This is a genomic window from Bacillus sp. SIMBA_074 (assembly GCF_046534555.1).
GTDB classification, from domain to species: Bacteria; Bacillota; Bacilli; order Bacillales; family Bacillaceae_G; genus Bacillus_A; species Bacillus_A mycoides.
Genome location: NZ_JAWRYM010000019.1, coordinates 1 through 102,554 on the forward strand (window position 1 = coordinate 1; position 102,554 = coordinate 102,554).

99 protein-coding genes, 6 pseudogenes and 1 riboswitch are annotated in these 102,554 nt (G+C 33.5%); of the genes and pseudogenes, 20 read left to right on the forward strand and 85 right to left on the reverse strand.

From position 1 onward, the window contains the following. Positions 1-172: 172 nt before the first annotated feature. From SB773_RS19155 to SB773_RS19200, 10 genes are all read right to left on the reverse strand, one after another. On the reverse strand, positions 173-493 hold the full coding sequence (locus SB773_RS19155) for a PTS sugar transporter subunit IIA (protein WP_060750403.1): 321 nt from the start codon (positions 491-493) through the stop codon (positions 173-175). 113 nt (positions 494-606) lie between these two features. Then, positions 607-1,869: a PTS sugar transporter subunit IIC gene (locus SB773_RS19160; protein WP_410591572.1), complete on the reverse strand. Its 1,263-nt coding sequence runs from the start codon at positions 1,867-1,869 to the stop codon at positions 607-609. A 72-nt stretch (positions 1,870-1,941) separates the two neighbouring features. Then, positions 1,942-2,724 carry a histidine phosphatase family protein gene (locus tag SB773_RS19165; RefSeq protein ID WP_410591451.1) on the reverse strand — a complete coding sequence of 261 codons (783 nt, stop codon included), beginning with the start codon at positions 2,722-2,724 and terminating at the stop codon, positions 1,942-1,944. Between the two features lie 83 nt (positions 2,725-2,807). Beyond that, positions 2,808-4,100 carry a prolyl oligopeptidase family serine peptidase gene (locus SB773_RS19170; RefSeq protein ID WP_410591453.1) on the reverse strand — a complete coding sequence of 431 codons (1,293 nt, stop codon included), beginning with the start codon at positions 4,098-4,100 and terminating at the stop codon, positions 2,808-2,810. Between the two features lie 39 nt (positions 4,101-4,139). Then, positions 4,140-4,442, reverse strand: coding sequence for a PTS sugar transporter subunit IIB (locus SB773_RS19175; RefSeq protein WP_215576423.1), 303 nt, complete (start codon positions 4,440-4,442; stop codon positions 4,140-4,142). A gap of 422 nt (positions 4,443-4,864) precedes the next feature. Then, the gene (locus SB773_RS19180; RefSeq protein WP_131245612.1) at positions 4,865-5,686 is read right to left on the reverse strand and encodes a MerR family transcriptional regulator; all 822 of its coding nucleotides are present in this window, start codon (positions 5,684-5,686) and stop codon (positions 4,865-4,867) included. Between the two features lie 174 nt (positions 5,687-5,860). After that, positions 5,861-8,065 (reverse strand): helix-turn-helix domain-containing protein, encoded by a 2,205-nt coding sequence (locus tag SB773_RS19185; protein ID WP_410591456.1) that lies wholly within the window; start codon positions 8,063-8,065, stop codon positions 5,861-5,863. Between the two features lie 129 nt (positions 8,066-8,194). Continuing rightward, positions 8,195-9,553, reverse strand: coding sequence for an MFS transporter (locus tag SB773_RS19190; RefSeq protein WP_044438168.1), 1,359 nt, complete (start codon positions 9,551-9,553; stop codon positions 8,195-8,197). Between the two features lie 279 nt (positions 9,554-9,832). Then, complete coding sequence (locus tag SB773_RS19195) at positions 9,833-10,483, reverse strand: alpha/beta hydrolase (RefSeq protein ID WP_410591458.1); 651 nt, start codon at positions 10,481-10,483, stop codon at positions 9,833-9,835. 21 nt (positions 10,484-10,504) lie between these two features. Further along, positions 10,505-10,972, reverse strand: a complete 468-nt coding sequence (locus SB773_RS19200; RefSeq protein ID WP_060750394.1) for an NUDIX hydrolase — start codon at positions 10,970-10,972, stop codon at positions 10,505-10,507. Positions 10,973-11,173: 201 nt separating this feature from the next. Between SB773_RS19200 and SB773_RS19205 the strand changes: the two genes are divergently transcribed. Next, positions 11,174-11,965 carry a DUF4240 domain-containing protein gene (locus SB773_RS19205; RefSeq protein WP_410591461.1) on the forward strand — a complete coding sequence of 264 codons (792 nt, stop codon included), beginning with the start codon at positions 11,174-11,176 and terminating at the stop codon, positions 11,963-11,965. 59 nt (positions 11,966-12,024) lie between these two features. Here SB773_RS19205 and SB773_RS19210 read toward each other — a convergent pair whose 3' ends face one another. Both SB773_RS19210 and SB773_RS19215 read right to left on the reverse strand, forming a co-directional pair. Beyond that, the gene (locus SB773_RS19210) at positions 12,025-13,062 is read right to left on the reverse strand and encodes an SDR family oxidoreductase (RefSeq protein WP_410591463.1); all 1,038 of its coding nucleotides are present in this window, start codon (positions 13,060-13,062) and stop codon (positions 12,025-12,027) included. 337 nt (positions 13,063-13,399) lie between these two features. Further along, on the reverse strand, positions 13,400-14,158 hold the full coding sequence (locus SB773_RS19215) for an SDR family oxidoreductase (protein ID WP_410591465.1): 759 nt from the start codon (positions 14,156-14,158) through the stop codon (positions 13,400-13,402). Between the two features lie 149 nt (positions 14,159-14,307). Between SB773_RS19215 and SB773_RS19220 the strand changes: the two genes are divergently transcribed. Then, on the forward strand, positions 14,308-14,871 hold the full coding sequence (locus tag SB773_RS19220; RefSeq protein ID WP_407707437.1) for a TetR/AcrR family transcriptional regulator: 564 nt from the start codon (positions 14,308-14,310) through the stop codon (positions 14,869-14,871). Positions 14,872-15,182: 311 nt separating this feature from the next. On the opposite strand, the pseudogene SB773_RS19225 reads toward SB773_RS19220, so the two are convergent. Then, positions 15,183-15,434 (reverse strand): annotated as a pseudogene (locus SB773_RS19225) (ABC transporter permease); the annotation flags it as partial. Positions 15,435-15,786: 352 nt separating this feature from the next. On the opposite strand from SB773_RS19225, the gene SB773_RS19230 reads away from it, so the two are divergent. Then, the gene (locus SB773_RS19230; RefSeq protein WP_131245605.1) at positions 15,787-16,020 is read left to right on the forward strand and encodes a hypothetical protein; all 234 of its coding nucleotides are present in this window, start codon (positions 15,787-15,789) and stop codon (positions 16,018-16,020) included. Positions 16,021-16,250: 230 nt separating this feature from the next. Here SB773_RS19230 and SB773_RS19235 read toward each other — a convergent pair whose 3' ends face one another. Beyond that, positions 16,251-16,550 carry a hypothetical protein gene (locus SB773_RS19235; RefSeq protein ID WP_000361375.1) on the reverse strand — a complete coding sequence of 100 codons (300 nt, stop codon included), beginning with the start codon at positions 16,548-16,550 and terminating at the stop codon, positions 16,251-16,253. Between the two features lie 173 nt (positions 16,551-16,723). On the opposite strand from SB773_RS19235, the gene SB773_RS19240 reads away from it, so the two are divergent. Then, on the forward strand, positions 16,724-17,479 hold the full coding sequence (locus SB773_RS19240) for a CPBP family intramembrane glutamic endopeptidase (protein WP_131245603.1): 756 nt from the start codon (positions 16,724-16,726) through the stop codon (positions 17,477-17,479). A 180-nt stretch (positions 17,480-17,659) separates the two neighbouring features. Here SB773_RS19240 and SB773_RS19245 read toward each other — a convergent pair whose 3' ends face one another. Genes SB773_RS19245 through SB773_RS19260 form a run of 4 tightly spaced genes read right to left on the reverse strand, consistent with a single transcriptional unit; the run spans position 17,660 to position 20,467 of the window. Further along, on the reverse strand, positions 17,660-18,616 hold the full coding sequence (locus tag SB773_RS19245; RefSeq protein WP_131245602.1) for a serine hydrolase domain-containing protein: 957 nt from the start codon (positions 18,614-18,616) through the stop codon (positions 17,660-17,662). A 23-nt stretch (positions 18,617-18,639) separates the two neighbouring features. Then, positions 18,640-19,530 carry an AraC family transcriptional regulator gene (locus SB773_RS19250; protein WP_215576432.1) on the reverse strand — a complete coding sequence of 297 codons (891 nt, stop codon included), beginning with the start codon at positions 19,528-19,530 and terminating at the stop codon, positions 18,640-18,642. Between the two features lie 47 nt (positions 19,531-19,577). After that, positions 19,578-20,048 (reverse strand): GNAT family N-acetyltransferase, encoded by a 471-nt coding sequence (locus SB773_RS19255; protein WP_131245600.1) that lies wholly within the window; start codon positions 20,046-20,048, stop codon positions 19,578-19,580. A 17-nt stretch (positions 20,049-20,065) separates the two neighbouring features. Further along, positions 20,066-20,467, reverse strand: coding sequence for a DUF3980 domain-containing protein (locus tag SB773_RS19260; RefSeq protein WP_131245599.1), 402 nt, complete (start codon positions 20,465-20,467; stop codon positions 20,066-20,068). Between the two features lie 96 nt (positions 20,468-20,563). Between SB773_RS19260 and SB773_RS19265 the strand changes: the two genes are divergently transcribed. Next, positions 20,564-21,016, forward strand: coding sequence for an NUDIX hydrolase (locus tag SB773_RS19265; protein WP_410591471.1), 453 nt, complete (start codon positions 20,564-20,566; stop codon positions 21,014-21,016). Between the two features lie 33 nt (positions 21,017-21,049). Here SB773_RS19265 and SB773_RS19270 read toward each other — a convergent pair whose 3' ends face one another. Beyond that, entirely contained in the window at positions 21,050-21,961 is a 912-nt protein-coding gene (locus SB773_RS19270; RefSeq protein WP_410591473.1) for a DMT family transporter, read from the reverse strand. Positions 21,962-22,085: 124 nt separating this feature from the next. On the opposite strand from SB773_RS19270, the gene pdxR reads away from it, so the two are divergent. Together pdxR and SB773_RS19280 are read left to right on the forward strand one after the other, a co-directional pair. Then, complete coding sequence (pdxR, locus tag SB773_RS19275; protein ID WP_410591475.1) at positions 22,086-23,528, forward strand: MocR-like pyridoxine biosynthesis transcription factor PdxR; 1,443 nt, start codon at positions 22,086-22,088, stop codon at positions 23,526-23,528. Between the two features lie 233 nt (positions 23,529-23,761). Next, positions 23,762-24,202, forward strand: a complete 441-nt coding sequence (locus tag SB773_RS19280; protein WP_410591477.1) for a YaiI/YqxD family protein — start codon at positions 23,762-23,764, stop codon at positions 24,200-24,202. A gap of 86 nt (positions 24,203-24,288) precedes the next feature. On the opposite strand, the gene SB773_RS19285 is transcribed toward SB773_RS19280, so the two are convergent. The 7 genes from SB773_RS19285 to SB773_RS19315 all read right to left on the reverse strand — a co-directional run bounded on the left by SB773_RS19285 (position 24,289) and on the right by SB773_RS19315 (position 29,739). Then, positions 24,289-24,603 (reverse strand): DUF3892 domain-containing protein, encoded by a 315-nt coding sequence (locus SB773_RS19285; RefSeq protein ID WP_410591479.1) that lies wholly within the window; start codon positions 24,601-24,603, stop codon positions 24,289-24,291. 129 nt (positions 24,604-24,732) lie between these two features. Next, positions 24,733-25,557, reverse strand: coding sequence for a DUF2785 domain-containing protein (locus SB773_RS19290; RefSeq protein ID WP_131245592.1), 825 nt, complete (start codon positions 25,555-25,557; stop codon positions 24,733-24,735). A gap of 275 nt (positions 25,558-25,832) precedes the next feature. Next, positions 25,833-26,375: a GrpB family protein gene (locus SB773_RS19295; RefSeq protein ID WP_410591482.1), complete on the reverse strand. Its 543-nt coding sequence runs from the start codon at positions 26,373-26,375 to the stop codon at positions 25,833-25,835. A 43-nt stretch (positions 26,376-26,418) separates the two neighbouring features. Then, the gene (locus SB773_RS19300; RefSeq protein WP_410591484.1) at positions 26,419-27,087 is read right to left on the reverse strand and encodes an AAA family ATPase; all 669 of its coding nucleotides are present in this window, start codon (positions 27,085-27,087) and stop codon (positions 26,419-26,421) included. Between the two features lie 144 nt (positions 27,088-27,231). Then, positions 27,232-27,975, reverse strand: a complete 744-nt coding sequence (locus tag SB773_RS19305) for a metallophosphoesterase family protein (RefSeq protein WP_410591486.1) — start codon at positions 27,973-27,975, stop codon at positions 27,232-27,234. 13 nt (positions 27,976-27,988) lie between these two features. After that, positions 27,989-28,927 carry an aminoglycoside phosphotransferase family protein gene (locus SB773_RS19310; RefSeq protein WP_410591488.1) on the reverse strand — a complete coding sequence of 313 codons (939 nt, stop codon included), beginning with the start codon at positions 28,925-28,927 and terminating at the stop codon, positions 27,989-27,991. Positions 28,928-28,938: 11 nt separating this feature from the next. Continuing rightward, positions 28,939-29,739, reverse strand: coding sequence for a VOC family protein (locus SB773_RS19315; protein ID WP_410591490.1), 801 nt, complete (start codon positions 29,737-29,739; stop codon positions 28,939-28,941). Positions 29,740-29,946: 207 nt separating this feature from the next. Here SB773_RS19315 and SB773_RS19320 point away from each other — a divergent pair, with 207 nt between their 5' ends. Further along, positions 29,947-30,849 (forward strand): sulfite exporter TauE/SafE family protein, encoded by a 903-nt coding sequence (locus SB773_RS19320; protein WP_410591492.1) that lies wholly within the window; start codon positions 29,947-29,949, stop codon positions 30,847-30,849. 40 nt (positions 30,850-30,889) lie between these two features. On the opposite strand, the gene SB773_RS19325 is transcribed toward SB773_RS19320, so the two are convergent. Further along, entirely contained in the window at positions 30,890-31,339 is a 450-nt protein-coding gene (locus SB773_RS19325; protein WP_410591494.1) for a GNAT family N-acetyltransferase, read from the reverse strand. Positions 31,340-31,726: 387 nt separating this feature from the next. Further along, a riboswitch (Lysine riboswitch) is annotated at positions 31,727-31,919 on the forward strand. A gap of 112 nt (positions 31,920-32,031) precedes the next feature. Between SB773_RS19325 and SB773_RS19330 the strand changes: the two genes are divergently transcribed. The 3 genes from SB773_RS19330 to SB773_RS19340 all read left to right on the forward strand — a co-directional run bounded on the left by SB773_RS19330 (position 32,032) and on the right by SB773_RS19340 (position 34,732). Next, the gene (locus SB773_RS19330) at positions 32,032-33,498 is read left to right on the forward strand and encodes an amino acid permease (RefSeq protein WP_016091686.1); all 1,467 of its coding nucleotides are present in this window, start codon (positions 32,032-32,034) and stop codon (positions 33,496-33,498) included. Between the two features lie 124 nt (positions 33,499-33,622). Beyond that, positions 33,623-33,928 carry an iron-sulfur cluster biosynthesis family protein gene (locus SB773_RS19335; RefSeq protein WP_131245586.1) on the forward strand — a complete coding sequence of 102 codons (306 nt, stop codon included), beginning with the start codon at positions 33,623-33,625 and terminating at the stop codon, positions 33,926-33,928. Positions 33,929-33,961: 33 nt separating this feature from the next. Next, positions 33,962-34,732 carry a DNA alkylation repair protein gene (locus SB773_RS19340; protein ID WP_410591497.1) on the forward strand — a complete coding sequence of 257 codons (771 nt, stop codon included), beginning with the start codon at positions 33,962-33,964 and terminating at the stop codon, positions 34,730-34,732. 110 nt (positions 34,733-34,842) lie between these two features. On the opposite strand, the gene SB773_RS19345 is transcribed toward SB773_RS19340, so the two are convergent. Beyond that, positions 34,843-35,826 (reverse strand): hypothetical protein, encoded by a 984-nt coding sequence (locus tag SB773_RS19345; protein WP_410591499.1) that lies wholly within the window; start codon positions 35,824-35,826, stop codon positions 34,843-34,845. A gap of 371 nt (positions 35,827-36,197) precedes the next feature. Between SB773_RS19345 and SB773_RS19350 the strand changes: the two genes are divergently transcribed. Further along, entirely contained in the window at positions 36,198-36,962 is a 765-nt protein-coding gene (locus tag SB773_RS19350) for a class I SAM-dependent methyltransferase (protein ID WP_410591501.1), read from the forward strand. Between the two features lie 81 nt (positions 36,963-37,043). Here SB773_RS19350 and SB773_RS19355 read toward each other — a convergent pair whose 3' ends face one another. Beyond that, on the reverse strand, positions 37,044-37,568 hold the full coding sequence (locus SB773_RS19355) for an NUDIX hydrolase (protein ID WP_131245583.1): 525 nt from the start codon (positions 37,566-37,568) through the stop codon (positions 37,044-37,046). Positions 37,569-37,750: 182 nt separating this feature from the next. On the opposite strand from SB773_RS19355, the gene SB773_RS19360 reads away from it, so the two are divergent. Next, positions 37,751-38,374 carry a cephalosporin hydroxylase family protein gene (locus tag SB773_RS19360; RefSeq protein WP_078178857.1) on the forward strand — a complete coding sequence of 208 codons (624 nt, stop codon included), beginning with the start codon at positions 37,751-37,753 and terminating at the stop codon, positions 38,372-38,374. 187 nt (positions 38,375-38,561) lie between these two features. Here SB773_RS19360 and lepB (SB773_RS19365) read toward each other — a convergent pair whose 3' ends face one another. The 10 genes from lepB (SB773_RS19365) to SB773_RS19410 all read right to left on the reverse strand — a co-directional run bounded on the left by lepB (SB773_RS19365) (position 38,562) and on the right by SB773_RS19410 (position 47,987). Beyond that, entirely contained in the window at positions 38,562-39,083 is a 522-nt protein-coding gene (lepB, locus tag SB773_RS19365) for a signal peptidase I (protein WP_002142345.1), read from the reverse strand. Positions 39,084-39,193: 110 nt separating this feature from the next. Then, positions 39,194-41,350, reverse strand: a complete 2,157-nt coding sequence (locus SB773_RS19370) for a peptidoglycan D,D-transpeptidase FtsI family protein (protein WP_410591575.1) — start codon at positions 41,348-41,350, stop codon at positions 39,194-39,196. 225 nt (positions 41,351-41,575) lie between these two features. Beyond that, positions 41,576-42,301 (reverse strand): NAD-dependent protein deacylase, encoded by a 726-nt coding sequence (locus SB773_RS19375; RefSeq protein ID WP_044443117.1) that lies wholly within the window; start codon positions 42,299-42,301, stop codon positions 41,576-41,578. Positions 42,302-42,376: 75 nt separating this feature from the next. Further along, positions 42,377-43,024 carry a pyroglutamyl-peptidase I gene (gene pcp / locus SB773_RS19380; protein WP_410591504.1) on the reverse strand — a complete coding sequence of 216 codons (648 nt, stop codon included), beginning with the start codon at positions 43,022-43,024 and terminating at the stop codon, positions 42,377-42,379. 16 nt (positions 43,025-43,040) lie between these two features. After that, positions 43,041-44,003, reverse strand: coding sequence for a DUF979 domain-containing protein (locus SB773_RS19385; RefSeq protein WP_060750364.1), 963 nt, complete (start codon positions 44,001-44,003; stop codon positions 43,041-43,043). 1 nt (position 44,004) lies between these two features. Continuing rightward, entirely contained in the window at positions 44,005-44,700 is a 696-nt protein-coding gene (locus SB773_RS19390) for a DUF969 domain-containing protein (protein ID WP_002127994.1), read from the reverse strand. A 34-nt stretch (positions 44,701-44,734) separates the two neighbouring features. Then, positions 44,735-45,508, reverse strand: a complete 774-nt coding sequence (gene pxpA / locus SB773_RS19395; RefSeq protein WP_044443112.1) for a 5-oxoprolinase subunit PxpA — start codon at positions 45,506-45,508, stop codon at positions 44,735-44,737. An 18-nt stretch (positions 45,509-45,526) separates the two neighbouring features. Then, positions 45,527-46,516, reverse strand: coding sequence for a 5-oxoprolinase subunit C family protein (locus SB773_RS19400; RefSeq protein WP_410591507.1), 990 nt, complete (start codon positions 46,514-46,516; stop codon positions 45,527-45,529). Then, on the reverse strand, positions 46,507-47,220 hold the full coding sequence (gene pxpB / locus SB773_RS19405) for a 5-oxoprolinase subunit PxpB (RefSeq protein WP_060750361.1): 714 nt from the start codon (positions 47,218-47,220) through the stop codon (positions 46,507-46,509). The genes SB773_RS19400 and pxpB overlap by 10 nt, the downstream gene beginning before the upstream one ends. Before the next feature lie 14 nt (positions 47,221-47,234). Then, positions 47,235-47,987: an IclR family transcriptional regulator gene (locus SB773_RS19410; protein ID WP_060750360.1), complete on the reverse strand. Its 753-nt coding sequence runs from the start codon at positions 47,985-47,987 to the stop codon at positions 47,235-47,237. 252 nt (positions 47,988-48,239) lie between these two features. Between SB773_RS19410 and SB773_RS19415 the strand changes: the two genes are divergently transcribed. After that, positions 48,240-48,653, forward strand: a complete 414-nt coding sequence (locus SB773_RS19415; protein ID WP_410591510.1) for a hypothetical protein — start codon at positions 48,240-48,242, stop codon at positions 48,651-48,653. Positions 48,654-48,744: 91 nt separating this feature from the next. On the opposite strand, the gene lepB (SB773_RS19420) is transcribed toward SB773_RS19415, so the two are convergent. Both lepB (SB773_RS19420) and SB773_RS19425 read right to left on the reverse strand, forming a co-directional pair. Next, entirely contained in the window at positions 48,745-49,296 is a 552-nt protein-coding gene (lepB, locus tag SB773_RS19420) for a signal peptidase I (RefSeq protein ID WP_060750358.1), read from the reverse strand. Positions 49,297-49,319: 23 nt separating this feature from the next. Then, positions 49,320-49,997: a copper homeostasis protein CutC gene (locus tag SB773_RS19425; RefSeq protein ID WP_410591513.1), complete on the reverse strand. Its 678-nt coding sequence runs from the start codon at positions 49,995-49,997 to the stop codon at positions 49,320-49,322. A 187-nt stretch (positions 49,998-50,184) separates the two neighbouring features. Between SB773_RS19425 and SB773_RS19430 the strand changes: the two genes are divergently transcribed. Beyond that, entirely contained in the window at positions 50,185-50,655 is a 471-nt protein-coding gene (locus SB773_RS19430) for a hypothetical protein (protein ID WP_410591515.1), read from the forward strand. A 182-nt stretch (positions 50,656-50,837) separates the two neighbouring features. Here the strand turns inward: SB773_RS19430 and SB773_RS19435 are convergent, their stop codons facing one another. The 12 genes from SB773_RS19435 to SB773_RS19490 form a co-directional block, all read right to left on the reverse strand. Continuing rightward, a complete protein-coding gene (locus tag SB773_RS19435; protein ID WP_328057379.1) occupies positions 50,838-51,986 on the reverse strand; it encodes an acyl-CoA dehydrogenase family protein in 1,149 nt (382 codons plus the stop codon). 304 nt (positions 51,987-52,290) lie between these two features. Then, a complete protein-coding gene (locus SB773_RS19440) occupies positions 52,291-52,923 on the reverse strand; it encodes a YdcF family protein (RefSeq protein WP_002033016.1) in 633 nt (210 codons plus the stop codon). Positions 52,924-53,245: 322 nt separating this feature from the next. Beyond that, a complete protein-coding gene (locus SB773_RS19445) occupies positions 53,246-53,833 on the reverse strand; it encodes a GNAT family N-acetyltransferase (RefSeq protein WP_131245573.1) in 588 nt (195 codons plus the stop codon). A gap of 159 nt (positions 53,834-53,992) precedes the next feature. Further along, positions 53,993-54,373: a VOC family protein gene (locus tag SB773_RS19450; RefSeq protein ID WP_000609551.1), complete on the reverse strand. Its 381-nt coding sequence runs from the start codon at positions 54,371-54,373 to the stop codon at positions 53,993-53,995. A 90-nt stretch (positions 54,374-54,463) separates the two neighbouring features. Beyond that, entirely contained in the window at positions 54,464-54,979 is a 516-nt protein-coding gene (locus tag SB773_RS19455) for an SRPBCC family protein (protein ID WP_328057378.1), read from the reverse strand. A gap of 29 nt (positions 54,980-55,008) precedes the next feature. After that, entirely contained in the window at positions 55,009-55,353 is a 345-nt protein-coding gene (locus tag SB773_RS19460) for an ArsR/SmtB family transcription factor (protein WP_131245571.1), read from the reverse strand. A 338-nt stretch (positions 55,354-55,691) separates the two neighbouring features. Further along, the gene (locus SB773_RS19465) at positions 55,692-57,020 is read right to left on the reverse strand and encodes a YjiH family protein (protein ID WP_410591520.1); all 1,329 of its coding nucleotides are present in this window, start codon (positions 57,018-57,020) and stop codon (positions 55,692-55,694) included. 125 nt (positions 57,021-57,145) lie between these two features. After that, entirely contained in the window at positions 57,146-58,024 is an 879-nt protein-coding gene (locus tag SB773_RS19470) for an aminoglycoside phosphotransferase family protein (RefSeq protein WP_410591522.1), read from the reverse strand. Beyond that, on the reverse strand, positions 58,025-58,540 hold the full coding sequence (locus SB773_RS19475) for a GNAT family N-acetyltransferase (protein ID WP_002084694.1): 516 nt from the start codon (positions 58,538-58,540) through the stop codon (positions 58,025-58,027). Positions 58,541-58,563: 23 nt separating this feature from the next. Further along, positions 58,564-59,031 carry a DUF2691 family protein gene (locus tag SB773_RS19480; RefSeq protein WP_002084693.1) on the reverse strand — a complete coding sequence of 156 codons (468 nt, stop codon included), beginning with the start codon at positions 59,029-59,031 and terminating at the stop codon, positions 58,564-58,566. A gap of 215 nt (positions 59,032-59,246) precedes the next feature. Further along, a complete protein-coding gene (locus SB773_RS19485; RefSeq protein ID WP_410591525.1) occupies positions 59,247-59,681 on the reverse strand; it encodes a ferritin-like domain-containing protein in 435 nt (144 codons plus the stop codon). A 195-nt stretch (positions 59,682-59,876) separates the two neighbouring features. After that, the gene (locus SB773_RS19490) at positions 59,877-61,058 is read right to left on the reverse strand and encodes a YhgE/Pip domain-containing protein (protein ID WP_410591527.1); all 1,182 of its coding nucleotides are present in this window, start codon (positions 61,056-61,058) and stop codon (positions 59,877-59,879) included. Positions 61,059-61,228: 170 nt separating this feature from the next. On the opposite strand from SB773_RS19490, the gene SB773_RS19495 reads away from it, so the two are divergent. Then, positions 61,229-61,846: a TetR/AcrR family transcriptional regulator gene (locus SB773_RS19495; RefSeq protein ID WP_060750343.1), complete on the forward strand. Its 618-nt coding sequence runs from the start codon at positions 61,229-61,231 to the stop codon at positions 61,844-61,846. A 55-nt stretch (positions 61,847-61,901) separates the two neighbouring features. Here the strand turns inward: SB773_RS19495 and ppsA are convergent, their stop codons facing one another. From ppsA to SB773_RS19535, 8 genes and pseudogenes are all read right to left on the reverse strand, one after another. After that, entirely contained in the window at positions 61,902-64,508 is a 2,607-nt protein-coding gene (ppsA, locus tag SB773_RS19500) for a phosphoenolpyruvate synthase (protein WP_410591529.1), read from the reverse strand. 121 nt (positions 64,509-64,629) lie between these two features. Beyond that, the gene (locus tag SB773_RS19505; protein WP_060750341.1) at positions 64,630-64,971 is read right to left on the reverse strand and encodes a YolD-like family protein; all 342 of its coding nucleotides are present in this window, start codon (positions 64,969-64,971) and stop codon (positions 64,630-64,632) included. After that, positions 64,968-65,897, reverse strand: a pseudogene (locus tag SB773_RS19510) (DinB/UmuC family translesion DNA polymerase); the annotation flags it as partial. The gene SB773_RS19505 and the pseudogene SB773_RS19510, both read right to left, overlap by 4 nt. Positions 65,898-66,280: 383 nt before the next feature. Next, positions 66,281-67,630, reverse strand: a complete 1,350-nt coding sequence (locus SB773_RS19515) for a PDDEXK family nuclease (protein WP_410591532.1) — start codon at positions 67,628-67,630, stop codon at positions 66,281-66,283. A gap of 204 nt (positions 67,631-67,834) precedes the next feature. After that, positions 67,835-69,166: a type 1 periplasmic-binding domain-containing protein gene (locus SB773_RS19520; RefSeq protein ID WP_410591534.1), complete on the reverse strand. Its 1,332-nt coding sequence runs from the start codon at positions 69,164-69,166 to the stop codon at positions 67,835-67,837. A 792-nt stretch (positions 69,167-69,958) separates the two neighbouring features. Further along, positions 69,959-70,660 carry a hypothetical protein gene (locus tag SB773_RS19525; protein WP_410591536.1) on the reverse strand — a complete coding sequence of 234 codons (702 nt, stop codon included), beginning with the start codon at positions 70,658-70,660 and terminating at the stop codon, positions 69,959-69,961. Positions 70,661-70,872: 212 nt separating this feature from the next. Then, a complete protein-coding gene (locus SB773_RS19530) occupies positions 70,873-72,321 on the reverse strand; it encodes a serine hydrolase domain-containing protein (protein ID WP_410591538.1) in 1,449 nt (482 codons plus the stop codon). 490 nt (positions 72,322-72,811) lie between these two features. After that, complete coding sequence (locus SB773_RS19535; RefSeq protein ID WP_410591540.1) at positions 72,812-77,428, reverse strand: P-loop domain-containing protein; 4,617 nt, start codon at positions 77,426-77,428, stop codon at positions 72,812-72,814. Positions 77,429-77,967: 539 nt separating this feature from the next. Here SB773_RS19535 and SB773_RS19540 point away from each other — a divergent pair. Next, complete coding sequence (locus tag SB773_RS19540; RefSeq protein WP_097960011.1) at positions 77,968-78,834, forward strand: hypothetical protein; 867 nt, start codon at positions 77,968-77,970, stop codon at positions 78,832-78,834. Between the two features lie 892 nt (positions 78,835-79,726). On the opposite strand, the gene SB773_RS19545 is transcribed toward SB773_RS19540, so the two are convergent. The 3 genes and pseudogenes from SB773_RS19545 to SB773_RS19555 form a co-directional block, all read right to left on the reverse strand. Next, positions 79,727-80,407 (reverse strand): DUF6710 family protein, encoded by a 681-nt coding sequence (locus SB773_RS19545; RefSeq protein ID WP_097960010.1) that lies wholly within the window; start codon positions 80,405-80,407, stop codon positions 79,727-79,729. A gap of 254 nt (positions 80,408-80,661) precedes the next feature. Beyond that, the gene (locus SB773_RS19550; RefSeq protein WP_410591543.1) at positions 80,662-81,612 is read right to left on the reverse strand and encodes a hypothetical protein; all 951 of its coding nucleotides are present in this window, start codon (positions 81,610-81,612) and stop codon (positions 80,662-80,664) included. Between the two features lie 140 nt (positions 81,613-81,752). Then, positions 81,753-82,093 (reverse strand): annotated as a pseudogene (locus SB773_RS19555) (Y-family DNA polymerase); the annotation flags it as partial. A gap of 200 nt (positions 82,094-82,293) precedes the next feature. On the opposite strand from SB773_RS19555, the gene SB773_RS19560 reads away from it, so the two are divergent. Further along, the gene (locus SB773_RS19560) at positions 82,294-82,644 is read left to right on the forward strand and encodes a YxeA family protein (protein WP_215576442.1); all 351 of its coding nucleotides are present in this window, start codon (positions 82,294-82,296) and stop codon (positions 82,642-82,644) included. A 122-nt stretch (positions 82,645-82,766) separates the two neighbouring features. Here SB773_RS19560 and SB773_RS19565 read toward each other — a convergent pair whose 3' ends face one another. The 12 genes from SB773_RS19565 to menA all read right to left on the reverse strand — a co-directional run bounded on the left by SB773_RS19565 (position 82,767) and on the right by menA (position 95,199). Next, the gene (locus tag SB773_RS19565) at positions 82,767-83,477 is read right to left on the reverse strand and encodes an alpha/beta hydrolase (RefSeq protein ID WP_410591545.1); all 711 of its coding nucleotides are present in this window, start codon (positions 83,475-83,477) and stop codon (positions 82,767-82,769) included. A gap of 297 nt (positions 83,478-83,774) precedes the next feature. Next, entirely contained in the window at positions 83,775-84,269 is a 495-nt protein-coding gene (locus SB773_RS19570; protein ID WP_215577150.1) for a DUF4358 domain-containing protein, read from the reverse strand. Positions 84,270-84,418: 149 nt separating this feature from the next. Beyond that, the gene (locus SB773_RS19575; RefSeq protein WP_410591547.1) at positions 84,419-85,558 is read right to left on the reverse strand and encodes a DHHW family protein; all 1,140 of its coding nucleotides are present in this window, start codon (positions 85,556-85,558) and stop codon (positions 84,419-84,421) included. Positions 85,559-85,591: 33 nt separating this feature from the next. Further along, a complete protein-coding gene (locus tag SB773_RS19580) occupies positions 85,592-86,998 on the reverse strand; it encodes an MBOAT family O-acyltransferase (protein ID WP_410591549.1) in 1,407 nt (468 codons plus the stop codon). An 80-nt stretch (positions 86,999-87,078) separates the two neighbouring features. Continuing rightward, positions 87,079-87,768: a GDSL-type esterase/lipase family protein gene (locus SB773_RS19585; protein WP_410591551.1), complete on the reverse strand. Its 690-nt coding sequence runs from the start codon at positions 87,766-87,768 to the stop codon at positions 87,079-87,081. 428 nt (positions 87,769-88,196) lie between these two features. Further along, positions 88,197-88,877, reverse strand: coding sequence for a GDSL-type esterase/lipase family protein (locus SB773_RS19590; protein ID WP_410591553.1), 681 nt, complete (start codon positions 88,875-88,877; stop codon positions 88,197-88,199). Positions 88,878-88,969: 92 nt separating this feature from the next. Beyond that, positions 88,970-89,812, reverse strand: a complete 843-nt coding sequence (locus tag SB773_RS19595; protein ID WP_131245549.1) for a polysaccharide deacetylase family protein — start codon at positions 89,810-89,812, stop codon at positions 88,970-88,972. A 271-nt stretch (positions 89,813-90,083) separates the two neighbouring features. Beyond that, a complete protein-coding gene (locus SB773_RS19600) occupies positions 90,084-90,767 on the reverse strand; it encodes an N-acetylmuramoyl-L-alanine amidase family protein (RefSeq protein WP_410591555.1) in 684 nt (227 codons plus the stop codon). A gap of 126 nt (positions 90,768-90,893) precedes the next feature. After that, positions 90,894-92,678 (reverse strand): sensor histidine kinase, encoded by a 1,785-nt coding sequence (locus tag SB773_RS19605; RefSeq protein ID WP_044441748.1) that lies wholly within the window; start codon positions 92,676-92,678, stop codon positions 90,894-90,896. Next, positions 92,675-93,361 carry a response regulator transcription factor gene (locus tag SB773_RS19610; RefSeq protein WP_088031549.1) on the reverse strand — a complete coding sequence of 229 codons (687 nt, stop codon included), beginning with the start codon at positions 93,359-93,361 and terminating at the stop codon, positions 92,675-92,677. Before SB773_RS19610 ends, SB773_RS19605 begins: the two co-directional genes overlap by 4 nt. A 312-nt stretch (positions 93,362-93,673) precedes the next feature. Then, positions 93,674-94,000: a hypothetical protein gene (locus tag SB773_RS19615; RefSeq protein ID WP_002013624.1), complete on the reverse strand. Its 327-nt coding sequence runs from the start codon at positions 93,998-94,000 to the stop codon at positions 93,674-93,676. Between the two features lie 287 nt (positions 94,001-94,287). Continuing rightward, a complete protein-coding gene (menA, locus tag SB773_RS19620; protein ID WP_044438462.1) occupies positions 94,288-95,199 on the reverse strand; it encodes a 1,4-dihydroxy-2-naphthoate polyprenyltransferase in 912 nt (303 codons plus the stop codon). A 520-nt stretch (positions 95,200-95,719) separates the two neighbouring features. Here menA and SB773_RS19625 point away from each other — a divergent pair. Further along, positions 95,720-96,304: a hypothetical protein gene (locus SB773_RS19625; RefSeq protein ID WP_131245547.1), complete on the forward strand. Its 585-nt coding sequence runs from the start codon at positions 95,720-95,722 to the stop codon at positions 96,302-96,304. Between the two features lie 98 nt (positions 96,305-96,402). Here the strand turns inward: SB773_RS19625 and SB773_RS19635 are convergent. The 8 genes and pseudogenes from SB773_RS19635 to SB773_RS19670 all read right to left on the reverse strand — a co-directional run. Continuing rightward, positions 96,403-96,549 (reverse strand): annotated as a pseudogene (locus SB773_RS19635) (IS3-like element ISBt2 family transposase); the annotation flags it as partial. A gap of 17 nt (positions 96,550-96,566) precedes the next feature. Next, positions 96,567-97,166: pseudogene (locus SB773_RS19640) on the reverse strand (DJ-1/PfpI family protein). Between the two features lie 52 nt (positions 97,167-97,218). Then, the gene (locus SB773_RS19645) at positions 97,219-98,202 is read right to left on the reverse strand and encodes a phosphotransferase (RefSeq protein WP_410591559.1); all 984 of its coding nucleotides are present in this window, start codon (positions 98,200-98,202) and stop codon (positions 97,219-97,221) included. 276 nt (positions 98,203-98,478) lie between these two features. Next, positions 98,479-98,883: an arsenate reductase (thioredoxin) gene (gene arsC / locus SB773_RS19650; RefSeq protein WP_410591561.1), complete on the reverse strand. Its 405-nt coding sequence runs from the start codon at positions 98,881-98,883 to the stop codon at positions 98,479-98,481. A gap of 25 nt (positions 98,884-98,908) precedes the next feature. Then, positions 98,909-99,949: an ACR3 family arsenite efflux transporter gene (arsB, locus tag SB773_RS19655; RefSeq protein WP_410591563.1), complete on the reverse strand. Its 1,041-nt coding sequence runs from the start codon at positions 99,947-99,949 to the stop codon at positions 98,909-98,911. An 18-nt stretch (positions 99,950-99,967) separates the two neighbouring features. Continuing rightward, positions 99,968-100,405, reverse strand: coding sequence for an ArsI/CadI family heavy metal resistance metalloenzyme (locus SB773_RS19660; RefSeq protein ID WP_410591565.1), 438 nt, complete (start codon positions 100,403-100,405; stop codon positions 99,968-99,970). 60 nt (positions 100,406-100,465) lie between these two features. Next, on the reverse strand, positions 100,466-100,771 hold the full coding sequence (gene arsR / locus SB773_RS19665; protein ID WP_002190095.1) for an arsenical resistance operon transcriptional regulator ArsR: 306 nt from the start codon (positions 100,769-100,771) through the stop codon (positions 100,466-100,468). A 177-nt stretch (positions 100,772-100,948) separates the two neighbouring features. Then, a pseudogene (locus SB773_RS19670) lies at positions 100,949-101,164 on the reverse strand (GNAT family N-acetyltransferase); the annotation flags it as partial. 353 nt (positions 101,165-101,517) lie between these two features. Between SB773_RS19670 and SB773_RS19675 the strand changes: the two are divergent. Beyond that, positions 101,518-101,793 (forward strand): hypothetical protein, encoded by a 276-nt coding sequence (locus SB773_RS19675; RefSeq protein WP_410591568.1) that lies wholly within the window; start codon positions 101,518-101,520, stop codon positions 101,791-101,793. Positions 101,794-102,136: 343 nt separating this feature from the next. On the opposite strand, the gene SB773_RS19680 is transcribed toward SB773_RS19675, so the two are convergent. Beyond that, a complete protein-coding gene (locus SB773_RS19680; protein WP_410591570.1) occupies positions 102,137-102,283 on the reverse strand; it encodes a BC1881 family protein in 147 nt (48 codons plus the stop codon). Positions 102,284-102,554: the final 271 nt, after the last annotated feature.

Here is a 102,554-nt window from a genome sequence, read left to right on the forward strand (position 1 = left end):
CATCTATACAAGATAATAAAAAACTACGTGGAAAGACCGCATTTTGTATAAAAATATACGTTAAGTTGATGGATGTGTGGAAGCTCCCCATAAAAAGTCTTTTTTAAATGAACTATTGAGCATAATTTTTACCTTTCCTTTTCAAAAATAGTATTGTTATAGTTTGTTTATATTAAGCTTGTTTCACTAAAAATGTTTCATAAACACTTATAAGCTCTTCCGCTATTATTTTAAATCCTTCTGCACTCATTAATTGATCTTCTGCATGTGCTAACAATAAGCTTACTTCTACTTTTTCACCAGCTGCTTCTTTACTAATTAATCCAGCATGCGCTCTATGCCCTTCAATGAAAGTTTCACTACCTTCATTCATTAATTCTCTTGCTTTTTCAAAGTTACCCGTTTTTGCTTCTTGAATTGCTTCAATATATGAAGATCGTGCGCTACCTACCGCTGATATAATTTGAAATACTACTAATTCATTTTGTTCCATAACTATTCTCCTAACATTTTTTTATTTTTATTATTTAAAAAGCAATCAGTGAGGTTTAGCTCATCCCCACTGATTACTAGCCCACAATAATCGGGTTTTTGAGAAATAGATTATTATTGTTGTTGTGCTGCTTGTTGTTCTGCCTCATAAGCTTTCTTATCTCCCATTTTAAAGAACGGATAATATAGTAGAATTTGAGAGATAATAATTAATATCGTCATGATTAATAGTAACCAACCACCAGAAATATAACCTGCAAATGGTGCTGGTGTTACCCATGGCAATTCAATGAGCGGGTTAAATTTAGATAATATCCCTGTAATGCCAAGGAATACGATACAGATTAACCCACCGACGATTGAAGATGCTACTAATGGAATAAAATATATTGGATTCAGAACAAGCGGTAATCCAAATACAATCGGCTCATTAATATTAAAGATATTTGGGACGATACCGATTTTTCCAAGTGATTTATATTGCTCCGATTTCGCAAATAACAGATTTATTGCTAAACCTAACGTATTTCCTGTTCCACCAATGGCAACTGCAAAATGCATTAAACTAAATGCTAAGTAAGGAATTTCCGAAAATGGTGTTCCTGAAGCAAAAGCTGTAATTGCAGCTGTAAATAACGGAGCCGTCGCACTATACCATACATTTATAATTGGTGCTGGATGTAAACCGAAGAACCAACATATATTCATAAAAGTAAAGATAGCAATAACTGACCATACAGACGATCCAATTACTTTTACAGGTAACGCTATAACTTGACTCACAAAGTTGAAAATATTTTCATATGGAGTATAGCCAAATATTACTCTAATAAAGAAGATAAGCGTGAAAATGATGATTGAAATAAACACAGGATTAATCGCCTCAGCTACCATAGGAGGTACTGATTCTGGCAATTTTACTCCAATATTTTTTCTTTTTAATGCACAGTACAACTTAGCGGTGAAAACGCCGACAAACATGGCAACAAATATTCCATCACTACCTAAATACTGATTTAAAATAGCTGGAATTTGTTCTTCTCCAACCTTAATTGACATTGGCATTAAGCATAAGAAACTACCTAGCGCTATAACAGCAGCTGTCATTCCATTCATGCCTTCCTCTTTCGCATAGGAATAAGCGATAATGACAACCATATACACTGCTAACAAGCTTAATGTCGCACTAATCATGTCTTGCATATGCGTATATACACCAATTTGAATTAAAAATTCTTTCCACCCTTCAAATGGTAGATTACCTAAAATAGCAAATAATGTAACACCGATCGTAACAGGAATTGTCATCATCATCCCTGATGTAATAGCATTTACTACTTTACTATTTCCGAGATAATTTGTTAGTGGTGTGATGATTCGTTCTAGTCCGTTTTATGTCCCTTCTAACAGGTTCATAATTACCTCCAACATTTACATATTTTATTAAGTCTATTTTTTACCTTTTTCTACATAGCTCATATCATTTACAGATTGAACTTTATATTTCCCGTCTTTATACACAACTTTTGAAACACTTGCATTTCCTAACCCTTCTTCAACCTCATTTAAAGATTCAGGAGATATTGAATATAATAGATCCATTAAAGATATACCATGTGATACAACAAGAACTTTACCGCCGCCATCTTCTGCTACTTCTTCTGCAATTTGATCAACTTCTTTTTTCATTCTCTTTGTGACTGTTTCAGTATCTTCAGCCTGTTTACTGTTATCAATCTTCGCTGCAGTTTTTTGCATAATATCGATGTCGAAATTGTTCATAAATTCTTCATATGTCATATTATTATCTTGGGCAAGTTTTTCCCGAAAAGTATGATTTAACTCCCCTTCAAACTCACCGAAACATGCTTCCCGCAAATTTTTACTTTGATTGATATTCATATCTTTATTTCCACTTTGATCTAGCACAATTTTCGCTGTTTCTATTGCACGTCCACTATCGCTACTATATGCCTTTTCAAACTTAACTTCTTTCAACCCTTTCCCAAGGTACTCTGCTACTGCAACACCATCTTTTGTGAGTGGTGCATCTGCCCATCCTTGTACTCTATCAGTCGTATTTAGCATCGTTTTTCCATGTCTTACTAAATAAAACTCAACCGGCTTTTCTTCTTTTTTCTCCTTAACTTGTTCTGTTTTATTAGGTGAACACCCAAATAGAGAAACGGTCAAAGAAGCTATTAGGCAGAACGATAACATTTTTTTATTCATTATGAACTCTCCTTATGGGCTTATAAAAATATGCATGCACCACAAGAGTAGAATGATATTTTTATAATAAAGATATTTAAAAATTATTTTGACTGATTAAACAACCAATTTATCATCTCTTTATCCTGCAAAGCTGGTACCCAAGAAAAGTGCCCCATTGGTTTAACGATTCCAGTTGGATATTCTGTATATTTGACCAAAGAACCACCTAGTTCTTTAATAGCTTGTAAAGCATCTCTGCTATATCTCACATCAACTAGCGGATCATCTTCTGCATGAAAGACCCAAATTGGCATATCTTTAATATCCTTGAATACTGAAGTATCTTTCATCGGTTCATATTCACTAACAAGCTTATTTCCCGGCAAATCTCCTATTCCACAAATCGGAACAGCAGCTGCGAAAAGATCTGGGTTCTTCTTAATAACATTCCAAGTCCCAATTCCACCATTGGACATACCAACAACATATATGCGATTTTTATCAATATCATATTTATCGATGGTTTCTTTTAGCAAATTAAACATAGTAGTATAGTTAGGTTCCTCGGTCCAATATGCTGTAAGGGTTTCAGCCGCTTCAACCTGAGGAGCTAACACATATGCAGGGTTTTTCTTTTGCTGTTCTGGATTAGCCCATGCTACAGCGCCCTCATTTCCTACGACTTGCATATAGTTGTCATTTCCTCGTTCACCTGATCCATGTAAAAATAAGACTAGTGGATATTTTTTGTTAGGCTCTTTTTTAGGCTCAAAAAGTCTATATTGCATTTTGCTTCCAGAAGCATCTTGATATATCCCTTTTTTGAAATCATCTACAACAGGAGTAACTACATTTGAAATTTTATTTTTCTGTTCGGATGCTTTAAAAGTTGCACCTTCTTTTGTTTTAATTTCTTTCGTAAGAGTTAACTTATAATCTAAATTATCTCTTGTACTTAAAAATTTTTCTTCATCAAATGTTGAGGTAGATGCATGTTTATCGTTTTCATCTAATTCGATTACAACGTATTGTCCGTCTTTTGAAGCTTCTGATACCTCAGCTTTATTATTTGTATAAACTTTAGTTATGTTTCTATTTTGAGGTTTCCCATTCACTTCCACCTCAACTTTGAAACTATCTTTTGTTAATTTTGAGCTATCTATTGTATCTCCAAAGTCACAAACGATGGTAGCTCCTACTTCCCCATACGGCAGAACATTCGTTATAAGTGTTATATCTGAATCTTTTAAAGCCTTACCTTTGCTTTCTGATGAACATCCTGAAAGTACCAAACCACCTGCTAGACTCCCTATTACCATACATAAAATTGGAAATTTCCTTATCTTTTTCAGACGATGACCTCCCTCAAAATATGTACTTTTCATAACTGACATAACTCATAAGCTCGTTAATCGTTCCCTATGCAGAAACTTTTAATCACCTAAAATGGTTTTCACTCGTTCAATTACTTTTTTTCCATCTAACATGCCGTAAGCTGCCATATCAATTACTTCAATATGCTTTTCTGGCAATTGTTTTTTCACATTATTTAATGCATATCGAACTTGTGGTCCTAATAAAATCACATCAGCTGCTGGGCCAACATTTTGTGCTTCCGTTAATGCATAAGCATTAATTTCACAGTTATAACCTGCCGTTTCTGCAAACCCTCTCATTTTATTCATTAACATACTTGTAGACATACCTGCATTACATAAAAGTACGATGTTTCTCATATTAAAAACCTCCAATATTTGTTTTAAGTGCTTTGCATACTCTTCATTTCTGCAAGCGCTTTCTTTATAGGTTCAATATAAACTATGGTCTAAGACTAGGGTCAATAGCTTAATTTAATTAATTCATTTATTTTGTATAATTTATATAAAGTGAAGCTTTAATCAACCGGATTTTGTTCATTCCCCACTGATTATTAGCCCATACTAATTGGGCGTTTACCGACAGCCCGACTCCCACCTAACTTCTTTGCTCCACCTGAATTTTGAGGTGGGAGTTTTACTGCCCACAAATAGCGGGATAAACTTAACTGGACACCCCATGAAAATTCTTTTGTTCCAAAAAAAAGGTGCATGTAATTGTAGACTGCGTCTAACAATTACATGCACTTTTTCATTTCATTCTCTACTTCACATTTACGAGGTCACCTTGCATTATTTGATTTCATAATAGGAATCATAATAATATAATGTTCAACTGTTTTATCTTGACTCTTTGTTTCACAAACGTATCGACATAAAATATCTCCGTTAAGAGAGTATCCCTGTTCCTGCATAATATGGAGTGGTTCATCTAATATCAACGATGATAACGGTTCATTTACGTCTTTTTCATATAAATAATTCAAGCACTGTCCCATAGGTATTTGAATAACCGAATCATCCATAGGTAATTGACATTCTTTCATCTTTGATTCAGAGATAGCCATTACCCAGTAACTATTATCTATATTTTTCATTTTATATTCTTCAAGTGGAATACATAATGCTGTAGAAACTGTTGGCAAGAAATTCAACCATTTTTTTAATAGAGGATTTACACATAACGTTCCTTCATTTAAATGAACATGTTTGAGAAAATAATAAGTCTCTGCTTGTTTTATAACCCATCGCTTATCTTCTTGTTTATATTCTTGTAATAAGTTCATAAATTCATTTATTTGCTTTGTTTCTAACTCTAACTGTTTTATCGCTTCATTTTTTTCAGCTATTTTATCATTACATTTTTTCATTATGTCATCATATTCTAAACCGTTAAAAACCGATCCAATTTCCTTGACATGAAATCCCATTTGTCTAAAGCTTCTAATTGCTAAAAATACTCCGAAATCCTCATATGTATAAAATCTAAAACCATTATCTTTGTCTTTTTGTGGTTTTAGGAACCCTTTCTTTTCATAAAACCTTAAAGCATCTATTGAAACTCCAAATTCCTTTCCTACTTCTCCTATTTTATATTTCTTCATGTATATCACCTTCAACTCTATAATTCCTTTAAATACCTATATAGTGTAACAAGTTTTGAAAAACAATTATATAAAAATAAAGTGAAACTTTAATCAGTGGGATAAAAGAGATTTCGGATAAAGGTGAAACCTCCTTTTATCAAAATAGAACATCACTGGAAATATAAACTTCTATTATCCTACTACTTCCCCATGCATATCATAAAGCTTTAATGCCATCATTAAATTAAATCTCACTTCCGCATGATTTAAATCAACTGAAATGAGTGATTCAATTTTTTCTAACCTGTACAAGAGAGAACTTCTATGAATAAAAAGTTCTTCTGCCGCACTTTTTACATTTCCATTGTTTTGTAAGAACACATGTAATGTATTATATAAATCAATATTCTTCCCTTCTGAATATTCAATCAGTGGACCAATTTGTTTCTTTACAAAAAGATCTACAGCGGTTGGATGGTTTAAATGATGTAAAATGGCATACGATCCTAGATCTTCAAATAGCGCAAACCCCTGTTTGCGAAAGCGACTATCTAAAATATTTAAAGTCTGTATAGCTTGCTGATAACTAATATAATAGTCTTCCAATTGTTTTGTAACACCGCCAATCCCTAATAAAACACGACAGCCTATAGGTGATGAGCCAATCCATTTTTTTATGCTATAAAACATCGATTCCCAAAATGTATCAGCGATTTTTTTCTGATTTTCAATAGGAACAATTAAAAGTTGTTCATCATTATGGGATACTGCTAAAATACCTGTCCCGATTTCTGGAAGACGCGTCTTAATCAAGTCCCATATAAGTGACTTTTTCGCTTGTTGTTCGAGTAGGTTTCCTTTCTTTAATTCTTTCTCATCGAGTGAAATTGATAATACCGCTACTCGATGTTTTTTGAAAAGATTCCATTGATATAAATTAGCATATTGCAAAATATTATCTCGATCCTCAATTTTTTCAGTTAATAATTTACTAATAAAACTGTCTTTCATCTGTTCTTTCGTATCTAGAACTAGCTTTTGTTTAATAAACTGGATGGAGCATATATTTCGGGCTAAATCAACCGTTAATTGATCAAATTCATCCATCCCTCCACTAGATCTTCGTACTGCTAAATAACCTAAAAAATTACCGCCCCCATTAATAATCCAAAACGAAAAACAATAATCACTATTATTCGGATCATTAATTTGGAAAGTATCAGTAAATCTTTGCTTTTTACGTTCTTCTCTCGTTAGTTCAGCTAAATGTTCTGCTAAGCGACTATCCTTTTCATCATTAAATGCTATTGGTTGCATAAATCTATCAAAAATAAATACTGTATCCTGAAACAGACTACCAAGCATTGTTGTAATACCTTCAAAATTATTATCATCGACCGTTTCTTTTAATAAAGCTTGCTGATAATCTAATAGAAAATGAAGACGTTGCTTATGTTCTTTCTCGCCATTATATAATCTTGCATTATCTAGTATAGTGGCCAAATGATTTGCAATCATTTCAAGTGATTTTGAATCTGCCTCCGTAAAAACCCCTTCACATTTCTTTTCAACGTGTAATACTCCAATCGGTTTCATATCAATAATGATTGGAGCAGTAAACTGTTCACCACCAATCGTTTCAAAAAATGGAAAGTGTTCTTTTAATACATATTTATCCTCAACCATAATTTTGTATGGCCTTCTCATTTCTCCATATGATGGTGGTTGTAGGACAAAACAATTTTCCGTCTCGTTATACAAGTAAACACATGCAAAATGCGAATTTGTTTCCATTCCCGCTTTAGAAGTTACTTCATATACATGCTTTTCTAACGGCACATCTAGTGACAGATTTTTGCTAATCCATCCAAAGCCTTCAATCTTTTTCAACTGCGACTCTTTTTGCCTTGCGACAGCTATTGCCACTGCTATATCTTTTCCGAACTCTTCAAATGATATTTCCATATCTAAAAGCGGGACATGATTTAAAAAGGCGACAATACAAAACCCAAAATGCTGAATATCATCTTTTAACGGGACGGTAAACCAAGTCTCCGCACCAGCACTTTTCAATGTTTCAGATAGAAGACACACTTCTGGTTCATCTGCCGTTTGATCCGTTATGCTTTGATATTGTAGTTTAGAAGAACATTCATCAGCATGAAGAGGAAACGCTGAAGCTAAAGAAGTTAAATTTCCACTCCACGCTTTTGGCAAAAACTGTCCTCCTTCATTAATAATTACAGCAACGAAATCACAATGTAATTCTGCGCAAAAAGAATGAGTTAAATACTGAAGCGCCTCTTCTTCCGTATCGATTTTAATAAGCTGCCTTGATGTATTTCGTAAATGATATTCTATTCTTTTCATTAATCTCTCTCTTTTATTACTAGACACGCCCCATCCCCCATTTCACCTTTTTATCTATTGTATAAGAAACGTCACATAAAACAAAAGTAAATATTCTAATTATTCACTAAACATTTTTAAATCCCGAAGAAATGTGTCCCCGGGATTGATCATTCACTATTTTGCTGTAGTTACATTATTATTTCCACTAGCAATCTCTTTTTTCTCTTTATAATAAATCCCATGTTCTTCCTTAACAAATAACAATGCTATACCACCGATTACAGCAGCAGTCGCAATTGCCGCAAAATTATATTGAGGCAATAAATGCATGGAAAGAAGAATACCTACCAACGTCGGAGCTACCACACCTCCAAGACGCCCAAAGGCCATTGTACTTCCTACTGCTGTTGAGCGCATATTACTAGGATAATATTGAGAAACGAATGCATTTGACATATTTTGAAGTCCGACAGAAGAAGCCCCAATCACTGAAATTAACAAAAACCCCAAAAACATATTATTTACAAATCCGATGAGTGATAACGCAATTGCTCCACAGAAAAATAATGGGACAAGTACCTTTTTAAATCCGATTTTATCTACTATTGGACCGAATATAAGTGTTCCAACAATAGCTCCAATTTGCATGACAGCCGTAAATGTGAGACTTGATTTAAGATCGTACCCTGACTGCATCATAAGCCTTGGTAACCATGTACTCATAGAGTAAATGAGTACGAAAGCACTGAAACATGAAATCCAAAACATAATTGTACTTACGGCGCGCTTTTCCTCAAATAACTTAACAACCGGAGAACCAGCTTCTTTAGTTGATGGTTTTGTAAATTCAATTGCCACATCTTTACTTAATTGTGGATTTACCTTAGCTATTACTTTTTTAGCTTCTTCTATTTTCCCTTTCATTAAAAGAAAACCAACAGACTCAGGAATACTTTTCATTAAAAACGGGATAAACAATAACGGAATTCCTGCTAACCAAAAAACAGGCTCCCATCCTGCTGTCGTAAGAAGGGAACGACTTGTAAGTGCTGCTGCCATTGCTCCAACTGAATATCCGCAAAAAATAAAAGATACGATAGCAGTTCGAACTCGTTTCGGCGAGAATTCTGTTGCTATAGCAATTACATTCGGCATAACTCCGCCAAGCCCTATACCTGCGATAATACGGAAAACCGCAAACATTACAGGACCGTTCGCAAAACCAGCTAGACATGTAAATAGACTAAATAAGATTGTAGTTACTAGTATGATATTTTTACGACCTATTTTATCAGCTAATAAACCAAAGAAAGCAGCACCAATTGCCGTTCCTATAGCTGTATAACTACCAATTGCCCCTGCTGTAACATCCGATATTCCCCACTCTTTAATGAGCGAAGGTACTGTTGCTCCATAAATAACAGCATCATATCCATCAAATGCAATTACGATAAACAACCAAAATATTAACCAAATATGCATGGAATGAATACGACTCTCGTCTATCACATTCATCGGGTTAATCGATTTCATCTTAATAGCCTCCTTATATGGGAATTTTCCCTTTCTTGTATTTCAATATCAGTAAACGCTTTCAATTACCTCCTCCTTAGTTTCTGGTATTTTTTCTGAATTTTCCGTATTTAAATTGTAATAACTACTATTAAAAATTGTTATCCGCTTTTTATAGGAAATAGAAATGTAATATTCCTATTTAATGCGGGCTTCGCTTCATAGCCATTAAAATTTGAACATAAAAAAAGAGGTGTAATAAGCACCTCTTTTGCATGTATTTTGATAATTATTATTCATTCAAACTTTAATTGTTTCTATTGTTTCTTCAAGTTTTTCTATTATTTTTGCTATAGCTGTCATTGAATTCTCTGTTTCAAATTCCCCAACATTTAAAGAATGGTTTGCGTTTTTGACAATCTTAATCTTTAGATTCGATTGATCTAATTGCTCCATTTGACTTGCATTGTATTGATGATCTTTGTCTCCAATTACTAAAAGCCCGTCGTGATGACTGTGTAAGATAGAATCAAAAATCGAATCAAACGTCAGTAAAGGTGTAAGTAATATCATTTTTGACTGTAAGTATTCTTCTCTCTTCATTAAATCATTCGCAATCGGGATTGTTCCGAGTGATTTTCCTAAAAACATCGAATCGTTGTATTGTCCATTTCTTAGCACTTCATTAATAATAGGATTAATATCATCCATCATTACTTTCGTTACTTCTTCCATTGGTTTTTCCATTAACTGTCCATCATAGGAATAATGAATATGAACTACATCTATTTTATTTTCAAGCATAAGCATCGTTGCATAATAAAATAACGGCTTGTCATAATTGTAGCCTGAACCTGAAAACATAAAACAAACCGCACTGGAACCCTTTTCGATATGTGTGTAACGAATGACTTTGTCGTCTATATGTATTTCCTTTTTAGTCCCCTTCACCGTTTTCCCCTCCGGACATGTTTACTTTTGTAAAACGATATGTTCTGTATGAACTGATATATCCATTACCTTTTCTTTTATAAATGCTGGTTGTAAGTTATATGTATCTAATTTTTCTATCGGCACCCACTTAAATATATACCTTCTACCTTCTTCTTCCAAAATATATTGATCCGCTCCATTCGCAGGTAATTCATGTAGCTCTACTTCATAATAAAAACTAATTTCATGAAACTTTCGTTCAGAAAGTGTAAAGAAATTTTCAACTGACCATATTAATCTATTCACTTCAATAGGAACAGCTAGTTCTTCTGCAAGCTCTCGTTTTAATGCATCTTCACTATTTTCTAGCATTTTCACGCGCCCGCCTGGTACGTACCAATAATCTTCGCCTTCATTTTGAAGAATGAGAATCTTATTACCCTGTTTACAAATTGCTCCGACTCGGTAATTAAAACATGTTTCCTCTACTTTAAATGTAAGATCCATCCCAATGCCCCCTATATATTAAATATCGAATTATTACTAAACTATTATGTATATACTGTACAAATAAGATTACTAAATTTTTCTATTTCGTTCAATGATTTTCGAACTTTCCAAAAATTAAATTCAACTTTCTGTCATTATAAATATATATACATATGTTACAATCACAATGCACACTAGAAAAGCAATATGGGGGTACGAATGGAAACGTTATTAATCCAGCAAAATGAGAAATCAAATAAGTTTTGGAAAATCATTGTGAAAGATAGAGACTACGTTGTGTTTTACGGAAAAATTGGCACAGCTGGTAGTGTAAAAGCGAAAGAGTTTGAAACAGAAGAAGAATGTATAAAAGAAGCTAACAAACTAATCGCTTCTAAACGAAAAAAAGGATATACAGACCCGTGCCTTGGGGAAGATTACATAAAGGAAAAAACGATAACGGAAGAAGAATTTTGGGAGTTACTCGCTCGTGCAAAAACGAAAGGTGAAGATCAAGAAGAACAACTAGAATGGCTTACTTCTCACCTTGCTAAACGTACAGTACATGAAATTGTAGCTTTTGATACACATATGCACCGTATTTTGAAAGATTCCTATACGTCTCGTTTATGGGCAGCTGCTTATATTATTATGGGTGGTTGTTCGGATGATAGCTTTGATTATTTCCGTGGATGGTTATTATATCAAGGAAAAGAGACTTACGAAGCATGTATTGAAGATCCAGAACGGTTAATTCCTGTATTAGAAAATTTGAGTGAGTATGATGTTCCAGAAATAGAAGAACTTACGCTATATTTCGGACAAGAAGTATACGTGGAGAAGACTGGGGATGAAGATGATACATACTTTATACTATACCATGTCTTATCAAATGCAGAATTTGAGGAAGTTGATATCGAGTTAGACTGGGATGAAGATGACGAAGAAGGTTTGAAAAATATGTTTCCTAAGTTATGGGAAGTGTATGGAGAAGATCCGATTGAGTGGTAGATGAATATTAGGACTCTGTTTAACCAATAGACAGAGTCCTTTTTTCATAGAATTCTTATTTAAACTCTCTTTATTTCATACCACTTATCTAACAGCACCTTTTCTCTTTCAATTGAAATACCTGCTTTTAATTCCCTATCTTTCGTTTCTCTCATCCACTCATAAACGTCTGTAACAGTATCTTCTAAACTTCTAAAAGCGAGCCCCTCTTTAACCGCGCTCTCTATATTAATAGAGAATCCACCTTTCCATGGATCTTTTTCACCTTCTAATGAAAAAGTTTCTGGAAGCCATAATGGCATCTCTGTCCATGGCTGCACTTTATTCTCATTCATAAATGATTCATCGACCCAAACGAATTCAGCATCGCTATTCGTAACTTCCTTGCACGTATTTAATAGTTCTTCCATCGTCAATTCATAATTTGGACCTGTTACATTGAACTTGCCTGTTTTATTATTTTCTGTCATGTTCAATCCCCAGTGCGCGACATCTTTTATATCAGCTAACTGTACTGGACGGTCTTTTCTTCCTGGCACTAACACATTCCCGCCCTTTGCTACGCGCTGAATCCAGTATGGAAGTCTATCTGTATAATCAAAAACTCCCGAAAGAAGTCCTGCTCTTACGTGTAAAACACGCCCTGGCCAATACCTCTCTGCTTCTTTTTCACATAATACTTTAAGTGCACCGTAATTTTCATAAGGAGATACCTCCCCACTCTCCACAGCCTTTACCTTATCACTCGGTGGTTCAGGTTGTAATATATAGTCTTCTTTTATATGATGCGGAATCCAATCTTTATATACAGAAACACTTGATATAAATGTATAGTGTTCAATATTATTTTTTAGCACTTCTCCTATTTTCTTTATGTGATGTGGAGCAAATCCACACGTATCAACTACAACATCCCATTTTCGGTTTTCTAAACTTGATACATCATCATTTCTATCACCGATTAACTGCTCTATTTCAGGAAAAATTTCTTTATTCGTTCCCCGATTAAATAATGTAACTTCATGCCCTCTTTTCAACGCCTCTTTTACGAAAGCTCTTCCTAAAAAGCGTGTACCACCTAGTATTAGAATCTTCATGTTTCTCCTCCATTCGTGATAAAAAATTCCTTCTATATATTTAACGATTTTTTGTTATGAAAAGTTACGGGGGATTTGTTGTTTTACTTCAATTTTAATTCTATAGGCAAAAAAGAAACCATTTTGAAAAATTAATCAAGATGGTTTCTAAATTAAAAAGTAATTATATTTTATATGTATCTTAACTAAATTGCTAACTCTCATTCTGTTCATTAATTCTTTAACTCCGCACAACTTCCCCATCAACAAATCAATCTCAACAACGAAAGAATAAGCCCGATGCAAAGGCATCGAACTTATTTTTTTAAGCTTGATAGCTAATAGGTGTGAATTAAAATTAATATGAAGTCCAGCCGCCGTCTACAGAAATCACTTGTCCGTTTACAAGACTAGCTTCGTCTGAGCCTAAGAAGATAGCCAGTTGTGCAACTTCTTCTGGTTGTCCAGCACGTGGATTAATTGCCATACCTAATGCTTGGCGGCTCGCACCAAGTTCGCTCATATTTGTCATTGTAGAAGCAATGTTTGTTATGACTGCTCCAGGAGCGATACCGTTACAACGGATGTTGTTGTTCGCATACATAAAGGCAGTGTTTTTTGTTAGGCCAACGACTGCATGTTTAGATGCTGTGTAAGCAGCACCAGCACGTGCACCGTATAATCCACCTGCAGAAATATTATTGACGATCGTACCGCGTCCTTGTTCCAAGAATAGATTCACTGCAATACGCATTGTTTTCATTACAGATACTGTATTCACAGAGAAAACCTTCTCCCAGCGTTCGTCTGAAACTTCACCAACAGGCTCCATTCCATCCATAATACCTGCATTATTAACAAGAATATCTAATTTCCCGTAAGCTTGTTTTGTTTCATCGAAAAGACGTTGAACATCTTCATCAGAGGTAACGTTTGTTTGAACAGCTATGGCCTCTGCACCTATAGCTTTAATTCCTTGTGCTACATGTTGAGCCCCTTCTAAGTTTAAGTCTGATACAACGACTTTTGCTCCTTCTTTTGCATAACCTTCTGCAATTGCTTTCCCCATGCCTGACGCAGCACCAGTGACAATTGCTACTTTACCTTTTAATCTCATCTGAAACGGCCCCCTTTGTCTTTTATTGTACAGTTGTTCAATAAAAATTATAATAATATAAAAGAACGCTTACAATGAGCAAAAAAGCGATAAATGTTCAATAATTAACACATCGTAAGAAATGTGTTCAATAAGAGGTGAAAAAAATAATGCGTACAGATATACGTATTGTGAAAACAAAAGAGGCGTTACATAACGCATTGTTAGAATTATTAAATGAAAAAACTTTAGAAGTCATCTCCATCTCGGAAATTTGCAGAAAGGCAAAAATAAATCGTGGTACATTTTACTTGCATTATAAACAAGTAGAAGATTTATTTGAGGAGTATTTTAAAGAAATTACAGCAGATTTGACACGTTCTTATCAAGAACCTTATCGCTATGTATCAGTATTGAAAACTAGTAAATTAGATCCTTCTACAATTCGGATTTTTCATCATATCGAAAAATATAAATCATTCTACAGAATTGTTTTTTCCAAAAAGGTTCCTTTAATGTACTATTATTTATTTTTTGAGGAAATAAAGCATTTGTTACTTCAAGATAAAGAGGCTTTGCTTAATGAAGGAGTGAACCATTCACTTTATTGTTCCTACCAAGCGAATGCGATTATTGGCATCATTATTGAGTGGTATCAACATGATTTTTCTTATAGTACAAGTTATTTAAATGATCAACTTGTTCAATTTTTAAATATGGGAGTAGACGGTTAATTTAAAACAAAGTTGTATTGTTTATTAAAAAGATGTACCGAAACTAACTACACTCTGTTACGGCACTAACTGGGCAGGATAGCTCAATAAGAAAACTATCTCCATATGAAATAAAGTAACTCCAAAATATACAATAAAAGTTGATTTTGGAGTTATTTTTTGTTTAATTCACTTTACTTCGGCACTCTGCATCTAGACGGTAAATCTGTTGACCACGGCAAGACTTTATCAATTTTTTCTTCATTGTTTAAATCGATATTGGAGAACATCTAATTCTTTCTTCCGTAATCTTAATTTAACGACTTCTTTCTCACAACACTTACTTCTATCATAGAGAACAAAACAAGTATAACTAAATCTTTAAAACTTAATTCCCCTATACTCGTAAGCTGTATAGAATAATAATGATTAAAATAACCATTTTTACGCTCATAAAATTTCTCATCATAATAATCTCGAATTGATATAGCTATAAGTATCGGCAATATCGTTAATATAAATCCAATAAATAACATAATGAATATTTTTCTATTCACTGCTACTTCTTTTAATATTAACTTCATATATCCTCCGCATTTTATTACCTTTTTAATAGCTTTGATTAAACATAAATCTTTACTATAAAACTACTGAATTTACCTAATTTATTGAGGAAAGTGAAATTGAAGAGATTAAACAGATGATGTTCTTATTAGTGCTTTATATGGGCACAATGATTTAGTATTTTTATTATACATAGAAAACATGGGGCAAAATCAGGTTACGGAAAAATTTTACATTAGTAACATATAATTTACATTTAATTAATATTGGCTGTTTTCGTAAACACTGTTGTTTTTTATAAAATGAAATTTCCATGTGATTTGCTTTATAATATATATAGAATTATTTTACAGATTAATCGGAGGTGATTATATGAATTTGCTTAATATCTCTTTTGTGATATTGATGATGGCAGGATTATTATTGATTGTTTATGGATTACAGAAAAAATCCCAATTAACAATGCTCTTTGGTGGGATGGCTTTCTTAGCACCAATATTTTATTTCATTGGTTGGACTCCTCTTTTACCTTTTGTTGCTCCGATTGCATTGGTAATTTCATATCTTGGGAAGAAAAAGGTAAAACCGCTTAAACATACTCTTTAAGGGGTCTGTTTTTTTGCACACCTTAACATTTCAACTGTTCTATAATTTGACTTCTGACACGCTGAAATAAGCATTTTCTCTACTCGTTTATCAAAGGCTAAGTCTTTGCCTATTTCGAGCCAACGGAACCAAAAAAGTTAAGTATCCGAATATTAGAGTTAATATATAAAAATCTTATTTATTAAAACAATGCTCCTATCAAATTGACAGGAGCATTGTTTTTTCAACCTCTATTTACTTTTATATACTTGAATTGAAATGATCGAAATTAAACTGAGCAACCCCATAAATAAACAAGTCGCGCCTAGAATTGTATAAGAATTTCCGTATCCTTGTAATAAAGCTAAATACGTACTTGTATCCATATGACCGCCCTGCTCTGCAACAGATTCACTTGTTGCCTTACTCCCCATTTCTGGTGCATTTATTAGTACATACACACCGATAATAGCTACTAAAGCTGAAATGATTTCTACAACATTAGACTTTGTCATCATACCCTCACCTTTCAAACAACGTCTTTTATCCATCTAGTGAAGTCTCTTTCTATCTCTTACTATACTAGCAAAAAAAAGAGATATAATTTAATCCCCTTCTCTATTACTAGAATCAATAATATGAAAATATTCATTCTGTCTATTTCCATTTCATATATAATTAAAATATCCAATATTTGATTAACAAATTATATGTACTTAGGTAGGTGATAAATATTAATAAAAACATAGTTTATCATTCAACATTTTACATTTATTCTCTCACATCGTTCTTTTATATCTTTTTGCTAAACATAGAAAATGGTCGTAGTTATTTGGGTTTCACGATGGTTGTTCCGTTGTTAGCCGTTATTTTATATCAAAAAGCATATAAGAAACAAGAAATTTTTCATACATTTGGCATTTCACGTCCAACATTAAAATCACTAATTTTCTCCATTTTATTCCCACTACTTCTAGGTCTATGTCTCCATTTCTATTTTTATATTTATAATATAAAGTTCTTATTTAATCACTGCAATGAATTGGGATTTCTCCTACTCATTGGTCTTACAATTGCAGCTTTGTCTGCATTTTTAGAGGAAATCATTTGGCGCGGGAATCTTCATTACTATTTACGAAAAAAATATTCATTAATACAAACCGCAATAATTACAGCTTCACTTTGGTCTTTATGGCATTTACCAGTAGCACTCTTTTATAAGAACTATGAGCTATGGTTTGTAGGAATATTAAGTTATCTATCATTATTATTTATATTATCTATAATTTTGACGTACACGAGAGAGTACGGTCGTTCTGTACTACCACCCGCAATTTTACATGGTATGTTTAATGTATTTTTTTTAATAGATGGATTGCAAAACAAGTGGGATGCCAGCCTAATGGAGTTAATTAAATTTATCTTTTTAGCAATTGCGCTCTGCATTATGTATCTTATACATCGAAAAGTTAAAAAATAGTTAACAATTTAAAAAATTGTTTCAGTTTAATGTACCTTAATTAGCTCATTAAGTACTTCAACACCTTTCAATTATTCAATAATCGTATAGGTGTTGAAGTTTTCTAATTTTAATTGAACGACTCCGTTCTCACAGCACTTATTTCAATTATGTAGAACATAGCAAGTATAACTATTTCTCCTATTGTAACTTTTGTAAAACTTTTAAATAAGGAAATATACACTCTTTGATTAATCTCCATCTATCCTGCGCTTCCGGTATAATCTCTGAAGCAATCACCACCACCAATTCCTTCTCCGGAATACAGCAAATCACATTCCCACCATCGCCCATTGCACAGTATGAAAAGATTCCATCTTCTTCTCGTAACCACCATAAGTATCCATATCGATTTGGATTCATTGCTATTGATTCTTGTACCCATGACTTTGAAAGGATTTGCTTTCCACCATAAATACCTTCATTCAAATACAAATGTCCAAACTGAGCCATATCTCTAGCTGTTAACGTAAGTCCCCAGCCGCCCGTTGAAATACCGTTTGGATCGTGAACCCATCCTTTTACATCCTTTCCGAATAAATCATCGAATCCAAATGCTTTCATATTGTAGTTTGGAATTTCTCTCATACCGATAGGCTGAAATAAGTATTCATTCGCAAATTCACGGGCACTTTTTCCTGTTACACTCGTAATGATTGCTGATAATACATGTGCACCTGCGGATGAATATTTAAAAGATCCAATTTCTCCGCCTTTTCCTGCCCTATTTAACGTATACTTCACCCAGTCCATTTGTGTACATAGTTCTTCTAACGGTTCCTGCCAGTCCGCATAAGGATATGAAGCTGTCATTGTAAGAAAATGCCGTACTGTTATTTCAGATGAATTAGAATTATATTCTGGGAAAAACTCTATTACGTTTTGATCAACGCTTTTTATATAGCCTTTATCTACACATATACCAATTAGCGCAGAGATAATCGTTTTTGTGACAGACGCTATATGAAATGCATCATCTAAACCGTAACCATTATAATATTTTTCAAAAATAACATTATCTTTCTGCATTACTAACATACCATTAATATTTTTGTATTCTTCTTTTATAATGCAATCTAACTTTTCAGCAGTTTTCATTGTTCTTCCCCCTTAATCAATGATTAAAAAGGTTCGATTGGTACATATATATCAACTATATGTTTCTGTTCTTGGTGCTGCCTTGGATCATTTTTATACACTTCAAAAGGATACGAATCTCTCGGTTTATACCCGCTATTTGGTAGCCATTCACAGTATAAAAAATCCCATGCACCCTTGTATTCATCTTGGAATATTTCAAAATGACCTACCGCATACTTGCCTGAAGGTATTACCATTATTCCAATGTCGCTCGTTTCTACTGCGGACTCATTCGGAATTGTTATACATAGACTTGTTCTTAACTGATAGTCTTCTGTAAACTCATGATGATCGTGGTAAATTGTTAATACTTTCGTATCCTCGAATACATGGTAGTTCTGCTCCGATGCGTAATGAAATAATTTTTCTATCATTTTTGGAAAATCTATAGCTAACTCTTTATATGTACCTACATGTCTTATGTATACGACGTTTACGGTCTCCGCTGTTACAATCTCAACATTTCCTCGAACCTTCTTACATTCATTGTATTGAGAAGGTTCACTTACGTCTTTGCAATTCTTGCTATTGTGGCTTCGATATTGAGATGGACTTACTCCGTAATAACTTTTAAATGTTCGGGAGAAAACTGCTGAATCTGTGAACCCGAAGTGATACGAAATGTCTGTAATCGTCATATCTGGCCGGTATGTAAGTAAATGTGTTGCCCTTTCTAGTTTCAAGCGATTTACATACCGAGATAACGGCTCATCTACTATTCCTTTAAAAATTCTATGAAAATGATACTTCGAAAATCCTGCTACATCCGCTAATTCTTCAATTGAAAGTGAATCATTTATATGTGATTCTATATAATCTTGCACTTTATAAATACGTCGTAAATATTCATTTCTACTTTGAGAACTCTCCATATTTATCACTCCTCACAACAAATAGGCTAACTTTACGTCAGCCTACTTTACATATTTTTTAAAAATAAAACTCTACTCCCACCGTTCCCGTCATAATTTGTATGTACGGATACACCTTCCATTTCATCATCCCCAGCCTCAATTCGAAAACCAATTTCTTGATGAAATAGTATCGAGTTTTTATTCACCGGTGACGTGATTGCTTTTACAACTTTACGGTTGTTTGCACGAGCGACATCAAAGAAATAAGAATACAGTGTCGATGCGATTCCGCTTCTTCTATATTTCGGATTTACACCAATAAAATGAACGTACGCTTCATCTTTATGTGTTTGTGAAAAAAATCCGCATAAGAAACCTAACGTTTCTCCCTCTTCTTCAATGATAAAACTCGTTTCTTGAAAGTGGACGAAGAACAACTTTGGCAACATATGAGCCATATCTCTCCCGCCCCACCAATCATTTAATACGGAATGAATCTTTACATAATCTTCCCCTTGAATGTTTCTTACTCGCATGTATTTCTCCCTTTCACTCACTTCATTTTTTCATATATTTTAATAACTGTTTCGACTAAAAGAATGAATACCCAAATACCTGAAAATACAAGAACAGACTGGAATATCGATCCAATTACCATAACACCAACTGCACCTGTTATTGAAAATGATATTCCACCAAGCCCTGGATCCTGTATAAGTGCTCCAGCAGAAAAAGCAGTTATAATAGATACGATTAAATAAATAACACTCATTATTTTTAATATTTTTATAGAAAGATACGATGTTTCTTCTTTCTCCACTTGTGATAATTCGATTTCCCCACTTGCAATTCCTTTTTGCAAGCAGTCTTCGCATAAAAATTCTTCCTTAATTTTTTTACCACCATGCAATGTACCTGTTATTTCTTTACATCGCGAACACTTCCGATTTATCATGTTTTTATCACTCCAATCTAATAAGACTATACTTATATAATTCTACATTTACCTTAATATCCCTTTTATGTATTTTATAGAGAAAGGTCGTGTTTTATGATTTCGAAACTCACATTTGGCTCTAAAAAACCTACTGTTCATTATGTATTAAGGCCTAGTTGCTATGCGGTTATTTTTAATTCATCTGCTTCAAACATAGCCATTATCCAAAAAGGAGAACGCTTCTTTTTACCTGGTGGCGGTATGGAAAGTAAAGAAACAAAAGAAGAATGTTTACATCGTGAATTACTAGAGGAGTTAGATTGGGCAATTGAAATTGATCAATATATCGGTAATGCAGCACGATATTTTTATGCGGAAAAAGAAGATACACATTATTTAAATGATGGGTTCTTTTACATTACGAGCATGGTAAACAAGCAAACTGAAACATCTGAAGAAGATCATGTTTTACAGTGGATGCCTCCATTACTTGCTATAGAGCTTCTAATTCATGATCATCAAAAATGGGCCGTTGAACAAGCGCTTTTATTACGAAACAAAAAATGATCTCCTTCTATATGAAAGAGATCATTTTTACTGTTAGCTTACTTTTTTCAAATTGAGAGCTGGCTTTTTGATTCCGCCTTTTTTTACAACATATAAACCGATGAAGATTATAAACCCGCCAACTAGCTGCATCATATTGATTTGCTCTCCAATTGTTACAGCTGCAAAGATAACTGCGAACAATGGTACTAGATACATATAAACCATTACTTTCGTTGAGCCAATTTTACTAATACCGACATACCACATTGCAAGTCCGAAGATTGTCGCAAAGACGATTGAATATGCTAGTGATCCCCAGCTTGGCGTATCTACTGGCCACGTTAATGTATTTACGTTGAATAAACAGTATGTAACGAGAGGTACAATTCCAATTAAAGTAGACCATGATGTGACTCTCATTGCGGAATATTTTGTGATAAGTGGTTGCGCTAAAATGGGATACCATCCCCACGCAATTGCTGCGACTAATCCAATTACATTTCCGAGCCACGCATACTCGTATGTAGCTCCTCCCGTATGCCCTGTTAATAAAACGAATGCTGCACCAATAAACGCTATTATTGAACCAATTTGTACTTTCATCGAAAAACGTTCTTGTTTGTGCAATACTGCTAATATCCCTGTAAAAATAGGTGACATCGCAATTAATAATGAGGCGTTCGTTGCGGAAGTATATTTTACAGATAGCATAAACATCGTTTGATACATTGTCGTTCCAACGATACCGACTGCTAGTAATCGTAACCAATCTTTTCTTTCAATGCGAAGTGAGCGTTCCATTAAAAATGTAATAAGTAATAATACCGGAGATGCTACTAAAAATCGTAAACTATTAAATTGAATGGATGACATAAATGCCACGCCATACTTTCCAATTGTATAATTTGCTCCCCATACTAATGCTACTGATACTAGGAGCCATTCCATTTGCCATCGTTTCATCCGAATCTCCCCTTCCCTATTTAGCATAGTAAAATTGGCTGGATATAACACCGTCCAATTGGCTGTTTTTTTACCCAGCCAATTTGTTATACTTGATGTAGTTAAGAGATGCGGAGGCGTTTGTATGGAATGGAAGCTAGATAACGACAGTAAAATCCCAATTTATCAGCAAGTTGTTGACTTTATTGAAAGACGTATTACATACGGAGAGCTTCCCCCAGGTAGCTTCCTCCCTTCAGAACGGAAATTAGCTACGCAGTTAAATGTAAACCGAAGTACGGTAACGACTGCTTATAATGAACTACGTGCTATGGGAATTGTAGAAAGTACGACCGGTAAAGGTACACGTGTGAGTACACATATGTGGGGTGTTTCTCCAACATTAACGCCGAACTGGAGAGGTTTCGTAGAAGGTGGTACTTTTTTACCAAACTTACCATTACTTCGCCATATTCGGGCAGAAGTACAGCAAAATGAGAACATTATAGATTTCGCAAACGGAGAGCTCGGTTGTAACCTCTATCCCCACGATCAACTACAAACAATTTTACGAGAACAACCGTTAACGCAGTCATTAAGTTACGATCACCCTCAGGGCTATCTCCCGCTAAGACAAGCGGTAGTAAAATATATGAAGGAATATTTAAAAGTTGAAGCGACCGAACAATCGATTATGATTACATCCGGCGCCCAACAAGCACTTCACCTTATCGTACAATGTTTATTAAACCCAGGTGATGCGGTCGCTTTCGAAAGTCCATCGCACTGTTATTCCTTACCGCTATTCCAATCAGCAGGTATTCGTATTTTCCCATTACCTGTCGATGATCAGGGTATTAATCCAGACGATGTGCAAGAATTATATAGAAAGCATCGTATTAAAATGATCTTTTTAAATCCAAATTTCCAAAACCCTACGGGAACGATGCTGCATCCAAACCGTAGAAAAAAACTTTTATCACTTTGTGCAGACTTACGAATTGCGATCGTTGAAGATGATCCATCTAGTTTACTTACGTTAGAAAATAAACAACCTTGCCCTACTTTGAAATCAATTGATGGAAATGGAACTGTCATTTATGTACATTCCTTATCAAAAATGATTGCACCAGGTTTACGAGTTGGATGGCTTGTCGCTCCGCAGTCAGTAGTAGAGCGATTATCTGACGCACGTCACCAAATGGAATTAGGAATGAGTATATTCCCCCAGTGGCTTATGCAGCAATTTTTCGAAACTGTACCATTCCAGTCACATATCGTACCGTTACGAAAACAACTAGCAGAAAAAAGAGATATTATCGTCCGCGCTCTAAACGAGCAACTGCATGATAAAATCTCTTTTTCCAATCCGACCGGTGGTATATACATATGGGGAAAATTAAACGAACCGATAAACGAAAAACAACTTATTATGCAAAGTTTAAAACAAGAAATCGCCTTTATGCCGGGCAGTATTTTCGGTGCAAAAGATGGTTACATTCGTTTGTCTTATGGAAAAGTAAATATTGATCAAATTGAAGAAGGTATTTCTCGTTTGCGTGAAGCTATTTTAGTTTGTGAAAAATAACATTAAGTAAAGAGATTTCGTTTGACAAAAGCAAAATCTACCATTATTATCAACACGAACCTATTTATCCCGCTATTTGTGGGCAGTAAAACTCACACCTCAAAATTCAGCTGGAACAAAGAAGTTAGGTGGGAGATTAACTGCCCGTAAACGCCCGATTGGTTCAACTAATAATCAGTGGGGGATGAACAACCCCCCACTGATTAAAGTTTCACTTTATAGGAGTGATAAAAATGAAAATTTACGTAGATGCAGATGCTTGTCCTGTAAAAGATGTGATTATTTTTGAAGCTACGAATGCAGAAATTCCTGTTACCCTCGTTACTAGCTTTTCTCATTATTCTAATGCAGAACAGCCAGCAGGTGTGGAAACAATTTATGTTGATTCTGGAGCAGATGCTGCGGATTACCGGATTATGCAGTTAGCAAAAAAAGAAGATTTAATCGTAACGCAAGATTACGGTCTTGCTTCGCTTGCTTTAGCAAAAGGCTGTATCGTTCTACACCATAAAGGCTATAAGTATACGAATGAAAACATTGACCAACTGTTACAAACACGTTATTTAAGTGCAATGGTTCGAAAAAGCGGCAAGCGTACAAAAGGGCCAAAACCATTTACAGCAGAAGATAAAGAGAAATTTAGAGAGCTCTTTAAAAGTATAATTTCACTTTAGAAATGAATCTTCTATTTGTAGGGAAAACTTTTCAAAGAAAAGAAGAGAATATCCAAATGAACATTCTCTTCTTGAGGTTTACCCGTTTAAAAAGAAGGTAAATTATCTAAGTTATTCTCTTTTATACCATCTGGTTCACTACGTATAATATCCCTACCATACTTATGAAATACGTCCACATGAGCTAACTTCCCTGATTTCGCTTCATTAAGAGCAGTAATATAATCTAACTCTCTACCACTACTTGTCTTAAAAGCAATTAAATCACCTTCATCATTTTTACGAACTGCAACAATTTGTTCTGCTCCTGAATTGACTTCATTGTCTACTTCAAATTGAGCTTGCTCTTCTCCTTGATGTAAGTAATCATTATAAACTTTTTCAAAGTCTTTTTTGTCCATAAATTTCACCTCCAACACATTTTATTAGTATGGTTGTGAGGTGTTGGTTTTATGTACCTTTCTCTTAACAAAATGTATTTTTATTTATTATAAGTTTTGAATCATATATTCTAATTTAAATGCTTTTTTTTAATACCTACGCAAATCCTTCAAAGTCTCCAATATATCATCTGTAAAGGCAGTAGCACCCTCATTCTCTAAAGCTGTAAAATATAAACTTCTTAAGAAAGACCTAATATTTTGTACTAAAATAGCATGCTGAGGATGTCGGATGTCTTCAACAATTGCTATACTATGTAGCCAGTTGCTCCACTCTTCTTCAGTTAAAAGGTTTTGATTACGTAACGACATAATTGGCGTTACTAATCTCTCATCCTCAAAGTGTATGTATACGTAGTCATTCATACGAACTTTTTGACGAACAGCAGCTAGTATTGCATATGAAAACTCACGATTTTGTATTGTACGTGCTAAAGCATCTAGTGCATCTGCCGCATGTGCAGTTGAGTGTGCCCAACCTTTTCCTTCTACGTAACCTCTTACATCTTCTTCTAAATAGACATATTCCAGCACTTGTTCTGCTACACTGTACAGTTGTTCTTCAGATAACAATGGTTCTCTTTCATGAACAGATAAAATAAGTGGTGGAATTAAAACAGAGAACGCACGTTTAAAAACAGAATCTGTGCCCTTTTCACCAATTTTATAAAATAAATAATCAGGACTAATTGCTTGTAACATTAATCCTCGTAATTCTTTTTGTCTAAATACATCATTTGTAATCCATTTGTGAAGCGTACTATAAATCAAATCATCACGTAATTCAGCATCAGGTGATCCGATATAATCTAACATCCACTGTGCGTATGGATATGCGTCTACGTCTTCTGGCACAGCATAATTATTATTTTGAATTTGTTGTAATTCTTCTTTTAGTTCTAGTACTTCTGTCATTATATTTCCTGTCCCCTTTTTACGTTTTTCAACTTATTTTCGCCTTATCCCCTGTAATTTCCCTCATAAAATTAAGTCGACTTTTAATATAGTTTTAGTCCCTATCTTTCTATGAACTTGATTCAATTATATAAATTTCTCCCGAGAAATAAAAGGAAATACATTGGAACACCAAAGCTTCTCACTTTGTTTACATGCATTTCATGTAAGTTTAGGCTATAAAATAAAGTATTTTTTTCATTTGTATTCAAACGTAGTTACAATCAAAATTCAAATCATTTTAGAACTTGTTTAATAAATTCTGTTTTAGCTTTTGTGTATGCTTCTCTATCTTGGTTAAACCTTTTAGCTAACTCTTGCTTTAGATTTGAATAATCATAAACTAATTGTGGATTTTCTCGTAAGCGGTTACGAAATAAAAGTTGTTGCTCCCATCGTTCAGTTCCTTTAATCATCAAATGCAGATGAGCTACACGCCTATTATTCTTCACTTTCACAAAGAACCTTCTCCAAGGTCTTTCATCTAATTCCGGGCCTACATAATGCCAATCATATATAGACAATTCTGCTGAAATATCGAGCACTCTATCAAATGAGTCTGTTTCAGCCATTAGATCAATGATAGGTTTTGCAGGTAAACCAGGTATGGATGTACTTCCTATATGTATTACTTTTCTAATACCGAGAGGAGCAAGCAGTTCATAAAGTTGCTGTTCTTCATATCGGCCTTTATCTTGCCAATCAGGTTTTGCATTAACTATCTCTACTGACTCATTCGCCCATACAGGCCAATCGTTCGGATTATCTTTTTTATCCACCCAACACATCCCCTTTCACGAACTTTTTGTTATATAAACGATTTTATATTCCTTTAAATACAACTTCCGGATTCTCAAAATCACTATTAGAAAATACAACGTCCGCACACTCTTTCGGATTATGCTCGTCTATATACATCTTACAAGCTGCATGATACCTGTTCAAAAACATCTTTTCAGCTTCTTCATAACTTCCAAAAGCTTCAGTTTCTCGCTTTGCACCACGTTTTCTTGCAATCTCAAAATCTGTATCTACAAAAATTTTATAATCAAATAGATGCTCAACTTCTTTTTTCAATAGAAATGTTCCACCTACTATTAACACCATATTTGGCGAGGCCACTAGCGGCTCATTATGTACAGGGATATCCGTTATTAAGTTATGAGAAATCGTTTCATACTGTAAATTCCCATTAGGTCCTAAAGGTTTTAATAGCCTTTCTTTGAAAGCTGTATAATCGTGTGCGTCTTCGTAATACCCTCTTGCGGACTCTTTTCCTTGTGCATAACGAATCACTCTAGGGTTATGAAAATCGTCAATGCTGGTGCGTATTACTTGCACTCCCCGATTTTTCATTTCCTCTGCCAGTTCGTTTGCAAATGTTGTCTTTCCTGAAGCTGTTATACCATTTACTCCAACTCTTATTGGATGGGTTAATTTTAACGTTAAAATATGATTAGCAATTTCTTTCATGTATTGTTTTCGGAGCATGACATTCCCTCCTGTATATTGTTTACATAATATAATTGCAGTAAATTAAATTTATCGCTATTTGTTGGTAAATCGATATATTGAAAAAAATCGTTGATATATTTTAAGTTATGATAGATATATTTTTATTGATTTATATTTTCCTTATTTCCCCTTAAAACCTCGATATAAAGCAGTCCGTAATTCTTGCTTGTATTCTTCAATTTCTGGCATATCCAGCTCCTCAGCTAGTCGGATGGCTAGTTCAATATCATATGGTACACGCACGAGTTGAATGGAAAAGCTTGCTGCTTCTTTTTCATTGTATGTTCCTTCAAAAATTAAATAGGAAGCTTGTGTAATTTCAAGTGGATTACCTACACTACCAGCATTACATAACGTTTTCCCTCTAAAATTTTGCACATACGCCTGATGAACGTCACCGTAACAAACGACATCTGGTTTTCTTTCCCCTTCTATATTCTCTGTCAACTCACTATTTTCGAACATACTAATACGCTCTTCTCTTGTTGCATGCGGTTGAATTCTTTCATACAAACTTCTCGGTGAAGCGTGGAACATACGAATCAGTTTCCCACTCATATAAAACTCGATTGAAAATGGTAAGCTTCTTAAATACTCATTTTGTTCTTCTGACAATTGTTTTTGATGCCATTTTAACGCTTCAAATTCAGTTGGTTTTGTAATGAAATCATCCCAGTTTCCCATTACGGTTCCTTCACATTCTTTACGAACAATTTCAATTACTTCGCTAGAATGGGGGCCTTTTCCTACTAAATCCCCAAGACAAATAATGCGATCGATTCCTCTTAATTTAATATCTTTCAGCACAGATTCTAATGCCGGAATATTACCATGTATATCTGAAATTACCGCAATTTTATCCAAATGAATCCCTCCGTTATTTATTGTTTATTATATCCTCATGTTGTGATTGATACCATTTTGGAATATAAGATGAAAAATGATTATGCTCTTCTATAATTCGGTTCAATCTTTCTTTCACATCCTCTACTAAATGCGGTGTAGTTCGGTTTGTCCATACGATATCCGCTGGGAATGTCATCGCTGCATATAATGAATACAGTTTCCAAAAATGGAGTGAAGGTTCACCTCCGCAATAACCGTGAACTTGACCAACCGCAAATGGTTTGCTTATTCTTGTAGTAAAAATCGCTACGTTATAAAAATCATGTATTGGATCGCCAAAATCATATCCACCAAAATCGATAACGATAAACTCCTTATCGTGAATCATACTATTCGCTGGATGGAAGTCATCATGTAAAAATGTGATAGGACGATTTTTTAATAAGTCTCTATGATTCTCTACAAAGGTTAATACTGGCTTCATATCTAGAAAGTCTACCTCTAAGTCTGCTAATGCTTTCAAGTATCTCTCGTACTTGTTCCACTGAAACGTTTCCCACGAAGCAATGACATTCTCTTTTTCTATTGTATGAATTCTCTTTAAAACTTCTCCAGCTCTTTTCCCCGCAGCATACTGCTCTTTCACCGATAACTTGCCTAAACTCTCTTCTCCATTTACTCCGTCAATCCATTCAAATATTTGAACGCATTTATTTAATTCTTCAAGTCTTATGAAATGAGTTAATTTTGGCGTCGGGATATGTAATGACTCCAACTGTTTCATATACGTATATTCTTCTTGTTTTCGTTCAAAATTTGCAGAATCACACACTTTTACAAAATACGTTTCTCGATTCTCTAATTCAACTTTATATTTCTCTTCATGTGAAAAACCTTTTGTAATAGCTGTACATTTTACAATATGAGGCCACCCTAGTTTTCTCTCTATCTCTCTTAACATTTCTTCCACAAAGTTCACCTCTATTCATATATGTACAAACTACCTAACACCTCATACTCTCGTTTATTTCCCCCTTTAAACTCCACTGCAAAAGGATATTCACCCTGGTTCTTTATGCGTTCTTGCACTAGCCCTTCCCCAATCGGTTCACAAAATTGTACGCTAATATTTCCAAACGATACACTTTGACATTCAGCATTCCACTTTACATTTTTTGTGACCGAGCTTGCTGTTAGTCCCATTACTTCTTTCCATTTCCGCACTGTTTCTCGAACATTTTTCACCGCATAATGAATCGTTTCAATTTCTTGTACTTTATTTTTATGTTCAGTGATCGTCCCTATTTTACGTAAATCGTTTCTTCTTTCTTCGTCCGTTTCATTCCACTGTATAAAGAAAGGTAATTTCGGTCCGTTCTCTTCTTGCTTTACAAATAACATTTTCCATTCTAAAAGCCGACCATCTTTTCTCATCCGTTTCCCTTCAAATGGTCCTATCGTATGTAAGCCGTGCTTATTAAACTTATTTGCTAGTTCTTCAATTGCATCTGTTCGAATTGCGATTTGTAGCATCCCTTCTCCATTTTTTAATTTCACCACTGTTTCTTGTACTAATGGATTTTCCGCTTCTTTCGCTTTTTCTTCATGCTGAACTGCTAAAAATTCTATATATGATAAATCAAAATAACATAAACTATTCCAAGTACCCCAAGTCGTATGCTCACCGCCTATTGCAGTATGAAATCCATGCTCCTGCATTTGTTTTGCCGCTTCCCCCGGTGTACAATGCACTGCGTGAACGAGATGATCAAATGCTAACATATTCTTTCTCCCCTTTCTCTCCATCCTTTCATTGTATATTTTATTTTTCTTTCATTCAATTCCAAAAACTTAAAAACCTAGTTGATTTATAAGATTAATATGCATTATAATAAAACAAATTAATATGTTGCTGATTGGAAAAACCAAAGGCACTTTTCTCACACGGGAAAAGTGCCTTTTTCATTTATTATTACAGGGGGATTATTTATGCAGAAATTAATTATCTTTGCTATTATTGGATTTTTCGCTCAATTGATCGATGGCGCACTTGGTATGGCGTACGGGGTAACGTCTACCTCACTATTATTAATGTTTGGTATCGCACCAGCTGTAGCTTCCGCATCAGTTCATTTAGCTGAAGTCGTTACAACCGCCGCTTCTGGTGCATCTCACATCAAATTTGGAAACGTTGATAAATATACAGTTTCTAGGCTTACATTACCAGGAGCAATTGGCGCATTTATTGGAGCATGTTTTTTAAGTAATTTACCTGGCGATGTAATTAAACCGTACATTTCCATATTTTTATTTACTTTAGGGGTTTATATTTTATTACGATTCATCATTCAAAAACAAATTGTTTCTTCAAATAAGCGTATGTCTGCAAAACAACTTGTACCACTTGGCTTATTCGCTGGATTCGTCGATTCAACTGGCGGCGGTGGTTGGGGGCCTATTACGACACCTGTTCTACTTGCAAAAGGAAATGATGCTAGAAAAGTTATTGGATCTGTAGATACGAGCGAATTTCCTGTTTCACTCGCTGCAACAATCGGCTTTTTCATCTCACTTGGCTGGGAACAAATAAGCTGGGTTTGGGTATTTGCCCTCATGCTTGGTGGTATTGTTGCCGCACCAATCGCCGCATGGTTAGTACGCATCGTTCCTTCTCATTTACTTGGCGTACTCGTTGGCGGACTTATTATCTTTACGAATATTCGTACACTGCTTACTACATTTAAAGTTGATCCAACTATTATTACACTTTCTTATGTTGCAGTTGGTCTTGTCGTTATTATATCTATTTTTATTGCTGTTCGTAATCATTCCAATCGTTCTAACGTATCGACAGCCGGCTATCCGAAAGATCAAAAACAAATGCTACCATAATTAATAATAATACCGCCCGATTTACTTCGAGCGGTATTTTTTATTTTTCTATTTTCCAATTGACCATCGTTTCAGTACTATTTACTCTTTTCATATGTAATTTCTCTAATACACGAATGGAGCTATAGTTATCAAGGAATGTCTCCGCTATAATCGTTTCCACTTCCCCTGTTTGAAAAGCCCATTTCATTAATTCACTAACTGCTTCTGTTGCATACCCTTCATTCCAATATTTCTCAATAAATCCGTAACCAATTTCTACCGTATGTTGCTCATTCGGTTTCCCTTTAAATCCTATATCACCTAGAACAACATCATCCTCTTTCCGAATAACATACCACGCGCCCCACGGTAATACAGCCGCATCTTGTTTCAAATTTTCTACATGTCCTAAAATATGCGGGCCACTATTGTATCCTTGATTATTCGCAATTTGAACCCACTCTTCCGTACACGGGATAATATGTAATCTTTCCGTTTCTAATTTCATAATGATGTCCCCTTTTCAATTAAACAATACTACAATTTTACTATAAATATATAGAATATTCATTCTTTTTTTTGCGTACGCATATGTTTATTCTTTGAAACAAAATAAAAAACTAATCCTTTTTGATATTTTTGTCGAATTATATATTCTGAATTTTCTTTTAATTTTAAAGGATTTTTCAATATTTTTTGCGAAACATTTGTATAACAATTTTTTCTTTGCTTATTGTTACATAACAGTAGGTTCGGGTGGAGTTTTGCAAGCGTTTCCTATACAATAACCGATAATTTTTGACTTTTCCTAACAAAATCCCTTGCAATATATTCAGAAAATCATTACAATTGCCATATATTAAAAATCATAGCAATATATAAATCCTCATCAATCCGATGAGGTAGAGGTTGCGACTTTTAAAAGTAAAATGGACGAGACACAGCGAATGTCACTGACTCCGTTTGAAAGGAAAAGTTGCCGAAGTTTATATTTCTTCTCTGGAAATATGAGCTGGGGCTGTCTCCGAAAGGAACAGAACTGTCACGTTTACAAAATTACCGTGTAAACGTGGTGTGCTATCTTAACGGAAGGGTATGATGGGGTGGTTATTTGTGAAACGTTCCGCCTAATTCCTTTGGCGGTTTTTTGTATTTTTCTCCCCCGCTCCTTCCTAACCTACAAGAAAAGGAGTGTTGAACATGAATAGCGCAACAAATCAATCTACCTCTAAAACGCAAACTACACAAGGACAAGGTGAATTAAAACGCGGATTAAAATCTCGTCACCTTACGATGATTTCTCTCGGTGGTACAATCGGTACCGGATTATTTCTTGCCAGTGGTGGTGTTATCCATTCAGCTGGTCCTGGCGGTGCATTAGTCGCATATGCCGCAATTGGAATTATGGTTTATTTTTTAATGACAAGCTTAGCAGAACTCGCGGCTTACATGCCTGTTACTGGATCTTTTAGTACTTATGCAACAAAATTTGTTGATCCATCACTTGGTTTTGCACTTGGATGGAACTATTGGTATAACTGGGCAATTACGATTGCAGCTGAACTAGCGGCCGTAACATTAATTATGAAATTTTGGTTCCCAGATACCCCTTCTCTTATTTGGAGTGGACTTTGTTTAGCTATTATTTTTCTCTTAAACTATTTATCTGTTAAAGGTTTTGGTGAATCTGAATATTGGTTCGCACTTATTAAAGTAGTTACTATTATTATCTTTTTAATTGTCGGTTTTATGATGATTTTTGGAATTATGGGCGGCGAATCTGTCGGCTTTAAAAACTTCACTGTTGCAGATGCACCATTTAATGGCGGCATCATGGCAATTATCGGTGTATTTATGGCTGCTGGTTTCTCATTCCAAGGAACTGAATTATTAGGAGTAGCTGCTGGTGAAACTGCTGATCCAGAACGCAATATTCCAAAAGCAATTCGTTCTATCTTTTGGCGTATTATATTATTCTACATTTTAGCAATTCTCGTTATCGGTTTATTAATTCCTTATACGACTGAAAGCCTTGCAGCAAGTGATGTTACAGTAAGTCCATTTACACTTGTATTTGAAAAAGCGGGCGTTGCCTTCGCTGCTTCTGTTATGAACGCTGTTATTTTAACTGCAGTACTTTCTGCTGGTAACTCTGGAATGTACGCATCAACTCGTATGCTTTGGGATTTAGCTCGCCAAGGAAAAGCACCTAAGTTCTTAGGAAAATTAGATAGCCGTGGTGTACCTGTTAACGCATTAATCGCAACATCAGTAGTTGGTAGCGTCGCTTTCATCGCTTCTTTATTCGGTGACGGTGTTGTATACATTTGGTTATTAAATGCTTCTGGGATGTCAGGATTTATTGCTTGGGTAGGGATTGCTATTAGTCATTACCGTTTCCGTAAAGCTTATATTGCACAAGGGAAAGATTTAAAAGATTTACCATATCAAGCGAAATGGTTCCCGTTCGGTCCAATCTTTGCATTTACACTTTGTGTTATCGTTATTTTAGGTCAAAACTACGGAGCATTTACGGGAGCATCTATCGACTGGAACGGTGTACTCGTTTCTTACATCGGTTTACCACTCTTCTTAGTACTATGGTTAGGATATAAATTCACTAAGAAAACGAAAGTAATTCCACTTGATAAATGTGAACTGAAATAGAATAAAGTATAGCAAAACGAGCAAACAAATTTGTTTGCTCGTTTTTTTATTACAATCCCATTTACTTCCCTATTTCTTATCTTTTTGCAATAATAAAGTAAATACACTTAAAGGTTGGGATCACATGAACATTCGTATTACTGATGAAGCAAAAGCTGCTATACATAGATTAGAACGTGAAGACAAAAAGATTATTCGCATTAGAGGGACAATGACAAACTCTTGTAGCATTTTTGTTGATGTTGATTTAATTTGGGATACATATCATGCAGATGATGTTGTATATGAAGATGCGGATCTTATCGTACAAATGGATTCATTCACGACAGATTACACTGGTGATACTGTGAAACTTGATTATAAGACGACAGGTTTTAGTATTACGACTCCTAGTGAGACTTTGGTGTATGGATTGTCGATTAAAAAATAAACATTGTTTTTATCCGACCAATGGGGTGAAAAAATGGGCAAATATGTTCCGTTAAAATTTTTATTCAACGAAGAATTAGCAGAAAAAATGGCTGATTCTATTTGTAAACACGATCCTAATTTCTCTAAAAGAAACTTTGTATCTACCGTAACATGTAAAGTTGAAAATTTAGAGTTAAAGCAACGTATAGAAGTAATAGCAGATGAATTACACTATGCATTACAAAAAGAATTTAATGAAGCAATACATATATTACTGAAAACATTGGGACCAGAAAATACTACAGAAGTAGGCACATTTACAAATGGTTATATGTATATGCCTATTGCAAAATACGTTGAAAAATATGGGCTTAACGATTTTGAATCCTCTTTCAACGCAATGTATGAAATAACAAAAAGGAATACTGCTGAATATGCCATTCGGCCTTTTCTTGAAAAATATCATGAAGACACACTAGACATATTACAACAGTGGATTCATGACGAAAACAGCCACATTAGAAGATTAGTTTCCGAAGGTACAAGACCGAGACTTCCTTGGGCTAAAAAAATTGGAGCTCTGAAAGATGACTTTAGAAATAATTTAAAGCTTCTTGAGCTATTAATGAATGACACTTCTAAATATGTCCAAAAATCAGTAGCCAATCATATTAACGATATTACAAAAGAAGATAAAGAACTCGTTTTTCAATGGTTACAACAATTACGCGATAAACAGCATCCTGTTAACCCTTGGATTATAAAACATGGGTTAAGAACGGTAATAAAAAGTGGGAATTTGCCAAAAGATTTTTCTTTTTAAGTATTTTATACAAAAACGCTTATGCTTCAAAAATGAAGTATAAGCGTTTTTTCCTTTTGAATAAAGCAATTATAAACGTAAAAAGTTCTTTAAAATTCTTCTTTATACCTTTATTTTACTAGCTCTTCTATGTTATTACTTTTCTTGATTTTTTCTGATGATAGCCAGAGTGAATAACTTGTTCCATCCTTGTTCCTTAAAAATATGTTAAATTCCTTATTATATAGTTCTTCTTTAAGAATAGTAACTACTTTTCTCAAATCCTCTATTACATATGAATCATTTCTATATTTTATCTCACTGTCATTGAAAACTAAAGTCAATTCATACTCTAGACAATTGCCGTCTTTCGGGTGTGAACAAGTAATATCTTCAATTCCAAAACGATCATTTTGAATTTCATTTAACCTTTCGCCTACTTTTGTTTCAGTTTGAATCAAATATGTCCAATAACCGCTTACGGTGTTTTTCATTGTCAAAAACAGTTCTTCTTTCGTTATAGCTTTTTGCACATTATAAAAAGGTAAGCCTATAGATTCACCATTATAATCCTCAATTTCAAGTTTTGTTATCTTTCTATTACTCTTCTGAATGAATTGGATTAGAGCATATAAACGATCTAATTCTTTTGATTCAAATTGACTGTAATCAATCTTGTCACTCGTTTTTAAAGTTAATAATAACTTATCAGTTGGTTTCTCCTCTATATAATCATCATCCACTATATATTGAAAAACATTTTTATTTTCAGGTTCCACGTAACCTAATTTTTCAATTTCTTCTAGCATTGGTTTAAATTCCTTATATTCCTCATATGTTTTTTTCCCGTATTGATATTCATCACCTTTTATTGTTGAATATAAGATGCCATCTACCTCTACTCTAAATTGAATATTTTTGTTATTTTTCGCTTGAACAGTATGGTATGTATGTCCCATATTCCCTTCATGTATAGCACCCCAATCTGTTACAACCACATCAATTCCGTGCTTTTTTTTCACATATTTTTTCACCTGATCTTCATCTTCATAATTACAACCACTTAAACATAAGAAACACAACACTAGCAACATTACATTTTTCATTCTTTTCATCTAGCCCCTTACCCTTTTTTCCTAAAAATAAAATATTCCATATATAAACAATACTAAATTATCGAATGTTTTCAAACAATTAAAACGTTTTTATATTCAGTTTATATATCTATTTCTTGTATTAATAAAAATATCCCCATAGGTTTCACTGTATAACCCCATCCAAAATTTGATCGTACTTTCACCTTCCCTAATAACTTCAAAGGATTTTCACTCGATACTCCCGAATATATAAATAACCATTCTCGCAAGGAGCTAATTTATATGAATCTATTCGAACACGAAACGTAAAACCATTCCACTTTAATAAGAGGCCCTCCTTTTTTCTTTTCTCATCATTTCATTTACTTATAAAATAGGAGGATACAATTATGAAACGTGATCCATTATTTTCGGCACTATTAGAAAGTGCTAATACAAATTTTAGTGGCTGGGATTTTTCTTTCATTTCAGAAACTGGCCGTATAAATAGCGAGCCCCTATCATGGTCATACGGTAGCACTGCTTTCCAGCTTATGCAACGTGCAAAATCAATGCTAGATATGGGGACTGGTGGCGGAGAGTTTTTATCTATGTTACAACCGTTCCCGTCAACTATTTATGCGACTGAGGGCTATGCTCCGAATGTCCCAATTGCACGAAAGAAATTAGAACCTTTAGGAGTTATAGTCGTAGAAGTGACTGATGATACTGCTTTACCATTTCAAGATGGTCAGTTTGATTTAATTGTGAATCAACATGAATCCTATTCTGCTTCTGAAGTGAAAAGAAGTCTTTCCACCAATGGAACATTTCTTACACAACAAGTCGGTGGTCTTGATTGTGCGGAACTGAATGAGCAGTTTGGCACACCGCTGAATAGCGAATTTTCAAGTTGGTCACTCGAAACGGCATGTAGTGAATTGAGGAAAAGCGGATTTACAATTTTAGAAGCGAAGGAAGAGTTCCCTCTTCAGCGTTTTTATGATGTCGGTGCTGTTGTCTATTACTTAAAAGCAATTCCGTGGCAAATCCCTGATTTTATAGTAGATAGCTATACCGAGGAATTGTATCGCATACATGAAATTATCTTACAAAAGGGATATTTCAATGTGAAGCAACACCGCTTTATTATTAAAGCAAATTATGAAGAGTAAACTTAGAATTAGCATTCCTTGTAAAAAGCCAAATTCTTTATGGGAATTTGGCTTTCTCTTCGTATTTTAACGTTTCTTCTCTTATTGAGAAACGAGATATTTTTCATATCGTTTTTTCGTATTATCTTCTATCAAAAGTGTAGTTTTGTAATCAATAATATTCCGATTATCATATGTGAATATATGCTCTAAATTGTTGTCCTCACTTAATAATGTCGGTAAATATCTTTGCAAATTGCTAACTACACCTCTATTATCACCATCTAATATCCAATCAATTGACTTCCATTCTAATATACCTTCATGAGTGCTTACTGGCGTATCAATATGTACTCCATCTGGTAAATCAGCTAGGAATACATACATTCCTTCGCTACCCCGAGGTTCGTCTTTAACTTTAAAAATAACATTCCCTTTATACGTTACACTTGGAAGCTCTATTCCCGTTTCCTCAAAGGTTTCTCTAATGACTCCTTCGTATGGCGTTTCATACTCTTCTATTTTCCCTCCGACACCATTCCACATTCCCATTGTCGGCTTCTTGTTTCTATTTAGTAGAAGTATTCTATCTCCTTTTCTAATGAAGCAAATTGTGTACTTATACATACGATCATTTCCTTTCATTTACATCTTCTTTTGTAAGCAATTCATTTTCCACATGTGTTATTTGGCTTATTTTCACGTGAAAACACTCGCCTTATAATCCCTTACCACATAATATATAGTACAACTTTCATACGTAAACTCTTTACGTATGAAAGAATCCTTTTTAGAAAGGAGAATTCAAAATCGATAACATTAGTAGCGAATTTCTAAAACAATATTACGACAGCAACGTTTGGTTACATGGTACACACTGGTTCGGGGTTCCAATCTGCAAACTTCCTTCTGATCTCTTTTTGTATCAAGAAATATTATACGAATTAAAGCCTGATTTAATTATTGAATGCGGAACTTTTTACGGTGGTAGTGCACTATTTTTAGCTTCTATGTTAGATTTAATTGGAAAAGGTCACGTACTTACTATCGATATAACTCCGCAACCAAATCGGCCATCCCATAATCGAATTACGTATTTAACAGCTTCATCTGTTTCTGTACAGGCCGTCCAATCAATATTAAGTATGCGCAAACCTGATGATGTGATTTTAGTTATTTTAGATTCTGATCATAGTAAAGAACATGTATCGAAAGAACTCTTACTTTATAAATCTATTGTAACCACTGGCAGTTACATTATTGTAGAAGATACAAGTATTAACGGAAATCCTCTCCTTCCTGATTGGGGCCCTGGCCCAATGGAAGCTGTGGAAGAGTTTTTAACTAAAAATAGCAATTTCATAATCGATGAATCTAAACATAAGTTTTTCATATCATTTAATCCAAAAGGTTTTTTAAAGAAGATAAAGTGAAACTTTAATCAGTGGGGGGTTTTGTCCATCCCCCACTAATTATTAGCCTTCACCAATCGGGCTTTTACGGGCAGTTGATCTCCCACCTAACTTCTTTGCCCCAGCTGAATTTTAAAGTGGGAGTCTTACTGCCCGTTAATGCGGGATAAAGTGAAACTTTAATAAGTGGGGTTTTGTGAATCCCCACTTATTTTATGATTTTCATTTTCGAAAAAGGATAGTACACAAATTCCACTTTTCCTATTATATTATCTTCTTCAATATATCCTAAACCATTTCGACTATCCTTACTTTGTTCACGATTGTCTCCCATTACAAATAACTTATTTGGCGGAATCTTTGTCTTTTGAAAATTATAAAACACTTGTGTATTGTTATATAAATCTTTATTTATATAAGGTTCATCTTGCTTTTTGTCATTTACGTATACAGTTCCATTCGTTATGTTAATTACGTCACCAGGAAGCCCTATTACACGTTTCACATAATATTTCGACTCATCCTCTTCCTTAATAATGACGATTTCTCCGTGCTGTAAGCTAGAAAAATGTACCGCAGCTTTATTTACAAATACGTAGTCTTCTTCATGTAAAGTTGGCTGCATTGATTTTCCTTCCACTTTACATAAAGTGAAAGACTGGTACGTTACTACTAGGACAAATATAAATAGTATGTACTTTCCCCAACCTCTCTTATTCTCCTCTTTCATATCCATTCCCACCTTATCAAAACACTTTTTAACTCAAAAATATATCACTGCACCTGTTCATTTGCGCAGTGATATACTACAATTTGAATTTTTTACTGTGCCTTACTCGGCTATTGTGTTACTGGGACTGGACTTACACCCGATCTCTGCGTTTTTAAATCAAAATATGCATCCAAAACCTCTTTACCAATTGCAGAATTAATACCTGATTTATCATTATTTACCCATGGCACAACAACAGAAAAAGCAACTTCCGGATCAGCATCATATGGCGCATACCCGGCGAGAGTTAAATTATAACATTTTTTTCGATAGTTGTTTTCATCTCTTCCAATATCACTTTCTCCACCGTACACTGTTTCTGCTGTCCCTGTTTTCCCAGCCGGTTTATAAGGTAATCCTTTAAAAGTTCCAGCACCGGTCCCATCTACCTCTTGGAAAACTCTTCTAAACCCTTCTTTCACATGATTTATATATGAAAAATCCATATCCACTCGATTTAACACGACTGGTTCCATCGATTGCATAACTTTCCCGACTTCCTCTGGTCTATTCGGTTGCTCTCTAATTTCTTGTACAATTTGTGGTTTCATTCGGTAACCACCATTTGCAATCGTTGACATATATTGCGCAAGCTGAAGCGGCGTATATGTATCATATTGTCCAATGGCGTAATCAAGTAAAAAACCAGGTATATTATCTGTTCTACCCATTTGACCAATCGATTCATTTGGAAGGTCAATACCGGTTGGTACACCTAAACCAAATTGTCTAAAGTAATAGCGCATTTTATTGAATGTTTCTTGCCTAATATCTAACGGATTGTTTGGTACATAATCAATCCCCGCAATCTTTAACGCCGTATTAAACATGTAGACATTGGATGAAACTTGCAATGCTCTTAAATCATCAATATCTCCAAAGTCTTTCCACGATTTCTTCGGCTTCGAACTTCCTTTAAAGTACATTGGTGCATCAAAGAAATGCGTATATGGCTTAATCGCTTCTGTTTGATATCCCGCTAATACCGTAGCTCCTTTCACCGTTGATCCTAACTCGTAAGAACTTATCATCGTTCCTAAAGCGTAGTCTTCTATTTGCATCCCGCCATCTTTATTTACAATTTTCTTTCCTGCTAATGATAGAATTTGACCATTTTTTGGATTCATCATAACGACGAATGCACGATCCATCATCGGTTCAGAAGAATGAAATGCCCTTAAATTCCTTTCAAGACTTTCCTCCACCTTTTTCTGTAAATCCATATCAACTGTTAACATTAAATTATTTCCACTTTTTCCTTTTGTCACTTTTTCAGTCCGAATAATATTTCCAGCTTTATCCGTAATATTTTTAGACTGTTCTTTCGTTCCATGTAACACATCTTCGTATTGTTTTTCGATGTAACTCTTACCAATACGATCATTTCGGTTATAATCTCGCACTAAATAATAGTCTAATTGCTCCCTTGGTAATCCCTCATTCTCAGTAGAAACACTACCAAGTACAGAACGTAGTATTTTGTCATTTGGATATTCGCGCTCCCAATCCACAGTCGTATCTACGCCTGGCAAGCTCGATAATCTTTCACTCACTACTGCATATTCATTTTGACTTACATCTTTTTTGACGATTTGTGGCGTCATTTTATATCCCGCATTCATTTTGCTTTTAATTGCTAGTACTTCTATATCCTCTTTCGAAAGCTCGTTTAATTCTTCTTGTGTAATTCTTTCTCGTCTCAACTCTTCTACTTTCTTATCTAAGTCTTTCCCTTCTATTTCCTGTTTCCTAAATTTACTCTCATCTTCTTTCGTTACTTTTGTTGCTGCACGTTTTTCATTTAACTGCATCCAAAAGTCTTTTTTATCTGTCTCTGTTAACTTGTCCATATCTTCTTGCGGCATTTCAATTAGCTGTGCTAAATTTCTTGCCACTATTAAAACCTCTTTTGAGTCCACTCCTTTCATCTTCGTATATGTAACAGTTCGTAACGGTTTATTATTTACAATAACTTTCCCTTCCCGGTCAAACATCTTCCCTCTCGGAACTGGAGTACTCACCGTTACATCTTCCTTTTTATTCACTTCATTTCGATACGTTTCTCCGTCAATGATTTGTACTTTACCTAATTGAATAATAATAGCTGAAAATAAAAGAAAAACGATAAAAAATAGTACATTTAACCGAAACGGAATATGAGTCTTTTTCTTTTTCGACTGTTTCTGTTTCTCCTTTTTCTGTCTCATTTTGCTCCCTCGCTTCATTCTATTAACATTTCTACGCATGAACCATTATGTATTAAATTTATTTATATGCTATATATAGAATTTTATATTAATTACAAAAGAAATAAAAGATTTAATTTTCAGTTTTTGATTTTCTCATCCTATTTATTACCATTCCCCTTATACGCAATAACATGAATATAATTCATACAAAAAAACTGAGGTGGACATCATTCACCTCAGTTTCTTTACGAAAACAAAAACTTATTTAATCGAAGATAACCCTTTGGCAAATTCACCAATCTTATTTTGAAAAACAAAATCAAAATTGTATTCTTGCCCTGTTAACTCTTCATTTACTAAAATTGTTGTTGCACCTACTTCTCTCTTTGCGATTTCTGGGAATGAAGCGACAGGTTGCACTTTTAATGACGTTCCCATTACGAGAAGTACATCTGTTTCATATAAACGTTTTATTGCATTTTGATATTGTGGCAGTGTATCTCCGTATAAAACAACATCTGGGTTTAGAATGAAATTACACTTCCCGCAACGCGGTACTTCATGATCAATCATATATTGTAAATCATATCCCGTTTTACACTTCGGACAATGTGCAGTTTGAAGTGTTCCATGTAAATCAATTACATGTTTACTACCACCTACTTGATGCAAACCATCAATATTTTGCGTTAAAATCGTTATGTCTTTCCCTTGTTCTTCTAGCTCCGCTAAAAAGCGATGCCCTCGATTTGGTTTATATTGATGAAACGTATTAATTTGAAAGATTTCTTTATAATGCTTCCAAAACTCTTTCGGATTTCTATTATAATAGCCTCTCGACAAATACATCTCTACATTCGCATCAGCATATAATCCATTTGCTGAACGAAAATCTGGGATACCACTTTCCGTACTTGCACCAGCACCTGTTAACACTGTAATTTTCTTTGCTTTTTCTAATATCGAACGTACTTCCTCATATTGCACAAAAATCACCTCTATGTATATTCCTAAACTTATTATACCAGTTGTTTACAGTAGGTGTTGTACAATTCATTTTACTTAATGCGTCGCGCCCCCGCATTCAACAATATCTACTTCTACCTCCGTTGTCATCTCAACTGCTAATTGTATTCCTTTACTAATCGTAGAAAGTGACATACTCGGTTGACCTGGATAGTTACTCGCTTGCTCTGGTAAGAACGGAATATGAATAAATCCGCCTTTTATTTTCTTATCATGTTTTTCTAGTTCGTGCATGAGACCATAGAATAAATGATTACAAACGAATGTACCTGCAGTTTGTGAAACTGATGACGGTATGCCTTCTTCGCGAAGTTTTTTCACGATTGCTTTCATAGGAAGTGTAGACCAATACGCGGTCGGTCCTTCTTCTACAACCGGCATATCCACTGGCTTGTTCCCTTCATTATCAGCAATTCTTGCATCATCGATATTAATTGCTACACGCTCTATCGTAATATCTGATCTACCCCCAGCTTGTCCAATACATATAATAATGTCAGGCGATAACTCTTCTATATATGCTTTTAATATTTGTATTGATTTATGAAATACGGTTGGCACTTGTTTACTAATAATCTTGTACTCTCCGATTGTTTTTTCATGCAAACTCTTTGCGACTTCCCAAGCTGGGTTGATGCTTTCTCCGCCGAACGGATCAAATCCTGTTACTAATACTGTTTTCATAGTTTCACTCTCCTAATTAGAAACGATATACAAGGCCGTACATTATAAACATATTTATAATGAAAATGGAAAGAGCAATTGGTACTTGCGCCTTAATGACTGCATTCTTATCTTTCAATTCTAACAGCATCGCCGGAACGATATTAAAGTTTGCCGCCATTGGAGTAAGCAATGTTCCGCAATATCCAGCAAACATACCGAGTGCTGCCATAATAGCTGGATTCCCGCCGTGCATTTGTACAATTAGAGGTAATCCGATTCCGCCAGTAATTACTGCAAACGCTGCGAATGCATTCCCCATTACGACTGTAAATAGCATCATTCCTAAACAATACGCCATAACAGCAACGAATGGATACTCTGTCGGTAACACTTGTCCGACTAAATCAGAAACAACTTGTCCAACGCCAGACTTCGCGAAAATACCGCCAAGTGCCGCTAACATTTGTGGTAAAATAACTGCCCAGCCAACAGCTTGTAATAACCTACTTCCTTCTTGAACAGGCGTTGTTATTTTCGCTTTTGTAATACGCATCGCTGCAATGAATGCGAGTAATGCCCCTAACGCTAATGCAACTAATGTTACTTTATCTGGATCAACAAGCGCGACATTTCCCCATTTAATTTTTCCTAATGTTAACGTACCGATAATTGTAAAAATAGGTATTAATATTGCAGGCATGAAAATTTTATTCTTTAATTTCTCAGCATGTTTCACACGTTCTTGTACTGGTACTTCTTTCTCCTCTGATTTTGTTACTTTATTTAATGAAGCTAACACGACCATAGCGAGCACAATACAGCCCACATAAAATGAAGGTATGACATTTCCGAATAAAAATGTAACTGCAAACAATGCCCAAAATAAGCTAGAACCGAATCGGTTTGGGTGTTCACGATCAAATGCAATACGAACAGCGATAAATGCAACGATTATCCCTAATACATAATAAATTGTATCCATTGTTATGATGTTCATCTTATATAGCCTCCTTCTCTTGGTTTTCTTCTGCCTTCATTGTTTTCTCTATATACTTGTCAAACCTTCTAAACCTAATCCAGCTCACAATAAGTGCCGATATCGCAGTTGGAATGCCCCAAAGCGCCATATCCCATACACCGACATGCATACCTACTGAATCGAAGAACCCTTTCATTAATAAAATGGCACCAGTTGCGATAAAAATATCTTCTCCGAAAAACCAAGCTGTATTTTCCGCAGCTGCTGCATTTGCTTTTATCTTTTCTCTCAATTTTTCAGGGAGTTTACCATATTTACCTTGCGCAGCTCCTTCTGCCATTGGCGCAACAAGCGGTCTTACCGTTTGCGCATGACCACCAATATTTAGTCCAAGTGCTGCTGATGATTCTCTTATCGTAAAATATGACATTAATACTCTTCCAGTTGTTGCTCCTTTTGATTTCGTTATAAGTGCTTCTGCTCTTTCTTTTAAACCATAACGCTCTAAAATTCCGATTACCGGTAAAGTTAATATGATTGGCATAGACATATATCTGTTTTCTATGAAAAATTTACCGAACATGCTGATCACATCATAAAAACTTAAGCCTGAAACCATACCAGTAACAATACCCGCAACCATAACTACTAACAGTGTATTTAGCCTAAATAAAAACCCAACCGCAACAAGTAAAATCCCAATTAATTTCACCAATTTTAACACTTCCTCTCATTTTTAATCCCGCTAATTAAAGTTTCACTTTATTTGGTGCGCATATAGAAATACCATTAAGTTCGAATGTTCTGTATATTTTTCCCGCAAATTGGACTGCTTTCTCTCCATCCCCGTGTAAACATATCGTTTGCGCTTGAACTGCTACTTTCCCCCCATTAACCGATTCTACATACCCTTCTTTCACCATTTGAAGTACTTGTTTTATTGCTTCATCTTCATTTTTTATAAGAGCATTTTCTTCTGTACGGCTCGTTAAAGTTCCATCCTGCTTATACGTGCGATCAGCAAAAGCTTCTTGTACGAGAGTTATATTATATTTTTCTGTTGCCTTTATAAATGCCTCACTATTCGCTAATCCGTAAAGTAATAATCCAGGATTAATATGATAAATTGCCTTTGCGATTGCATCCGCAATTTCCGAATCAGTTGCCGCCATATTATATAAGGCACCGTGCGGTTTTACATGTTGCATTTTCGCTCCGGCAGCTTTAACAAATCCGTCTAATGCGCCAATTTGATATAAAACATAATCGTATACTTCACTTGCTGAAACATGCATGTTCCTTCTTCCAAATCCAATTAAATCAGGAAATCCAGGGTGTGCCCCTATTGCTACGTTTTTCTGCAGGGCTTTTTCAACCGTTTGCCTCATAACGGACGGATCACCCGCATGAAAACCACAAGCAACGTTTATAGAGGAAACGAACGGAAGAATTTCATCATCATTCCCCATTTTATAAGCTCCAAAACTTTCTCCTAAATCACAGTTTAAATCGATTTTAGTCACGATGTTTTCCTCCTAATCTCAGCTTCGTAAAGCGATGAATTTCTTTAATAGACTCATACTTGTTTCCTGCTTTATATATAATTGTGCAGCTTCTTCCATAGTTATTTTTTCAAAAGTTACGTAGTCTCCTGGTTTCAGCTGCGCTAGAAGAGGTAAATCTACTGAAATTACATTTCCAATTCTCGGATAACCACCTGTCGTTTGTCTATCAGCCATTAATATAATAGGCTGTCCACCATTTGGTACTTGAATTGTTCCGAATGTAACTGGGCTCGATAAAATTTCTATCTCTTCAACTCTATTTAAAACATCTCCGTCAAGCCTATATCCCATGCGATCAGCATAATTGGACACTTTATACTCTTTCGAAAAAAACGACTTTATACTTTCTTCTGTAAATTGATCATATTCAAAGTCTGTTATGACGCGAAGAATAGGATGCTTCTTATATTTTGGTAAAGCATTGTTACAAATTGCCCACTTCGTTTTTATACGCTTTTCTTCTTGTAAATTTTGAATGAAACGACTTGCAACTTCTGCCCCTGTACCAATTTGAAAATAATCTCCTTTTTTCAGCATTCTCCCTTCAATACCGCCAAGAGCAGCACGTATGTAAGTACTTTTACTTCCCATCGTACGATCAATATTTATACCGCCCGCAAAAGTCACATATGCTCTGCAACCGCTTTTCGCTTTTCCGAGACAAAGCATGCTTCCTTCTTCAGCTAATATAGGGCGCCATAATGGAATGCGTTCTCCATTTAATAACGGTTCGATATCCGCACCGCCAATCGCAAGCAAAGTCGTTTTCTTTATTAACAATTTAGGTCCCATTATTGTAATTTCGAGTCCAGCCTCATTCTCCTCATTACCTACTAACATATTAATCATCCTGAGCGCACTTTTATCCATAGCACCGCCAACAGGTACACCGTATTGTTGATAATGAGATCGCCCTAAATCTTGGACTGTTGTAAACATTCCTCCATGCAAAATCTCTACATCCATTCTTTAGCCCCCTCAAGCGATACGTACTCTTCTTTTGTTATTGGTATAAATCGTAAATACATACCACTTTGAATATATGTTGGTGTTTCTTCTTTTGGATTAAATAGAGAAATAGGTGTTCGGCCGATAATATTCCAGCCTCCTGGTGTTTCAAGCGGATAAATACCCGTTTGATTTCCGCCAATCCCTACTGAACCAGGAGCGATTTGTAACCGTGGTGTTTCTTTTCTAGGTGTTTCTAGTTCTTTTGATAATCCCCCTAAATAAGGGAATCCAGGTGTAAAACCTAACATGTACACGAAATATGTTGTTTCACTATGTATTCGAATAACATCCTCTACTTGTAATCCTTGATAATGCGCAACTTCTTCTAAATCAGGTCCATATTCTCCCCCGTAACACACTGGTATAGAAATATGTTTCACATCTCGGTTTACTTCTTCTCTATATGAATCACACAGCTCCTTTATATACTGGCAAACGTGATCATATGGTCTTTCACTTCTCTTATTTCGCTTCCATACTTCGTACAAATTGTAGTACACCGCTAATGAAGTAAACGACGGAACGCATTCAACCATTCCTGCAAACGGATGTTGCTGCAGTGCTTGAAATAATCGTTGCACTTTTTCGTATATATCCATCCCAATTTCTTCACCAAATGTAACAATAATTGCTTGATCCCCTAACGCAGAAAATTTCATCCCACTCCCTCTTTCTATGCCCAAAAGCCGAGTTCTTTCGAAATGCGGTATGCTGTTTCTTTCACTTTCGCAGTAAAATATGAAATGTTACTTTCGCTATACTCAATTGCCAATCCCGAAATACTAATGCCAGCTACAACAGTTCCATCATTTGCAAAAATTGGTGCTGCTATAGCCGCTGTATGATTTTCTAATTCAGAGTAGCTAATTGTGTACCCTTCTTTTTTCGCCATATGTAATACTTCTAACAAATGCTCCTTATTCACGATCGTTCCATCCGCAAACTGTTTTAAATCTGTTTCCTCTACGTACTTTCTTTTCTCTTCCTCAGAAAAATACGATAGTAAAATTCTCGGACATGCACCCGCATACAGTGGTGCTCTTCTTCCAACCGCCGTATAAACACGTACTGGCTGAGCTCCTTCCATCTTCTCAACATAAATTGCATCGTTACCATCTTGAATAATTAAATTTACTGCTTGCCCTAAACTATCTCTAAGCTCTTTCATATAAGGTATCGCAATATTTCTTACGGATAATCTTTGTGAAACAAGTTGACCAAATCGTAAAAAAACGACTCCGAGACGATACTTTCCCTTTTCTGTTTTTTGTAAAAAATCCATTTCTTCTAACGAGCCAATTAAACGATAAACAGATGTTTTCGGCATATTCGTAAGCTGAACCATCTCTGTTAAACTTAGCTCTTCATGCTCATAAAACAACTCCAAAATATCCATTGTCTTAACTGCCGTTTTATTTATACTCATCCTATCTCCTTTTTGTTCCGAATTTCGGAACTATAATTCCGTTTTTCGAAACAAACATATAATTTAAAATTATAAAATATTCTTTCAATTCTATCAATATATTTTTGCGTACATTCTCTAATAAAGTTTGTCAGTCATTTAAAAAAACGTAAATAATTAAATGCATTTGTAAATTTTTACATTAAGTTATTACATTTCTAATATTTTTATTTATTATGGTATATGTACAACAAAATGTGAGGAGTGTTTCTTTTGAAAAAACTGCTAGTGATTCCTGCAATTATGTTATCTTTTTGTATAGGTTATAATGTTACATTTTCAACAAACGAAGACACTACTGTACACGCTCAAACTGCCCAACATCATTTAATAGCTGACGAAGAAATTCATTTTTTCGGATCAAGTAATTCTACTTTAAACCATTTTGACGGAAATGACTTAAGCGTTCTTGTAAAAAATATAGGCGATTCTACTTTTAGTTATACTTTATATAACGCTAAAGGTTCTTGGATGATTGACGGAACTTTACAACCTGGCGAACAAGCTATAAGTGAATTCAGTACACATTGGAGTGATTGGCTCCCTGACGGTGAGTATAAAATTAACTTTAGAAATAACGACGGTTCACTTTCCAAAGTTCAAATTGTAGCAAAACCAAAAATTTAAAAATCTCGATTTTCCATCTTGAAGTGAAAATGTATATAAGCACAAACAAAAAAAGTATGGAAGAATATTTCTCCCATACTTTTGCTTTACTTTATAACGCTCTCACTTGTTTCAATGGCCAGAAAACAGCTTGTCCTTTTCCGACAATTTCATCTTCTGAAATAAATCCAAACATACGACCGTCTTTAGATACTTCACGATTATCTCCTAAAACAAACACTTGGCCCTCTGGCACTTTCGTTTTCCCTGTGATTTGTTCTAACGTAAAATCAGGAGTTAATAAACGACCTGACGCCTTTTCTTTAAATTCTTTTAAATACGGTTCTTCCATCGCTTTTCCGTTTACATATAAAACATCATCTTTATACTCAACTGTATCACCTGGTAAACCAATTACTCGTTTTACTAAATCGTACCCTTCTTTTCCGTGGAAGACGATAACGTCAAAACGATCTAACCCGCTTATACTATAACCAATTTTATTCACGAGAACTCGCTCATTATTTTCTAAAGTTGGCATCATCGATTCACCTTGTACTAATGACGGCGTAAATAGCACCCCACGAACGATAAAGGCAATCGCAAGTGTAATACCTATCGTCTTAATCCATGAGATCAATTCTTTCTTCGTATTTGTCTTCATCGTCTCTCCTCTTTCTTAAATACTTACTTTATTATTTCAACTAACTCTTGTACTAACTTTAGGTCAATCTCAGAAAAACATGACTTACCTTCTCTAACCGCTGTACCTACATGCGCCTGCGTAATTCCAGTTTCATCTAGCAATTGTTTTACATTCTTTTTCGTTACTCCGCTTCCGACAACAAGCTGTATATTCCCTTCACTTTCCTTTTGCATTGCTGCAAGAACCGGAATATTATCTACTACATTTCCTTGTCCACCTGAAGTTAAAACGTGAGTAACTTTATTGAATTTCTTCAAAACTTTCATCGCTTCTACTGGATTTTCTGTATCATCTATCGCACGGTGATACGTTACATTTATTCCATCTACAACAGATAATAACTCTACTAATTTCTCTTCATCAACTTCATTTTGTTCATTTAACACACCTAATACAACACCAGCAGCTCCAAGATTTTGAGCAACTACAATATCTTCTTTCATCATTTCAATTTCTTCTTCCGTATATGTAAAAGACTTCGCATGCGGACGAATCATAACATGAACTGGTATTTGCACTGCTTCTACTGCTTTTTTTATAAAAGCATAGCTCGGTGTTAAACCACCTTCTGTATATGATGAAATGAGTTCAATTCGATTTCCACCAGCCTTTTCAATTCGCTTCACATCTTCTAAACAAGTTGCAATAACCTCTAGCATGAGATAACCTCTTTTCGTACTTTTTTCTTATTATACAGTAGGTGAAATAAGAAACATAGCATTCCACTATAAAACTATAAAAAGAAGAATGAAAAGAAAGATTTATTGAATTGATAATAAATATCATATATGTTATGTTTTTCTTAAAATTATACATTCTTATATTATTATAACAGGAAATGAATATATGATTCTTACAAAAAAACGGTTCGTTATCTCTAGTTCATTTATTGTAATTGCATCACTTTGCGCGATTACTTTATTAACAAAACCAAATACAAAACTAGATTCCTCAACTTCAAGTATAGAAACAGAAACGATTACCCTTTCATCAAGCAATAAAGAAGAAATCCAAACATTTCGTTCATCTTCATTTAACAACTCAACTGTATTCAGAGGCGATACTGGTACAGGCTTTGACTTTAGTGGCCAAGGTGACTTACATATTACAATTAAAAATACTAGTACAAACAGTTTTACCTATTCAATTAAATTCAAAGAAGATCGTTTAGTCAAACACACGTTACAGCCAAATGAAAGTGAATCCTTTCCTTTACGTTCACTCATCGCCAATCCTTTACCAGGTGAGTATTCATTATTTGCACATAATCAAGACGGTTCTGAAAGTAGTATGAATCTTGAAGTGCAGCCACAATAGAACAAAATAAAAAGGCTATCCTCTTATCAAAAGGATAGCCTTTTTATTTTGTAAAACGAGAATTCCCTCTTCTTTGAACAATGACATAATACATGGAATTATATCAACGATTCAACATAGAATACCGATTCACCGACAACGAAAAGCCTGTTCCTGAACGGAACAGACTTTATAATTCTTCATTACGACCGAAACGCCGCATCCGCCAGCATAGATAGTGTTGCATCATCCATCGGCGGATTGTGTAGTCCTGCTCTTACGTTTAAATAATAACGATGAAGCGGATTTTTTTCTGATAAACTTTTCGCCCCGACAATACGCATTGCTTTATCTACAATAGATATCGCCGCATTTGTTACCGCGTATTTCACTGCCGCAAGTTCGGCTTGCAATGATAATTTATCTTCTGCCTCATCGTATTTTTTCGCAATTTGATATAAAAAGACACGAACTTGCATAAGCTCAAGTTCTAATTCTCCAACTAACCTTCTAACATTCGGTAATAAACTTATAGAATGATTTAAACTGTTTGGCTTGTATGATACCGCAAACTGAACTGCATAATTTCTTGCTGATTGTGCAATTCCTAAATAACATGCTGGTATATGTAGCAACCAGCCAATACCCTTAGCTTTAACTTTTGAACCCTTTATATCAGTGAAAAAGCGATCTGGTATCTCTACATTTTGTAAAACGAGATCATGGCTCGCAGTTCCTCGCATTGCGATGCTATCCCACGTTTCTTCAATTGTCACGCCTTGCGTATTCTTTGGAATGACAAACTCTCCGATATCTTCCTGGCCTTCAATACTTGCTGAAATGATAAAATAATCAAGTACTGGTGCCATTGTCGTAAACGTTTTTCTTCCATTTATAATCCACTTCTCACCTTTTTTGACAGCTAACGTCTCTGGTTTCCCGCCGCGCGTAGGACTACCTGTATTCGGCTCTGTCGCTGCTCGATTAAAAAGCGCACCATTACGTACTTCTTCACAAAACCAAGTGAACATTTCCTCATTCCAAGAACGATTTTCAGCTAATTCCTTTACAATGCCAAGGTGCCATCCAATCGATAATGCGGTAGCACCGCAGCCTTCTGCTATTTTCTCTTGAAATAAAACGAAGTCATATAAAGAAATCGCATTGCCTCCCAATTCTTTTGGCAACGTTAATTTCGTATATCCGATATCTTTCAAATTATTAATATTTTCATACGGAAATGATCCTAATTCACTTAGTTGATGCTCCCTTTCCATGAACTTCGGAATCAATTTATTTATTTGTTCAATAACTAAAGATTGTTCTTCTGTTTCAACAAATGAGAGTGCCATACTATAATCTCCTTTATCCCGCTATTTGCGGGCAGTAAAACTCCCACCTCAAAATTCAGGTGGAGAAAAGAAGTTAGGTGGGAGTCGGGCTACCCGTAAACGCCCGATTGGTGAAGGCTAATAATCAGTGTGGGATGCCCCCCCACTGATTAAAGTTTCACTTTATGTCCGATTCATAAACCGTTCATTTTGTCATTATGATTATATGAAGTTACTTCTCTATTGTTTCACTATTCCGATAAAAATACAATGCTTTTGAACAATAAGAAAAGTTCCTATAAAAAAGATAGGTTCTTTTCTTATATTAATCCCCTTTCAATGCCTTTAATGGCAAAGAGGTTACATATCCAATATACGAGCATAATTCTTTAAAAAAGAAAGGGATTTCTGTATCTAACGTTTTATACGCTGACGTTGGAGTTGGTGATGCATACGCTTCAATTTTAATATGTTTTGCAATTTTCATTGCACGTTTCATATGAAGTGGATCACTCACAATCGTATATGTGCGTATTCCGTTCTCTATTCCAACTTGCTTTGCATTCTTTAAATTGTCCTCTGTGAAAAGGGATTTTGTTTCAATTAGAATATCCTCTTCTTTCACACCATGTTTCAGTGCATACACTCTAGCAGTACGCGCTTCCTCAAGCTCTGCCTCAAACTTTGTACCACCTGTGAAAATAATCTTTTTAATATTACCGTTCTTATATAAGGAAATTGCATGATTAATTCTTTCTTTAAATACAGGAGATGGTTTTCCGTTCCATGAAGCTGCTCCCAGCACGATACCAGCATCTGTCTTCACACCATCATCTGTTTTAAAGCGATAACTCCAAATATCGTAAGCTGCATAACTTACATATAAAATAATAGAACAAATCATAAGCAAGAATACTTGCAAGATTCTTCTTTTCTTACTTTTCTTATTTTCTTTCATTTATAACTGCCTCCGTACATCATCCATACTTCTATATAAAAACGTATATATCAAATCATTTTGTTTGAATTTGTTTAAAAGAAGGAATTTTTCTTATCATATATATGCATTAAAGGGTTTTCATTTAAAATTGAGGATTATCAATTCATTTTTCGTTTGCGGTTTTCATTACATTTGTGTAATTTATAAGTTTATTACCATACAACTACATTGTAACGAATTTTTTATCATAATGGAATGATGAAACAAAAGAAGTAACTATTTTGTAAGAAAAAAGGTATATTTTTCATCTTGACGATCAATACACCTTTCTTAATATGAATTATCGTTTTTCTTTATATGACTCTAATTTTTCTAATAACCTTTCCTTTACAGCTGGCCATTCATTTGCAATTACACTGTATACAACTGCATCTCTAACATGTCCACTCGGCAATTTTCTTTCGTTTCTAAGTACACCCTCTTTTACTGCGCCGAGGCTTTCAATTGCTCTTTGTGCTTTTTCATTTCGTGCATCCGTCTTAATTTGTACTCTCCGCATATGCAATTTTTCAAAAGCATATTGTAATAACATATACTTACATTCTGTATTCATACTCGTACGTTGCACACTCGGGTCATACCACGTTTGCCCTAATTCCACTGTCTTATCTTCAACTGAAATGTTATATAAGCGTGTACTCCCTACTATTTCATTCGTCTTTTGATCAACAACAACAAATGGCAAATCCTTCCCTGCCCCATAAGCTTTTATCGCCTTTTGAACATATTGCTGCATATCTTGAACAGTATCCATTTTAGAGATTAAATACGCCCAAATATCTCGATTTCCTTCCACGATTGAAAACATTTTTTCGACATCATTGCTATCCATTAACCGTAACTTTGCTCTTTCGTGAATTACTTCCATTTTTAAGCCCCCTTTGTTGTAACTATATCATACCCCATTACCGTTTAATCGTTATATAAAAACATATAATTATATTTATGTTAAGGAATAAAATATATCTTTTAAATAAAAAATGCGATGCCTTTATTCAAGCATCGCACTCATAAATTGAATTGAAATTTACTTCTTTTCCATTACCGCAAAATAATTATTTTCGCTATCTGCAAAATTAAATATTCTACCTGAAGGCATATTTACAATTTCTCCGACTGTAACGTTTTTGTTTACTAAATCACTATATAAACTATCGAATTCTTTTGAGAAGAACATTAAAGAAGGTGTACCAAGATTTAACTCCGGCTGCATTTTAGCAATTAGTTCCTTATTATGGAGAATAATACTTGTTTCAGCTTCTTTAGTTGGAGCAATTTCAATCCATCGCATTCCTTGACCGTTATCTTCCTCTGAAATTACAATAAATCCTACTTTTTCTGTCCAGAATTCCTTCACTTCATCTTGGTTATTTACATACAACATGATTTGACCAACATTATTAATCATTTATTTTAACGCTCCTTTATAAACAATTTTTATTAAACTCCATACACTTACACCTAATTATCACCGAAAATAAAGTTGCGGTACAAAAATCTATTTCAGCGACTCCAATCGCTCGTTCAAACGATCCCAAGTTTCGGTGATACCTTGTAGCATGCCCATGTCCATAACAGTCTTAAGAGCTTCTTCGGAAACATATTCTGCACGGTTTATTAGCTTTGTCTTTCCACCTAAATCGATGAATTCCAATGTCATCTCGGTTGACGGCATAGAATCATTTACATTGCCTTCAGCATCTGAAAAGTAATCGGTGTAGACAATTTTCTCTGGCTCAATAATCTCTTTATAAACTCCTTTTCCCCATGATTCCATACCAAAAAATTGCCCCAGGTTCTGATCGACACACTTCATACAGTAGTGCCAAACGCCTCCCGGACGGAAGTCGACAGTGCATGTTGGAATTTCCCAGCCCCTTGGCCCCCACCAGTGTTTCAAATGCTCTGCTTCTTTAAACATACTGAATACAAGATCACGCGGTGCATCGAAAACACGCTCCAGTACCAATACCCGATCGTTCTCTACTCTTGATACCATTGTATTGTTTGACATTTTAATTCCTCCTTAAATATGAACTGATTTTATGACTTTTCCTTGTTTTGCAATTCCTTCAAATACTCATCTAAATTATCGAATCTCTCTTCCATCACACGCTTAAATGACTGCACCCAACAATCAAGTGCTTGGAAAGGCTCAGGTCGGAGCTTGTAAATCCGGCGATTAGCTTCAGCCTGAACTTCCACAATCCCTGTATCGCTTAACACTTTTAAATGTTTCGAAGTTTGTGGTTGCCTTAATCCCAAATGTTCGGCGATTTCCCCAACGGTTAAGGGACCGTCACGCAAGAGTTCAACGATATTCATACGATTCGGTTCAGATAAGGCATTCAGCGTCGCCACGTTCACGCCCGGAATTTCACCCGACATATCACTCACCTCATTAAGTGATGGTCTCCGGTTGTAACACATCAATATCATCACTAATATTATCTTCTTGTTGAATTGATTATAACCATCCGGGAATATTCCTGTCAAGGAATATTCAAAAGATAAATTCACACTAAATGCGGCTTTTACTTTGAAATAAAGTGAAATTTTAATTCATGTTTTTTTATTTCTCTCCACTGGTTATTATTTCGCACTAACTACGATTTGACGGTAAATAAAAAGAAGTCATTTGAATCAAAATGACTTCCGCTTTTATTGAGTAAATATTCGTTTATACAAGTCAGAAAACTCGGTATATTCAGAACTTGCGTAGTAGTTTAAAGCAACAAATAAGCAATCGGCGTAATAATCAGCAACGTTAAAATCGTTCTTTGCACATATAGAATAATAAGTTCAGATACTTTTAACGGAATATCTGTTGATAATATACAAGGAATTGAAGCGGAGAAAAACAAAATAGATGATACGGAAACAACCGCAATAACAAACTTTGTCACAATTGGTGCACTTACAACTAAAAGAGAAGGTAAAAACATTTCTGCGATACCAACGGATGCCGCTTTAGCAGCTAGTTCTGCTTCTGGTAATTGTAATAGCCATGTAAACGGATAGAAAATATAACTAATCCAATCAAATATTGGCGTAAACTTTGCTAAGACGATACCAATTAATCCTACTGACATAATTGATGGTAAAATCCCCATCGTCATAATGAATCCATCTTTTAAATTCACTGCGATATTTTTCATAATACTTGGCGCAGATTTCGATACTTCTAATGCATCTTCCCAAGCTCGCTCTAACATTTTCTCTTTATAAACGGGCTCTGGGAACCCTTCTTTCGTAATATATGTATCTGGTTTTCTACTAAGTGGTGGGATTCTTACGGTGATAGCAGTCACGATGAATGTTACAACAAGCGTAGTCCAAAAATAAACATTCCATAAATGCATAATGTCTAGTGTTTTTGCGATGATGATCATAAATGTTGCGGATACTGTTGAAAAACCTGTTGCGATGATTGCTGCTTCTTTCGTCGTATACTTTCCTTCTTTATAAACACGGTTAGTAATTAATAAGGCTAACGAATAGCTTCCTACAAATGAAGCAACCGCATCAATTGCTGATCGCCCAGGTGTTTTCCATAACGGTCTCATAATTGGACGACAAAACGTGCCGATAAACTCAAGCAATCCGTACCCGACTAATAACGCTAAAAATGCCGAGCCAATTGGAACGAGTAAACTTACTGATATAACTAACTTCTCATACAAAAACGGTCCAACATCTGGCGCAAAGAACCAAGCTGGTCCTACTTTCAAACAATATAATACGCCGAAAACAACACCTACTACTTTTAAAATAGAAAAACAAATGTCTACAATAGATGCATTCCATTTCTTCGTATAAAATGGATAAATCGCACCAATTATCATTACAAGTAGTGCGTAATATGGTACTACAGAAGGAACTGAAGTCCGAATCCACGATACAATATGATCAATCATAATAGACGAAGCATCGTTTATCGTAACAGGAACAAAAAACATAAACACACCAACTAGACTAGCAAGTATAAACCGAAGTATAATCCCCTTCTCTCGCCCTGTCTTAATTACATTACTTTTTAATTCAATTTCACTCAAAATTAGACACCTCCTGTTATCTAAATATTCTGTATAATAACGTCAGATCCCTTCTTTTAATTCTGAATATTTAATCATGTAAAAAAGCCTATTTTGAAATATACAATCAAAATAAGCTTTTTCTATTACCTCTTATAATCATCCACAATTACTTGAATGACACGATAAGATTCTTCTGCCACTATCTTATTACTAGTCTTATTCGCATCATATGTAATTAACGCCTTCCAAAGTGCCCATCCTCTCGCTCTATTCCACGTTCCTTCATCTATGCGCAATACTTCTTTAAATACGTTTCTACTATTCTTATCAAAAAATGTCCATGCCATCGCTGCATCACAAGCAGGATCTCCTACTCCTAAAATACCAAAATCAATTACGGCACAAAGCTTTCCCTCTTTAACAAGTAAGTTCCCTGGCGCTACATCTCCATGAACCCAAACTGGTTTGTGGTCCCATGTTGACCGAAGTGCTAAATCCCAAAGATGCTTTAATAATGTCTCATCAAAAACATCCTTATTATTTTCAATAGCCACTCTCGCTTCTTCATCGTATACAGATATAAGCCCGCCTCGGTAAAAATTATGTTCTCCAGCTAATGGCCCATTACTCGCATCAATTGATTGTAACTCTATTAAAAATGAGCCTAAGTCCGCCGCAAATTGATCTAAGTCACGAACATTTTCTTTCGTGACTGTCTCTCCCTTGATCCACTTATTAATAGACCAAGGCCATGGATACTCTTCAGTCGGATTCCCTTTCGCAATTGGTGCAGAAATTTGTAAAGAAAGTCCCTTACTTACTATAGGTAACCAAGTGTTTTCTTTCTCTACTTGCGGTGCATATGCTGCATCACTTGGCAATCTTACACTCATCTCATCCCCTAAGTGAAACGTCCTATTATCATGCCCACTAAACTTTACAGGTTTCACTTCTAAATGGGCCCATTCGGGAAACTGTTGTTGTATTAACTTTTCAACTAAACTTACGTTAATTTGATTCATTCACTCTCCTCTTTTCTTTTGAAACTTACTAAGTCCATCCGTACTGCCAACATAGTCAAAACCACTTCTCTTATAAAAATCATTCAATATACGATTATGCCGGACGCAATCTAACTTCAAATACTCTTTGTCATGTTGCACATTCTCTTCTACCCACCGTATAATCCATTCTCCTATTCCATCCCCCTTATACTTCCGTTTCACCGCAAATCTATGAATATATAATGAATTAGAAACTTCCTCTTTTCCAAAAATATGTTCATCCCATTCATTTTGTTTAGGAGAAGCTGTAACCGTACCAACTATTTCATCTTCTTTCATAACAACATATGTATATTTCTCTCTTATACATTCTAGTATTTCAGCCGTAGCTTCCTCTCCTAAAAGATACTGCCACTGATCCACTTCTTTATATTGTAGCCATTGTGCTACTTCTTTTAATAAAATGATAATACTATCACTTTGATCTTCAGTAGCAATTCGAATTGTATATTCTTTACTTATATTTCTCTCCATATTGCCGTTCCCCTTTCAAATTGCTACCATACTGACATACGAGTCCTTCCATCATTTTCATCTGTAATATATTCTACATAAAATCCTTGATTCAGTGCGTTTTCATATATCATTTCAATCTCTTCTTGGTTTTTTGCATAAATTTGTATGTAATCACCATCCGCTACTAATACGACTACTTCACACTTACTCTTCTTAAATTCTTCATATGTTTCAATTTCTCCTAGTACTTTCCCTTTTGGATATGCTTTTAAGTCTACAAATAAAAGATAATATATGTTATCTTTTATTAGCTTTTTTAATTCTGATCCTTCCATGATCTCGTTATCTTCTGAAAATAATTCTGGACCTAATTCATTCCCTATTATTATATAAGCTTCCTCCCTTCCCATGACTTGCCAATCAAATGCAGTAATATCAATTGGCTTTAACACTTTCCAAAGTAAATTATCATATCCATCTAGAATATCTACTGTAATCCCTCTTTTCATATGTCTGCTCCTAGCTTATTTATTTTTGTTTCATACATTATATATCAAATTTAATTACTATATTTTGTCGATACCTATGCACATCATAAAAAACCGCTCCACTACTAGTGAAACGGTTTCCTTCTGCTTACATTTACATATCTTATTCAATTGTTGCACTGCGTTTTAAAATAATTTCTAATATGTTCAGCACATCAGCCATTCATTTTTAACACTCACTTCGACTTCACAAAATAATATAAAAACCACACCGCATGATTTTGTTCATCTGCTGCTATTCTGCGCAATAACTCTTTCATAGATGCATCTGCTGCTTCATCTGAAATTTCCAAGTAAAAATCTACGGTCTTTTGCTCATCTTGTATAGCGAACTCTAATCCCTGTAAGTACGTATTAGGACAATTTTCCGTAATCTGTGGTTTCGGCTGTCTGCCAGTTAAATTCGTATAGATTTGTACAAAATGATGAAAATGCCTTATTTCATCATTACGGATTTCAAGAATTTGTTTTTGTTCTACTTGATTTGGAGCCATGTTAGCTAATTTTGCATAGCAGCTTATAGCGCTATACTCTCCGTTTATAGCTTTTTCAATATCACTAATTAGCTTATCATCCTGTCTATACCAATCATCATAATTCGAATTATACATCGTATCCCCTCCATTATTTCGCATAACATTTTATGCATTTTGAAATAGTAGGAGCATGTATATATAAAGGGACAGCAAATACTAGTTCTTCACTCACCTTTAAAACATCGAAAAAGCCTATCTATCATTGAATTATTCCCCTATCGATTTCATCACAAAAAACCGCTTCACTACTAGTGAAACGGTTTTTATTTCTTAAGCATTTAATTCAGTTTTGTGTCCCTTTACCGCACTACGTTTTAAAGCACTTCCTAGTATGATAAACATACTTACTACTCCAATCCAAACGAGCACTGTAGTAGGAGTATCCCAAGTTAATCCTTTCCCAAAGAAGAATATTTCCCTGAGACCTTCTATCATGAATCTCATTGGTAACCAAGAGTAAATCCAATCTCGATAAAACGAGGACATCATTTCAGGCGCTAATGCTAATAGCGGTGCCCCAAAGAAAAGTAATAGAGCGAATATACCTATACCCTTTAGTCCAACTAATGAAAGGACCGCCGAAATCATTAAGAAGAAACTAAAAGAAGTAATTGATAAAAATAAAGCCGTATCTGTGAAATTCGTGATATTTAATCCTACCATTCCATCAGCTATCCATGTAAGACCATATCCAATTACAAGCGCCGCAATAGCCCCCACTAAAATTTGTTTTACTTTTAATATGAAGTTTTCTTTTCTTGTACCTACTGGCATTTTACTTATCGCAATAAAGATAATTGCTGTGCTCGCTAAACTTGCAATCCATAACGGCTGGAATAAAGACATTGGCGAGTTACCATTCGCACTATTTTTGCCGATTTCATTCACATTTATCACTTTCTTCGTAATAGGTGTTACTACATTTGAAACTTGGTCTGCTGTTAATGTAGTTCCTTTTGCTTTCAATCCTTCTAATAGTTGTGTACGAACAGTATTGTTCATATTATCAACTACTCCATTTAACATTTGCCCCGCCATAGTTGATGCTGCTGTATTCATTCCTTGATTGATGAATATTTCTACCTCTGGCGAAGATGGCTGTGTTGTTCGTAATGATGCTTGTTTTGTGCTAAAGTCTTTCCGAATAACTAATGCTGCATAATATTCTTGATTATTTAAGCCTTTTTGAACTGCTTCTTTATTTTGCACTTCTACCCACTTTACCGCAGGTTCTTCCTCTGATTTTGATGTCTTTTTCATATTATCAACAATCGTTTGCCCCATATTCATCTTCGGTTGATTCGGAATTTCTACTCCTTGATCCTCATTTACAATTGCGATTGGTAAGTTTTTCGGCTTAGGTTGAACGGTTGGAAATAATGTTAATGAAAAAATAAAAACAACAAGTAGTGCAATAACTGGAGATAACAATAAAAGTTTGTTTTTAAACATTTTCTTTTCTCCTCCTTTAATTTGATTTATAATAACCAACAACGTGTTGTTTATTTATATTTGAATTATATGTTCGAGTTGAACCTTATACAATAATCAAAAATCGTGAATGTGTCGGTTATAAGACACATCCTTGAAATGTGTTGGCTAAAATTAAGGAGGGACATACTTTGCGCGATAGTAATTTAGATTTACGTGTTATTCGTACGAAAACTGCCATACGAAATGCATTAGTGGAATTAATTGAGGAAAAAGGTTTTGACGCCATTACAGTGAAAGATATTACTACGAAAGCAAACATAAATCGTGGTACATTTTATACACATTACCAAGATAAATTTGATTTAATGACAAAATGCCAAGAAGAAATTATGTATGAATTTTCTAGCATTGCTAAACAGAGATTACCGGAAGTTATTGCTGATCTTGGATCAAGCCCTTCCCCAACAATGCCATTTATACTTATCGCTTCTATTCTTGAATTTCTAAATGAAAATAGTGATTTTATGAAAGCTGTACTAAGCCCAAAAGGAGATTTATCTTTCCAAATGAAACTGAAAGACTTTATGTGGAAAACACTATTTGAAGATACGAATGGTCCTCTCATTAATAAGGAGAATTTACTTGTCCCAAGCCAATACTTAGCTTCTTATATGGCATCTGCTCATATAGGTGTCATTCAACAATGGTTAAATAATGGACAAAAAGAAACACCTGAGGAGATTGCTCGTATTTTATCAACAATCGCAGTTCATGGACCTTTTTATGCGGCTGGTTTAAAGAAATAAGTCCGCTATATAATAAAAGATCATCCACTATAATAGCGGATGATCTTTTATTTCATTACAACACTTCAATATAGCCTTCTGTTCCATGTACCCGAATTCGCTGTCCGTCTTTTATTAATTTCGTAGCATTCTCTACTCCGACGACTGCTGGTAATCCATATTCACGTGCAATCACTGCCCCGTGAGTCATAAGCCCGCCAACTTCGGTGACTAACCCTTTTATAGACACAAATAACGGTGTCCAGCCCGGGTCAGTAAAAGCAGTAACTAATATATCCCCCTCTTCTAAATTCGCATCTTCCATGTTTAAAATAACGCGAGCTCTTCCCTCAATCACTCCTGAAGAAACAGGCAAACCTACAATGGCTTCAGCCGGAAGATTTTCTCGTTTATATTTACCTGTAATGATTTCTCCATCAGACGTCATAACGCGGGGAGGCGTTAGTTTTTCATATAATTTGTACTCATTTTTTTGTTTATGAATAAGCTCGTAATCCAGTTTATTCGTGCGAACAACTTCGTGAAGCTCTTCAAAAGTTAGATAGTATATATCATCGACTACATGAATGACACCGCTCTGCACGAGTTGCTCGGCTTCTTTCAATATTGCCTGCTTATATATGAAATAGCGATTAATCATACCGTATTTTGGATATTCACGATAACCGATAAAATTCCGGATGTTACGAATCATTCGCTTCGTCTCTTCTACTTTTTGTTTACCATCCGGCAAATGCTGCAATCGATCTACTAACTCTTCTTCTTTTTTCAAAGCTTCCTGCAGTCCTTCTTCAAATTTCTGTTTACTAGCACCATCTTCAAAATCTCTTATATTATTTAAAATCATTGGGATAATGGTTGTTGGCTTTTCACTCCAGCGCGTTTTCGTAATATCGATTTCTCCGCTACATCTCATTCCGTATTTATTTAGAAAAGTTAGAATGGCATCTCGAGCTTTTTCTCCGCCTTTAAATTGAACTAATTCATCTAAAAAGTTATCATTTTCTACATGTTGTAAATACGTAATAACTTCTGGATATGGCCGAATCACATCAGCAACATCGAGTAATGCTAGCCCCATTTCAGACGTAATATTGTTTTGTACTGATTGAGAAAGTGTGTCTGCTGCATTCTTTTCGCCTAACCATTGCTCCATTTTTTCATTGATCCATGTTGAAGCATCCATACCTGCCATAATGACAGCCATACTTTGCGGATGAAATAATATTTTCTTTAATTGCTGCATATCTTCCAAAATAAAATCAAGTACATCCACCCCTGATTTCGTTTGCATGTTTCGTTTTAACTCTTCAATTGATGCTTGATTCATTTCTATTAAATCCGTAACGATTGCTGGATTGTTTTCGACTTGTGGTTGCGAACTTGCAGGTGGTCCACTTTTACCAACACTCTTTTCTTTTTCATCATCTGGTAACAATGTAATAAAATCATCTCGCTCGACTACAGTCGTTAATGCATCTTTAATAAGCGGTTCCGAATTCCCTATCATATTTAATAAAAGTTCTCTACTAGTAGGCGAAGCCAATCTTTGTGCAACATCAACAAACAACCTTCCTCCAGCTTGAAACCTCTGTCCAAAAGATGTTAACTGGAATAAAGACATTCCTAATGGCTTCAAGGGATCGGTCATCATTTGCTGGTGACCAACCGATACATACACATGATTTTCCCCATCATTTACTTCTGGTATTGGATATAAAGTCGTGATTGGGCGACTTTGGACAATATAAAATGTATCATCCACTAAACACCATTCAATATCTTGCGGACAACCAAAATAAGCTTCAATCTGTCTTCCAATCTGTGCTAGTTGTAAAATTTGTTGTTCAGACAATGTTTGAATTTTTTGCTGAGCCAGATCAACCTGTTTCGTCTCCGTTCCGCCCTCTTTTAAAGCATAAATAGCTAATTTTTTAGTTGCGATCATCTTTTCGGTAATTTCGCCTTCTTTTACTTTATAATTATCGGCAGAGACCAGTCCTGATACTAACGCCTCACCAAGTCCAAAACTGGCATCAATTGATACTACCTTTCGGTTAGAAGTAACCGGATCAGCAGTAAATAAAATTCCCGAAGCCTCAGGGAAAACCATTTTTTGAACGACAACACATATAGAAACTTGATTATGTTCAAAATCATTTTGCATGCGGTACATAACTGCTCGCTCTGTAAATAAAGAAGCCCAGCACTTTCTTACATGCTGCAAAATCGCTTCTTTACCGATAATATTTAAATACGTATCTTGTTGACCAGCAAACGAGGCATATGGTAAATCTTCAGCCGTAGCACTAGAACGCACGGCATACGCATGTTCATTTCCAAAACGTGAGAGATAATGAGCTACCGCTTCCACTACTTCAGAAGGGATTTCTACTGCCATAATGACTTCTCTAATCTTCTTACTAATTCCACCAATTTGGACTCGCTCTTCCATTTTCAACTTTGTTAGCTGCTGCAACAAAGTTTGAAGCTCGTCATTTTGCTCGATGGCCTTTTCATACCCTACCGTTGTAACACAAAAACCTTCTGGCACTTGTATACCTTGAATGTTTGATAATGCCTCTAAATTCAATCCTTTTCCGCCAACGAGCGAAAGCTGCGTTTTTTCTATTTCCTGAAAATCGAGAACGAAAGAACTCATTTAACATCTCTCCTTACTGTGCATGTGTTCTTGATTGTAGCAGTAGTAAATAAGAATAAACAGTCTATTTCGAACTTGATTTACATGATATAATTAAGTTAGGAAGAGATATTCCTCCCCTCTAATTCACTTCAACTACATCACCAAACTTAAACATCCTTTGATTATGAAAAGCATCGGTACAAGTAATCGTCTTATTTAATGGATTTATATCAGCTACTGTTATGTAATTTTTATATAGATAGCCATTTTTATAATATGTAAGTAAAATCTCTTCTTCACCTAAATATGAAATTAACAGCTTATTTTCAATCCTTTCTTTTGCATCTTGCGTTAAAATTGGACGTGGGATTTTTGTTTGCTCCTGTATCATGTCTTTAATACAGATGAACTGCTCTGGCATACTAGCAAACGGTTGCCACTTTACCATTCCTCTTCCTTTTGGCATATTAGCATTCTTCACGATTTGTGCCCTCCTAATAATGTGTTTCTGTATCTTGCTGTTGCAACGCTTGTGTAGGAAATGCCACGTAAAATACTGTTCTTACCAAATCGTGTTCGAATTTCGTCCATAACCTTCGTTAATCGCATTTCTTTTTCCCTTTGTATAATGTTATCGAAAAGTGAAATTTGCTCTTCTCCTTCATGTATTAAATTTGTTAACGATATACTTATCGATCGAATCGGCTCCCCTGTATGCCGCTCGTATAAAAAATATGTACAAACATTATAAATATCCATCGTTAAATTTGTTGCTCTATTTAACGTATGTGCCTTTCTTATTCCCCCGCCATATTCCTTGCTATACCCGACTGAAAAATGTATCGTTTGCGCGTATTTCTTTTCCCTTCTCAACCTATAACAAACTTCTTCTATATGCTCTAATAAAATAACTATGAACTCTTCTATCGAATAATCCCGTAATAATATTTGGCTTTTCGCTATAGATGTTGTCGCTGGAACGTATTTCTCTGCTATTCTGCTAAAATCAATCCCGTTACTATGTAGATGTAATTCTTCCCCTATTACACCGAAAGATTGCTTTAAATATTTCAAAGGATACTGAGCTAATTCTCCAATTGCATGTATACCTTTTCGATTCAATTTCATTTCGGTTTTATACGATATACCCCAAAATTTACTGAGCGGTCTTATGCTCCATAACTTCTCGGGTATATCGTCATACGTCCACTGTTCTATTCCATCTTTATTCTTTTTTGCCTCAACATCCATCTCTACTTTACTCAATAATAAATTCGGACCAATACCAATCGTACTTTCGATCCGTGTACGTTCATATATTTCTCGCTTGAACTTTAATGCGAATTCGCACGGATTACTCGCAAATAAATGAATACTTGCGGTCATATCCATGAAAAACTCATCAATTCAGTTGTCAATATTTTTTCTTAATTTAATACACTATTTAAATTTAAAAGGGAAGCCAACGGTTATGAAAAAATTGAAAGAGCCTTGCTACAATATAAATGTAGCAAGGCTCTTATATTTTTATATGAAAATTAAACCACTTTATTATGATTTTAAATATACACTTTCATCAGAATTAACAAAATAATGATCTTTCCTATATGAAACTGCCTCTCTAGTCGCAATTAGATTCTGTCCATGTAAAATATCAATTCGATAGAAATCAGTACGATAGTTTCGTCTTATTTCCGTAGCTTGAAAAAAGCTTAATCAAAATTGATTCTTTGTTGTTTGAATGAACGTTTCAATTTATAAAATCATTTCAAAAATACTTACTCCAGAACTTATAGTTTGAAATAATTTCTAAATATTTTTTGCATCTCTGCTTTTAAAGATTCTTTTACTTCATCCTTGAATTCATCCTTGAATGCACCCTTGAATTCATAACCGCCAAATCTAAATATTGTATACCCTTTCAATTTTAATTTTCTATCGGATTTCATTTGCTCTGCGTACAATCTAGTTGAGGCAACATTTATATTATCGGGATTTTTGTACGAATAGTGCTCAATTCCATCGATTTCAATAACAATTTTGGTGTTTTTATTTGGTATAACCATAAAGTCCATCGTATATCTATGTTCAGGAACTATATTTAATTTTTCTAAATCACTTTTTGATAAAATTGGTGAGTATGAAATAGTTACTTGCGGTAAGATTGCAGGATAGTAATCATCTTTATAAAGGGAATAATATTCATCAAAGAAAAATTTCTCTGGTTCATTACATACACTTCTTAGTTTTCGTATTAAATCTTGACGTGTTTTTCCATTCCGTTTTTCCCACCATTCAAATAATTGTCCCCAAGTAAGTCCATCTTCACTTATATTTTCAGCAAATACCATATATAAATCTTTTAGATCATCAATTATTGTTAAATCACTTTCAACAACATCCTTTATCATCAATTGAATCTTTTTTTTCTTTCTGCATTCTTCAGAAGTGCAAAAGACTATATACCCCAATTTTTTTTCTTCAAGAGAATCTATTACTTCCATTAATTTCTTCTGGTCTCTCTCAGACGTACAAAACTTTCTAGCTAATTCTATATACTTTTTTGGCTTGCGGGGATTATAGCTACCAATAATATTCTTAATAATATCGATGGATTTTACATACTGTAAATCCGCAGGATTTCCATCGGCATCTTGATTTTTTATGAATAAATCTTTTTCTTGAAGAGAACCCCCTTCCGCAAGATTCTTAAATATCTCAATTATCTTTTCTTTATCTTCTTGTTTAGTTATATCTGAGATACATTTTCTGTTTAATTGCTGGGCACATCCGTTAATAATTAAATTCAGTAAATCTTGATATATAGGATAACTTTCATCAGCTTGATACAACCATTCCTCAATCTGTTCTGTCCCATGATACGGATAGAATTTTCGGACTATATTCCTTTGGATATCTATTAATTCATCTATCGTATAGATTTCATCATCATATTCCCCTAAGTTTTCCTCTATATATGTATGCTTTCCTTTTCTTTGATCATATGTGAAATTTTCCTTTATCCCAACACTTTGACATGCTATTGGAAGTCTTGTTTCACGTATGAGACTAAGTGACGATATGATATTCTCCACTGATGCATTCCACATAGCGGATTCATCTAAATATTTAATTTGCATTTGAATGTCCTCCTTTAATCTATTACTTTCTATAAATTCTAAGACAGATAGTTCATACTCACATTATACTAGTATATATAATCATACTGAAAAACAGTTTGAGGTTCTATCTACTTTTATAGATGTCTAAATTATTTGTTTAAGTCTTTAATTAAAGTTTAGTTTAAAGCAAAAGTTACTTCTAAATTGGCAGTTAAAATGTCCTTATTTTTCTTTTCTCCCTCCTTTCCAATGTCCCTTAACAGAAGTACCATCTATTCTTTTATACCCTGGTACCCAAAATTCATTGTCATATGTTTTACCTTCAACGTTCCATCCTCCCCTTGTATGTTGTTTTTCTTTATTTGTAACATGGTTGGCTGTATGATCTATTGCTATATCCAACGTTTTAACTAAAGTGTCTTCAAATCCATTGGTTTTATTTTTTTTGCTCGCTAATTTTTTTAGTATTAGTTTTGATCCAATCTGTAATAATGGAACCCCAACTTTTTTGAGAGGTTCTTCATGTTTTTTTATAAGTTCGCATCCTTTTCCAAGTAAACGTTTGAAATAGTTTGATTTGTTTTCATTTGATTCTCTAATTAATTTAAAATTTGGCTTTAATTCCGCGTTATTCTCTATTGTACATTTATCTGTATATCCTTGAAATTTATTTTCATTTTGCTTATCAATTTGATTAATATTGATATTATTTGTTGTAATTATTCCTCTTTTTGATTCGTATTTAACAACTTCATTTAACTTTAAATCATTAAATGAGAGCGGATAAACCGATTTCCGCTTAATTTTACCCACTGATTTTTGAGCGTTATTTAGCAATTGAAATACTTCTTTTGTATTTGTAGGAATATTAGATGTTCTTTCACTTGGTAATTCTTCTGTTGCTACATAATGTAAAAAATCATACGTGATTGTTGTTAAATCAGCACTTGTAAACTGTGGCTGCAGGATTTTTTTATTTGGATATTTCTCTTGTAATTCTTGTTTTCTTTTCCTTTGCTTTTCAGTTAATTTTGTTGAGTTTGCTTCACTCAAGACGCCATATGCATCATAAAAAGCAATCTCTCTTTTTTCATTACATATACGTTTGAGTTGATTGAGCAGATAATCTGCACTACCTGTTTTCACGTCAGGACCTGGATAGCAGTTGTAATTATCCCCAACCTTAACAATATGTAATAAATCGCATTTGGAGGTGGAATCTGGATTCACTATTGTCATCACAACATTTCCTTCATTTACAAAAGTATTGTAATTAAGAGCTATTATCCATTCTGTAAAAAAACCTTTCCACCTTGAATAACTAATCCCTTCATACTGGTTATTAGGATTAAATTTAAATTTTAAAGTATCTAATGGTGAAAAGCTTTGTGAGACTAGCTCTTCAGCTCTTTTTTCAGTCAAATTATTTTGGTACTTTAACATTGCTACTTTAATAGCTTCTTTATATGGATCGGGTATAATAAATTGTTTAGTTAACAAAATACAAACTTGTTCTCTTTTTTCTTGAGATAGAATAGTAATTTCCTCTAGCATAGTATCCCTGCTTTCAAACTATCTAATCATAAAAATAAACCAATATTTAAATTGGTTTATTTATCCTATTTTATTATTAATTTTACAATCTCTACATTAAAAGAACAATAAGTTATATGTAAACAATGTAAAAATATAAATACTGTAGCTCTTTGCAGTAGTTAAAACCCTTTATATAAAGCCTTTAAACTAAAATTTTATTTCTTGCAGCCCATCGTTTAAGTATTTCTTCATCTGTACAGAACCTCATAGAATTTTCAGAGAAGAGAAAACTAATTGTAGTATCATTAATTTATTATGTACTTCTGGTCTTAATATTGTTGCTTTTTGGTTATTTTCAGGACTCTTCTGTGCATAACGGCTATAATGGCGGACAAAACTTCAATAAGAGTAAGGGATTTTGTTATTCGCCCGGCTTCCCGCTTCGTATTCATGATATAGGAGAGAAAGAATAATGTTAGGCTTGGCCAACTCTTTATGAATGTATTCAAAATAGAGTGGTTGCCTCCTGGAAGCTTCCATTGACTTCTCTGGAAATAGAAACTCTTCATCACATTATCCTTAATTATTGATTTAAAACCGGTAATTATTTTATTTTTAAAATAATTACTATCCATATGCATAACCTAATACATCCCTTCTAATAATTAGAAAAATTCTCTATACACTATTGGTTATATACTTTAAACCAGTTGTAGCCATATCCCTCAAAGATAAATGAAACGGATTTGTTATAAATTAATTCTTTATACTTATATATCTAACTATCAATAAAAATTTAAGTTAGTATTCTTATACATATGTATCATCCCTATTCACATAATTCTTCAAATCATCAAGGTGAATACACTCATTCATATCAAAATAATTTATTATACTACTTGTTAAAGTATTTAGCCCTTCTACATCTATTTCCTGATTAAGAAACAAATTCAGTAGTTCTTCATGACCTTTATGTAAGAAAATTATTCTCAGCTGTTCTAAAGGATTACCATTAAAAATAAATGCTTTAAAATCTACCAAATATAACAATAATTCATCTGTAATTAAATCCATATTTTTTGAAGCTTTCAAAATTGGTTGATACATTATGTTGGACTCCTCACATAATTTATCCTCATAACCAAACCTTTGAAGTTCTTTGGATAAAAGTGGATGATGGGTACATCCGTTCATGATCCTTTTATAAATCAATTGAACTTCCTCACAACTACAATCTTCTTTTAGCATTGGTAGCTTTGCTCCCTGTAGTACTAAAATATAATGCATTATCTCATGCGCTAACGTTAATTCCACATCACCTTTATTTGGATTAAATTCAATTACAGCACCTTTTTTTCCATATTCTATTCTTCCCCTACTTTCAGAGGTTTCTACAAATCTAAGTTCTTGATAACCAGATAAACTACTACAGAAATCAAGTAAATTAGAAAATCTTGCACTCTCTTTTTTCAACTTTTCTACACTTTGTCTTCCAAAATCATAAGCATTCAATTAAACCCCTCCACTTATTGTACAGAGATAATAAAGTTGTTTAAATTACAATAAAGTCATTTAAAAAATAATATAGTTGTTTAAAAATCCTTCTTCTACTAACGAGGCAGGTTAGTGGAAGAAATAGCAAGTGGGTTTAACTAGGAGAAGTGTCTTCTGTTTTTTAAATTAAGGATATCGATAAATTAAGATTTATTTACTTAACATTATACTTATTTTCGGACCGAGGCATCTAATCGGTGAGTATATACAAACCAAGTAATGCTTGCTGTTAATAATGTTGACGAAATTAAAGCTGTAAGAACACTATATGTTTGCCAAATAAGTATCGTTGACCAATCGAAGGCAAAAAACATTATACACTGGGCAATCGTAGCGATTAGGAAAATAATTGTTACGATTGTTCTCTTTTTTGTCATTGGCTGCTGCTCATTCGTTTTCCTTTTTCTTAATCCTAAGAAAAATAACAGAACGGCTAATAGGCAAAGAATAATTGTGGTAGACGACAAAATGATGTCCAAAAGCTGTGTGCCACTTATCTCATATGACTGAGTTAGATTGCCGTTTAATATATTTTTAACTTGTAGTACCAGGTTTATATTGGTATTTGCGCCGTTGCTCAGTAAGCAGATGGCTGTTCTTTCATTTGGCAGTATGGCTACTTTGGTACTAAAATTTGGATTACCCCCAGTGTGTTCTATAAACGTTTGTTCGGCGTTTACCGACCAACCTGCCGCATAATACATATCATTGACAGCCGAAACAGACATATCACCTCTATGTGATTTTTCGATGGCCCTGTGAAATATTTCGGGTATGTCCTGCACGATACCCATCTGTATGCCCATCCAACGCGCCATATCTTTTGTATTAGAAATGATATAGCCGGCAGGTTTATTCCCAGCATAATCCGGAGCGTTAAATGGAGTTGTTATAAAAAAGGAAGAACGGTAGCCCTGTGCTAACTGTCCAGTGGCTTGAGCATCTTCTTTATAAACATACGTCTGGTGAAGACCTAAGGGTAGAAATACCTGTTCCTTCATAAAGTCTTCATAGCTTTGTCGTGATACAATCTCAATAACCAAACCCAATACGTCATAATTAACGGTTCCATAGTTATATTGTTCACCGGGAGAGAACGCCAATTCTGCATCTACCAGCGTTTCCACAGTCTTTTGCAACATATCAGGCGTATTACCTTGTGGAATATTTTGAAGATGTCTAATATTTGTTAGGCCGCTGGTATGGTGAAGAAAGTTATTTAGTGTAAGGTTTTGCATATCAACAGGTTTACCTTGATACTTTAACGTAAACCAAGGTAAATATTTTTGGATAGGGTCAGTCATTGATAGCAGCCCTTGCTCTTCCAATAGCAAAATCCCCATACCAGTAAAAGCTTTACTCACCGAGGCCAACTCATAGAGTGTATTTTCACTTGCAGACAGGCCCTTTTCAAGATCTGCATACCCAGAAGAAAAGTAGAACACTTCACCATCAGCAAGTATTGAGATTGACATTCCAGGCACACCTGACGTACGACAGGCATCATCTAGCAATGCTTGTATTGCCACAGATTTCGAATCTGACAACGCATAACTTTGTGTTGCGAATCCTGAGAATAATATAAATATCGTTAATACAAAAACAATAGTCTTTTTCATACACTCTCCTTTTTGAAGAATTATAAGGGTATAAATAACTTATTTTTATAACTATAAACTAGATTCTAATTTATCTTTCTATTTATCTATATAATATCAAATAATTGTGAAGAGTTACACTTAAACTAACGGGGGCGTTAGTTCAATAAGAAGTAAACAATTTTATTATTTATTTTTTAAGTATTACATAAGCAGATGGATATAATTTGAAACAACTTTAAAGAGCCTTGCTGCATATAGGATGTAGTAAGGCTCTTATCTTTTTTAATCAAAATTCAATAACTTTATTATCACTATACACTTATACAAAATATTAGTAATCCGTTTTAACAATAAATATACTATATCATTTTACAAATTGTTCCTCCATTTATATTATACACCAACAAAAAAGCTAACATTATTTTTAAATGTTAGCTCAATAAATAAGTAATTTACTCTCTCAAAAAACATTTTCAATTTATATAAAATTCGAGAGAATATTGTAATATTAGTCATCCTCTGAATGAATCTTGATTTGCTGCATCTTTCCATTTTCAAACCACAGCATATAATATTCATTATATCTTCCATTCACATTTCGGTATTTTTCTCTAGCCTTAGGTGTTGCCTCTCTCATAACTCTTACAATCCATACTATAGATTTTTGTTCACTTTCTAAATTCTTTAATAACCTCTCTTTATTAACACATAAGTACGATTGTTCATCAAACCATGGTTCCCCTGCTATTCTATAAAAACCAACTTCTTCTAAATTTTCGTTATAGAATTCATATCCATCTCCACCAGTAATATTTAAGAGGTTTCGTATATATTTAGATGGCATAATATAATATACATCACCAAATTCAAGAAAATGAGAAACACACTCCGTTGCTGTATAATTGAAACAATACTCTTTAAAACTCTTATCTCTAAAAGTGATTACTTTTTTAATAGCATCAGTCTCTTCAATTCCATCTAAAAGCAAAACCTCTTTTGGAGTTATATAACAAGAGTTATCTATTGTAGCATGGGCATCAGAAGTATTATTAAACACACTCCATAAATATGGTTTTTTGTTTAAAAAATCATATTTAAAAATCGAAAGATTCTCCTTATCAATTATTACTGAAGTAATCCACATATTTGTTTCTCCACCAGTTTGATTTGACAAGGAGTGATACCCAAATAATGATAACACTTTATCTGATTCTTTCTCATTTTTTTCACCTTTTAAACAAATCCACTTTTCCAGTGTAGGCCCTGGCGTATCTTTCATCCATAAATTAATTGCTTCTTCACTAACTACTCCCTCTATCTCTGGTGAAAGATTCTCTGGTAAGTAAAGCTCTGTATGTTTTCTTTTCTCTTTTGGATCAATCTGAGAGATTTCTTGTAATGGACTAGGAAAATCTGAAAGAAGAGTATAATTTTCTATAATAAAAGGTGGTTTATCATAATCTCTAAATAATAAATTATCAGCTAAATATCCTAAAATTTCATTTTTTGCAGTCCAAATGTATTTTTCACAAAAACTCATTACTCCACTTTTTGCACCATGTGTAGCTGCATGGAATTTCCCAAGAATGGCCGAGTCGATACCTATAATACGTTCTTCACCATCTGAAGAAATATATGTTGAAAATATATCTTTCGTCCAGCCTTGCTTCATTAGATAATTATAAGCAGCACAAAGTATAAATTGGTCAGAAGTAAGGTTTTGAACATCATACTTCTCCATATATCGATTCAATAACTTGTCAGCTTTAATATTATATATCAAATTAAGAGTTTCTTTGCTTTCAACTATTCCCACATCATTTTTCTCTTCGATGTTGGTACTACTATCCGAATCAGTATAGTCTGCTAAAGAACTAATTCTCACCCAAAAATTTTGTTGATCCTCATAATAATCAACAAGTTTATTCAATTTAATTTTGATTTCTTCTTCCAAATCCTCTACTTTTAATAGTAATTTAACTTCATCCAATTCGAAATATTCCGCCAATCCATCCATTTCATCCTTTTCACTCTCAGAATATACTTTTTCTGGATAAAAGAAGTTCGAATTAATTGGATCAATTAGTACATACCTTGATAAATCATAATCAATAGGTCCATATCCTCCCATTCTTGATCCGGTTCTTGCAGTAATATCTATTGGCATATCCATATTATTAAAGTAAGGTGGACGACATCTTTCAATAGTTTCCTCATTAATATATCCTTTTCTATATCCACTTTCCAATATAGAACGAGTATAGTACCTAATCGCAATATTGTTTGTGAGGCATGTATTAGCATCAGGGTAAACAAATTGTATTATCCAATCACAAAATAATTTAACAAGTTCTTCATTCGTTTGATTTGCAAGAACACTTCCAGCTGCAATTGAATAAATATCTTCTTTCATTTGCATATCATTAGTTTCGATTACTAATTGAAACAGCTTAAAGAATTCTAACGGCTGACTAACCGCCCATTCTCCTAACGTTGCTCTATAGCTTACTCTTTCTGAATTATTTACAGTTGTTAATAACCATGCATAAATTAATGGTAAACCATCGAACGAATCATCGGCTTTTAATTTGAAAGTTTCATGGTCTAACTGAATAGAACTACTAGAAACCCACTTTTCATTAATACCATACACTATGTTACTTGGGACGGACCAAATTATATCTCTTTCAGCAGGTAGGCTGAACTCCATCATATAATCATGTAACATCTTACTACCAAGTGGATGCCCTTTAACCCGAGATACTACTTTAATTAAAGAATCAACAATTTCCTTTAAATGTTCAGCATCTATTCGCATTAATTTAGCGATATATTCTTTATATTTTTCAGCTGCAGTAATAGAAACATTAGCTAAAGTAAAACATGTTAAAGACAATCTTTTCGAATCTAAAAAAGCTTGTTTTATACAGGTATTTTTTGATAGAAGATATGAATGTTCTTCCATTAACAAAATTGCAAGCATCATTATTACACCGTTTTGTTTCAGGAATTGCTCAGGTATTTTCATGTCATCATAATTATGTCCACTTTCATATAATCTAAGTGCAAAAATATAATCAAATATGGGTTGCATACCAATCGAAACTATCCTTTTTGAATCACTGAAGAAGGATTCTGAATATTCCTCAAAACTTTGAAGTAATCCATAGTTCTCTAAGTACTGTATCAATGAACTTACTATTTCCTGACTATTAATCACAGGGATTGAATCGATCAATACTTTTTCGATTTCAGTAAGAGGTATTCGCTCCTTTTCAATAAATAAACTTGAGATCGCTATTAGACTGCTTTTAATTATATGACTATTCCTTCCAACTTTTAAATCGTGAGTTTTAATAAATTCTTCTTCAAGTATTTTTATTTTTTCTTTTAACAGGTTTGTTATAGTCATAGCTGTACTATCTATATTGCTCACATTTTGATTCTTATAATTCTCACAAAACAGTCTTAAACTTAATGGTGACTTTAAGCTCCATTTAATCCAATTTGAACTACCTATCTCTACATCAAAGTGATTAATATAAATTAAGAAAAGTTGATTTACCGGCACATCTCCGGTTGATTGAAGCCTAAAAATATTTTTCAGCAGATTATCTGTATATGATATAGATTCAAAAACATATGGTCTACTTGTAACACAAAACTTTATTCTTGAATACACTTCTGTTATACTGCTAGCTTCACGAAGTTTTTCTATCCATTTATCATATGGCCTAGACTCATCTAAACCTTCTATAAAAATAATCACTTTAGGTACTAATTTAAATTCATTACAAATATTTTTATATAATTCTATTGTTTCATTTCTATAAGATAAAGATTCAAGCCCTCTCCAAATCTCCACTTCTCCCCAGTTACTAGAGAGACCTAAGACATTTGTCATAATATCTTTCCAACTACTAGAGGAATTTATATCCTTAGCTCTAATTAAAATAGGTATATGAAAGTTTCCCCCAAAGATATCCTCAATGGCACCTGCAATACCGTGAGTTTTACCCACTCCAGGATTACCAACAATTACAAAAAGATTTTGATTTAGGGTGAATTCCATTTCAGATAAAATCGAATAAAAATCATGTAATTCGAATTCAGTTATATATTTTTTTATTTCTCTAATATGAAAATAACGCTTATCATTAGAAATATTTCTTTCATCTAATATCGAGTAAATAGAATCTATATCAATTAAAAAATCATGATAACTAAGTAATGTTTGATTTAGTTTTTCTTCCACTAGAATTTCAATTAATTGTGCAACCTTAACTTCTATGTCTTCAAACTTATTTTTTATTTGAGCTAGATTATCAAGATCTGACCTATCTATTTGCCTAAATTCAATAAATTCTACATAATCGTCTATCGAACGTTTAATACAATTACATAATTCTTTTATGTTTTTTAATTGGACAAATATATTTTTTCTAGTTTCTGAGGTACCTAAGTATTGTACTACCTGATTGTTAATAGCCCCCTCTTGATGAAGGTTAGGTATATACTTTTGAGAAAGCCATCCACTTTTCTGGCGGTTATAAGAATATTTCAGATTCTCATAACTTATTTCAGATTTCTCAAACCAATATCTGTATATACCACTAGCTTCATATTGTTGAAGTTGAGATAATATCTTTGTTTCATCCCACAATATTATTTCTAACGATGGATATTCTTTTTGAATTACTTTTTTCAATGCATCCCATCTAGTCGATTCGGTATTAGTAACAACCTTGCCTTCTCTTCCTTTTTTTATTGAGTTTAAATCTCTAGGGACACATACAATATATCGGATTAAATTCGGTCGAACTTCAATTGCAGTTTTAATAGATTTTTTTATTTGAGTCATTTGACCATCCATTATACTAGAACGAAACCATTTAGCTTGTACACCAATTATTGAATTATCCTTTAAAGTAGCGAACGCTTCCACTCCACCGTCACCGCCGCTCCCGTTAACCACAGTAACCGAATCTAAAGAATCTTTATATTCTCTCTTACACCAAAGTTCGAATAATTGATTACACATAGTTTCAAAAGCTTGTGTCGGGGCATCATTATAAGTTTGAAAATGTTCCCAATTCAATTCCCTCACCACTTTCATATGTTTCATTTTATATAGGATTCCCATGAACTTATTTAATAAAATCCTACTCAATATTTAATATTTTTATGTATTGATAAAATAATTTTGTTATCAATCATTTTACTTCAATAAAATCCCCACATTTTATTGTATATGAACTGGTAAATAAAAGCATCTTATAATTCCATATAATTAACAGTTCTAATTATCCTTAATTTTAAAACTTTTTTATGAACTGTATTTTTAAAGACCTTAGAAAGGAATATACCTAGATATACAAACTGATACCAATCGTACTTCCGATCCGTGTACATTCAGATTTAAAGAGCCTTGCTACGATATAAATGTAGCAAGGCTTTTAGTTGTTTAATTTACAGTAAAGTCTTTTAAAACATAATAAAGTTGTTGTAAAAATGCCGGTCATGTTATTCAGCAATGGGACCAGATTGCAGAGTGATTTTATTAATTGTTAATATTGTGAAGAAGTGTATTTAAGTCAACGTAGCAGTTTAGTTTAATGGAAAATGTTATAATGTTAATAAAATTCTAGAAATGTAGGGAGAAAAATGAAGAATATTAAAAGATTGATTCAAGTCATCTTAGTAAGTACATCATTCCTAATTCTTAGTGGATGCTATTTCCCTAAAGATCAACTGAATCAACCAATACAAGAATATTTAAAAATAAACTATGGAATACAAGATGAGTTTTCTGTTATTCGGACAGATAATAATTGGCTTAATGGGATTGACCATCAAACTTATATAGAAATTAAAAAGCCATATCGTGCTTATCCGTTCCTAATGATTGAAAGAGATACTTTGAAAATTTTAGAAGATGATAGTGATGATATCTATCTCGAACAATTCACAGGTGCATATATTGAGCAACATCCAGAAGTAGTTCAAGTAATGAAACAGATCATAAAAAAATATGGGTTAGTAAAATATCCTAATGAAGCTGTCCCAGAAAAAAATGGACCTATTCGTATATTCCCTTACGACAACATCGAGTTAAATATAAGTAATTCTCAAGAACTACTTGATGATTTTAAAAAGACCCAAAAGATTGATACTACTGGACTTTTACCTATACTAATACCAAGTGACCCCCGACGTGAAAATTATAATAGCAGGTATGTAGGTGTGGTGAATTTTCTATTTGAATTTGACATGAATAAAAATAAACATCCTATTCCAAAGGCCAAAGATTTAATTGAGGATTTCCAAAAAAGTAGGGTATTAACAAAAGGGATATACAACATAGATATGTTAGTAGATGATTCAAATCCAGATCATTTTGTAGGATGGGAATATAATAATGTAGCTTTGTTTGAAGTTGATGAAAATGGTAAATACACCATAATTGCTAATCCTAAATATGATGATTTAGATAGAACTTACTATTTTGGTGATTACGCAGCTAAAAAATAAAATAAAACTTTAGGTTAAATTATTTAATTGGAATTGACTAAAAACACACGTGGTTCTACCCCTATTAAACAACTTTATTATTATATTTTTGAGTACAGTTAAGTAACTTATATCGAAAATTAAGCAACTATATTTTAATCCCGCTCTAAATTTAGAACTGGGTTATGCTTGTTTTAGGTTTTAAACTTTAATAGCTTTATTATCTTTTTACAGTTGAAGCTCTTTGGAGAAATGTCTTTTAATATGAATTTATCAATTTTTCCTATACCAATTGTTTTAGCTAAAACAATATCTGTATCCAGATTACGTTTCTAAATAAAATTAAAATTTCCGAATAAATTGCGCATCAGAAGTCTACTAGTACACTATTAATAACCATTCCTTTTAGCCATAAATAAACAAAAAAAGCAAACCAGTTTCTTTGGTTTACTTTTGCATAATAGAACATTTAAAAAGTCGATTCTCCTACAACGGTACTTATTATTTAAAACTTGAAATGTTATAGCTATATGATGGCTACAACTCTTTAAATATGAAACGAAACTTAAATATACCAATAAAAATTCATAACTATCACAAAAAAATTTGTTTTACAGCGAATGAAAACGAAATCATACTAAAAAATTGAACACCCTATATGATTATTCTTAAAACTCGAAACAATATAGCTATATGATGGTCACAGCTTTTAAAATTTGAAGCAAATTCTAATCAAAAATATTAATTGAACATATATTTTACAATTTGTTCACGCATAATAAAGTTATAACGATAATCCCTATTTTCAAATAAGAAAGTGGGGATTATTGAAATTTTAATAGACTTAGGGAATTCAATAAAATTTATTGTTAATTTAGAGAAACTTCAGGCTTGGTTTCAATAGAAATAACTCTTATTCAATATTATTTTTCAATTTAGCTAATTCGAATAGAATAGCAATACGAAAATCAAATACAGGATATAACTTTCGCTTTGTGTGTACATTATACCAATACGCTCCATCAGAAAATAAATGTGGAAAAGCTTCACTTATGTCAACCTTTTTAGAAGTTATTCTCCCTTTTGCATACCCTATTCCAGCTGCTATAGAGTGGTTTCCACATTCAATGTGACAAACATTTATTGGTGTATAATATGTAGATTCATGGTTATATGGATCAAAAACAAAATCCCTTATATATATTTCTTTTACTGCTTTTTTCATACGCTTTCGGTTCCATGGTATTGCTATAACACATTCATCTTTAAGATTGATGTTTATAGATTCTTTATTTGATATCCCATAAATTTTTAACTCCTCACCATTCTCATTATAATACGACATTGGAAAAAACATTCGGCGATCATAGTCCTTAAAGTGTTCTTCTCTATAAAAAATAGTAGTCATTACACTCGTTTTAAGATCTTCTCGAATTACATCCATCATGTAGTCTAATATTATATTTTTTTGTAATGATTCGCTTTCTTCTTCTAACCAAGTATGAATAATTTCCATAGTGTACAAGAACCTTTGCTCTGGAGATGGTTCAAATTTGGAACCATCTCTGTTTTTACATAGAATATTTTTAAACATACTCTCCTCTCCTTTCAACACATTAGAAAAGGTCAGAACCTTTGTTTTTACAATAAAAAGGCTTTTAAATAAGTTTTAATCAACCTTTAAAACTGCTTCTTCGTTTAAAGAAATTTGAATATCCCCTCACTAACCGTTTGTATATAGAGTAATGAATCCATTTAAATTAAAATCTATTCAAAATAACTTCTATTAACTTGTTATAAAATACATATCTATAAGATATGTTTATCAAATTATACCTACAAATACTATTAAATCGATTTAATCATCCAACCGGATTTCATTCCATTGTATACTTCATTAGTGCAATCATCTTTATGCATGGCAAATACAAATAAATGTGTAACTCTACTCATAGCTACATATAATAAATTATTATTTGTATATAAATAATTACCTTCTTCATATACCCCATATTTATGTAATAAAATCTTAGTTAAAGGTTTATCATCAAAATCCACAACTAAAGCCGAACGCAGTGTTTCACCTTTTACTGAGTGAATAGTAAAAATATCATCCTCATCTACTTTACTACTAACTTCACCAACTGAAGGTGACAAAACTGCTTCTATTTTCTCGAATAATTGGTTACGTGTATTTATATTCCCCACACTTTTTTCACTTAATAAATTATTTATAAAATCTTTTAACTTTACTTTTTCTTCACTAATCATCCCATTCCTTAAAATTCCTATTAATATAGAATTTAATGTTATGATTTTTTTGTGATTATTAATCCACTCTTTTACTTCAGAAAGTTTGTCCTTATTTGTAACTACCTTTTCAACAATAAAATCAATTATTAAACGTTTTAACATATAATTTTCCGATTCTATTTTAGTTGATTTCTTCTTTCTATATATGGCCCCACTTTTTAAAATAGGAGCCCAACTCTTAGAGAAAACAAGTACCTTATCTCCCTTGATACTTTTCTTGAAAATAGGACTTTGCAACTCATATTCTTCTATTACTCCTTTTCTAGTCACATTTTTATAATGGATATTCCTCCCTTTTAAATATCGAAGATATCGTAATAAAGTATAAGCATACCTTTCTCCTGTTAGATAACTATTTATTGAAACAAAATCAAGCCATAAACATACTTCTGGTACAGGAATACCATCCTCCACAATTAAATACCTTAAAACTTCTCCATTACTAGCTTTTTTTACTTTTAATCCATACGTATTTTCATGTTTCACCCTGCAATTCTCACCTCATTTACTGAATTTAATTAATAGTGTACCAGAATTCTTCTAGTACACTATTAAAATACATTCCTTGTAAGCTATAAACAAAAAAAGTAAACCATTTTATTTGGTTTACTTTAGCATAACAGAACGTCGATACTATATTGATGAAAATCTTCCGGTGCAACATACTGTAAAGCTAAACCTGTTATATAAGTTGAACATTTCATATACGTATGCATAATTGGATTCACAATAATAATATCTGGTCGCTTCGGTATTTCGTACAAACGAGCCATCTTCTTTATTCCTAACGCTTTTAATGGTGGTGTTGCTGCTAATACGATCGATCCGCTTCGATTCACATCTCCGACGACAGCCAATTTTGTATATCGCGGATCAAGCCTTTTTTAATACATGATACGCTCGCATAAAAGCTACGAAGATCTACACAAAGAATAATACGATTTGGTAAAAGAGAATAATCATACAAGGTTATCACCCCCAACAAAAGAACATTCGTTCCTATTATATACGAACTTATGTTTTTTAAAAAGTTATTTTCATGAAAATTTTGGTTAAAATAACCGTACTTTACAAATCTATTTACGAAAAACTTAAGGAATTCCCCTCTATATTCATAAGAAGTTTTTTCTATACTGAAAATGTAAATACATAAAAGGAGAAACAATTATGAAGAAATTTGTACTTTGCATAATAGGAATAAGCCTCCCTATATACTTACTACCTTTCATATTACGTGGGGATTTGGACAGATTTAATCCGATTGCTGAAGAAAAAAATGTATACGCCATTGCGAAGGGATATGCCGTTCCAGATTATCATCATAAAGGCAGAGCTATGTACTCCCTAAAAGGTGTTGATGAATCAAGAAATGAGAAAGAATATACAGTAGGAGCTAGCACCCCTAATGATTTTATAAGAAAAACTTACTTGAAAATTCATGTGAAAGGAAAGTATGTCTATTCTTACGACGTTATTTCTGAAAAGGATATTCCGGAGAAAATAAGAGGACAATTGTAATGCAGCGTATAAATGAAAGAGCCTACTCGTATGAGTTGGCTCTTTATTCCCTCTCTCTCATCTATCGCCCTTCACACACTTGAGGAAAGAAAATTCTTTCGATAAATTTATTAAATTAATTATCATTGTTTTAATAACCATTGTTCAATTACTTTCACTGTTTCATCTCGTTGTGCTTTTGACGTAATTAAGCTCGCATTATCACCTTTTTGCTCACCATACATGCCAAAATGAGCATGGTTTCCGCCTTTTATCATGTGCATAGTTGTATTTTTTGACATTAACTTTTTATTGTTCTCTATTTTTTCTACAGTTGCTAAAGCATCTACTTCCCCATAAATTGGTAACATCGGAATTGATTTGGTAGAAAAATCATCTGCAGGATACGAACCTAAGAAAATGATCCCGTCTACCTTGTCTTCATGTTGAAAAGCATACTTAGAAATCATAGCTCCCCCCATTGAATGCCCCGCAACATACCATTTCTGAACTTCAGGATACTTTTCCATTACACTGTCTACCGCATTGATTCCAAGTATCGCTAAGTTTAATGGTAACTTAGGCATCACTACAAAATGCCCATCTTTTGCAAGAGCTTCCCCTAAGTAACTATAAGCCTCAGCTTCTACTTTAGCTCCTTGATAAAAAATAATCCCTATTTTAGCATCTTTCTCTCCAAATACTATATTATCTTCCTCTTTTTTATCATCTACTAACGACAAAGCCTCTTTCGTTGGTTTATAAGTAAACTGAGACCAAACAAAAAAAGTAATACTTCCCATAAGTAAAATACCTAATAAAGAGTACAGAACAATTTTCATCCACTTCTTCACATATATGCCCTCCCTAAGATGTGTATATCCTATACTTTAATTATTATTAATATGATTGTCGAATAATCTTAACTAATAAGTTTAGAAAAAATAATACGAGCCCTGAAATGCCGTTTTAACATAAATTCAATATATTATTTTAAAACGCAAGCTTCATAAGCTAAATAAAATTTTATAAAGAAAAAGCCGATTTCCTTATCGTATAGGAAATCGGCTTTTGGCTTAGTTATTGATTTAGTAATAAAAATGCACGATATGAAAATATTTTTATTTAATCCCTTGTTTTTCAAATCTATATTACTTGAAAATTTCATCGAACGTTTTTTCAATTTTATCAGCATCCTTTGATATTGCTAAAAGGATATAATTATCTTTTGTTTTTAAGACACGTTTTTCTATTAAAAAATATTCTTCTGGAAGATAGTCTTTAAAACTTTTTGATTTTTTTTCAATCCTATTTGAAATTTTCTCTTTAATGCTTTCTACATTTTTCATATCTTTTACTTTCATTACAGCAATTTCATCAGCTTTAATATTTGTAGGAGCGGTATATAGCACAAAACTTTCGACTTCATCAGCATTTATGTTATATAGCTTTTGAAGTTTTTTACTATCTCCTTCTTTCATTTCTTCTAGGTTAGTGACATGTTTAATTTTCTCCCCTATTTCTGTAGCTGAAAGGCTATTGACACTTTCTTTTTTTCCAAAACAACCACTTAAAGCTCCTAAGGTAATCGTACAAACAATAATAGTAATAATGAATTTTATATTAAAAGGTTTCAACAAATTTATCTCCTTTTCATTTAGTTGCTTCAAATATTTAATTTGAATCAGTATTGTAACGATTTATATTTAATGAATACGGCCATTGACATAAATAAATTAAAGACGAGGATAATGATCTTTATAGCTAGGACATATATTAAGTACAACTAATTCTCTTATTCAGATAAATCATTTATAGATGCATCTTCAAAGAAGGTATTTCCATTATAAAGCACTAACATATCATTGATTTTATTTTTCTGTACCAACATATTTAGACTATCTGTATAGTATCTAAGGTCGACTATATGAATTTCACTAAAATGTGGTAGTAAAAAAGGCAGTAAAGAATTTGCATAAGAATCTTTGACAACTAATAATTTTTTCCCATTCGTATTATCAGTTTTTATTTTTATTAAGGGATGATTCCCATTGAAAAATACAGTATATTTATCTTTTTTCTTAATGTTCTCCATTTCATAAAGAGAAGTTGACGTTTTGCTTTCATCTATATACTCTACTTTATATTGGGTAGCTTTCTTTTGTTCATATAATTCAATACTATCAGGATCTATATTTTTAAAGCCTGCTTTTGAATATAGGGATCCATAAAAGCTATTTGTAATTTGTTTAATGTTGAATGAACTATCTTTATTAGGAGTAAAATTCATATTTTCACCTAGCCCTTGATAGGCATAATATGCACCTTTAGTAGTCCAATGATGATCGGTTTTATAATATATATATTCATCCTTTTTAGAACTCAATACAGGATATACATCAATAAAGTTTATATCCTTATCTAAAGATTTTTTCACTTTATTAATATACGTAAGCTCATCACTATGAGAAACATAGTTTGGGAGGTTATTTTCTAAAATACTAATTGCTGTAGGTACTAACATGACTTGCATTTTCACATTAGGATTTGCAAGATGAAAATCATTTATTGCTTCTATTTTGCTATTTACATCTTGTTCTTCAGGCTTACTAAACTTTTGAAGTAAAAAGCCATCTTTACCGATATACACACCATTATTCTCTTTCTTTCCTAGTCTGTAGTCCATATCAGATTTCACGTTTATCCAAAAGTCCCTGAATGCAAACTGATCAGAAATATATTTTTCGTAGCTAGAAGTGAACTTTTTTTCTATAAGATTTTGGAAAGAGAACGCCGGAAACTGTTCTAGCTTTCTATTCTCTTCATCTGAAAATGTTTTATTGGGAGTTAGTAAATTTACACTGAACATTCCCCCTATAAAGAGTGTCAATAACCCTGCCAATGTGTGTTTGTATATTTTTTCATACTGATTCAAGTAACTCACCCCTTTCAAACAAATACGATATCATTAAAACCTAAAGTATAAGAATGGATTATATGTGTCATTCACTAAATACGCCGTTGAAAGAACTGCTAGTATGACATACAAAACTGGAATGCCAATAGCACCTAGTAACTTCAGCTTTTCTCTAACATATACAATTGCCCTTTTTGGGAATGGTGTTGAACAACATGCAAGGACAATAAATAGTATAAAATTAGTTGTTAGATAATATAGAGTTTTATTATCCAAGAAAACGGATTGATTAAAGCCAAACATTGTTCCTATGAAATTCATTGCTACTGATAAGTTTTCAAATTCAAAAAATATCCATCCAATTAAAACAATGATAAGTGTATACACATGTCCGATAAAGCTCATTCTATTTTTAAGCCATTTTAAAAGAAATAGCTTTTCTAGTGTTACAAATAATCCAAAATACAATCCCCAAACAATAAAATTCCAGTTTGCTCCATGCCACAATCCTGTTAAGAACCAAACTATAAGTAAATTTCTAAGTTGCTTGATTAATCCAGTCCGATTTCCGCCGAGAGGAATATATACATACTCTCTAAACCATGAGCCTAACGATATGTGCCATCTACGCCAAAACTCAGTTACACTTTTTGATATATAGGGATAATTAAAGTTTTCTGGAAAATCAAACCCAAACATTTTGCCTAACCCTTGAGCCATAGCTGAATATCCTCTAAAGTCAAAATATATTTGGAAAGCAAAAGCAATAATCCCAATCCATGCTGTAAGGATCGCAAGTTCTGATATAGAAGTTGTTTTTACACTTGTCCAAAGAAGTCCTATATTATTAGCTAAAAGTACTTTTAACGCAAGGCCTCTAATAAACAATTCCATTCCTTCACCAAAACGATCAAATGTTACTTTTCTTTCTTGTAATTGTTTGTCAATATCACTGTATTTTACAATAGGTCCTGCAACAAGTTGAGGAAACATCGTAACATAAGTACCAAAAGAAATAATATTTTTTTGCGCTTGTACTTTCCCTAAATAAACATCAATCACATAAGACATCGTTTGGAAAGTATAGAATGAGATTCCCACCGGAAGAGGAAGCGTTTCGACCTGAATATTTAAATTGAAAAGAGTATTGATATTCTCTATTACGAAACCATAATATTTGAAGAATCCCAGTATTCCTAAATTTATTATTATGGAATTAATAAATATCGCTTTTGTAATCCCCTTTCTATCTCTATATTTATCTATAAGCACGCCATTAACATAGTCAAATATAGTAGAGAATATCATAATAACTATATAAACAGGCTCACCCCATGCATAAAAAATGAGACTGACGATAAATAATATAAAATTTCGAAGAACTTTAGGTGATACGTAATAAATAATAAGAGCTAATGGTAAGAACATGAAAAGAAAAGTTAAACTACTGAACACCATTGTTCTTTCACCTCCTACAATTATTTTTTCTTAAAAATTTACAGTCCTTACATAAGAACTGTAAATTTCAAATATAGATACTACTTAACAGAACCTTTCAATTGTTCAAGTAGCATCTTGTAATAATCAGCTTTAAAATGCACACCATCTTGATCATGTAAATCTTTGTTTTTTTCAAAGATTGGAGATAAATCGATGTACTCTGCTTTCTCAGCTTTTGCTAATTCTTTAAGTTTCACGTTATATTCATCAATATGTTTATATTGTGGGTGTTCTTGTAATACCTTATCTGCAACTGGTGTAACAGATAAAAGGTGTATGCTTACATTTGGAAGTTTTTCTTTTATTTTTTGTATTAATTTGGAATAATTATCTATTGAAAACTTAACTGGATTTTCGATAGGTTTCCCCTCCAGATCCATAGGCATCAGTAAATCATTCGTTCCAAAACTCATAAAAATATGTTCAGGTTTTGTTTCTATTACTTTGTTAACATCTTCCTCTATAGCGATTACTGTAACTTTCCCCTTGTCAGCAATAATGTTTTTATCTTCGGTTAATTCTTGATCAATCATTCCTTCAGTAATGGAATCTCCAAAGAATAAACTATTTTTAAAAATAGGTTTATACGCACTATCTTTCGATGTTTTTTCATGCGTAGCATTTTGAGTAACCTTATTTGATGGTTTTTCAGTCCCGTTATTTACACAGGCTGCGGAGGTCAATGCAACGGCCCCCGTAAGTAGACAAACACATACTTTCTTTAACATTTCTATCTTCCTCTCAAGTCATTATTTCGTAAGCGATGGTGTATATAGCAATGTTATTTTTGTTTTCAATGCGAACCTTTCGTTTACAAAATATAGATTAATCGTTACGGGTAAAGATGAGATGCAGATTATATAGATATAATTTAAAGAATCAACAGTTTGAAAATTAATTATTAAATAACTTAACAGAAGAATAATTTGATGCTTATATTTCTGAGATTGAATATGAATTTTGATTGAAGAAAATGTGTTTAATAACCCATGAAATGGTTTGTTAACGGTCGATTTCAAGATAGGGAATATGTGTTGGTTTAAACAAAAAAGGAAGCGAATTATTGTAGCTAGCAATAGTTCACTTCCTTTTTATATTAGCTTTAAACATTAAACACATTAAAAGTAATAACTTAATAATAAAAACACTTTTTTGTTTATTTTAATTGATTTTTTAAATAGTCTAACCAAATCGGGTAAAATTCAGATTTAAAATGGATGCCATCCTTAACATAGAGGTCTGGATTATCTTTAAATATCGGGGACAAGTCGATAAAATTCACTTGTTCCTTCTTTGCTAACACTTTAAATCCTTCGTTAAAATCATTAATGTTTTTATAACGCTCTTCTTTTTGTGTACGTTCTGGTGTAACTGGTGTAATTGATAGGATATTTATTTTTGTATCAGGTAATTTTTCTTTTATTTTTTGAATCAGTTGAGAATATTGGGTTATTACAGATTCTTTTGCTTCACTAAGATTACATAACCCAAGTAAAATAAATATATTTTTCGGTTTTTGATTAACTACTTGCTCTATATTTTTTTGAGCATCTCCAATTGATTTCCCTATACCACTTACAATGTTTTCTTCGTCTAATATATCAATATCATGAAGTCCATCTGTAATGGAATCCCCTAAAAATACACTTGATTTAAAAATAGATTTAAATGTCGAAGTATCTATATTAGACGAAGAGATGTGTTCTTTTTCAAAAGTGGTAGAAGAAGAGTCTATTTTAGAGACTGGACTAGTAATATCTCTCTGACTATCTGGATCTCCGCAAGCTGATAAAGCGATGATACCTATCAATGGGATTGTAATTATTTTTTTAATCATATACAATTTCCTTCCTTACAGTGCTTTTATTAGTAAAATTAGATAACATTTTTACTGATAAAAACCAATTTTTAAAGACAACCATGTTTATACTATAAACGTTGATCTTTCTGGAAGTTTAGACGAAAATGATCTTCATCATTATATACCCCAAATTCATACCCTTGCTCTTTATAAAATTTAATAATTTCAGGAAGAGCTTGTAATGTTTGCGCCTTTTCATGCATTAAAACAACTTCTACTTCTTCTGTTGTTTGTTTCTTTACATTTTCGATAATCTGAGTTGGATTATCTTTTAATTTCCAATCATTTGAGTCTATTGTCCAATCCCAAACTTTTATTGCTGCTTCTACAATTTGATTCCGAATTTCCTCTCCCTTTAATCCTGGTGCAGATCCATATGGCGGACGGACCAGTTTAGGATTTGTACCCGTAATATTATGAATAAGATCTAACGTTTCTTTCATCTCTGGTACAAATTGTCCTTTTTTGTATAGCTTCTCACTATTATGTGTCATACTATGAGCACCAATATAATGTCCTTCTTTTACCGCTCGTTTTACGTTTTCCTGAAAACCTGTATTTTGTAAATTGCTACCTTGCATAAAAAATGTAGAGGCAACATTTTGCTCTTTGAGTACATCTAAAATTTTCCCAGTTAATTCGCTAGGACCGTCATCAAATGTTAAATACACAACTTTTCCTACCGGTTTTCCATCAGGTCTTTTCTGTTTTGTCGGTGGTGTTTCCTTTTTCTTTTCTTGTTGTTGCGTATTAACTTGTTTACTATTTTCATTAGCTACTCCCTTTGCTGGGATAGAGTTCCATTCCCCTATTAAAAAGAATGTGAAAAAGGTCGTTGCTAAAACAACTCCTAGAGATATTATTACCTTAGTTAATCGACTTGTTTTTTTCTTATTTTGTGATTCTTTCATTATTTTTCGATCCTTTCTCTATTAATTTTCATATTCGTTATTTATAAGGCTGAGCCTTTACTCGACTGAATCATTCGTTTCAACCGGTGTTTACAATAAATAGATTAATAGAGATGGATAAAGATAAAATGCAGATAATGTCGAAATCAGTTAAAGAATAAAGTTAAGTTAATTCTTAAATTTGAAAACTGGATATACACCAAAAATAAAAAATACTACTCTTCCTAATTAAGATTTAGAAAGAATAGTATTTTTCTATTTTCCTATTTTATTACATCGTAAAATAATTAATAATGCCATCCACAATTCCTTTTTGCGATTTTGCTTGGAATTCTTCTGAATTCATTCTTTTTTCATCACTCGCATTAGATGTAAACCCTAATTCTATTAGGATAGCCGGAGAAGGATTTTCTCGTAAGACAAGAAAATCACTGCCATGAACGCCTCTATCTCGGCTGTCTATATTTTGATCAAAAATAGCTTCTTGTACGATCTTAGCTAATTTTTTATCTTTCCTTTTATTAGATCCATAATGAGTTGTTATTCCTTTTACTTTTATATCCTCAAAAGCATCATGATGAATGCTAATATAAAGATCTGCCGAATGATCTTTAGCTACTTTGACACGTGCTTGTAATTCTTCCTTTTGCTTTGTTTCTGGAAGTAAGCTCGTATCTTTTTCACGTGTCAATATAACTTTCGCATCCGTTCTTTCTTCTAATTCTTTCTTTATATTTTGTGCTACTTTTAAATTAAGCTCTTTTTCAATCGTTCCAAATTTCTTTCCTTTCGTCCCTCTATCTCCTCCACCATGCCCTGGATCAATTACAATTGTTTTTCCTCTTAATCGTAAATCCTCTTGTGATATATTTTTATGCCCCTTAGCATGTATGAAACTAACTCCTGTGCCCATTATTAATATTATAAATAAAAGCAATGTCGCTCTTTTTTTCATTTTAACAATCTCCTTATCAGCTTTTCATTCAGTTTCTAATGAAAATAGTAATGAATGCTGATAAAGATAAGATGCAGATAATGTCGATTTTGTTTAAAAATGATAAAAACGTGTAGAACGACAATTCTACACGTTTTTATTTAAATAGAAGAAAAATAATACTCCATCTTCTGTATTCGAAACACCATATTCCGCGCCATGCAGCTCTAATATATTTTTTGAAATAGCAAGGCCCAATCCTGTTCCGCCTTTGGAACGTTGACGAGACGTATCTCCTCGATAAAAACGATCCCATATTTTCTCTAAATGTTCTGGCGCGATATGAGCCCCTTTATTTTCTACACATACTTTTATACGTTCATTTTCTTCTAATGTAGAAATAATAATATTCTCATGTTCTGGTGTGTAACGAATCGCATTCGTAATAAAGTTAGTAACCACCTGTTCTATTCGATGTGGATTTGCAACTACCTCAATTTTAGAAAGTTGTTTATGGACATGTAATTGCTTAGCTGTTATATCCGAGGTTAATTGCTCACATATATAATCAATCATCTCATCAATATAGAAAACATCCATTTCCATTTTATACGTACCAGACTCGAATTTTGCTAACTCCAGCATATCAATAATGAGCATATCCATTTTATCTACTTCTTTTGACATTGCTTTAAAGTAATACTCCTTTTTATTACTAGCAACACCATCCTCCAAAATTGAAATACAGCTCTTCATAATACTTAAAGGTGTTTTTAACTCATGTGAAACACCAGCGATAAATTCTTTACGTGTATTTTCTAATTGCTTTTCTTTCTCTATATCTTGCTGCAATTGATTAATATACGAATGCAAAGCCTTAGAAAGTGTATTAATATTTTGTGATAAAGCACCTATTTCATCCTTTGTAGTAATAGGTATTGTCTCTGAGAAATCTAAACCAGCGATTTTTTTTGTAGTATCATTTATTTGTAATAGTGGTTTGGCAATTTTATTTGAATAATAGAACGATATCAAAACGATTAAAATCAAAACAAATATAATTAAATATACATAATAATCCTTTATCATTTGCACAGCTTCATCAACTGGCTGTAATGATGTCATAGCAAATATATAATTTACCTTACCATCTGCATCTTTTGTTGGTTTGATTAATAGTTTATATTTAATATCATTTTCTTCATAATCCACTATTTCTGTAGAAGTAATATTATTTGGTTTTTGATTTAATATTAAATCAACCTGAAATTGTTTTATTCTATCTATTAACACACGATTTCCATAAATAGAGTTAGTTCCTACAGTACCCTCCGGTAACTGCACGTTCTTAATACTTCCTGCTAAATATAACTGTGAATTTCCTTTTGAAGATGCGACTTTTGGGCCATATAACTTCTCTGACAACTGCTTGTTCTCCAAACCAACATTCTTCTCTTTTATTGTTAACATCGCAGGGACTACTGCATCACCTTCCTGCACTCCATCGATAATAATATGATTCCCCTGTTCTAAACTATCTTTTATCCTTTGTATATCTTCTAAATTAACAAAACTATACAACGGTATCTGAATTAAACGTTCAGAAAAGGTCTTATTTTGGTTAGGATCTAACTGAATTTCTAAAGAAAAATCACTTGCATATTTTATATTCCCTACACTATCTAACGTTGTAATCCATGTCGCATTATCTTGGTAGAAATTTTGTTCCAATTCTTGAATCCTTTTCGCGTCATCTCCAGCTTTTATATATGCCTTTTCAAAGGATTGAATATTCGTTTTAATATCATTAACTTTTCGATTCGAATAATATTGCTTAAAAAATATGGTTTGTCCAATAAAAATAGTCACTAAAATAAGTGTGCATAATGCCGTAGTTAATATAAATAACTTTAATACAATTCCTTTTTTCATACCTGTCCCTCAAATTTATAACCAGCTCGCACAACAGTTACAATACAAGTCGCTTTTTGTCCTAATTTATGACGCAAATTACGGATATGACTATTAACAGTACGATCATCCCCAGCGAATTCATAACCCCAAATTTTAGTGATTAGTTGTTCTCTCGAAATTACAATCCCTTGATTTTGCATGAAATACGTTAATATTTCAAATTCTGTATGTGTCATACTTATGTCTTCCCCATCTACAGTTACTGTACGAGAAGGGAAATGTACATGGATACCACTACTAGTTAATGTGTCTGCAGTAGATACATTAACAGTGGAAGAATATCGGCTTTCAATTAATCGTTTTGCTCTTGCCAATAAAATAGGAGGACTATATGGTTTTGTAACATAATCATCTGCTCCCAGTTCAAATCCCAGTAAAGTATCATCCTCATCCACCCGAGCCGTTAGCATAATAATAGGTACATTAGATTTCTTACGAATTCGCCGGCAAACCGCCCAACCATCTAATTCTGGTAACATAATGTCTAAAATTATTAAATGCACCTCATGTTCTTCAAATATAGATAATGCTTCTTTCCCATCAATCGCCTCTAAGACGTTATATCCTTCGTTTAGTAGGTAATCCTTCATTATTTCACGTAAAATATCTTCATCTTCTACAATTAAAATTGTTCTTTGCATATTTCATCTTCCCCACGATTAATTTTATTTTTATGAAGAAATAGTTCATTTTATATTTTAACCAATTAGAAATCTTTCACTATTTCTGTCACTACTAAATGCAACATAGTTATATCAAGATAATAGCATGCTGATATAAAGATAAAATGCAGAGATAACTGTAATTCTTCAGCAAATAATGAAACTCATCTTGAATCGAAAGATCCATACAAAAACGCCATCCTTTCTGTATATTTCTACAAACAGGATAGCGTTTTTTCATATTAAAGGTAGAATTATAAGGTAATATCAATTATACGTAACAATTGATATTTAATTGATATTAGAACTTATTACTTTATATTTATCTTCTTTTGCAACATCTATAATTGCATCAATTTTTTGTTGTTCATTATTCAGCTCATGTCCTTCGATCCAAACTTTATATCCTATTTCTCCCACTACTCCAACTTTAGTTATAACAACATCTAACTGTTTTTCTTTTTGAAAATATTCAATAGCAGTTGCCTTTGCTTTTTCTTGAGTTTTTGGAAATTCTTTGTCACTTAATGGATCTTTCGTTGTTAATGTAATGTAAGAGACAAAACCAATAATAATCAAAGTTATGGTAGAAAGTCCAACTAAAAATATTTTTTTCATTCTTCTTCATCCTTGTCTATCTTTTTTTAAAGATTAACATAACATTTATCGTTTTTCAATAAATAAATATTGTATTTTACTATTTATTTATTGAAAACCTCTATAACTTAGACAAATATAAAAATCATTCCTCTAACTATCCTGATCTTTATCTCAATTAATCTATTACATAATGTAGAGTTATAAAAGAGTTTGATCATTATTAAAGAAATACAAAAATAAAAACCCCAATCTCTCTATATTAAAATTGAGAAATTGGGGTTAAGTTACTTAACAATATTTTTTATTTAAAACCAGTAACTGATTAATAATCCTGCTGATAATAAGAAGCCAAAAATCGTATTTGTCATCGCTGTTGATTTCATTGCGATGCGCATATACCCGGGATCCTTTGCTCCTTTTTTGAAGCTTTGAATAGCAGAGATTGGCTTTTTCAAACCTAGGAACATAACTAATGCCCAAGGGCTTATATAACCCATCAATACAATCACAGCGATCCATAAATAAGCAATGAAAAAGGCTACAGCTAATGTTACTACTGCTTTTTCTCTCCCAAGTAGGATTACTAATGTCTTTCTTCCACCTTTAATATCTTCTTCGATATCTCGGATGTTATTCGACATGTTGATTGCACCGACTAAAATTCCAATTGGAATGGAAATCAATACACTTTCAATCGTTATCGTATTCGTTTGAATAAAGAAAGCAATAAGTACAAAACATGTCCCCATTAACAATCCAGAAACTAATTCTCCAAATGGAGTGTACGCAATTGGTAATGGACCACCTGTATATAAGTAGCCAACCGCCATCCCAATTAAACCAATGACGACTAACCACCAGCTGCTATTCATACAAATATAAATTCCAATAAATGCTGCTACCACATACAATAAAAGCGCAACTGTTAATACATTTTTTGGTTTCAATCCATGACGGACAATTCCACCACCGATGCCAACAGAATCAGCGGTATCTAATCCACGTTTGAAATCATAATACTCGTTAAATAAATTCGTTGCTATTTGCAATGCTAAACATGCAACCATCATCGCAATAAATAAAAGCCAATGAATTTCGGCAACATAAAGTGATGCCACTGTCCCTAAAATTACAGGAGAAAACGTCGCCGTTAATGTATGTGGGCGCGTCATCTTCCATATTAATTTAGCGGAACTAATTTCTTTTTCATTCCCCATAACTCTGTTCAATCTCCCTACATTTTAAGTATAAAATCACTAGAAGTATCTTTCTTTCTATTTCTTGATTCACATCCATTAATTATATCAAATAAATGATACCCCTTCTAACAAATCTAATAATAGTAAAGTAAAAAATTTAAAATTGAATTACTATTAAGCTAACAAAACTAAATTCCTTTAAATGTGGTACCGTCACCTGCCCATCAACTTAAGAAAACAGATCCACCTTAAACGAAAAAACGAGCTTTTTTATTGCAAGTTAGGGCACAACCTCATTCTGGAGGTAGCTCTATTTTCTTAGCTTGATAGCGATGTGATGTAAAATTAAGATTGTTCAAGTCGGAGCAAGGCACTCTATGATTGATTTCATTTTATAAGGAATCCACTGCAGAAAAAGAATAATTTTATTTAGGAACTAATACCTCACATCCAAAAACAAGTGATACATGTACTAATTCTTATTTAATTTCATTTTTTATTAAGGCAGATTAAAAATGAATTAAAGGTGTGTGAAAAAATGGAGGAATTAAATCAAGTTTTAAACACTTCTGAAAAAATTCAGATAGATAATGAAAGTACATCAGATGTAGAACAATTATTAGACTGTTCTACTCCTTGTCAAAACGTCATAAATACTTCTGGGACAATTAGATTAACGGCCGGTACGAGTAATCCTTCATCAATTATTTTTTCAGAGCCATTACATGTTGGTGATACTTTCCCTGTAATTACAGATCCATTTTATTTAAAACTTAATGTTGCTCAATGTGATGCTCAAGCATCTGTAACTACTCCTTGTGGTGTTATAGAATGTAATGTTTCTGTATCTCAAATTACTGCAGTTGGAAATTTACCATTCTATTTTGGATTTCCAGCTCAATTTTTTCCATGTACAGGTCCAAGAACAGGATTTAGTGCATATTTAAATGATGTTGTACAAATAAACAATGTTCTTTGCTATAACTGTGATGGATCTTTACCTCTATTATGTGTAAATGGACTTTCACAAGTAAATGGTACAGCAACTTTAGTAAGCATTCGTCGAGATAGTTCTTATATATATTTTGATTTTAATGTGGAGATTGTTTTACCTGGTTGCTAAAAAATAAAAAGCACTTATCTTTTTTTGAAGTGACCCCCAAAATCGGAACACATATCAAAATACCTAAACCACCTGTTCCCTATATTCTTTAGGGGATAGGTCTTTTGATTTTTCTTGAATTCGCACATAATTGTAGTATTTTTAATTCCAAGTGTCTCTATAATGGTACGATTTGAATACCCATTCTTTTTCATTTGAATCACTTTCCACTTTATTTCTTCAGAGTAATGAACTCTTGTCTTCAAATGAAAAAGAATTCAAATTAACTCCACACAACACCTCGCCTCTCGTATTCCATTCTATATTCAACAGCAGCTGCAATTTTGGGACTTGCAAACCTTTCCGTGATCCAAAGACCTAAATCAATTCCTGAAGTAACTCCTCATGCAGTAATAATATCGCCTTGATCCACAATTCTGTAATGAAGAAGTTCTGCCCCATATTGACTAATTTCACTCTGCGCCAAATGATGCATTGTTGCCTTTTTATCATTCAATATACCGGATGCAGCTAGTAACATACCTCCAGTACAAACTCCCGCAACAATCGTTCCTTCATTTTGCATCTCTCTAATCATTTTGGTCAAAGTTCCAATCTCTGCTTGCTTTCTCGCCCCATGTTCAGCTTTATGATTCCAGCCACCGCCGGGTACAATTAACAAATCTGGACGATTATCCATTCGTAAAAAATCATGTAGTTTAACCGTAACTCCAAACGAAGTAGTAACCTCTTGTTTTGGTTCACTAGAAACTAATTCAACCGTAAACGGAGCCCCTTCTTCTATCGCTCTTTTCAATACCTCAAAAGGTGCAAAGGAGACAAGCTCTCCAAAACCGTCAAACACTACAATTTGTATTTTCATTTTTAGAACACCTCATATGCTTTGTTTTATAAATCCCAAAAGAGAAGAAATATTATCTACAAATTAACAATGAAGACAACCTTTCTCCCCTTACTCTATAAACTTTCAAATGTTCCTCTAATTCTCTCCCGTCACCTAATAGACTCATCGTCTTTTTAACGAAGTTCCAATTTAAACTACCGGATAACCATAGCAACGAAGAAAGTCTTTTATACTCATTTGAAGTTAAAATGTTACTAGCTTTATACCCTTCTAAAAATGCTCTAGCAACTTCCGGACATACTACATGTGACTCTATTCCTTTCGTTCGAGAGTACCATTTTATTAAAAAGGCTAATCCTTCAATGCGATTTACATATCCAATCGATTCAAAATCTATAATTCCTTTTACACATTGATTTGAGTTCCATATGACATTTAAAAGATTTAAATCTGTTTGTACAATAAACTCCAAATCATTCGTATGTGCGCATACTATATGGTACTTAGCGAGCTCTATATACCCTGGAAATTCCTTACATGTACCGCCCTTATTTTCTAATAGCTTTATAAACTCACCATATCCATCTAAATGAGATTTCTTTTGAAAAGTCGAGCTTTGAAATGTACTAGAAATATCATGTATCTTTCTTGCTTCCTTTCCAAAGACTTCTACCATAATTTCTGTACAATGTGTAATATGTTCCCCTTCAATCCAAGTAGACAATACAAACCGGTACTGTTCACCATTCCAAGTAACAAATGTAAATGACTCTCCCGCCATATTCTCCTTAATCTGCATAAATGGTATTCCATGCTCTCGTAAATAATACGTAAACCGTACTTGCTCTTTCAATTGTTCATTTGATACCGTCCCAAAGGCCGGATTGATTGTTCGATCGCTATTTATAAACCGTGCGGAATACCGATTCCCATTCACCATGATTTTATAATGCAAATCTGTATGCCAACTGTCCTTATGTAATTCTTCTTCCACTAGTAGTGAATGAATTTCTTTAAAATAATTTATTAATACGTCTTTTATTATGTGTTTCATACTATTCTCCTTTCATGTGAAAAAATTTTTATTGCACACTATTTTTTATGATTACTATCTCGATTACTCTAAAAACCCAAATTTTATTCATTGTTAATTATCAATAGTGTTTTATATATATAAATTTAATAGAGGCGGACTACTATTCTAACTATATCATTCTTACATAATATTCTACATTCGTTAAGATAGTTGTTGCAAACCAATGCAGTAGTGACTATGTATAGAAAAAAGAGCCAATCTCCTATACGATAGAAGATTGGCTCTTTCCTTTATTTACTCCCCTGTTTCAGAAAATCGTTTTATACGTTCCCCAATTTCATCGCGAACACGTTGAAATTCAGACCATTCTTTTCCTGCCGGGTCATCCAATCCCCAGTGAACACGATTTACGTGCGGAGGTGTCGAAGGACAAACAGAATCCGCATGACTACAAAGGGTAACAACTAAATCAGCGTTATTTAAAATATTTACATCAATTATATCTGATGTTTGATCTGTTATGTCGATATTTACTTCTTTCATCGCTTTAATAGCATTTGGATTTACTCCGTGTGCTTCGATTCCTGCAGAATAGATATTCCACTTATCGCCTACATATTGTTTGCCCCATGCTTCTGCCATTTGGCTTCTGCATGAATTTCCTGTGCATAAGAAATAGATTGTCTTTTTGTTTTTCATGTTGTTTTCCGCCTTTATTTTTAAATTATACTGGTTGATCATTAAAATATTTACGCTTAAACCAAAAAGCAACGTTTACAAGTGCAATCATTACAGGTACTTCAACTAACGGCCCGATAACAGCTGCAAATGCTGCGCCTGAATGAATACCAAACACACCAACTGCTACAGCGATCGCTAACTCAAAGTTATTACTACCTGCTGTAAATGCTAACGTTGTAGTCACCGGATAGTTTGCACCAATTTTTCTTCCCATAAAGAAAGAAACAAAAAACATTACAATAAAATAAATTAATAACGGAATTGCTATTCTTACTACATCTAATGGTACACTAACAATCATTTCCCCTTTTAAAGAGAACATAACGATGATTGTAAATAATAATGCAAGTAATGTAAGTGGACTAATCTTCGGTATAAATACCTTTTCATACCACTGTCTTCCTTTTAACTTAACTAGTACAAAGCGTGTTAACATACCTGCTATAAAAGGAATTCCCAAATAGATAAATACTGATTTCGCTACTTCTATCATTGTAATATCGACAATAGCCCCTTCAATCCCTAACCATTCTGGAATGACTGTTACAAACACGTATGCATAAACGGAGAAGAATAACATTTGGAATACTGAGTTAAAAGCTACTAAACCTGCTGCATACTCTTTATCCCCATCTGCTAGATCGTTCCAAACAATTACCATTGCAATACAACGTGCTAAACCAATCATAATGAGCCCGACCATGTATTCTGGTTTATCAGGAAGAAAAATAATAGCTAAAACAAACATAAGTACCGGACCAATAATCCAGTTTTGTACTAAAGATAGAACTAACACTTTTACATCTTTAAATACCCGTCCCATTTCCTCGTAACGAACTTTCGCCAATGGTGGATACATCATTGAAATTAAACCAACAGCAAGTGGAATAGATGTCGTTCCAACTTGTAATGTATTAAGTCCGTCTACTACACTAGGAAACACAAACCCTAAACCAATTCCAACAGCCATAGCTAGAAAAATCCATAATGTTAAATATCGATCTAGAAAAGATAAACGCTTCATTTTATCCCCCTTCTCTTATTAACAACAAGAATTTTTATCTACTACGTTAGAAGTCGTACAACAAGATGAATCTTCTATTTTATGAACATCACTATGTGCTTTTGTATAAAAGAACTCCCACCCGTTACCATCGGGATCCGTTACCCAAAACTTATCTTGAACCGCATAACAACAAGTAGTATCCATCTCATCACGTGCAAAGAAACCTTCTTTTTCTAATCTTTCTTTATGAAATGTAATTTCTTCAGCTGTCTCCACTTGAAAACCAAAATGATTTACCTGATTTCCATTCACTTCATCTCGAGCATTAAGTGTAAAATTAAGCCCTGGCGTCTCTAATAAAAATTTTGCATAATCCACTTTCACCTTAACTGGTGACACACCAAATACCTTTTCGTAGAATTCGATAGACTTCTCTAAATCCGTAACATTTATACCAACGTGAACATATCTCATAGCTAATTCCTCCTCTTTATATTTCATTAATCAATTTTTTTTGATTAACGGTGCAAAATTTTAACAGCAACTACCTTTGCCTGTTTTTCTAAAGATACAGCATAATTCTTCTGATAATAAATTATTTACTTCCGAATCATTTAAATCATAATAACTCCACGTACCTTTTGTTTCTTTTACAATTAAACCTGCATCTAATAAAATCTTTAAATGATATGACAACTTAGATTGCGTCATTTCAAAAATCTCTGTTAAATCACATACACAAGTCTGGCCTCGCTGGCAAAGTTCATACATGATTTCTAGACGCTTCTGATCCGCCAACGCTTTAAACTTTTTCTCATAGAGCTGAAAATCTTGTGCCACTGTAGTTCACTCTCCCTTCATCAATTTTTTTTGATATTTATAGTATATACAATCCTTAATTTATCATGCAACTAATTCATCAATTTTTTTGATTAATATAGAACACCTTTCTCTAATCATACCTGTGCCACAAGTATATTCATAATGCCTCAGTAACCCCTCTCTTCTAAAGCCTTACTTTTCTACTAGTTTTTGTGATGGGAGATTAGCAGGTTCAATTAAAGCCTCAATTCTTTCTAACTGAAAGTGATGATAGCCATACTTAACAACGGCCTCCAATGCTTCACTAGCTAGCCCTTTTCCCCAGTAATCTTTGCTTAATTCATATCCAACTTCAGCTCGATAATGTTTGGTAAGCATATTAAGAAAACTACAACTTCCTATAACCTTACAGATTTTGCGATACGGGAAAGCCCATATCGGACTTTAGTCCGCCTTTAGGCACGGGATGAAAGGATCGCTTTTTCATAGAAAAACAGTTGTGTGTTGGTTATAATTAAACTATAGACAAGTACAAGTCTTTAAAACGACAATGTGTTCCTTGAAAACAAGATATCATAGGGAGTTCGATAGCCGAATTCATGCTAATTGTACGTTTAGACACATCTAAACCGGTTCCCTGTACGTTAAGGAATTAGGTTCTATATTTGAGGAAATGTGCGAGACAAGTGTAAACTTAGGGGAATCCAATATTTTCTATTCAAATATGATAGAATAGCAGTATATCCAAAACGGAGGAATAACAAATGAACTCAAATACAAAACAGTTTATTTATGATATCCAGCAAAGAAAGAACAATTATATAGAAAATGTATTAATAGCAATACAACACCCTAAAAAAGAGCAATCTGAACAGGTCATTCAAAATATAGTAGAGAAGATCGATATGATGATCAGTTTAGTTACTACGTACATGGCTATTGAATCAGAATCTACGAAAGAATTAAAAGAGCTTCAGGAAGAAATTATTCATGCTCAAGCATATATTCAAAAACGAAAATTTGAAGAAACACAGAGATAAAACCCTGTGTTTTTATTTGATCGTCTATGACGCTAATCTGTTATAAATCAAATTCGATGTAATTTGATTATTGTTTTGGCATAATCCATACAATTTGTTGAATGAGTACAATATATCGTTTTAAATGATTAGTTTGTTTTTTTATCAACTAATTTATATAACGTAAAAAGAAATCCTACCAATATTAAGCTTTCCACCATGATAATCCCGACCCTCTCCTTCCTTTTAACCCCAATACATCAGATAAAAGTTTTGTATATCCCATATTAGCTGCAGTAAACAAAAAGGATCATCCCTTCTTTTAAAGGCTGATCCTTTTCTAAGTGCATTCAACTATTTTTAGCTATTCTTGATTAATTATAATAACTGCTGGCCCATCTACACGAATTCCACCAACTTCGATTTTTTCATAAGGCTCCACTGTAATAGAAATGACCCCTTCCCGCTTCTTTAATTCATTACTTAATTCTATTGTTAACATTTTTTTCATGTGTGCACTCCTTCTTACTGCTTAATTTACTATTGTTATGTAAATGAAATTATAAATGGTTTCCTGGTCTGGAAACCATTTTTTGTAGTTGACCATATGGTGTTACCAGTTCGTTTATCAATTTTACGCAAAGAAGATAAACAATTACTATTCATTGTCTCAGTAGATGTAAGAAACTCTTAAAGATACCGGTTAGATTGATTGTTTTTTCTTCTAGAAATAATGACTTAGATAGTATATTACCTAAAACAATGAAAGCCCTACCTCTCTT

Excerpts from the sequence above, each read along its gene's own strand:
- SB773_RS19440 (WP_002033016.1), bottom strand. The coding sequence starts at position 52,923 with ATGAAAGAAAATAAGAAAAGTAAGAAAAGAAGAATCTTGCAAGTATTC.
- lepB (WP_060750358.1), bottom strand. The coding sequence starts at position 49,296 with ATGAAGACAAATACGAAGAAAGAATTGATCTCATGGATTAAGACGATA.
- SB773_RS19540 (WP_097960011.1), top strand. The coding sequence starts at position 77,968 with ATGAAGAATATTAAAAGATTGATTCAAGTCATCTTAGTAAGTACATCA.
- SB773_RS19355 (WP_131245583.1), bottom strand. The coding sequence starts at position 37,568 with ATGTATAAGTACACAATTTGCTTCATTAGAAAAGGAGATAGAATACTT.
- SB773_RS19385 (WP_060750364.1), bottom strand. The coding sequence starts at position 44,003 with ATGAACATCATAACAATGGATACAATTTATTATGTATTAGGGATAATC.
- SB773_RS19210 (WP_410591463.1), bottom strand. The coding sequence starts at position 13,062 with ATGAAGATTCTAATACTAGGTGGTACACGCTTTTTAGGAAGAGCTTTC.
- SB773_RS19675 (WP_410591568.1), top strand. The coding sequence starts at position 101,518 with ATGAACTCAAATACAAAACAGTTTATTTATGATATCCAGCAAAGAAAG.
- SB773_RS19205 (WP_410591461.1), top strand. The coding sequence starts at position 11,174 with ATGGAAACGTTATTAATCCAGCAAAATGAGAAATCAAATAAGTTTTGG.
- SB773_RS19450 (WP_000609551.1), bottom strand. The coding sequence starts at position 54,373 with ATGATTAATAATGTTGGTCAAATCATGTTGTATGTAAATAACCAAGAT.
- SB773_RS19455 (WP_328057378.1), bottom strand. The coding sequence starts at position 54,979 with ATGTCAAACAATACAATGGTATCAAGAGTAGAGAACGATCGGGTATTG.
- SB773_RS19515 (WP_410591532.1), bottom strand. The coding sequence starts at position 67,630 with ATGCAAATTAAATATTTAGATGAATCCGCTATGTGGAATGCATCAGTG.
- SB773_RS19475 (WP_002084694.1), bottom strand. The coding sequence starts at position 58,540 with ATGGAGAGAAATATAAGTAAAGAATATACAATTCGAATTGCTACTGAA.
- SB773_RS19170 (WP_410591453.1), bottom strand. The coding sequence starts at position 4,100 with ATGTCAGTTATGAAAAGTACATATTTTGAGGGAGGTCATCGTCTGAAA.
- SB773_RS19320 (WP_410591492.1), top strand. The coding sequence starts at position 29,947 with ATGCAGAAATTAATTATCTTTGCTATTATTGGATTTTTCGCTCAATTG.
- SB773_RS19580 (WP_410591549.1), bottom strand. The coding sequence starts at position 86,998 with ATGGTGTTCAGTAGTTTAACTTTTCTTTTCATGTTCTTACCATTAGCT.
- SB773_RS19215 (WP_410591465.1), bottom strand. The coding sequence starts at position 14,158 with ATGAGATTAAAAGGTAAAGTAGCAATTGTCACTGGTGCTGCGTCAGGC.
- SB773_RS19250 (WP_215576432.1), bottom strand. The coding sequence starts at position 19,530 with ATGGAGAGTTCTCAAAGTAGAAATGAATATTTACGACGTATTTATAAA.
- SB773_RS19280 (WP_410591477.1), top strand. The coding sequence starts at position 23,762 with ATGAAAATTTACGTAGATGCAGATGCTTGTCCTGTAAAAGATGTGATT.
- SB773_RS19605 (WP_044441748.1), bottom strand. The coding sequence starts at position 92,678 with ATGAAAAAAGGAATTGTATTAAAGTTATTTATATTAACTACGGCATTA.
- SB773_RS19200 (WP_060750394.1), bottom strand. The coding sequence starts at position 10,972 with ATGGATCTTACATTTAAAGTAGAGGAAACATGTTTTAATTACCGAGTC.
- SB773_RS19300 (WP_410591484.1), bottom strand. The coding sequence starts at position 27,087 with ATGCTCCGAAAACAATACATGAAAGAAATTGCTAATCATATTTTAACG.
- SB773_RS19175 (WP_215576423.1), bottom strand. The coding sequence starts at position 4,442 with ATGAGAAACATCGTACTTTTATGTAATGCAGGTATGTCTACAAGTATG.
- SB773_RS19680 (WP_410591570.1), bottom strand. The coding sequence starts at position 102,283 with ATGAAAAAAATGTTAACAATAGAATTAAGTAATGAATTAAAGAAGCGG.
- SB773_RS19325 (WP_410591494.1), bottom strand. The coding sequence starts at position 31,339 with ATGAAATTAGAAACGGAAAGATTACATATTATCCCGTGTACGGAAGAG.
- SB773_RS19460 (WP_131245571.1), bottom strand. The coding sequence starts at position 55,353 with ATGTCGGGTGAAATTCCGGGCGTGAACGTGGCGACGCTGAATGCCTTA.
- SB773_RS19615 (WP_002013624.1), bottom strand. The coding sequence starts at position 94,000 with ATGAAAAAAATATTTTTAGTTGGACTTTCTACCATAACTTTGATTATT.
- SB773_RS19595 (WP_131245549.1), bottom strand. The coding sequence starts at position 89,812 with ATGAAAGAATCACAAAATAAGAAAAAAACAAGTCGATTAACTAAGGTA.
- SB773_RS19245 (WP_131245602.1), bottom strand. The coding sequence starts at position 18,616 with ATGAAAACTGCTGAAAAGTTAGATTGCATTATAAAAGAAGAATACAAA.
- SB773_RS19660 (WP_410591565.1), bottom strand. The coding sequence starts at position 100,405 with ATGAGATATGTTCACGTTGGTATAAATGTTACGGATTTAGAGAAGTCT.
- arsB (WP_410591563.1), bottom strand. The coding sequence starts at position 99,949 with ATGAAGCGTTTATCTTTTCTAGATCGATATTTAACATTATGGATTTTT.
- arsC (WP_410591561.1), bottom strand. The coding sequence starts at position 98,883 with ATGAAAAACAAAAAGACAATCTATTTCTTATGCACAGGAAATTCATGC.
- SB773_RS19260 (WP_131245599.1), bottom strand. The coding sequence starts at position 20,467 with ATGATAAATCGGAAGTGTTCGCGATGTAAAGAAATAACAGGTACATTG.
- SB773_RS19345 (WP_410591499.1), bottom strand. The coding sequence starts at position 35,826 with ATGAAAAGAATGAAAAATGTAATGTTGCTAGTGTTGTGTTTCTTATGT.
- SB773_RS19190 (WP_044438168.1), bottom strand. The coding sequence starts at position 9,553 with ATGAAATCGATTAACCCGATGAATGTGATAGACGAGAGTCGTATTCAT.
- SB773_RS19445 (WP_131245573.1), bottom strand. The coding sequence starts at position 53,833 with ATGGAAGTAATTCACGAAAGAGCAAAGTTACGGTTAATGGATAGCAAT.
- SB773_RS19335 (WP_131245586.1), top strand. The coding sequence starts at position 33,623 with ATGAACATTCGTATTACTGATGAAGCAAAAGCTGCTATACATAGATTA.
- SB773_RS19220 (WP_407707437.1), top strand. The coding sequence starts at position 14,308 with ATGCGTACAGATATACGTATTGTGAAAACAAAAGAGGCGTTACATAAC.
- SB773_RS19485 (WP_410591525.1), bottom strand. The coding sequence starts at position 59,681 with ATGTATAATTCGAATTATGATGATTGGTATAGACAGGATGATAAGCTA.
- SB773_RS19235 (WP_000361375.1), bottom strand. The coding sequence starts at position 16,550 with ATGGATAAAAGACGTTGTTTGAAAGGTGAGGGTATGATGACAAAGTCT.
- pcp (WP_410591504.1), bottom strand. The coding sequence starts at position 43,024 with ATGAAAACAGTATTAGTAACAGGATTTGATCCGTTCGGCGGAGAAAGC.
- SB773_RS19600 (WP_410591555.1), bottom strand. The coding sequence starts at position 90,767 with ATGAAAAAAAGAGCGACATTGCTTTTATTTATAATATTAATAATGGGC.
- SB773_RS19545 (WP_097960010.1), bottom strand. The coding sequence starts at position 80,407 with ATGTTTAAAAATATTCTATGTAAAAACAGAGATGGTTCCAAATTTGAA.
- SB773_RS19490 (WP_410591527.1), bottom strand. The coding sequence starts at position 61,058 with ATGTTTAAAAACAAACTTTTATTGTTATCTCCAGTTATTGCACTACTT.
- SB773_RS19645 (WP_410591559.1), bottom strand. The coding sequence starts at position 98,202 with ATGAAACACATAATAAAAGACGTATTAATAAATTATTTTAAAGAAATT.
- SB773_RS19270 (WP_410591473.1), bottom strand. The coding sequence starts at position 21,961 with ATGAAACGATGGCAAATGGAATGGCTCCTAGTATCAGTAGCATTAGTA.
- SB773_RS19370 (WP_410591575.1), bottom strand. The coding sequence starts at position 41,350 with ATGAAGCGAGGGAGCAAAATGAGACAGAAAAAGGAGAAACAGAAACAG.
- SB773_RS19610 (WP_088031549.1), bottom strand. The coding sequence starts at position 93,361 with ATGCAAAGAACAATTTTAATTGTAGAAGATGAAGATATTTTACGTGAA.
- SB773_RS19470 (WP_410591522.1), bottom strand. The coding sequence starts at position 58,024 with ATGAATCAAATTAACGTAAGTTTAGTTGAAAAGTTAATACAACAACAG.
- SB773_RS19530 (WP_410591538.1), bottom strand. The coding sequence starts at position 72,321 with ATGAAAAAGACTATTGTTTTTGTATTAACGATATTTATATTATTCTCA.
- SB773_RS19290 (WP_131245592.1), bottom strand. The coding sequence starts at position 25,557 with ATGACAGAAGTACTAGAACTAAAAGAAGAATTACAACAAATTCAAAAT.
- SB773_RS19350 (WP_410591501.1), top strand. The coding sequence starts at position 36,198 with ATGAAACGTGATCCATTATTTTCGGCACTATTAGAAAGTGCTAATACA.
- SB773_RS19560 (WP_215576442.1), top strand. The coding sequence starts at position 82,294 with ATGAAGAAATTTGTACTTTGCATAATAGGAATAAGCCTCCCTATATAC.
- SB773_RS19285 (WP_410591479.1), bottom strand. The coding sequence starts at position 24,603 with ATGGACAAAAAAGACTTTGAAAAAGTTTATAATGATTACTTACATCAA.
- SB773_RS19625 (WP_131245547.1), top strand. The coding sequence starts at position 95,720 with ATGGAGGAATTAAATCAAGTTTTAAACACTTCTGAAAAAATTCAGATA.
- ppsA (WP_410591529.1), bottom strand. The coding sequence starts at position 64,508 with ATGAGTTCTTTCGTTCTCGATTTTCAGGAAATAGAAAAAACGCAGCTT.
- SB773_RS19230 (WP_131245605.1), top strand. The coding sequence starts at position 15,787 with ATGAATTTGCTTAATATCTCTTTTGTGATATTGATGATGGCAGGATTA.
- lepB (WP_002142345.1), bottom strand. The coding sequence starts at position 39,083 with ATGAAAGAGGAGAATAAGAGAGGTTGGGGAAAGTACATACTATTTATA.
- SB773_RS19435 (WP_328057379.1), bottom strand. The coding sequence starts at position 51,986 with ATGGCACTCTCATTTGTTGAAACAGAAGAACAATCTTTAGTTATTGAA.
- SB773_RS19315 (WP_410591490.1), bottom strand. The coding sequence starts at position 29,739 with ATGTTAGCATTTGATCATCTCGTTCACGCAGTGCATTGTACACCGGGG.
- pxpB (WP_060750361.1), bottom strand. The coding sequence starts at position 47,220 with ATGAAATTTTCTGCGTTAGGGGATCAAGCAATTATTGTTACATTTGGT.
- SB773_RS19430 (WP_410591515.1), top strand. The coding sequence starts at position 50,185 with ATGATTCTTACAAAAAAACGGTTCGTTATCTCTAGTTCATTTATTGTA.
- pdxR (WP_410591475.1), top strand. The coding sequence starts at position 22,086 with ATGGAATGGAAGCTAGATAACGACAGTAAAATCCCAATTTATCAGCAA.
- SB773_RS19585 (WP_410591551.1), bottom strand. The coding sequence starts at position 87,768 with ATGTTAAAGAAAGTATGTGTTTGTCTACTTACGGGGGCCGTTGCATTG.
- menA (WP_044438462.1), bottom strand. The coding sequence starts at position 95,199 with ATGGGGAATGAAAAAGAAATTAGTTCCGCTAAATTAATATGGAAGATG.
- SB773_RS19480 (WP_002084693.1), bottom strand. The coding sequence starts at position 59,031 with ATGAAAAGAGGGATTACAGTAGATATTCTAGATGGATATGATAATTTA.
- SB773_RS19330 (WP_016091686.1), top strand. The coding sequence starts at position 32,032 with ATGAATAGCGCAACAAATCAATCTACCTCTAAAACGCAAACTACACAA.
- SB773_RS19535 (WP_410591540.1), bottom strand. The coding sequence starts at position 77,428 with ATGAAACATATGAAAGTGGTGAGGGAATTGAATTGGGAACATTTTCAA.
- SB773_RS19425 (WP_410591513.1), bottom strand. The coding sequence starts at position 49,997 with ATGCTAGAGGTTATTGCAACTTGTTTAGAAGATGTGAAGCGAATTGAA.
- SB773_RS19155 (WP_060750403.1), bottom strand. The coding sequence starts at position 493 with ATGGAACAAAATGAATTAGTAGTATTTCAAATTATATCAGCGGTAGGT.
- SB773_RS19340 (WP_410591497.1), top strand. The coding sequence starts at position 33,962 with ATGGGCAAATATGTTCCGTTAAAATTTTTATTCAACGAAGAATTAGCA.
- SB773_RS19520 (WP_410591534.1), bottom strand. The coding sequence starts at position 69,166 with ATGCTAGAGGAAATTACTATTCTATCTCAAGAAAAAAGAGAACAAGTT.
- SB773_RS19400 (WP_410591507.1), bottom strand. The coding sequence starts at position 46,516 with ATGGATGTAGAGATTTTGCATGGAGGAATGTTTACAACAGTCCAAGAT.
- SB773_RS19265 (WP_410591471.1), top strand. The coding sequence starts at position 20,564 with ATGATTTCGAAACTCACATTTGGCTCTAAAAAACCTACTGTTCATTAT.
- SB773_RS19165 (WP_410591451.1), bottom strand. The coding sequence starts at position 2,724 with ATGAATAAAAAAATGTTATCGTTCTGCCTAATAGCTTCTTTGACCGTT.
- SB773_RS19255 (WP_131245600.1), bottom strand. The coding sequence starts at position 20,048 with ATGCGAGTAAGAAACATTCAAGGGGAAGATTATGTAAAGATTCATTCC.
- SB773_RS19180 (WP_131245612.1), bottom strand. The coding sequence starts at position 5,686 with ATGAAGAAATATAAAATAGGAGAAGTAGGAAAGGAATTTGGAGTTTCA.
- SB773_RS19590 (WP_410591553.1), bottom strand. The coding sequence starts at position 88,877 with ATGATTAAAAAAATAATTACAATCCCATTGATAGGTATCATCGCTTTA.
- SB773_RS19410 (WP_060750360.1), bottom strand. The coding sequence starts at position 47,987 with ATGAGTATAAATAAAACGGCAGTTAAGACAATGGATATTTTGGAGTTG.